Source organism: Tsukamurella paurometabola (assembly GCF_900631615.1).
In the GTDB taxonomy this organism is placed as follows: domain Bacteria; phylum Actinomycetota; class Actinomycetes; order Mycobacteriales; family Mycobacteriaceae; genus Tsukamurella; species Tsukamurella paurometabola_A.
Genome location: NZ_LR131273.1, coordinates 3972456 through 4085444, shown reverse-complemented (window position 1 = coordinate 4085444; position 112989 = coordinate 3972456). Strand labels below are relative to the sequence as shown.

Here is a 112989-nt window from a genome sequence, read left to right as displayed (position 1 = left end):
CACCGTGACCGCAACCCACACCGAGCCCTTCCACGCCTCCAAGGCGATCGCCACGCTGGACTACGTGAGCGGCGGTCGTGCCGGCGTGCTCCCCGCCACCACAGGTGCCACCGCGGATGCCGCCCTGTTCGGAAGGAAGCAGCCGCAGGACGCCGCGTCCCGCGCCGCCGAGGCGCGCGAGTACGTCGAGGTGCTGCGCGACCTCTGGGACAGCTGGGAGGACGATGCGATCGTCAAGGACGTCGCCACCGGCCGGTTCGTCGACCGGGACCGCCTGCACTACATCGACTTCCAGGGCGAGAACTTCTCCGTCAAGGGACCGTCGATCACCCCCCGACCCCCGCAGGGGCGACCGCCCGTGATCGTCCGCGTCACCGATGACGCCACGGAGTCCGTCGCCGCGGACGCGGATCTCGCGATCGTCCCCGCAGCTCCCGAGGCGGAACTCGAGGACACCGCCCGTCGGCTCCGCGCCGCGGGGGTGGCACGGCTCCTCGTCGACGTCACCGTCCACCTCGCCGATTCCGAGCGCACCGCGATCCGGCGCATCGAGAAGCTGGACCGCCGCGAGCCCGCCGACGACGACACGCTCGTCTTCGCCGGGACGGGGGAGTCCCTCGCCCGTGTGGTCGCGGGGTGGCAGGCGCTCGGCTTCGACGGTGCGCGGCTGCGTCCGGGCGTCAACGCCGTGGACCTGCCACGGATTCGCGCGGCCTTCGCGCCGCTGCTGCCGGGCGCGCCGCGCGAGGGCACACTCCGCGAGATCCTGGGCCTGGGAACCGCGGTCAACCGCTTCGCCACCGTGAGGGGGGCCTGATGGTCGCCGGGCTGAACGTCCTCGACCTCGCGCCGATTCCCGACGGGGCCACCCCGTCGGACGCCCTGCGCAACACCCTGGACCTGGCGCGCCGCGCCGAGGACTGGGGCTACGGCCGGTACTGGGTGGCCGAGCACCACTTCGCGCACGTCGCGAGTGCGGCGCCGGCCGTTCTGATCGGTGAGATCCTCGCGCGTACCAGCCGGATCCGCGTCGGCTCGGCGGCCGTCCTCATCGGCTTCACGACGGCACCGGCGGTCGCCGACGCGTTCGGCGTACTGGCGGCGCTGCACCCCGGGCGGGTGGATATCGGCCTGGGACGCACCGGCCAGCGGCTGCGGACGCCGCCGCCCGGTGCGCCCGCGCCGAACCCCGCGATCGTCGCGGGTTACGAGCAGCTCTACCACCCGAAGGCGGAACCGCCGAGCTACACGCGGCAGGTCGAGGACGTCCTGGACCTGGTCGCCGGCACCTTCGTCGCCGACGGGCACGCGCTGCGCTCCCCGGTGGCGGAGGCTGCCCGGGACGCGCCCGTGTGGATCTTCGGCAGCAGCGCGGGGGAGAGCGCGCAGCTCGCGGGCGCCCGCGGATTGCCGTTCGTCGCCAACTACCACGTCAGCCCTACCACCACCGCCGACGCGGCGCGTGCCTACCGCGAGGCGTTCCGTCCGTCCGATCGCCTCGCCGAGCCGCACCTGGTGGTGAGCGCCGATGTGGTCGTGGGCGAGACCGACGCGCAGGCACGGGATCTCGCGGCGGGCTTTCCCGCGTGGGTGCACTCCATCCGGTACGGGTCCGGGGCGATCGCGTACCCGCGCGACAGCGCCGCGCTCAGCGACGAGCAGCGCGCGACGGTCGCGGACCGCACCGACACCCAGTTCGTCGGCGAACCGGGCCGCGTCGCCGATGGACTCCGTGCGCTCGTCGAGCGCACGGGCGCCGACGAACTCGTGATCACCTCGGTCACGCACGATCACACCGCGCGTCTGCGCAGCCACGAACTCCTGGCCAAGGAATGGGGCCTCCTATGACGATGCACCGCGCCGACGTCCCCGTCCGGGAGGGTGCGCACCGCAAGCCGATTCACCTGGCCGCGCACTTCCCGGGCGTCAACCACAACACCGTGTGGTCGGACCCGGCGGCGCGCAGCCAGGTGGAGTTCGACTCCTTCGTGTACCTCGCGCGGGCGGCCGAACGGGCGAAGTTCGACTTCTTCTTCGTCGCCGAGGGGCTGCGGCTGCGCGAACACCTGGGACGCATCCACGACCTCGACGTCGTCGGCCGACCGGACACCTTCACCGTGCTCTCCGCACTCGCCGCCGTCACCGACCGGATCGGCCTCGCAGGCACCATCAACACGACCTTCAACGAGCCCTTCGACGTGGCCCGACAGTTCGCCACCCTCGACCACCTCAGCGCCGGGCGGGCCGCGTGGAACATGGTCACCAGCTCCGACGCCTTCACGGGGGAGAACTTCCGCCGCGGCGGCTACCTCGCGCACGCCGACCGGTACCGCCGCGCCGACGAGTTCGTCACCGTCGCACGGAAGTTCTGGGACGGCTGGGGCCGCGGCGAGGTCGTCCACCACGGTGCGCAGTTCGACGTCCGGGGCGCGGCGCCACTCCCGCTCTCCCCGCAGGGGCACCCGGTGCTCCTGCAGGCCGGAGACTCGGGTGAGGGGCGCGACTTCGCGGCGACGCAGGCCGATGCGATCTTCACCCGCCACGGGTCGCTCGAGAGCGGCCGGGCGTTCTACGCCGACGTCAAACGCCGCGCCGCCGACCGTGGCCGGAACCCGGACCACCTCAAGGTGTTCCCCGGTGCCGCCGCGGTCATCGGCGATACGGCGGACGAGGCCCAGGAGAAGGCCCGCGACATCCGGCGCCGGCAGGTGAGCCCGCAGACCGCGCTCAACTTCCTCGAGCAGGTGTGGGGCCGGGAGCTGCAGTCCTTCGACCCCGACGGTCCGCTGCCCGACGTCGAGCCCGTCTACGACGCCCCCGCCGTCCAGGGGCGCGTGCTGCACGCGGATCCGCGCGAGATCGTCGCGACCTATCGCGCGCGAGCCGAGGCCGGCGGCCTCTCCATTCGCGAACTCGTCATCGAGCTCAACACCCGCCCGCAATTCGTCGGCACGGCCGAGCAGGTGGCCGACGAGATCGACACGTTCATCCAGGCCGACGCCGCCGACGGCTTCATCCTGGTCCCGCACCTCACGCCCACCGGACTCGACGAGTTCATCGACGGCGTGGTGCCCTTGTTGCAGGAGCGCGGCGCCTTCCGGCCGGACTACGCGGGATCGACTCTGCGCGATCATCTCGGGCTGCCCGTCCCGGAGACCACGAGCGGAGCGCAGCGCGCCGGTTAGCGCCTCTTCACTCGTTCGTGGCGCACGGCCGGTGCGAACCGGTTACCGTGCGGCCATGAGCCGTGCGATGCGTCCCGATCTGTCCGGTGTCGACCCCCTCGTGGTCAACCTCACCCACCGCGTGTGCCTGGGCGACCTGCCCACGCGAGGCGCGCGCTCGTTCGGCGATCGCGTCGCCCTCGTCGACGGCGGATCGACCGTGACGTACCGGGAGTTGGAGAGCCGGGCCAACGCGCTCGCGCGCGGCCTGCAGACCCGCGGCTTCCGGCGGGGCGACGCGATCGCGCTGCAACTGCAGAACCGGTGGGAGTTCGTGGTGGCGCTGTTCGCATGCGCGAAGCTCGGCGTGGTGGCCATGCCGGTGAACCTGCTGCTCGCCCCGGGCGATGTGGCCTACCAACTCGGTGACAGCGGCGTTCGCGCCGTGATCAGCGAGGACGTCTTCGTGCCGGCGCTCACTGCGGCCCTCGACGCCGCGGAACATCAGGTGGGGGCCGTCTACCTCGTCGCGAACGGCGGTGGCGCACTTCCCGCGGAGGTCGGCGGCATCCCGTCGACCGCCTTCACCGACGTACCCGACGCGGACGACTCGGTGGTGGAGACGATCGTCGAGGACCGCGACATCCTGCACTGCCTGTACACCTCGGGTACCACCGCCCGGCCGAAGGGTGTCGTCACCAGCCATGTCGCGGTGCACATCTCGGCGCTCTCGTCCGCGGTCGCGCTCGGCGTGCGGCCCGACGTCGAGCCCGCCGTCCAGCCCATCGCGCTGCCGCTGTTCCACGTGACCGCCCTCGACGCGCTCCTCATGCCGATGCTGCTCACGGGTGGCACCGCGGTCCTCCTGCGCGGCTTCGACCCGGCGGCGCTCGCGGGCGCCTTCGTCGAGCACCGGGTGACTCACCTGACGCTGCTCCCCATGATGTGGGCGGCCCTTCTCACCCGGCCCGAGCTCACCGACGAGAACACCGCCTCGCTGCGCACGGGCCTGTACGCGATGGCGCCCATGCCGGCCGAACTGCTCGCCGCCCTGCGGGCACGGTTCCCCGGGGCCGCCATCATCCTCGGCTCCGGCCAGACCGAGACCACCCCGGCGTCGGAGGTGCAGTGGACCGGCCACCAGGGCGTCAAGGACGACTCCTGGGGTCCGGCCACCGTCTCCACCGATGTCGCGATCATGGGCGACGACGGTGCCCTGCTCCCGCCGGGTGAGGTCGGCGAGATCGTCTACCGCGCACCGCAGCTCATGGAGGGGTACTGGAACAACGCCGCCGCGAACACGGAGGCCTTCGCGCACGGCTGGTTCCACGGCGGCGACATCGGCTACCTCGATGACGAGGGCGTCGTCTACTTCACCGACCGCGCCAAGGACATCATCAAGTCGGGTGGCGAGAACGTCTCCTCGGTGGAGGTCGAGCGCGTCCTGCTCGGCCACGACGCGGTCGCCGAGGTCGCCGTCGTCGGAACCCCGCACGAGCACTGGGGCGAGGCCGTGACGGCCTTCGTCGTGACCTCACCGTCGGGCGCGGCCGACGGCGATGCCCTCCTGGAGTACGCGCGACAGAACCTCGCGGGCTTCAAGGCGCCCAAGGAGATCGTCTTCGTCGACGCCCTGCCCAAGACCGCGACCGGCAAGATCCAGAAGAACCTCGTCCGGACCCTGCGCGAGACCCGGACCTAGCCCACCTAGGCCGCCGACGAGAGCGCGGGCAGCAGCCCGCGCGCGTCGGTGAGGATCTGCTCGTAGTCGCGGACGTCGAACTCGTACGGCAGCTCGAGCCGGAACTCGGTGATCGGCCCGGACTCCGGAGTGAACGCGGGATCGGCGGCGAGCCGTTCGGCGATCTCCGCGATCGGCCCCACGAGGTCCTCCGCGAACAGCGTGCGCCTCTCGCCGTGCGACCTCAGCGTGCGGTCGTGGCGCGACCGTGCGTACTCGCGGTACCGCGCGACGGTGGCCCGGTCGGCGCTGTCCGTCGGCACGATCACGCGCCCGACGGCGACCCGCCTGCCGGTCCCGCCCGCGGCGCGGTAGGCGTCGATGAGGGTGGCCTGGACCGTGCCGAAGTCGTCGGACTCGATCCCGGCGGCCGAGACGATGTTGCCGGTCAGCAGGTGCAGGCCGGCCTCGCCGGTCCACCGGGATGAGCCGAGCGACGTTCCGCCGTACCAGGAGCGGTCGGCGAGGCCGGGGGTGTGGGGCTGCAGGCGGGGGCGCTGCACGGTGCCGGGGGACTCGATCCGCGCGTCCTCGTCGCCGAGGTACGCGCCCCGCAGGTGCTCGACCGTGCGCGCCACCCGCGCGTGACCGAGTTCGTACGCGCGCCAGTCGCCCTCGAAGACCACGTCCGCGAGCAGGTCCGCGTGCGGCATGCCGGTGGAGAAGCCGGCCTGGATCCGCCCGCCCGAGAGGGCGTCCGCGAGGGAGAGGTCCTCAGCCAGGCGGAAGGGGTTCTCGTAGCCGATCGGGATGACGGCGGTGCCCAGCTCGATCGTGGAGGTCCGCTGCGACGCCGCCCCGAGGAAGACCGCCGCCGACGAGATGCCGTGCTCCAGGTGGCGCTGGCGCACCCAGGCGCCGCGGTAGCCCAGGCCCTCGCCGAACGCGATGAGCCGCAGCGTGTCCTCGAGCCCTCCCGCCGGATCGTCATCGAGGTAGTTGCCGGGGGTGAGAAAGGCGAGCGATTCGATCGTCACCGGTCAGAACCCCGCGGCCGGGTTGATCTCGGACTTCGGCAGGGCCGACGTCGGGACCTTCCACTTCTCGAACAGCTTCTGGTACTCGCCGCGGGCGATGAGCGTGTTGATCGCCTGCGAGATCGCCGGCGCGATCGGGGACCCCTTGGCCGTCACGAAACCGACCACGGTGGTGGAGTACTCGCCGAGGAACGTCGTCCCGGGCACCTTGTCCACCAGGTACCGCAGGGAGAGCGTCGGGCCGAAGTACGCGTCGACCTTGTTGTTCTGCAGGCTGAGGATGACGGCGCCCTGGTCGTCGAGGTACTGGACGGTGTAGGCGGGCTTGCCCTTCGATGTGCACTGCTGCACGCCCTTCTCCAGGATCTGCTGGAAGGTGGTGCCGGAGCCGGTGACGATCTTCTTGCCGCACAGGTCCTCCAGCGTCTTCACACTCGTGAGGCCGGACTTCGACGAGCCGACGAAGGACTGTCCGTCGTTGAGGTAGGTCGCGAAGTCGACCACTTCGAGGCGCGGCCTGGTGACGCCGAAGTTGCCCTGGCCCACCTGGTACCGGCCGTTCTGGACACCCGGGATGATCGTGGAGAACGTCCCGATCTCCTGCTTCCAGGTGACGCCGAGGGCCTTCGCGACGGCGTTGCGCAGGTCCACGTCCAGGCCGACCGGGTTCCCGTCGGGGACCTCTCCGCCGTGCGGCAGGTTGTTGATGCCGGGCTGCCGGGTGAGTCCCAGCGTCAGTTCCTTCGTACCCGCCGGCAGGAGGGCCTGGGCGGCCGGATCCACGGCGACGGAGGACACCACGTCCTGCGTCGGAATCGGGTAGCCGGAGCTCTCCGCCGCGGGATCGGACGATCCGCCGCACGCCGTGAGGACGGTGGCGGCGGCGAGCAGGGGCAGGGCGAACAGGGCGCGGCTGCGCATGGGGTCTCCTCGGACTCGGTCTAGCGGGGGATCAGCGCACGGCCGCGAGGAATTCGCGGGTGCGGGGGTGTTCGGCGTCGGCGAAGATCGCCGCGGGCCCGCCGGTCTCGACGATGCGGCCGTCGTCCATGAAGATCACGGTGTCGGCGACGTCGCGGGCGAAGCCGATCTCGTGGGTCACGACGACGAGGGTCATGCCCGACTCGGCGAGATCGCGGATCACGGCCAGCACCTCGCCCACCAGCTCCGGGTCCAGGGCCGAGGTGGGCTCGTCGAAGAGCACGACGTCGGGCTGCATGGCCAGGGTGCGGGCGATCGCCACGCGCTGCTGCTGGCCTCCCGAGAGCTGCGACGGGTACGCCTTCTCGCGGCCGGCGAGGCCGACGCGGGCGAGGAGCTCGCGCCCTCGCTCGGCCGCCTCCGCGGGGGAGACGCCGGTGGCGAGCTGCCCCTCGGTGAGGTTCTCGAGGACCGTGAAGTGCGGGAAGAGGTTGAACTGCTGGAACACCATCCCGATGCGGCGGCGTTGCCGAGCCACGTCGCGGGGGTGCAGCTCGCGCAGCACGGCCGCGTCGCCGCGACGTCCGCTCTCGCGGTAGCCGATCAGGTCGCCGTTCACCCGGACGTATCCGTCGTCGGGCCGCTCCATGTGATTGATGCAGCGCAGCAGTGTCGACTTCCCCGACCCCGAGGGGCCGAGGACGATGGCGACCTCGCCCTCGGCCACGTCCAGGTCGACGCCGCGCAACACTTCGGTGCCGCCGAAGGACTTCCGCAGCCCGCGGACCTCGATCGCGCTCATCCGCGGTCTCCCGCCGCGTGGGTGGCGCGGGGGAGGCGGGGGCGCAGTCGTGCGGCGTCGGCGAGGATCTCGCGGAACGGGCGGGCGTCCCGTCGTCCCCGGTTGAAGCGGCGCTCCACGAAGTACTGGCCCACTGCCAGCACGGACGTGATCACGACGTACCAGATGGTCGCGACCAACAGCAGCGGCATCACCTTGAAGTTCTGGTTGTAGACCAGCTGCACCGAGTACAGCAGGTCGGTCACCGCGATGACGCTGACCAGCGACGTCGACTTCAGGAGTCCGATGAGCAGGTTGCCGGAGGCGGGGATGATGGCGGGCATCGCCTGGGGGAGGACGATCCGGCGGAAGATGCGGCGCGGGCTCAGGCCCAGCGATCGCGCGGCCTCCGTCTGGCCCGGGTCCACGGACACCAGCCCGCCGCGGACGATCTCCGCGGCGAACGCGGCGACGTCGATGGTCAGCGCGATGAACGCCGCGACCAGCCCGCTGATGAGGTGCGTGGTGTCGAACGTGACGAACTCGGGGCCGAACGGGATCCCCAGCGACAGCCGCGGGTACAGCGACGCGAGCTGGAACCAGAAGAGCAGCAGCACCAGCGGCGGGACCGACCGCACCAGCCAGACGAACACGAACGACACCGTCCGGAGCACGGACCCGCCCCACAGCCGCATCGCCGCGAGCCCGATCCCGAGCGCGAAACCGGCGGCGAAGGTGACCGCCGTGAGCCACAGCGTGAGCCAGAGGCCCCTGAGGACGGCCTGCTGTGTGAAGTAGTGGGCGACCGTGGGCCACTCGAAGCGCTCATTGGTGAACAGGGTGTGCAGCAGCATCGCGCCGAGAACCGCCACCACGGCGGCGGCCAGCCAGCGCGCGGGGCGGCGGCGCGGCACCAGGTGCACCGGTGCCGTCGGGGTGCCCGCCTGCGGGCCCTGCGCGGGCCGCGACGGGGAGAGGATCGTTGTCGCCATGATGTCCGACCGTAAGTCGTTGGCGCGCAGAGGAGAAGGTTTTCAATCGCCCTGACCGGATGCGGCGATCCCGGAATCGAAGGCGTATCGGACGGCGTGCGCGCGGTCCCGGAGCTGCGCCTTCGCGAACAGGTTGTTGATGTGCGTCTTCACCGTCGACTCGCTCACGAACAGGCGCGCGGCGATGTCGCGATTGGTGAGGCCGTCGGCGATCAGCCGCAGCACCTCCGTCTCCCGGGGCGTCAGGTCGGAGGGCGGGACGGCGGGCGGCGCCGACGGTGCCCGCCGGGACCCGGAGGTCCCGGTCGCCGAGGCGAGCAGGCGCTGCTGCACGTGGGGGTCCAGCACGGACTGCCCCGCGGCGGCCGCCATGATGGCCGCCGCGATCTCGGCACGCCCCGCGTTCTTGGTGAGGTAGCCGCGGGCGCCCGCCTGCAGGCCGCGGAGGATCGACTCCTCGTCGTCGAAGGTGGTGAGCAGTACGACCGCGGTCTCGGGGGCGTCCGTCAGCACGCGCTCGGTGGCACCGGCACCGTCGAGGTTCGGCATCCGCAGGTCGGTGAGCAGGACGTCGGGGTGATGCTCCCGCACCAGGGCGACGGCCTCGACGCCGTCGGCGGCGGCTCCGACCACCGAGATCCCGGGTGCCAGGTCGAGCATCGCGGCGAGCGCGTCGCGCACCGCCGCCTGATCGTCGGCCACGACCACACGCACCTCGTTCACGCGTCCTCCTTCGTCGGGATGGTGAGGCGCACGGTCCAGCCACCGTCGCCGTTCGGACCGGCGTGCACTGTGCCGCCGACCTCGGCCGCGCGCTCGCGCATGCCGATGAGGCCCATTCCGGAACCGGGCACGCCGCTCGCCGTGCCCGGGCCGTTCACCACGGCGAGCTCGGCACCGTCGGGCACGGGGGCGAGGCGGGCCGTCACGGGGGCGCCCGCGGCGTACCGCCGGGCGTTCGTGATCGCCTCCTGCGCGACCCGCAGGATCGCGCGCGCCTGCGCGTCCGACAGTTCGACGGGCAGCGTCCGCACGGTCACGTCGGGCCCGTCCGCGAGCGCGGCGAGGGCGGCGGGCAGGTCGACGGTGTCCTCCCGCAGTGCGTGCACGACCCCACGCGCCTCGATGACCCCGTCCGCAATGGCGCCGCGGGCGCGCTGAACGGCGGCGCGGGCGTCGTCGGGCCGGTTCGCCTCCAGAAGGGCGTCCGCGAGCTCGAGCTGCATCCCCGCGCCGGAGAGGGTGTGGGCGAGGACGTCGTGCAGGTCCCGCGCGATCCGGGCGCGCTCGGCCAGGGCGCTGCTGCGCGCCTCGGACTCCGCGGTCAGCGTGGTCTGTTCCACCAGTTGCTCGAGGGCCCGCGTGCGCTCACGCCGGGTCCGTCGCGCTATCCCCGCCCAGACGGAGATCGCGATCGTCAGGCCGATCCAGAAGTCCCCCGAGCGCTGGAGCCCGAGGCCGAGCGCGACCGTGCCGCCGAGAAGGACACCGAGGGGGATGGAAACCCGCTGCGGGAACCGGACGCCGTAGTAGACCGCGGAGACGTAGAGCAGGATGCCCGTCCCGGGGTTCGGTTGCAGCGCGAAGAGCACGCCGCCCGTCACGGCCCCGACCGCCTCCACGGCGATCCACCCACGTTCGGGAAGGCGGCTCGCCGGGAGCGCCCGTGACGCCACCACGAGGCACTGCACCGCGTACAGGATCGGCGCGAACGGCAGGTGCTCGTCCCAGCGCAGCGTGAACGCCGCGAGGGCCAAGCCGACGACCGAGGCGGCGAACCCGAAGCGCATGCGGTCACCGTCGAACACGTGGCAATGATGGCAGAGTGGCGGCATGCGCGTGACCGTGGTGCTGATCGTGCTCGCCGTCGTCGCGGTGCACTCCGTCCGCGGCCGACGGCGGGCGACGGGCGGGCCACCGGCGGCGCGACCATGGGCGGGTTGAGACGGCACCCGGTGCGAGTGGGAAAATGACCGGCATGTCTACTACGTCATCGATGTCCAGTGCCGCCGCCGACCTGACGGTGCACTCGATCATCGAGGCGCGCGCGCGGCTCGCCGGCGTGGTGTCGGTGAGCCCCCTGCAGCACTGCGAGCGACTCTCGGCGCTGACCGGGGCCAAGGTGTACCTCAAGCGAGAGGACCTGCAGGTCGTCCGGTCGTACAAGATCCGCGGCGCCTACAACCTGATGGCGCAGCTCACCGAGGCGGAGAAGGCGGCCGGGGTGGTCGCGGCGTCGGCCGGCAACCACGCCCAGGGCGTCGCGTTCGCGTGCCGCGCGATGGAGGTGCACGGGCGGATCTACGTGCCGACGACCACGCCGAAGCAGAAGCGGGATCGTATCCGGGCGCACGGAGGACGGTACGTCGAGCTGATCGCCACCGGCGAGACCTACGACGCGGCGGCTGCGGCGGCCAAGGACGACGTGACCTCGACCGGAGCCACCTGGGTGCACGCCTTCGACGACCCGCGCACGACCGCGGGCCAGGGCACCATCGGCGTCGAGCTCGTCGAGCAGCTGGGCGGCGTCGTCCCCGACGTGACCGTCATGCCGGTCGGCGGCGCGGGCTGCTTCGCCGGCGTCACCCGCTACCTGCGGTCGCAGTCCGCCTCGGCCACGATCGTCGGCGCCGAGCCCGCGGGCGCACCGTCGCTGGCGCGCGCGATCGAGGCCGGAGCACCGGTCGACCTGCCGACCATCGACCCGTTCGTCGATGGCGCCGCGGTGAAGAGGATCGGCTCCATCGGTTACGACGTCGCGGTGTCCGAGGGCGCCGCGGTGTGGCCCGCGCACGAGGTGCGCGACGTGGCGGCCGGGGAACTGGGCATCATCGAGGTGGACGAGGGCGCCATCTGTACCGCAATGCTGGACCTGTACCAGAACGAGGGCGTCATCGCGGAGCCCGCGGGCGCCCTGTCCGTGGCGGCGCTGGCGCAGCTGAGGTTCGAGCCCGGTGCGACGGTCGTGTGCCTGCTGTCCGGCGGCAACAACGACGTGTCGCGCTACAACGAGGTGATCGAGCGCTCGCTGGTGCACCAGGGTCTCAAGCACTACTTCCTCGTCGCCTTCCCCCAGGAGCCCGGCGCCCTGCGCCGCTTCCTCGACGAGGTGCTGGGACCCGACGACGACGTCACGCTCTTCGAGTACGTCAAGCGGAACAACCGCGACACCGGCGAGGCGCTCGTCGGCATCGAGCTCGGCACCGCGGGCGATCTCGGCGCTCTGCTGGAGCGGATGGATTCCTCGCGGCTGCACTGCGAGCGCCTGGAGCCCGGCTCTCCGGCGTACCGCTACCTGACGTAGGAACCCCATCGGCCCGCCTGATGCACAATGGCATCGAGGAGGTGCGCTATGGCGAAACTGGAGCACGCGTTTACGGGCGACTTCGATCGGGCGTTGGACGTGATCGACGCCCACATCCTCCGCGGAAGCTCCTCCGCCACCTACGAGGACGGGAGCACCATCACCGCCGGTGGGGTGCGGGTCGCGGTGCGGGTGTACGAACGGTACAGCTACACGGGGTCGAATCGGGTGAGCCTGAACGTGACCCTCGTCGGGCGTGGCGAGGATCTGTACGTCACGGGCATCACGTCCGGCGGGAGCCAGGCGGTGTTCTTCAAGATCAACCGCTTCGGGGAGGACGCCTTCCTGAACAAGCTCAGGCAGGCGCTCGAGGCGGTCTGACGGCCCGGGCGCGCCGTGCACGACGCGGCGGCGCCACGGCTGCCACGTCACGCGACCGGTGCCATCGGTCGGTGTGCCCGGTGCGCGGCGACGCGCTGCCGGAGGAAGTGGTTCTGCGCGAACAGGGTCACGCCGATGAAGAGCATCGTCGTCACGCCGGCGAAGCCGCGGCCGGTGTGGTCGCCCATCGCGATCGGTACCAGGACGTCGACGCCGACGTGCAGGGCGATCGCGACGATCCACAGGCCGATGGTGGCCGGGGTGCCCTGGCGCAGGTAGCCACCATCGGGGCCGGGGAAGACCTTCGTGGTGAGCGCCCGCGGGTAGGCGAGGGCGACGGCGATGGCGAGGCCGAGGATGGCGGCCACGACGTGGCCGGCGCCCACCTCCCCGCCGGTCGAGACGTACTGCACCGTCTGGACCAGGCCGACGGCGGCGAGGACGAGCGCGATGCGGGCGGTCTTGTCCTTGAGTGGGCGGGCCTGCATCTGGCGGTAGAAGATCCAGCCGATGGCGAGGACGGCGATGACGGCGGTGGTTGCTGTGTTCATGCCGATCACTCTCCCGCCGCCGGGCGTGCGGCGGATCGGCCGACGGGTGGAGATCCGGGTGGAGACGTAGCCTCGACCCATGCAGATCAGCGAGACGCTCACGCCCGCCGTCGTCGACTTCCTCTCCGCCGGAACGCGGACCGGCCACCTGGCCTACCTCGGCCGGGACGGGCGGCCGCTCACCACCCCGGTATGGTTCGTCGTCGACGACGGTGCCCTCGTCTTCGCGACCGGCCGGGACACCCCGAAGGGGCGCCTCCTGGCGAAGGACCCGCGGGTCGCGGTGTCCGTGGACCTGCAGGAACCGCCGTACGCCTTCGCCCAGGTCCAGGGCATCGCCGAGTTCGTCGACGACCCGGACTACCTGCTGCGGATCTGCACGGCCTGCGGAGTCCGGTACATGGGGGCCGAGCGCGGCGAGGAGTTCGGCCGGCGCAACGCCGTCCCCGAGGAGATCATCGTCCGCATCCGGCCCACCCGCGTCCTGTTCAACGGCGACGTCACCGCGTAGGTCCTACCCGAGCTGGTCGACTGCACCCTTGATCAGCTCGAGGCTGTGCTTGCGCTCGACCAGACCGGGGATCATGCCGGAGATCATCAGCTCCTGCGGCTGCGTGCGGGTGAGCAGCTCGCGCAGCTCATCGCGGACCGTCGCCTGCGAGCCGACGATCCACGCCGACGTCGTCGGCGCGATGGCGTGCTCCTGCTCGGGCGTGAGCGGCTGCGCGGCGGCCTGCTCGTAGGTCATCATCCGCCCCGGATTGCCGGTGCGCACCCGGTACATCGAGGCCTTCGCCGGCCCGGCGATCCGCTGGGCCTCCTCATCGGTGTCCGCAGCCACGACCGTGACCGTCAGCATCGCGTTGGGGGCGTCCAGGTCCCCGGGGCGGAAGGTCTCCCGGTACTCGGCGAGCGCGGGCAACGTCGCCTGCGGCGCGAAGTGCCGGGCGAAGGCGAAGGGCAGCCCCAGCAGGCCGGCGAGCTTGGCACTGAACGTCGACGAGCCGAGCAACCACATCTGCGGGTTCGAGCCGACGCCCGGCGTCGCGCTGATCGCGACGTACGGGTGGTCGGCGGGGAAGTCGTCGCGCAGGAACGCCCGCAGATGCGCCAGGGCCTGCGGGAAGTCATCGACGGACTCGCTGACCTTCCCGCCCCGCAGCGCGTGCGCGGTCAGCTGATCGGTGCCCGGCGCGCGCCCGATGCCGAGGTCGATGCGGTCGGGGAACAGCGCGTCCAGCGTGCCGAACTGCTCCGCGACGACGAGGGGCTGGTGGTTCGGCAGCATCACGCCGCCCGAGCCCACCCGGATGGTGTCGGTCGCGGCCGCGATCTGGCCGATGAGCACCGCCGGGGCGGAGCTCGCGATACCCGGCATCGAGTGGTGCTCCGCGACCCAGACCCGCTCGTAGCCCAGACGCTCGGCCTCCTGTGCGGTCGCGATGGTGTCGCGCAGGGCGTCGCCGAAGGACGCACCGTCGACGACGGGAGCGAGCTCGAGCAGGGAGAGGCGAGGGCGGGGGAACGGTGCTTCGGTCACAGAAGAGACAACCGGGGGCGGCCCGGAATTCATCCCGGACCGCCCCCGCCGGCGCCGTGCCGGCGACTAGAGGAGCTCGCGCAGCGCCTCGACCTGCTTGACCCGGCCGGCCGCGTCCTCCGCGATCGGCACGACGTTGAGCACCGTGGCCCCGGCCTCCTCGAACGCGGCGACCCGTTCCTTCACGTAGCCCTTCGGGCCGATGAGGGAGACGCTGCGGGCCAACTCGTCCGGCACGGCCTCGACCGCGGCGGCCTTGTCGCCGGCGAGGTAGAGCTCCTGGATCCGGTCGGCCTCGGCGCCGTAGCCGTAGTTGGTCGCCAGCGTGTGGTAGAAGTTCTTCCCCTTGGCGCCCATGCCGCCGATGTAGAGCGCGAGGTGCGGTTTGACGAAGCCCAGCAGGTGGTCGACGTTCTCGCCGATCGCCAGCGCCGGCCCGGCGTAGACATCGAGTTCGCCGAGCGCGGGATCGCGCTTGGCCGTGCCCTCGGCGACCGCGTCGCCCCAGACGTCCTTGGCCTTCTCCGGCAGGAAGAAGATGGGCTGCCAGCCCTCCGCGACCTCCGCGGCCAGTGCCACGTTCTTCTGGCCGAGCGCGGCGAGCAGCACCGGGATGCGTTCGCGCACCGGGTGATTGATCAGCTTGAGCGGCTTACCGAGCCCCGTGCCGCCGTCCTCCCGGGTGAGCGGCATCTGGTAGTACTTGCCGCGATGCTCGAGGCGTTCGCGGCGCCAGACCTGGCGGCAGATCTCGATGATCTCGCGGGTCCGGCCGATCGGGGCGTCGTACTTCACCCCGTGGAAGCCCTCGATCACCTGCGGTCCCGACGCGCCGAGGCCGAGGATGAACCGGCCGTCGGAGACGTTGTCGAGGCCGGCCGCGGTCATCGCCGTCAGCGTGGGCGTGCGGGTGTAGATCTGCAGGATGCCGGACGCCAACTGCACGCGCTCCGTCTTCGCGGCGAGGTAGCCCAGCGCGCTCACCGCGTCGAACGAGTACGCCTCGGGGACGAAGACGATGTCCAGTCCCGCCCGCTCCAGGTCGAGGACCTCGTCGGCCGTGGCCTTGAACCCGTCCGTGTAGTTGATGCCCAATCCGATTCGCATAGGCGTTAGGTTCTCACAAAGCAACCGCTTAGCGACAGACCGCCCGCGGATTGTGGTCAGCTTCGACGACGCAGCACGACGAACGAGTGGCCGGGCACGGTCGTCGCGGTGCCGCCGATCGACGCGGCGTCCCAGAACAGCACGGGGGAGCCGGTGAACGGGGCCGTGACCGGTACCGACCGGAAGTTCACGATCAGCGTGAGGTCACCGCGGTGCACGGCGAACCAGCTCGCGTCCCCCGGATGGTCGCAGGTCACGGCGCGCAGATCGTCGGCGGCGAGGGCCGAGTCACGGCGCAGCGCGATGAGAGCGCGGTACGTCGCCAGCAGCCGGGCGTGCTCCGGTCGCGTCGGCTCCGCCCAGTCCAGGTGCGAGACGGCGAACGTCTCGGGATCCTGCGGGTCGGGCACCTCGCCCGGCGGCCAGCCGTGTTCCGCGAACTCGGCCTTCCGGCCCTCCGCCGTCGCGCGCGCCAACTCCGGCTCGGGATGACTGGTGAAGAACCGGAAGGGCGTGCGCGCGCCCCACTCCTCGCCCATGAACAGCATCGGCGTGAACGCGGAGAACAGGACCAGTGCCGCCTTCACCGCCAGCTGTCCGTCGGTGAGGTACTCCGACGGCCGGTCGCCGCGGGCCCGGTTTCCCACCTGGTCGTGCGTGCACGTGTAGGCCAGGAGCTGCGAGGGTGCCACGCGCGCGGGATCGATCCGCTCCCCGTGGACGCGGCCGCGGAACGAGCTGTACGTGCCGGCGTGGAAGAAGCCGGCGGTGAGAACCGCCGCGAGGCACTCGGGGCTGCCGAAGTCGGCGTAGTAGCCCTGCCGCTCCCCGGACACGATGGTGTGGATCGCGTGGTGCACGTCGTCGTTCCACTGCGCGGTGAGCCCGTATCCGCCGAGGCCTGCGGGGGTGACCAGGCGCGGATCGTTGAGGTCCGACTCCGCCACCAGTGCCAGGGGGCGGCCGAGTTCCACGGAGAGCCGCGCCGCGAGGGCGGCGGCGTCCTCCAGGAGGTGCCGGTCCGAATCGTCGACGAGGGCGTGCACCGCATCGAGCCGCAACCCGTCGACGCCGTATCGGCGCAGCCACCACGCGATGTCGTCGAGGAGGAATCGCCGGACCTCGGCGCTGTCCTCGCCGGACAGGTTGATGGTGCGGCCCCACGTGTTCGCGCCGTCCGTCTCGTACGGCCCGAACCTCCCGAGATAGTTGCCCGAGGGCCCCAGGTGGTTGTGCACCACGTCGAGTAGGACGCCGAGCCCACGGTGGTGTGCGGCCGCGACGAACCGCTCCAGGCCCGACGGTCCGCCGTAGGGTTCGTGCACCGCGTACCAGCCGACACCGTCGTAGCCCCAGCCGTGCTCGCCGTTGAAAGCGTTGACCGGCATCACCTGGACGAAGCCGACGCCCAGGTCCCGCAGGTACGGGAGTCGATCGATGGCCGCGTCGAACGTGCCGTCGGGGGTGAAGGTGCCGATGTGCAGCTCGTAGACCACCTCGCCGCGGAGCTCGCGCCCCGCCCAGTGCGGCCCCTCCGCCTCCGGGATCAGCGCCGACGGTGCGTGCACCCCGTCGGGTTGGCGGGGCGAACGCGGATCCGGGAGGACGGTCTCGTCGTCATCGAGGAGGTAGCCGTACCGCGCACCCGGCGCGGCGGGCGTGGTGACCCGCCACCAGTCGTCGGCGTCGCGGCGCATCGCGTGCACCGCGCCGTCGAGCCAGAGCCGTACCCGTCGTGGGCGGGGTGCCCACACCTCGAAGGCGTGATCGGTGGCGTCGGGCGAGGTGGGCATCGGTTCGCAACGATAGCGTCAGTGCAGGCTCTCCCACTCCGCGGTGCGGGCGCGGTGCAGTTCGACCGCCGCGAGCGCCGATTCGGCCGTCTCGTGCCTGCCGCCCGCGATGCACCCGATCGGCCGGTAGTCGTGCTGATCGAGGGAGCGGAACCGCCACACGTCGTCGAGGGAGTGGGTGCAGACGTGGGTGGTCACGGTGACCACCGCGGGTTCTCCGAGGCACGCACTCGCGTCCTCGGCGAAGACTTCGGCGAAGGTCCGCTCGCCTAGACGGACGTAGAGCGTGTCGCTCATCGGCACCTCGCTGAGTACGGTGCGATCGCCGGCGAGGATCAGCCGGTCGTGGATCTCCGCGGTGAGTGCCCACGCCGAGGCCATGCCGGCGCAACGGATCAGCAGGTGCGCGACCTCCTCGGCGTCCTGCAGCAGGCCGAGGATGGAGTGACGGCCCTCGCGGAACGCTCGGACCTCGATGGCCCCGCCGGGCAGCGCCTGCGCCGTGAGACGGGACGTGCCGGCGACCATGACGAGCCGCCCCGTCGGCAACAGGTCGGCGGGAAGACCGTGGTCGCGCAGCGATTCGGCGACCCGGGCCAGAGTGGAGGCGCGGACGCGGGTGCCGCTGACGCCGGCGCGCGCGATGGCGGACTGGGCGAGTGCCGTGGAGACCGGCCGCGGGGTTTCGCTGTTCATACCCAGAGTGTGCGCGGCCCCACTGACAAGTTTTCTACTCGCGCACCAACAGGGCGACAGGGTGTTCGAGGAAGAGGTCGCCGAGTGCGGCCCGACCTGCGACGACGTGCCCGGTCAGGCGATCCGTCCACCTGCCGTCGCCGAGGTCCACCCGCGTGTCGCGCCAGCCGCCGCCCCGCTCCAGGCGCAGCGACCACCGAGTCGCGAGCGCGGCGACGTCGGGCGCCCCGTCGGAGGGGCCGCGGAGGAAGCCCAGCAGATGATCCGCAGCCGGCCCCTCCGCGAGAACCGGGGCGTACGAGCCCCCGACGAAGCTGCCCGGCCGCTCCCGGCGCAACCGGAGCGCGGTGCGCACCAGACGCTGCTTCGGGTGGTCGTCGTGCGCGGCGGACCAGTCGACCGGCCGCCGGTTGTCGGGGTCGACCAGCGAGTCCTCCCACCGTTCGGTGCCCTGGTAGACGTCCGGCACGCCGGGGCCGGCGAGCTGCAGCAGCTTCTGCGCGAGCGAGTCCGACCGGCCGTGCGGCGCGAGCCGGGCGACGAGGTCCGACAGCGCGGCCCCGTCGAACAGGGCGTCCAGGAAGGCGTGCCCGGCCGCCTCGAAGGCACTGTCGGGCGCGGTCCAGGACGTGCCGATGCGGCCCTCCCGCATCGCCTTCTCCGCGTACGCGTGCAGGCGCGCCCGGAGTTCGTCGGTGATCGCGCCGTCCTCGGGCCAGACGCCGAACGCCGTCTGCAGGAGGAAGAGGCCCGTCACCGGATCCAGCCGGGTGGGCCGCAGGAGCATCCATCGGTCGGCGACGGCCGACCAGTCGCCGGGGCACTGGGACAGCACGCCGATGCGGGCCCGCACGTCCTCGCCGCGTTTGGTGTCGTGCGTCGAGAGCGTCGTCATCGCGGCGGACCACTCCGCGGCGCGGCGCGCGAACGCCGGGTGCGGATCGCTCGGTCCGAAGTCCGACGGTGCGCCGCCCACCTCCTGCAGCGAGATCAGGCGGGCGGTGCGGTAGAACAGCGTGTCCTCGACGGTCTTCGCGGTGAGGGCGCCCGTGAACTGCGGGAACCGTGCCGCGGTCTCGGCGCCGCGGTCGCGCGCCTCGGCGAGCAGGTCGAAGGCGTCCGCGCTGCCGGGCTCGTCGTGCTCGCACTCCTGGGTGCGGGAGCGGACGTCCTCGCGCAGCCGGGCGGCGGCCTGCGCGAGCACGGGGTAGTCGTCGCGGTAGAAGCGGGTGTCCCGCGCCCACCGGACCGCCGCCGCCTCGATCAGCGACTGCGGCGGCGGCCCGGCGAGCGACTTCGGGGTCGACTCGCGCAGCGCGGCCCGCGCGAGCCTGCGCAGCTCCGGGCCGAGATCGCCGCGGGCGAGGTCGTCGGCGAGGACGGTGCGGGCGGCGTGCAGGGCGCCGGAGGCCCCGTCGTCCCCCGTCCAGCGTTCGTGGAGCGCACTCAGTCCCACCTCGCCGTCGGGATCGAGCAGGGCGTGTCCCAGCTCGCGGAGCGCGTCGTATCCGGTGGTCCCGGCGACCGGGAGGGCGGGCTCGAGCGGTTCGCGGGGTTCGAGGATCTTCTCGATCACGATCCACGCGTCGGCGCCGGTGAGCGCACGGAGGCGGCGCAGATACGCCGCCGGATCGGCCAGCCCGTCGGGGTGATCGACTCGGAGGCCGTCGGCGATGCCGTCGGCGAACCAGGAACCGATCTCGGTGTGCGTCGCGGCGAAGACCTCGGGGTCCTCGACGCGGACCGCGGCCAGGTCGTCGACGGTGAAGAAGCGACGGTACGAGCGGACCGGCGAGTCCCACGGCACCAGCCGGTAGGGCTGGGCGTAGTGGATCCGCTCGGCGTCGGTGCCCCCCACTTCGCGGCCGATCGGGAAGACCCGGTCGTGGTAGCGCAGCACCGGCTCGGGGCCGGTACGGTCCACGACGATCGCCGCGGCGTCCTCCTCCGACGCGAGGACGGGGAGGGCGAGCTTCCCGCCGGCGCCGTTGCGCGGGTCCCAGTCGATGTCGAAGTAGCGGGCGAAGGCGGATTTCCGGCCGTGGGTCAGCAGATCCCACCACCAGGGGTTCTGTTCCGGCCGGCCGACCCCGAGGTGGTTCGGGACGATGTCGATCACGAGGCCGAGGCCGTCGACGTGCGCCGCATCGGCGAGCCGCTCGAGCCCCTTCCGCCCGCCGAGTTCGGCGCGCACCGTCGTCGGATCGGTGACGTCGTAGCCGTGCGTCGAGCCGCGGACCGCCTCGAGGACGGGGGAGAGGTAGAGGTGCGTCACGCCCAGATCGGCCAGGTAGGGCACGCGGCGGGCGGCGTCCTCGAAGGTGAAGGACGGCCCCAGTTGCAGGCGGTAGGTCGCGCCGACGGGCCGCGGTACGCCGGAAGCCATGGGCCCGATCATGCCATCCGTGATCGTCGCCTCCGGTCGCCCCACGCCCACCCGGCGGATGGCCACGCCGCGCGGCGCACGGCTAACGTGGCGCGACATGACGCCCGACGAGATCCTCGACCTGGACACCCGGACGCTCTGGCATCCGTACAGCGCCGTCGGCGGTGCGGGCGCCCGGGTCGTCGCCTCCGCTGAGGGGGTCCGCCTCACCCTCGGGGACGGCACGGAGGTCATCGACGGGATGAGTTCGTGGTGGGCCGCGATCCACGGCTACCGCAACCCCGTGCTCGACGCCGCCGCGAAATCCCAGATCGACACGATGTCGCACGTCATGTTCGGCGGCCTCACCCACGAGAGTGCCGCCCGGCTCGGCGAGCTGTTGGTGCGCATCACCCCCGAAGGCCTGGACCGGGTCTTCCTGGCGGACAGCGGGTCCGTCTCCATCGAGGTCGCCGTGAAGACGGCCCTGCAGTACTGGCGCGCTCGCGGCGTCGCGGGCCGGAACCGCCTGCTGACCTGGCGCGGCGGCTACCACGGCGACACCTTCACCCCGATGAGCGTCTGCGACCCCGACGGCGGCATGCACTCGCTGTGGACCGACGTTCTCGCCACGCAGGTCTTCGCGCCCGCTCCGCCCGCCGAGTACGACGAGGCCTACATCGCCGAGCTCGACCGGCTCGTCGGGGCACATGCCCACGAGCTGGCGGCCGTCATCATCGAGCCCGTCGTCCAGGGTGCGGGCGGCATGCGGTTCCACCCGCCCGCGTACGTCGCCGCGCTCCGCGAGATCACCCGGCGGCACGACGTCCTGCTGATCTGCGACGAGATCGCCACCGGCTTCGGCCGCACCGGGACCCTCTTCGCCAGCGCCGCCGCCGGGATCACCCCGGACATCCTCTGCGTCGGCAAGGCCCTGACCGGCGGCTACCTCACCCTCGCCGCGATGCTCTGCACGGACGAGGTCGCGCTCACCATCTCGAACTCCGATCAGGGTGCGCTCATGCACGGCCCCACGTTCATGGGCAATCCGCTGGCGTGTGCGATCGCCGTCGCCAGCACCGAGCTGTTGCTCTCCCAGGACTGGGCCGCCCGCGTCGCGGCCATCGAACGGGGACTGCGCGACGGGCTCGCGCCGCTGCGCGACGTTCCCGGCGTCGTGGACGTCCGCGTACTGGGTGCCATCGGCGTCGTACAGCTGGACCGGCCCGTCGACATGGTCGCGGCGACCGACGCCACCCTCGCCGCGGGCGTGTGGCTGCGGCCCTTCCGCGACCTCGTCTACACGATGCCGCCGTTCATCAGCACGCCCGACGACGTGGCGGCGATCTGCGGAGGCGTGTCGGCCGCGGTGCGTGCGGCGCTACAGTGAGGGCATGAACGGTGTTCAACTCTCGGCTCGTCGGGGTGTCCGGGCGGATGCGCTCGGGTGGCTCGACGGTTACGCCGCCGATCGCGCGGAGGCGGGCCTCCGTCGGTCGCTCCGTGCGCGCCGACCCGACGAGCCCGGTCTCGATCTGGCCTCGAACGACTACCTCGGGCTGAGCCGTCATCCCCGCGTGCTCGACGCGGCCGCGGACGCGCTCCGCGTCTGGGGGGCGGGGTCGACCGGGTCCCGGCTGGTCACCGGTACGACCGAGCTGCACGAACGGTTCGAGCGCGACCTGGCGGCGTTCGTCGGTGCCGAGGCGGCCCTCTGCTTCTCGTCGGGGTACCTCGCCAACCTCGGTGTGGTCACCGCCCTCGCCGGCCGGGGGGCCCTCGTCGTCTCCGACGGCGGCTCCCACGCCTCCCTCGTCGACGCCTGCCGACTGTCGCGCGCGCGCATCGTCGTCACGCCGCGGGGCGATGTGAACGCCGTTCGAGACGCGCTCGCGGCGCGGTCCGAGGAACGCGCGATCGTGCTCACGGACTCGGTCTACAGCGCCGACGGCGTCCTCGCGCCCGTTGCCGAGCTGTACGCCGTGGTGCGCGACAACGGCGCCGCGCTCGTGGTCGACGAGGCGCACGGCCTCGGCGTCCGCGGTGACGGCGGCCGCGGCCTCGTTCACGAACTGGGGCTCGCCGGCGCGCCCGATCTGGTACTCACCGCCACCATGTCCAAGGCGCTCGGTGCGCAGGGCGGTGCCGTCCTCGGCCCCGACCGCGTGCGCGCCCACCTCATCGACGCCGCGCGTCCCTTCATCTTCGACACCGGCCTCGCCCCCGCGGCGGTCGCCGCCGCGGGCGCCGCGCTGGGTGAGCTGCGGGCGGACCCCGCGCTCGCGGGGCGGGTCCTGGACCGCGCCCGCGCCGTGGCCGCGGGCATCGGCGCGCCCGAGCCGACATCGGCCGTCGTCTCGCTCGTCCTCGGCGACCCGGAACGCGCCGTCGCCGCGCGGGACGCCTGCGCGGCGCAGGGCGTGCACGTCGGGTGCTTCCGGCCCCCGTCGGTCCCGGAGGGCACGTCCCGACTGCGGATCACCGTGCGCGCCGACCTCACCGACGCCGAGGTCGCGACGGCCGTCGTCGCGATCCGGGCGGCCGTCGCGTGATCCTCTGCGTCACCGGCACGTCCACCGGCGTCGGCAAGACCGTCGCAACAGCGGCCCTCGCCGCGGCGCTGCTGCCGAGCGGGCCCGTCACCGTCGTCAAGCCCGCCCAGACCGGCTTCGCCGACGGCGCCGAGTACGACGAGGACGGCCAGCTCGCCGACGCCGCCGAGGTGGCTCGCCTCGCGCCCGGCGCCGTCACCGTCGAGCACCGCCGATACCCCGAACCGCTCGCGCCGCTGACCGCCGCCCGTCGGTCGGGCCTGCCGCCGCTCGCGCGCGACGAGGCCGTCGCCGTCGTCGGTCGGGCGGGCGGCGCCGTGCTCGTGGAGGGCGCCGGCGGCGTACTCGTGCGGCTCGGCGTCGACGAGAATCGAACACCGTTCACCATCATCGACCTCGCGGCCGATCTGGCGGCCCCCGTCGTCGTGGTCGCCGACCCGGCTCTCGGCACCCTCAATCACACCGAGCTCACGGTCCGTGCCCTCGAGGCGGGTGGGGTCGCGTGCGCCGGCGTCGTGCTCTCGCGCTGGCCCGACACCCCGGGCCTGGCCGAGCGGTGCAACCTCGTGGACCTGCCGGAGGTCACGGGCGTCCCGATCGTGGGGCGGATCCCCGACGGTGCCGCCGCGCTCCCGCCCGGACGATTCGCAGCGGCGGCGCCGTCGTGGTTCGACGGGGCCTGGCTCAGCGCGCGATCCAGGCGCTGAGCAGGTCGATCCGCTGCCAGCCGCCCGGAACGTCGAGCGGGTAGCCGGCCGGAGCGGCGGTGCGGGCGATCCGCTCGCGCAGCTGATCGTCGGTGAGGCCGGGGTGCGCGGCGCGGAGCAGGCGCACCGCGCCCGCCGGCACCTGGACGGGGGCGTCGCCGCCGATGCGCGGCAGGCCCCAGCTCAGGTCGCGCCGGTACGCCGCGGCCCCGGCTCCCGTCTCGACGTAGTTCTGCTGGCAGGCGACGACCTCGGCGATGCCGCCGCCGGCGCGCGCCGAGAGGACGGCGCGCAGCTCGGAGCGCGCGCCCGCGACGAGATCGGCGAACCGCGGATCGGCGAGCGCGTCCGATACCGCCGCCTGCGCCAGGATCCGGCCGCCGATCACGTCGAGCGGGTAGTGCACGCCCAGGACCACGCGATGGCGACCGTAGTCGGCGCCGCGCGCGAGCAGCTGCGGGCCGAGTTCGGGGAGGAGCGTGGCGAGGACGATCGCCTCCGCGTAGCCCCAGGCGGTGTGGCCCGACGGGTACGAGCCAGAGCCGCGCACCGAGTCGTACAGATCGGCCCGGCCGTCGCCGTACTTCGTGATCCGGTCCGGGGCGACCTCGAACGGGCGCCGGTACTGGAAGTGCTTCTTCGCGGCGGAGGTGTCGACGTAGGAATTGATGAGCGCCTTCTTGCCGAGGAGGAGCGCGGTGGTCTTCGGGAGCTCGCCGGCCCGCTGGCCGGCGCGGAACGCGGGGGTGAGGCGGCTGCCGAGGGCGTTGACGATGGAGTCGTCGAGGATGCCGTAGTTGTCGTTGACGGCGTAGCGCTGCTCCGCAGGGGTCGCGGCCCGGTTGGTCGCGACAGCGGTGTCGAGGTTCGCGGCGAGGACGGACTTCGGCAGGTCCGAGAACGCGCTCAACTGATCGATGTACGAGTTCGGTGAGGTCCTCGTGGCGCTCGTGTCGGCGACGACGGGGCTCGCGCCGGGTACGGGCTTCGGTGTGAGGGCGCAGGCGACGGCCCCGGGTGCGGCGGTGGCCGGGCCGGCCGCCCACCCGAGTGGAGCGGCCAGCGAGGCGGCCGCGACGGTCGCGACCAGGAACTTCTTCGAACGCAGCTTCATGGGACCACTCTCATGGCGATAGATAGAAAAGGGAAGGAAACGATGTCGGACGATTCGATGAACGTTTCGCCGCTCCGGCTGCGGGGGCTTGAACGCCGTTCACGAATTGAACGCTGTACAGTGCTCGGTAGCCGCGATGCCACGGTGTCGCAGACCACAGCCGACCGACCACAGCCGACGAGGGAGATCACATGACCGGGGTCCTGGCCGACATCATCGAGGTGGCGCGCGAGCAGGTGCTCGAGCGCGGTGAAGGACTGAGCCAGGAGCAGGTGCTGGCCGTGCTGCAGTTGCCCGACGACAAGCTCGACGACGTGCTACAGCTCGCGCACGAGGTGCGCATGAAGTGGTGCGGCCCCGAGGTCGAGGTCGAGGGCATCATCAGCCTCAAGACCGGCGGCTGCCCGGAGGATTGCCACTTCTGCAGCCAGTCGGGCCTGTTCGAGTCGCCCGTGCGATCCGCGTGGATCGACATCCCGTCGCTCGTCGAGGCCGCGAAGCAGACCGCGAAGACCGGCGCCACCGAGTTCTGCATCGTCGCCGCCGTCCGCGGCCCGGACAAGCGGCTGATGAGCCAGGTGGCCGCCGGCATCGAGGCGATCCGCAACGAGGTCGACATCCAGATCGCCTGCAGCCTCGGCATGCTCACCCAGGAGCAGGTCGACGAGCTCAAGGCGATGGGCGTGCACCGCTACAACCACAATCTGGAGACCTCGAAGTCGCACTTCCCGAACGTCGTGACCACCCACTCCTGGGAGGAGCGCTGGGAGACGCTGCGCATGGTCCGCGAGGCGGGCATGGAGGTGTGCTGCGGCGGCATCCTCGGCATGGGGGAGACCCTGGAGCAGCGCGCGGAGTTCGCCGCGAATCTCGCCGAGCTCGAGCCCGACGAGGTGCCGCTCAACTTCCTGAACCCGCGCCCGGGCACGCCCTTCGGCGACCTCGACGTCCTCGAGCCGAACGAGGCGCTCAAGGCCGTCGCCGCCTTCCGCCTGGCCCTGCCCCGCACCATCCTCCGATTCGCCGGCGGCCGCGAGATCACGCTGGGCGACCTCGGCGCGGAGAAGGGCATTCTCGGTGGCATCAACGCCGTGATCGTGGGCAACTACCTCACCACGCTGGGCCGCCCGGCGGAGACCGACCTGGACCTGCTCGGCGAGCTGAAGATGCCGATCAAGGCCCTCAACGAGACGCTGTGACCCTCGTGGCCGACCAGGAGCCGGTGTACGACGTGTACACCGGCAAGCCGCTCGCCGAGGGAGCGCCGGTCTTCGCCGCGGCCAGGCTCGGGCTCGAACCCCCGCGCTACTGCACGTACTGCGCGCGCCGCATGATCGTCCAGGTCAGCCCGCACGGGTGGACAGCACGATGCTCGCGGCACGGCGCGTTCGATTCGTCGACCGGCGAACGCTGACGCCGATGTGCGGCGGTAGTCGTTAGGCTGCTGGCGATGCCTGTTCACACGCTGCCCCGTACCGCCACCGACGTCGTGGTCCCCGTCGTGGTGGGGGCGGTGCTCGGCGCGGCGGCGGCGCTGGTCTGGGGCACGACGGCGCCCGGCGTGCGCGGTGTCGTACTCGACTCCGGGCAGGCGGTGCTTCGCACCGACCAGTTCGACAACTTCTTCGCCGCGACGGTCGTCTTCGTCGTCGTCTCCGCCATCGGTGGCCTGCTCACCGCGGTGGGCCTGTTCCGCGGCGCGCGGCGCACCCCGCGGGGAGTCGCGCGGACGCTCGGCGCCGCTGCGCTCGGTGTCCTCGTCGCAGTGGTCCTCGGCCAGGCGGTCGTGAACGCGCGCTTCACGGGGCCGGGTGCTCCGGGGCTCGATTTCACGGCGGCGCCCTCGATCCGGTTGGACGGCGCCAACGTCCTCGCGCCCGCGGACCACTCGGGCGGCGTTCTGGGGGATCTGGCGTCCTGGGTGCTGGTGCTCGTGTGGCCGGGAGTCGCGGCGTTGACCTGTGTCGTGCTCGCCCTCGTCGGACGGTTGCCGGACGACGACGTGACGGCGCCTGTCCGTGGTCGCGACGACGACGCGGTGGTGATGGACACGGAGCAGGGGACCTTGTCGGCATGACCGTCTCGGCGCCGCTGTTCCGCGTGGTTCGGGGCGACATCACACGGCTGCGCGCTGATGTCGTCGTCAACGCGGCGAACCGGGCGATGCGCGGCGGCGGTGGCGTGGACGGAGCGATCCATCGCGCCGGTGGCCCCGAGATCCTGGCGGACTGCGTGCGCCGGTTCCCCGACGGGCTGCCCACCGGCGGCGTCGGCTGGACGACCGCGGGCGACCTACCGGCGCGGTACGTCGTGCACGCGGTCGGCCCGAACCGTGCCGCGGGGGAGTCGGACCCGTCCCTCCTGCGGTCGTGCTACTCCGGCGCCATCCGGACGGCGACCGATCTCGGGGCCCGCTCGATCGCGTTCCCGCTGATCAGCGCCGGTGTCTACCGGTGGCCGCTCGACGACGCGATCCGGATCGCGATCGAGACGATCCTGACGACCCCCGGTGCGGTGGAGCTCGTCACTCTGGCCGTCTTCGACGACGCCGCGCACGAGCGGGCGACGGCGCTCCTGCAGGGCGGCCTCGCCGATCGGTTCGTGCCGTTCCGGATCCTCGACGCCGTCGCGCATCTGCACGCCGCGGGCTACCACCAGGTGCGCTGCAGGCCGTACGTCTACGACCGGGCACTGGCGCGCCGAGGTCGAGGTGGCGGGCCGGCGCGCGGACGATGCAGCGGTCGCGCGCTACTCGTCGGCCGCGGGACAGATGTACCTCGATGTGCGGGTCGAGCCGTGGACCAGCCCGCTCGAACTCGCAGCAGCGATGCTGCGCCACCTCGACCGGGATCTCGTGCCGGATCTCGACCCCCGGCATGACGCGTACGTGCGGTGGTTCGACGGTCTGAGGGCCCTCAGTGCGCGCCGACGCGCGGTACCGGTCGCGTACCGCGAGTACGACGAGCAGCCCGGATGGACGGTCGGCGACGGTCCGCGCTACCCGGACCCGCCCGACGACGACTGAGCACGGTCCCGGGCGACGGCGGTTCAGTCTCCCGTGTGTCCGCGGAGGAGGTCCGCGAAATCGGTGACGGGGCCCAGGTCGAGGGTCTTGCCGGAGCGCTGGGGCGCGCCGAGGTCCGATGGTCCGCCGAAGCCGGCCACGGCACCGTCGGCCTGGACGAGCGCGCCGGCCAGCTCCGCACCGGCCCGCGAGATCCGCGCGGCGAGTTCGGACGAGCCGAAGTCCTCGGTCGCGGCGAACACCCCGGTCGGGAGGATCTGCGCACGCAGGTAGCTGAACAGCGGCCGCAGCGCGTGATCGAGGACCAGCGAGTGGCGCGCCGTCCCGGCGGTGGCCGCGACGAGCACCGGGACGCCGGTCAGGGCGTCGGGGTCGAGGGCGTCGAAGAACATTTTGAACAGTCCGCTGTAGCTCGCGGTGAACACCGGGGAGACGGCGATCAGGCCGTCCGCCGCGGCGATCGCGTCCTTCGCCGCGCTGAGCGCGGGCGTCGGGACGCCGGTGGTCATGACGGTCGCGAGGTCGCGGGCGAGCTCGCGCACCTCGATGACGGTCACGTCGACGGCCTCGCCGCGGGCGGACACCGCGGCCCGCGTGGCGTCGGCCAGTTGGTCCGCCAAGAGGCGGGTCGACGACGGTTCGGAGACGCCGGCCGATACGACGGCGAGTGATCGGGTCATCGTCAGGCCTCCTTCGCGGCGGCGAGGTCCTGGGCGGGCAGCACCAGGTGGTGCGGCGAGTCCGGGCCGGCGGCGACGAGCGAGGCGTGGGTCGGCGGGTCCGACGGGACGTGCGCCGGGCGGCGCAGCTCGAACTCCTTGCGGAGGACGGGGACCACCTGCGTGCCGAGGATCTCGACCTGCTCGAGGACCTGGTCCAGCGGGAGGCCGGCGTGGTCGAGGAGGAACAGCTGGCGCTGGTAGTCGCCCGCGTAGTCCGTGAAGCCGAGGGTCTTCTCGATCACCTGCTCGGGTGTCCCGACGGTGAGCGGGGTCATCTGCTCGAAGTCCTCCAGCGACGGGCCGTGGCCGTAGACGGGGGCCTCGTCGAAGTAGGGGCGGAAGCGGCGCTTCGCCTCGGCCTCGGTCTCGGCCATGAACACCTGGCCGCCCAGCCCCACGATCGCCTGGTCGGCGGATCCGTGGCCGTAGTGCTCGAACCGCTGCCGGTACAGGCGCACCATCTGCTCGGTGTGCTCCTTGTTCCAGAAGATGTTGTTGTGGAAGAAGCCGTCGCCGTAGAAGGCCGCCTGCTCGGCGATCTCGGGGGACCGGATGGAACCGTGCCACACGAAGGGCGGCGTGCCGTCGAGCGGCGCCGGCGTCGAGGTGTAGCTCTGCAGCGGCGTCCGGAACTGGCCCTCCCAGTCGACGACGGGCTCGCGCCACAGCCGCCGCAGCAGGTGGTAGTTCTCGATGGCCAGCGGGATGCCCTGGCGGATGTCCTTGCCGAACCACGGATACACCGGGCCGGTGTTGCCGCGGCCCAGGGTGAGGTCGACACGGCCCTCGGCGAGGTGCTGGAGCATCGCGTAGTCCTCGGCGATCTTCACCGGGTCGTTCGTGGTGATGAGCGTCGTCGCGGTGCTGAGGGTCAGGTGCTGCGTCTTGGCCGCGATCCAGCCGAGCAGCGTGGTGGGTGAGCTGGGGACGAACGGCGGATTGTGGTGCTCGCCGGTGGCGAAGACGTCGAGGCCCACCTCCTCTGCCTTGAGCGCGATCCTCGTCATCGCCTCGATGCGTTCGTGCTCGCTGACGGTGGTGCCGGTGGTCGGATCCGTGGTGACGTCGCCGACGCTGAAGATTCCGAACTGCATGTCCATCCTTCCCGATCGGGCCCCTGTCCGGGCCCTTCGGCAACTGTAACGGACTGCGGTCCGATTATGTTCCCGGGTCGGGTTCGCGTGATGGATGCCGGGTCACAGGGGCTCGCGGCGCAGTACGTCGGACGAGTTGAGGATGATCACCTCGCGGTCACTCTCGGTGAGGGCGGTGACGAAGCCGGACTCGACCTTGAGCACGTGAGCGGTGATGACGCCGGTCCTCGTGTGCAGGCGCTCCGCAGGTGACCACGGCGTGCGTTCGACGGCGGCGAGCAGGAGTACGGCGATGGCCGCGATGGAACCGACCTCGCGCACCGCGAAGTCGACGGTCCGCCCGCTGAGCCCCTCCGCGAACCAGTGCTTCACGGCGAGGATCGCCAGCGCGATCAGCGCGGCGCCGATCGGGACCCACACGTAGCCGTAGGTGATCGCCAGGGCGATGGCGGCGGTCGCCAGTACAGCGACCAGGAGCGCGGACCACACGCTGGTGGGGGACCTGGTCTGCATCCGCCAGACGAGGCGCACCGCCGAGAGCGGGAGCAGGATCATGACCAGCACACTGGTGAATTCGGGGTCGCTCATCAACGTGCCGAGCACGATCGTCAGGGCGCTGTTGACGTCGGTGACCGCCATGATCCGCGAGGCCACTCGCCAGTCCCATTCGGAGACGACCAGCAGGCGGAGCACCACGAACAGGACGGCGACGCTCGCGCCGGTCCCCAGGGTGCGCACGATCCGCGCGTCGGTGGCGTCCGCCAGCTTCTTCGCCATGGCACGGTCCTGCGCCGTGTCGTCCGTCTCGGCTCCACTCACACGCGGATCGTAGTCACGGCGGCGCCCTCCGTGGTTGCGATCGCGATCGACCGGTGCCCGGAGGGTGCAGACGGTACTTGTTTTCGTACCGCAATTTCCACTGCGATCGTCGCGAAAGCTGTCCTACCATCGGATTCGTCCGTACCGACAGAGGCGCTGAACATGTCGACACTCACCGACCTGCAACTGCTGACCGAACTCGAACCCGTGGTGGAGGACAACATCAACCGCCACCTGCGCGTCGCGAAGGACTGGAACCCGCACGACTACGTGCCGTGGGACGAGGGCCGCAACTTCGCCGCGCTCGGCGGCACCGACTGGGAGCTCGCGCAGTCGCCGCTCTCCGAGGTGGCGCGGGTCGCCATGATCACCAACCTGCTCACCGAGGACAATCTGCCGTCGTACCACCGCACCATCGCCGAGAACTTCTCGCTCGACGGCGCGTGGGGAACCTGGGTGGGCCGGTGGACCGCCGAGGAGAACCGGCACAGCATCGCGATGCGCGACTACCTGCTCGTCACGCGGTCGGTCGACCCGGTGAAGCTCGAGCGCGACCGGATGACGCACCTGGAGCTGGGCGTGGAGGCGCCGGACGAGTACGGCGGCGTGCTCGATCAGGTCGTCTACGTGACGATCCAGGAGCTCGCGACCAGGATCAGTCATCGGCAGACCGCGCGGGTGTGCGACGAGCCGGTCGCGGATGCGCTGCTCAAGCGGATCGCCACCGACGAGAACCTGCACATGATCTTCTACCGGAACCTCACCGCCGCGGCCCTGGAGATCGCGCCCGACCAGGTGCTGAAGTCGATCGTCAAGGTGACCACGAACTTCGTCATGCCGGGCGAGGGGAAGCCCGATTTCCGGCGCAACGGTGTGCTCATGGTCAAGCACGGGATCTACGACCTGCGGCAGCACCTCGACGACGTGCTCCGCCCGATCTTCAAGGTCTGGGGCCTGTTCGACCGGACCGACGTCTCCGGCGCGGGTGAGCAGTACCGCGACGAACTCGGCCGGTACCTCGAGAAACTGGAGGCGGACGTGGTCCGGTTCGAGGAGAGCCGGGCGCGCGCCGTCGAGCGCGAGCGGGCGCGGGCGGAACGCCGGTCGGCCTGAGGGCTGAGCTGCGACGGTGCGCGTCAGCCCGGTGCGTCAGCCCGGTGCGTCAGCCCGGTGGGCGTAGGGTCGCGAACTCGTCCGTGATCCGCAGGTAGGAGTCGGTGAACCGGTACAGCGCGGGCGGGCGGCCGCGTGTCGCCTGGCCGGTCTCGCCCGTCGCGGTGATGACCGACCGCCGGGACAGGATGCGGAGCAGGTTCGTCGAATCCACGGGGTAGCCCAGGACCGCGACGTAGATGTCGCGCAGCTGCGACACCGGGAACGCCCGCGGTGCCAGCGCGAAGCCGATGTTCGAGTACGACAGCCGCGCGGCCAGCCGGGCGCGCGCCCGGTGCACCATGGCCGCGTGATCGAACGCCATCGTCGGGAGCGCGTCGACGGAGTGCCAGGTCGTGTCGTCGGGCAGACGCGGGTCCGTGCCCGAGCGGACCAGGCCGAGGAAGACGGATGCCAGCGTGCGGTCGGCGTGCTCCGTCGCGGGCACGCGGTGCGGATCGGAGAACTCCGCGAACTGTTCGAGGTGCGCGACCTCCGTGAGGTCGACCTTCTCCGCGAGGAGCCGGCGGGCGCTGGTCGGCAGGTCCTCGCGCGCGTCGAGGAGCCCGCCGGGGAGTGCCCAAGCGCCCTGGTCGGGCGCCAGGGCGCGCTGCCAGAGCAGCACCTCGACGGTGCCCTCGCTGACGCGGAACACGACGGAAAGCACTTCGTGTGCGACGCGCGGCGGGGGAGCGGTGCTAGCATCGGCCATATATCGATCATAGGTCGATAAATCATCGGATCGAGAAAGGGAGGCGAGATGACCACAGCCACGTCCGCCACCACGGAGTTCACCTCGCCGCTCTACGACCGGATCGTCGAAGGCGGTGGGATGTACACCGGCGTCGACGGCGACCGCGAATGGGCGGCCGAGGTCAAGCGCCTCGCGAAGCTCCGCGACGCCACGATCCTGGCCCACAACTACGAGCTGCCGGCGATCCAGGACGTCGCCGACTTCGTCGGCGACTCGCTGGCGCTCTCCCGCATCGCGGCCGACGTCTCGACGTCCACCATCGTGTTCTGCGGCGTCCACTTCATGGCCGAGACGGCGAAGATCCTCAGCCCGGAGAAGACGGTGCTCATCCCGGACCAGCGCGCGGGATGTTCCCTCGCGGATTCGATCAAAGCCGTCGAGCTGCAGGAGTGGAAGGATGAGCACCCCGGCGCCGTCGTCGTCTCCTACGTGAACACCACCGCCGAGGTGAAGGCGCTCACCGACATCTGCTGCACCTCGTCGAACGCCGTCGAGGTCGTGCAGTCGATCCCCGAGGAGACCGAGATCCTCTTCCTGCCCGACCAGTTCCTCGGCGCGCACGTCAAGCGCGTCACCGGCCGGCAGAACATGCACATCTGGGCCGGCGAGTGCCACGTACACGCCGGCATCAACGGTGACGAGTTGGCCGCGCAGGCCAAGGCCCACCCCGACGCCGACCTGTACGTGCACCCCGAATGCGGCTGCGCCACTTCCGCGCTGTACCTGGCCGGCGAGGGCGCGGTCCCGGACGACCGCGTGAAGATCCTCTCCACCGGCGGCATGCTCGACGCCGCCCGCGAGACCGCAGCCAAGGAGGTCCTCGTCGCCACCGAGGTCGGCATGCTGCACCAGCTGCGCATGGCCGCACCCGGCGTGGACTTCCGCGCCGTCAACGACCGTGCGTCCTGCAAGTACATGAAGATGATCACCCCCGCGGCCCTGCTGCGCTGCCTGGTCGAGGGCAAGGACGAGGTCTTCGTGGACGCCGAGATGGCCGCCGCCGGGCGGAAGGCCGTGACGCGGATGATCGGGATCGGGCAGCCCGGCGGCGGGGAATGACCACCGCCGCCGGGAGCGGATCGAGTGCCCCGCAGGGGTTCCCGCTGGACGGCACCGCTGTCGCCGACCTGCTCGTCGTCGGCGCGGGCGTCGCGGGCCTGACCGCCGCGGTCGCCGCGGCGGACGCGGGCCTGGCGGTGACGGTGCTGTTCAAACCGTCGACCGGGGGCGCTCCGTCGACCTCGACGGCGTACGCGCAGGGCGGGATCGCCGTCGTCGATCCGTCGGACCCGGAGGACTCGATCGACCGGCACGTCGCCGATACCGTGGCGGCCGGCGGCCCGCTGGTCGACGTGGTGGCGACGCGCTCGATCCTCGCCGACGGTCCCGCAGCTGTGGACCGGCTGATCAGCTGGGGCGCCGAGTTCGACAGGCGCCTCGACGGGCGGCTCAAGCGGACCCGCGAGGGCGGGCACACCGTCTCCCGGATCATCCACGCGGGCGGGGACGCCACCGGCGCCGAGGTGCAGCGAGCACTCACCGCCGCTGCGAAGACGCGGCCCACGCTCGTCGCGCGGCCCGCCCAGGCGTACGCGCTGCTGGCCGACGGTGACCGCGTCCTCGGGGTCCGGACGGCGGAGGGGGACGCCTTCGGGCGCACCGTGCTCCTCGCGACCGGCGGTGCGGGGCATCTGTTCTCGAGCACCACCAACCCGCTCGGCGCGACCGGCGACGGCATCGCCCTCGCGGCCGCGGCGGGCGCGGACGTGTGCGAGCTCGAGTTCGTGCAGTTCCACCCGACCATGCTCTACACCCCGGGAGCGCGGGGCAGGCGCCCGCTGATCTCCGAGGCCGTGCGCGGCGAGGGCGCGCACCTGGTGGACGCGAACGGGGAATCCGTCATGGACGGCGTGCACCCGATGGGCGACCTCGCCCCGCGCGACGTGGTGGCGCGGGCCGTCACCGACGCGATGGAGCGCACGGGAGCGCCGTGCGCCTACCTCGACGCGACGATGATCCCCGATGTCGCGGAGCGCTTTCCGACGGTGACCGAGGCGGTGCGGGCGGCGGGTCTCGACCCGCAGACCGACCTCGTCCCGGTGGTCCCCGGCGCGCACTACCTGTGCGGCGGCGTGGTCACCGACCTGCGCGGCGCGACCGGAGTCCCCGGGCTCTACGCCGCGGGTGAGGTGGCCCGCACGGGCCTGCACGGGGCGAACCGGCTCGCGTCCAACAGCCTGCTCGAAGCCCTCGTGATGGGCTTGCGGGTCGCGGCCGCCGCGGTGTCGGCACCCGCCCTCGACGTGATCCCCGGCGCGGTCCGCGAGATCGCGCCTCCGCAGGCCCGGGCGGAACGGGAAGCCCTGCAGGACGCCATGACCCGGTCGTGCGGGGTGCGGCGCACCGTCGCCGGCCTGGCCGACCTGACCGCGCTCCTGGACGATCCGGCCTTCGTGGCGGACCGTCCCGCGGTATCTTCCCGGGACCGGGAGGACGCCGTGCTCACCGCGGTGGCGCGGCGGATGGCGGGGCAGGCCCTGACCAGGCAGGAATCCGTGACCGAGGTAGTGGAGGTACGCCCGTGACCGAGCTGACGCTGGAGCCCGACCGCGCCGAGGTGGTGCGCCTGATCCGCACCGCTCTCGACGAGGACCTCCGCTACGGCCCGGACGTGACCAGCGAGGCCACCGTGCCCGCGGGGGCCACCACACTCGCGAAGGTCGTCAGCCGCGAGCACGGGGTGCTCGCGGGGATCCCCGTCGCGGAGTGGGTCCTCGACGAGGTGGTCGGCCCCGGCAACTACCGGGTCCCCGCGAAGATCGCGGACGGCACCGTGATCGCGCCCGGTGATGTGGCGATGGCCATCGAGGGCCCGACGCGGGCTCTGCTCACCGCGGAGCGGACCCTGCTCAACGTCGTCACCCACCTCTCGGGCATCGCGACCGCCACGGCGGCGTGGGTGGCCGAGGTGGAGGGCACCGGCGCCAGGATCCGCGACAGCCGCAAGACCCTCCCCGGTATGCGTGCGCTGCAGAAGTACGCGGTTCGCGCCGGCGGAGGAGTGAACCATCGAATGGGGCTCGGCGACGAGGCGCTCATCAAGGACAATCACGTGGTGGCCGCGGGCTCCGTGACCGCCGCGATCGAGGCGGTGCGCCGCCGCGCGCCCGGCGTCCCGCTCGAGGTGGAGGTGGACTCGCTCGAACAGCTCGAGGAGGCCTTCGCACTCGGTGTCGACCTGGTGCTGCTCGACAACATGCCGCTGTGGATGACGCAGTCCGCCGTTCAGCGCCGTAAGAAGCTCGCGCCGCGCACCAAGTTGGAGTCGTCGGGTGGGCTCTCCCTCGACGTCGCGGCGGACTACGCCCGGACCGGCGTCGATTATCTCGCCGTGGGCGCTCTGACGCATTCGGTGAAGGCGCTCGACCTGGGCCTCGATCTCTAGGCGCGCCGGCGCCGCTCAGTCGCCACTGGCCAGGCTCACGACGAGGTTGATCGTGGTGGCCAGGATGCCGTTCGCGAAGACGAACGACAGCAAGGTGTGGCGGAGCGTCTCCGCGCGGACGGCGCTGGACGTGATCGCGGTGTCCGAGACGCAGTACGCCGTGCCGAAGGCCAGTGAGATGTAGGCGAAGTCGGTGTAGCGCGGCGGCTGGGACTGGTTGAAATCGATCCCGCCCGGCTGCGGGGTGTCGTAGTAGGTCTGGGCGTACCGCAGTGTGAACAGCAGGTGCATCATGAGCCAGGAGAGGATCGTGGTGCTCACTGCGAGGCCGCCGAGAGCGAGCCTGCCTCCGGGGGTCGCGGAGTGGGCGTCCGCCATGACGATCGCCACGGCGACCAGGCTCGCGAGGGCGCACGTCGTGGTGAGGGCGTTGCCGAGCCGCCGCCGCGGATCCTCCTCGGTCGAGTGCGCCGCGGTGGTCGGCGCGTCCATCGGGGAGATGGTGAGCCAGACCCAGACCACGTAGATCCCCGCTGCGGCCGCCCACCCCGCTGCCGGTGCGTGCCGCCATGAGTCCAGCGCGCCCACCGCGACGGCCACACCGCCGCCGGCGAGTGCCATGACGGTGGCCCGGATCCGCGCCACCGCGGCCCGGCGGCGCGCCACTGCGGGCCGGCTGCCCTCCGAACCGGTTGCAGTCGCATCGTTCGACATGGGGTGATCTAAGCACCCGGCCGCCACGCCCGCGCCGCGCGCGTGGATTCGGGCGGTGCCGGGGCCGCGCAGCGCACCGCACCGGCGGGGCGCACAATGGAACCCATGATCGTGAACGCATATGGAGCCGTGTCCGCAACCGAGCCGCTGGAGCCGATGACGATCGAGCGCCGCGATCCCGGCCCCCACGACGTACAGATCGCCGTCCGGTACGCGGGCATCTGCCACAGTGACATTCACACCGTCCGTAGCGAGTGGGGGCCTGCCCGGTACCCCGTGGTGCCCGGCCACGAGATCGCGGGCGAGGTCACCGCGATCGGCTCGGAGGTCACCAAGTTCGCGGTCGGCGACCGCGTCGGCGTCGGCTGCTTCGTCGACTCGTGTCGTGAGTGCGCCGCGTGCCTGCGCGGCGAGGAGCAGTACTGCGAGCGCGGCATGGTGGGCACCTACAACGCGAAGGGCCGCGACGGGCAGCCGACTCAGGGTGGCTACTCGACGGGCATCGTCGTGGACGAGAACTACGTGCTCCGGGTGCCCGAGAGCATCGACTACGCCGCAGCGGCGCCGCTGCTGTGCGCCGGGATCACGCTGTTCAGCCCGCTGCGTCACTGGAACGTCGGCCCGGGCAGCAGGGTCGCGATCATCGGACTGGGCGGCCTCGGCCACATGGGCGTCAAGCTGGCGGCGGCGATGGGCGCGGAGGTCACAGTGCTCAGCCAGTCGCTGAAGAAGATGGAGGACGGTCTGCGTCTCGGCGCCCAGCACTACTACGCGACCTCCGATCCCGACACCTTCAAGGTGCTGCGCAACCGCTTCGACGTCATCATCAACACGGTCTCGGCGAACCTCGACATGCACCCGTACTTCGGGATGCTGGCCGTCGACGGCACGCTCGTCGAGGTCGGCCTGCCGGAGCACCCGGTGCCGGTCAACGTCTTCGACCTGACCCGCAACCGCCGCAGCTTCGCCGGCTCGATGATCGGCGGTATCGCGCAGACCCAGGAGATGCTGGACTTCTGCGCGGAGCACGGAATCGGCTCGGAGATCGAGCTGATCTCCGCCGATCAGATCAACGAGGCCTACGAGCGGGTGATCGCCTCGGACGTGCGGTACCGGTTCGTGATCGACACCGCGACGCTCGAGGCGCCCTCCGCCGGCTGAGGCGGAGCGGCCCGCTCAGAGCTGGTTGACCCGGATCAGATTGCCGGCCGGGTCGCGGAAGGCGCAATCGCGGACACCGTAGTCCTGGTCCATCGGCTCCTGCACCACGTCCGCGCCCGCGCCGGCGACGCGCTCGAACAGTGCGTCCAGGTCGTCGGTCGAGAGCGTGACCGCGGTGTAGGCGCCCTTCGCGATGAGGTCGAGGACCGTCTGCCGTTCTTCCTCCGTGACTCCGGGATCCATCGCCGGCGGGTGCAGCAGGATCGAGGTCTGCGGTTGGCCGGCCGGACCGATCGTGATCCAGCGCAGGTCCTGGTAGCCGACGTCCTTGCGGACCTCGAAGCCGAGGATGTCGCGGTAGAAGCCGAGGGCCGCCTCGGCGTCGGTGTGGGGCAGGTAGGCGAGCGAGATCGTGAGGTTCATACCGCCCACGTTATGGGGGCGGCGCGTACGGTGCTTCTCGATTCCTGACCGGTCTCATCACCTGCCGGGCGAGGCACGCCGGGATCCCCTCGGCGGCAGCGCCGTGGTCGCGCTTGTAGACGCTGGGCGGCACGCCCACGAGTTCGGTGAACCGCGTACTGAACGTCCCCAGCGAGGAGCAACCGACGGCGAAGCAGGCGTCGGTCACGGAGACGTCGCCGCGGCGCAGCAGCATCATCGCCCGTTCGATCCGCCGGGTCATGAGGTAGGAGTAGGGCGATTCGCCGTAGACGCGTTTGAACTCGCGGCTCAGGTGGCCCGCGGAGATGTGGGCGCCGCGGGCCAGGTCCTCGACGTCGAGCGGCTGTGCGAACTCCCGGTCGATGCGGTCGCGCACGCGACGCAGCACCGCGAGATCCCGCGCCCGCTGCGCGGGATCAGGACTCCGGGCGCCACTTCTTGGCGTACTCATCGACGTACTCCTGCCCGGTGAGCGCCTGGATCTCCTGCATGAGCCGGTCGGTGACCGAGCGCTCGAGCTGGTGCCGCTCGTCGGGATCCGACGGGATGTCGTACTCGATCGGCTCGATGGGCTTGGCGAACTTCACCTGCACCCGTTCCGCGTGCCAACTGAACGGACCGGGAGGGGAGACCTTGTCGGTGCCGATCACCCCGACGGGGATGATCGGCACGTTCGCCTCGAAGGCGATCCGGACCAGGCCGGTGCGGCCGCGGTAGAGCCGGCCGTCGGGGGACCGGGTGCCCTCGGGGTACATGCCGACGAGACGGCCCTCGGAGAGGAGCTTCTTCGCGGTGTTCAGCGCCGCCGCCGCCGCGTCACCGCCGCTGCGGTCGATCGGCACCTGGCCGGTCTGGGTGTAGAAGAACTTCTGCAGCTTCCCCGAGAGGCCGGGTGCCGTGAAGTAGTCGCTCTTGGCGAGGTAGGAGATGCGGCGCGGCACCACCAGCGGCACGAAGAGCCAGTCGGCGATCGACAGGTGGTTGCCGGCCAACAGGGCCGGACCGTCGGCCGGGATGTTCTCCAGGCCCTCGACGGTGGGCCGGTTCACCAACCGGATCGTCGGTCCCACCGACACGTGCTTGATCAGCCAGTACAGGAGGCCCTGGTCGCCGTGGTTGGTCTCAGCCATGGCGGATAACTTACCGGACCGTCAGGTCTCGCCGGGAGGCGAAGTCGTGGGGCAGGATGGAGCTGTGACGGCCTCCACATCCTCGACCGACTACACGGCGCCGCACTGGGATCGGTCCGCGCTCGTCCTCATCGACGTCCAGAACGACTTCGTCCACGGGCCCACGCCGATCCCGGGGACGGCGGGGCTGGTCCCGGCGATGGCTCGCCTCGCCGCGGCCTTCCGCGGGGCCGGTCGGCCCGTCGTGCACGTGGTCCGCCTGTACGTGCCCGGCGGATCCGACGTCGACCCCGTCCGACGGTCCGCCGTGGAGGCGGGGGCGCGGATCGCGGCGCCCGGCAGCAGGGGCGCCGAGGTGCCCGAGGAGTTGCTCGGCGCCCGGCTCGACCCGGAGCTGCTGCTCTCGGGGGCACCGCAGGAGGTGGGCGCCGCGGAGGTGGTGCTGTTCAAGCCGCGGTGGTCGGCGTTCCACCGGACTCCACTGGACGGGCACCTGCGCGGCCTCGGCGTCGACACGGTGGTCGTGGCGGGGTGCAATCTACCCAATTGCCCGCGGGCGACGCTGTTCGACGCCTCCGAGCGGGACTACCGGGCGGCGGTCGTCGCGGATGCGACGTCGCAGGCGACCGAGCAGCGTCTCGACGACCTCCGGCTGATCGGCGTGGAGGTGGTGGAGACCGCGGAGGTGGTCGATGCCCTGGCCGGAAACCCGGTGGCACCGGACCCATAGAATGGAGCCATGTCTGATCTGCAGCTGAGCCGTCTCGACCTGCGCGGTCGTCGCCCGTCGCTCGCCGAGCTGCGTGCGGCGCTCCCGCGCGGCGGAGTCGATGTGGACGCGGTGGTGCCGCAGGTGCGGCCCATCGTCGATGCGGTCGCCGAGCGCGGCGCGGAGGCCGCCCTCGACTTCGGTGCGCAGTTCGACGGCGTCCGCCCGGCAACGGTCCGGGTCCCCGCTGCGGCGCTGGAGCGTTCGCTCGCCGAGCTCGACCCCGCGATCCGCGAGGCGTTGGAGACCGCGATCGGCCGAGTCCGCACCGTCCACGCCGACCAGCGGCGCGTCGACACGGTCACCGAGGTGGTGCCCGGCGGCACCGTCACCGAGCGGTGGATCCCGGTCGACCGGGTCGGCCTGTACGTGCCCGGCGGCAACGCCGTCTACCCGTCGTCCGTCGTGATGAACGTCGTCCCCGCGCAGATCGCCGGCGTCGGCTCCCTCGTGGTGCTCTCGCCCGCACAGAAGGACTTCGACGGGTTGCCCCACCCCACGATCCTCGCCGCGTGTGCGCTCCTCGGCGTCGACGAGGTGTGGGCCACGGGCGGCGCGCAGGGCATCGCCCTCGCCGCGCACGGCGGCACGGACCTGGACGGTGCCGAGCTGGCCCCCGTCGACCTGATCACCGGCCCCGGCAACATCTACGTCACCGCCGCGAAGCGGCTGTGCCGCGGTCTGGTCGGCATCGACGCGGAGGCCGGCCCGACGGAGATCGCGATCCTCGCCGACCACACAGCCGACCCGGTGCACGTGGCCGCCGACCTCATCAGCCAGGCCGAGCACGACGTCATGGCGGCCTCGGTGCTGGTCACGCCGTCGCCCGAGCTCGCGGACCGGGTCGACGAGGCGTTGACGGCCCAGCTCGAGGTCACCCGGCACCGGGAGCGGGTGAACACCGCGCTGCGCGGCCCGCAGTCCGGCACCGTGCTCGTGGACGGCATCGACGAGGGCCTCGCGGTGGTCAACGCCTACGCGGCGGAGCACCTCGAGATCCAGACCGCGGATGCTCGGGAGGTCGCGGCCCGGGTGCGCGCAGCGGGAGCGATCTTCGTCGGCCCGCACTCGCCCGTGAGCCTCGGCGATTACGCCGCCGGTAGCAATCACGTGCTCCCGACCGCCGGTTGCGCGCGACACAGCTCGGGTCTATCGGTGCAGACCTTCCTGCGCGGGGTGCACGTCGTCGAGTACGACGAGGCCGCGCTCAAGGACATCGCCGGCACCGTGATCACCCTGGCCGAATCGGAGGACCTCCCGGCCCACGGTGAGGCCGTGCGGCTGCGGTTCGAGTCGCTGAAGGGTGGCCCCGCGTGAACCCGCTGCCCGGCGAGGCGGTGAGCCTGGATCAGTTGCCGATCCGGGACACGTTGCGCGGTAAGGAGCCCTACGGCGCGCCGCAGCTCCCCGTCGCCGCCGCGATGAACACCAACGAGAACCCGCACCCGCCGAGCCCCGCGCTCGTCGCCGACATCGCGAAGGCCGTCGGCGAGGCCGCGGCCGCGATGAACCGGTACCCGGACCGCGACCTGGCCGCGCTGCGGAACCGGCTGGCGGAGTACGTCACCGAGCGGACCGGCACCGTCGTGGGGCCGCAGAACGTGTGGGCGGCCAACGGCTCCAACGAGATCCTCCAGCAGGTGCTGCAGGTCTTCGGCGGGCCCGGGCGCACCGCGATGGGCTTCGTGCCCAGCTACTCCATGCACCCGATCATCTCGGACGGCACCGATACGCACTGGATCGCGGGCAAGCGGACGGCCGACTTCGGCCTCGACGTGGATTACGCGGTCGGCGCGATCGATGAGCTGCGCCCCGACGTCCTGTTCCTGACGAACCCGAACAACCCGACCGGCCACCTCATCGCCGAGGACGACCTGATCCGGTTGATCGAGGCCGCGCCGGGCATCGTCATCGTCGACGAGGCGTACGGGGAGTTCAGTGCCGGACCGTCGGCGGTGCGGCTGCTGGACCGCTTCGGCGACAAGCTGATCGTCAGCCGCACGATGAGTAAGGCCTTCGCCTTCGCCGGTGGCCGCGTCGGCTACCTCGTGGCGGCGCCCGCCATCGTCGGGGCGATCCAGCTGGTCCGCCTGCCGTACCACCTCTCGGTGTTCACGCAGGCGGCGGCGATCGCGGCGATCGACCATCGCGCGGAGACGCTGGCCTCGGTGGCGCACCTGTCGGCCGAGCGCGACCGGATCTCCGCGCGGCTGCGCGAGCTCGGCTACGACGTGGTCGAATCGCACGCCAACTTCATCCTGTACGGCGGCTTCGCCGACGAGGCGGCCGCGTGGCGGACCTATCTCGACGGCGGGGTCCTGGTGCGCGACATGCACATCCCGGGGCACCTGCGCGTGTCGGTGGGGCTGGACCACGAGAACGACGCCTTCCTCGCGATCAGCGAGAAGCTGGCACCGAAACAGAAGTGAGTGACCGCGATGACTGACCGACCGACCGCCCGGATCGCCCGCATCGAGCGCACCACGAAGGAATCCTCCATCGTGGTCGAGATCAACCTCGACGGCACCGGCACCACTGAGATCGCCACCGGCGTCCCCTTCTTCGATCACATGCTCACGGCGTTCGGCCAGCACGGCAGCTTCGACCTGACGGTGCAGGCCAAGGGCGACGTCGAGATCGACGCCCACCACACCGTCGAGGACACCGCGATCGTGCTCGGTCAGGCGATCGCGGAGGCGTTGGGCGACAAGAAGGGTATCCGCCGGTTCGGCGACTGCTTCATCCCCATGGACGAGACGCTGGCGCACGCCTCCGTGGACGTCTCCGGGCGTCCTTACGCGGTCCACACCGGCGAGCCCGACTACCTGGTGAGCTCGGTGATCGGCGGCTACCCCGGCGTTCCGTACTCGACGGTGATCAACCGGCACGTCTTCGAGTCGCTCGCCATGAACGCCCGGATCGCGCTGCACGTCCGCGTGCTCTACGGCCGTGATCCGCACCACATCACCGAGGCGGAGTTCAAGGCCGTCGCGCGCGCGCTGCGCGCCGCCGTCGAGCCCGACCCCCGCGTCACCGGCGTCCCGTCGACCAAGGGCACGCTCTAGCCGAGGCTCGACTGCGCCCCGGCGGTGCGAGCGCGGAGTCGCGCGATGGCGCGCCTGATCAGAGAACGCGCCATGAGGAGGCCGATGACGAGTGCGACGACTTCGGCGATGAGGCGATGAGGTTCAGGCGGATCGCGCCGCGACGGATGTCGCGCATCTCGTCGTAATTCGACACGGTGACCCGCCCGGTCGTCGCCGCCACCTCGTGCGGGACGATTCCGCTGGGCAGCAACGTTTCCCTGTACTCGTTGCGTCCCCGGGATCCGCCCGGGCCGCCGCTGCTGTGCTCGTGGCGGCACAGGTCCGCCCGCTGCATGGCGACGAAGCCGCACGTGGGCGCACCGAAGTAGGCTCGGGTGCTCGTCGGCAGGCTGATGATCGCACCGCCGGTGAAGACGACCGCGAAGATCGCCACGACGCAGATCGCGAACCGGAGCGGGCCTGCGGACACGGGCGGGGTTCGCCCGGCGGGAGTCGCGGCTCGGGCCGCCCGCGCGCGTGGCTCGTCGTCCGTCCGGACATGTGGATCCATTCCGTTTCTCCGCCCCCCGGCGGTGAAGCAGTACGTCGAGACCGTGTCTTCGTGGGCGGTTGTCGAGAAACCGGTGCCCGGAGTGGATCCCATCGGTTCTCGGGCAGCGAGGACCCGATCTCTTTTGTAGGATCAACGAAATTGTCTGCGGGAGTCGGGAGTGCCGGTGTCCAGGATTCGAGGCCTCAGTGCCGTCAGCGTCGTGATCGTCCTGCTGGTGGGTCTGCTCGCCTGCGGCTCGCCGGACCGCCCGGAAGGGGGCGCGGGGGAACAGCAGCCGATTTCGGTGGCGGTCGACGTGACGAACCTTCCGCAGCGCATCATCGGCGTGAAGCAGTCCATCCCCGCCCGCGCGGGTGAACTGACCCTGCTGTACCCGCAATGGCTGCCGGGGAACCACTCCCCGTCCGGCCCCATCGACAAGATCGCCGGCATCACCTTCACCGGTGGCGGGAAGAAGTTGGAGTGGAAGCGTGATCCGCTCAACGTGTACGCCCTGAAGGTCACGGTGCCCGACGGGGTCGACACCGTCGACGCGGCGTTCTCGTACCTCACGCCCACCGACAGCTCCCAGGGACGCGTCGTGATGACGCCGAACATGCTCAACCTGCAGTGGAACGCCGTGCTCCTGTACCCGAAGGGGAAGCCCGCGAGTGAGATCCCGTTCACCGCCAGCGTCACCTACCCGCCGGGCTTCGAGGCCGGCACCGCACTCGACGTCGCCGGCCGGCGCGGGGACACCGTCGACTACCGCACCGTCCCGCTCGACGTCCTCGTCGATTCGCCCGTCTACGCGGGCCGGTTCCACAAGCAGATCGACCTGGCTCCGGGCGCGGACGTGCCGGTGCGGCTCCAGGTGTTCGCCGACGCGCCCGAGCAGCTCGACGCCAAGCCCGAGCACATCGAGCAGCACAGGGCGCTCGTTCAGCAGGCGGTCAAGCTCTACGGGTCGCAGCACTACGACCACTACGACTTCCTGCTTTCGCTCTCGGACCAGCTGAGCTCCAACGGACTGGAACACCAGCGGTCCAGTGAGAACGGCCAGCCGACCGACTACTTCACCGGGTGGAATCCCGAGGTGGGGAGCGACGATCTGCTCGGCCACGAGTACACCCACTCCTGGAACGGCAAGTTCCGGCGGCCCGCCGATCTGTGGACCCCCGACTTCAACACCCCGATGCAGGACAGCCTCATGTGGGTGTACGAGGGACAGACGCAGTACTGGGGCAATGTGCTCACCGGACGGGCGGGACTGCGGTCGCCGGAGGTCTCCCGTGACGCACTGGCTTCGGTGGTCGCCACCTACACCGACGGCCGCCCGGGGCTCAGCTGGCGTTCCCTGCAGGACACCACGAACGACCCGATCATCGCGCAGCGGCGCACCAAGCCGTACCGGTCGTGGCAGCTCAGCGAGGATTACTACCAGGGTGGTCAGCTCGTGTGGCTCGGCGTGGACGCGCGCATCCGCGAACTGACGGGCAACACCAAGTCGCTCGACGATTTCGCTCGCGGCTTCTTCGATGTCGATGGTGGCACGTGGCAGAAGCAGAACACGTACGACTTCGACGCGGTGGTGGCGGCGCTGAACGGGGTGGTCGCCGACGATTGGGCCACGTACCTGCGGGACCGCCTCGACGGTAGGGAGTCGTTCGCGTCGAGCGTGGAGAAGACCGGGTGGAAGTTGGTGTACGACAACAACCCGGGCGCTTTCCTCGCGGCCCAGATGAAGGCGGCGGAGGGGGCTGCGAACTACACCTACTCCATCGGTCTGAACGTGTCGGCGACGGGCAAGGTGACCGATGTGCGGTGGGACGGCCCCGCGTTCCGGGCGAAGGTGGGCACGGGTATGACGGTGCTATCGGTCAACGACGCCGCGTACTCCCAGGCCACGATGCAGACCGCGATCGAGGCCGCCAAGACGAGTCCAACGCCGATCAGGCTGCAGGTGAAGGACTTCGACCAGACGCGGACCGTGGAGATCGATTATCACGGGGGTCTGCGGTACCCGCACCTGCAGCGCATCGACGGAACCCCGGACTACCTCAGCCAGATCCTGGCGAGCCGCCCGTAGGTCGCGCCCACCCGTCGGCGGATCCCGGTGGTCAGGCCTCGCCGCGGCGCAGGAGGCGGCCGTGCGGCGTCTCGAAGTCGACCTTCTCCCCGCGCAGCCAGGTCCCGGTGACCACGCCTGCGAGTGCACGACCGTCGTAGGGCGAGATCGCGTTCTTGTGGTGCAGGCGGTGCACGTCGACGACCTGCGCGGCCTCGGGTTCGAAGATCGCGAAGTCGGCATCGAAGCCGAGCGCGATGCGGCCCTTGCGCGTCATCCCGGCCAGCTTCGCCGGATTCGCCGACATCCACTCGAGCACCTGCTCGAGGGCGATCCCACGCTTCTTGGCCTCGGTCCAGATCAGCTGGAGACCGAGCTGGAGCGACGCCACGCCGCCCCAGGCGACGCCGAAGTCACCGTTCTCGACGTCCTTGAGGTCGATCGTCGAGGGGGAGTGGTCGGAGACGATGCAGTCGATCGTGCCGTCCAACAGGCCCTGCCACAGGAGTTCCCGGTTCGACGCCTCGCGGATCGGGGGGCAGCACTTGTACGCGGTGCCCCCGGCGGGGATCTCCTCGGCCAGCAGGGTGAGGTAGTGCGGACAGGTCTCGACGGTGAGCTTGACCCCGTCGCGGCGGGCGCTCGCGATCATGGGGAGCGCGTCGGACGACGAGAGGTGCAGCACGTGGGCGCGGGCACCCGTCCACCGGGCGCGCTCGATGACATCGGCGATGGCCTTGTTCTCCGCGCCGCGCGGGCGCGAGGCGAGGAACCCGGCGTAGTCCGCTCCGGTCGGCTCGGGCGCGTGATCGATCGAGCACGCGTCCTCCGCGTGCACGATCATCAACGAATCGAACGTGGCGAGTTCGGCCATGTCCTCCTGCATCTCGTCGACGCTCAGGGCGGGGAACTCGTCGACCCCGGAGTGCAGCAGGAAGCACTTGAAACCGAACACCCCGTCGTCGTGCAGGCCGCGCAGCTGCCCCTTGTTGCCGGGGACGGCACCGCCCCAGAAGCCGACGTCGATGTACGCCTTGGGGCCGGCCACCTCGCGCTTGAGGCGCAGGGCTTCGCGGTCGACGGTGGGCGGGATCGAGTTGAGCGGCATATCGACGAGCGTCGTGACGGCGCCCGCGGCCGCTGCCTTGGTAGCGGACTCGAAGCCCTCCCACTCGGTGCGCCCCGGCTCGTTGACGTGCACGTGGGTGTCGACCAGGCCGGGGATCATCACCTGCTCGTCGGTCAGTTCGACGACTTCACGGCCGGGTAGGCCGTTGCCGAGCGGCTCGATCGCCACGACCCGGCCGTCGCGGATGCCGACTTCGCGTGCGACCGTTCCGGCGGTCGTGACGATGCGGCGGCCGCGGACCACCAGGTCGTACTCGGCGGTGTCGGTGCTCATGCGGGTTCTCCTTCGCTCGAAATTCCGAGTCGCGGAATTTCGTCTCGATCCTGCGGTCACAGTAGGTGTGACCTGCGCCACTAGTCAAGATCACCGTTTCCGGCGTGTGACGATCATATTCCGACATGCGACATGGGCCTTGACAGAGTCGCTGAGATAGGTCTTACTTATCGCTACCAGTGGAACAGCATTTCCGCACAACGGAAAAGATTCGAGCGGTCAGCCAGCGAGAATGAAGGCCCAGCATGACAGAAGAACTCACCCCCCGCGTCGCGGCGGAGGCGAATCCGATCCGGCTCGGTGACGCCGATGTCGCGGACGTCCCGGACGTGGAGGCCCTGAACCGGCTCAGTGCCGGCCTCTACAACCAGGATCTCGCTCCCACCAAGCGGGCCGGCCGGACGTGGGGCGGCTACAACATCTTCACCCTGTGGGCGAACGACGTGCACAGTCTGGGCAACTACGCCTTCGCCATCGGCCTGTTCGCGCTGGGCCTCGGGGGATGGCAGATCCTGCTGGCGCTGGGTCTGGGAGGGGTCTTCCTGTTCCTGCTGCTCAACCTGTCCGGGTTCATGGGGGAGAAGACGGGAGTGCCCTTCCCCGTGATGAGCCGCATCTCGTTCGGCATCCGCGGGGCCCAGATCCCCGCCCTGATCCGCGGCGTCGTCGCGATCGCCTGGTTCGGTATCCAGACCTACCTCGCCTCCGTCGTCCTCCGCATCCTCATCATCGCGGTGCTGCCCGACGCGACGACCCTCGATGAGAATCGATTCCTGGGACTCTCGACGCTGGGCTGGATCTCCTTCCTCCTGCTGTGGGTCGTGCAGCTCGTGATCGTCAGCTACGGGATGGAGATGATCCGCAAGTACGAGGCCTTCGCCGGCCCGGTCATCCTCATCACGATGGCGGCGCTGGCGATCTGGATGCTCGGCAAGGCGGGCTGGTCCATCGCCTGGACGACCCCCGAATCCAAGACGGGCCTGGACATGTGGCTGCAGATCGTGGGCGGCGCCAGCCTGTGGGTGGCCATCTACGGCACGTTCGTCCTCAACTTCTGCGACTTCACCCGCAATGCGACCTCGAAGAAGTCCATCGTGCGCGGCAACTTCTTCGGCATCCCGCTCAACATGCTGCTGTTCGGCGCCATCGTGATCACGCTGGCGGGCGCGCAGTTCAAGATCAACGGGCAGGTCATCGAGTCACCCGCCGACATCGTGAAGACGGTGCCGAACACGCTTCTGCTCGTCCTGGCCTGCCTGGCGCTGCTCGTCCTCACCGTGGCCGTGAACCTGATGGCGAACTTCGTCGCCCCGATCTACGCACTCAACAACCTGTTCCCCAAGCATCTGAACTTCCGTCGAGCCGGACTCATCTCCGGCGTGATCGGCCTGGTCATCCTGCCCTGGAACCTGTACAACTCGCCCGTCGTCATCACCTACTTCCTCGGTGGCCTCGGCGCGCTGCTCGGCCCCCTGTTCGGCATCGTCATGGCCGACTACTGGCTCATCCGCAAGAGCCGGGTGAACGTTCCGGATCTCTACTGCGATCTGCCCGACGCTCCGTACTACTACCGGGGCGGGGTGAACCCGCGGGCCGTGATCGCGCTGGTGCCGACCGCCGGTGCGGCTCTGCTGATGGCCTTCGTGCCCGCGTTCCACGTCGTCTCGAACTATTCGTGGTTCATCGGCGCCGGCCTCGGCGCGCTCGTCTACCTGGTGGTCGCCGATCGTCGGGGCCCGTTCGTCGACGTCTCCGGCGAGCCGATCGCCGTTCCCAGCAAGCACTAGGAGTACTCGCGATGCGCATTCTGGTCGCCAACGTCAACACCACCGAGTCCATGACCGCAGCGATCGCCGAGTCGGCGCGCTCCGCGGCCTCGCCCGGCACCGAGATCGTCGGGATCACACCGCGCTTCGGCGCGGACTCGTGCGAGGGCAACTTCGAGTCCTACCTCGCGGCGATCGCCGTCATGGACGCGATCACGCGGTACGACGGCCCGTACGACGCGGTGATCCAGGCCGGTTACGGCGAGCACGGCCGCGAGGGCCTGCAGGAGCTACTCGAGGTGCCCGTCGTGGACATCACCGAGGCGGCCGCCTCGACCGCGATGTACTTGGGCCACAAGTACTCCGTGGTCACCACGCTCGACCGCACGGTCCCGCTCATCGAGGACCGGCTCAAGCTGGCCGGCCTCGACGCACGGTGCGCCTCGGTCCGCGCCTCGGGGCTCGGCGTCCTCGAGCTCGAGTCCGAGCCGGAGCGGGCCGTCGAGGCCATCGTCGCGCAGGCGCGGGAGGCCGTCGAACGCGACCGTGCCGAGGTGATCTGTCTCGGTTGCGGCGGGATGGCGGAGCTGGAGGAGAAGGTATCCGCCGCAACGGGCGTCCCCATCGTCGACGGTGTCCGCTCCGCCGTGACGATCGCCGAGGGGCTCGTGCGGATGGGCCTCAAGACCTCCAAGGTTCGTACCTACGCCCCGCCGCGACCCAAGGTCGTGACGGGCTGGCCGTTCGAGAACTGAGACGGCCGCATCGATGTTCCGGCGACGAAGGGACGGCACATGACCACGACGGAAGCGCCGAAGAAGAAGCCCTGGTACAGATCCCTGTTCGTACAGGTGCTGATCGGCATCGCCGCGGGCATCGCGACGGGCATCTTCTTCCCTGGTTTCTCGGACCATCTCGCCCCGTTGGGCCAGGGCTTCATCAAGCTCATCAAGATGCTGGTCTCGCCCCTGATCTTCCTCGTGGTGGTGACCGGCATCGCGAAGGTCGGCAGCATGGCGGCGCTCGGCAAGATCGGCGCGAAGGCCCTCCTGTGGTTCACCGTGTGCACCACGTTCGCGCTCGCCCTCGGCCTCGTGGTCGGCAACATCGTCCGGCCCGGGGCCGGGCTGAACATCGACCCGGCGACGCTCGACGCCAGCGCACTCGACGAGAAGACCCACGGAGAGCACCTGCCCGGCGGCGTCGACTTCGTCATGAACATCATCCCGACGTCGGTGGTCGACGCCTTCGCCAAGAACAACCTGCTTCAGGTGCTCCTGTTCGCGGTGCTGTTCGGCGTGGCGCTGGCGGCGATCAGCGAGAAGGTCCAGCCGGTCCTGCTCGAGGTCATCGATCAGGCGATGCACGTGATCTTCCGGATCGTCAGCTACATCATGTACCTGGCGCCCATCGGCGCGTTCGGCGCGATGGCCTTCACGGTGGGCAATTACGGTGCCGACTCGCTCAAGTCCTTCGGCATGCTCGTACTGGCGTGCTACGGCGCCGCGGTCGTGTTCATCCTCATACTGGCCGTCGCGGTGCGCCTCATCACGGGCGTGAGCACGTGGAAGTTCCTCAAGTACTGCCGTGAGGAGTTCATGCTCGCGCTCGGCACCGGATCGTCCGAGGCGGTGATGCCCTCGGTCATCAAGAAGCTCGACGCCGCGGGGTGCGACCGATCGGTGGTGGGCCTGGTGATCCCGACCGGCTACTCGTTCAACCTCGACGGGGCGGCGATCTACCTGTCGCTGTCGATGATGTTCCTCGCGCAGGCCGTCGGCGTGGACCTCAGTGTGGGACAGCAGATCACGATCATGGGGATTCTGATCCTCAGTTCCAAGGGCATGGCGGGCGTTCCCGGCTCCGCGTTCGTCGCGCTGTCCGCCACGGCCGCCGCTGTGGGTGCCTTCCCCGTGGCCGCGGTCGCCCTCCTGCTCGGCGCGGACCGGCTCATGGACTCCATGCGCGTCGCGACCAACCTGCTCGGCAACTGCCTCGCCACCTTCGTCATCGCCCGGTGGGAGGGCCTGCTCGACACCGACAGGATGAAGGCCGTCCTGGAGGGCACGCTCGTCGTGGACGATCCCGACGACGTGCGGACGCACCCCGGCCACGGTGCCGCCGCGTTCCCGCCGCGCGCGACCGATCCGGACCCGGCCCCCGCGTCCGCTGCGGCGACGACCACCGATGCCGAAGGAGCGAAGAATGCCTGAGCCCACTGCGCCCGCCGGCGCCGACGTCACCGTGGCGATCCTCGGCAGCTGGGGCTACTACGGGCTCCTCGACGACGCCCGCTCGTATCCCGTGGACACGCCCTACGGGACCCCGTCGGACGACGTGGTGATCGGCACCGCGCACGGCCGCCGCGTCGCCTACCTCACCCGGTCCGGACGCGAGCGGACCATCCCGCCGCACAGGATCAATCACCGCGCCAACATCTGGGCCCTGCACCACCTCGGTGTGCGGCACATCCTGGCCGCGACCCCCGCCGGAGCCTTCGACCCCGCGGTCGGCGTCGGCACCGTCGTGGTGCCCGACCAGCTCGTCGACCGGACCGGCCGCACCGACGACACCTTCCACGACGACGAGGACGTGCGCGTCACCTTCGCGCACCCGTTCTCCGAGCCGACCCGCGCCGCCGCGATCGCCGCGCTGCGCGAGCAGCGCTGGGTGGTGGCCGACGGCGGCGTCGTCGTCGCCATCCGCGGCCCACGGTTCTCGACCGCGGCCGAGTCCCGGTGGTACGCCGCGCAGGGCTGGGACCTCGTGTCCACGACGCCGTACCCCGAGGCCGTGCTCGCCCGCGAACTCGGCATGGGCTACGCCTGCGTCGCGCTGGTCACCGATCACGACGTCATCGACGAGACACCCTGGCCCGTCAGCCAGGAGCGTGTGCAGGCGGAACTCGACGCGCACACCCAGCGCCTGCGCGCGGCGCTGATCCGCGCCGCCGCGGACCTGTCGTGATGTGATCCCCCAGGAACAGGGAAGTGCCCCTCCCCGATTCGGGAGGGGCACTTCCTACAGCGGCGTTCCTACAGGAGGATCTGGCGGTTGACGTCCTTGTACAGCAGGTAGCGGAAGTTCGACGGTCCGCCGGCGTAGCAGGCCTGCGGGCAGAACGCGCGCAGGGACATGTAATCGCCCTCCTGCACCTCGACCCAGTCGCCGTTGAGGCGGTACACGGCCTTGCCCTCGAGCACGTACAGGCCGTGCTCCATGACGTGGGTCTCGGCGAACGGGATCGACGCTCCCGGCTCGAAGGTCACGATGTTGCAGTGCATGTCGTAGGCGAGGTCCTGCGGATCCAGGATCCGTGTGGTGCGCCACTTGTTGTCCGTGCCCGGCATCGGCGAGGGCTCGATGTCCCGCTCGTTGCCGACGGCCACGCGGGGGGTGTGTCCGGCGAGCGGCTCGTAGCGCTTGCGGATCCACTGGAACACGGCGGCACCGTCGGCCGTGTTGCTGACGGACCAGGGCGTGCCGGCGGGGATGTAGGCGTAGCCGCCCTCGGTCAGGTCGTGCGCCGTACCGTCGATCGTCACCCGCAGGTCGCCCTGCGTGACGAGGAGGAAACTCTGCACCTGTGCCTGCGGCTCCGGGGCGTCCGAGCCGCCGCCGGGGGAGACCTCGACGATGGACTGCGCGAACGTGGTCGAGCCGCCGGCGACCGGGCGGTTGAGGACCCAGGCCCGCGTGTTCGTCCACCCGGGGAACACCGAGGTCACGATGTCGCGCATGACGCCGCGCGGGATCACCGTGTAGGCCTCGGTCACGATGGCGCGGTCCGTGAGCAGGTCCGTCTGCGGCGGGTGGCCGCCCTGCGGCGAATAGTAGGAGGTGCGCGCCGTTCTCGTCGCTGCTGTGCTCATCGGGTCTCCTCGGGCTGGGTGGTGGTGGGGCGGTTCAGGGCGAGGTCGCGGACCGTGTCGACGGTGACCTCGGCGGCGGACGCGACCTCGGCGGCGGTGACCGCCCCGCAGGTCACGCCGCGGTGGATGAACGAGGCGAGCGCGCGGGCCGTGGCCGGCTCGTCCAGGATCGCGGAATCGATGCGGTGCACGTAGTTCCGCAGCCGTAGTGCCGCGGCGGGGAAGCCGTCGCGGTAGAAGGCGTAGGTCGCCAGGAACCGCGTGATCAGTTGCGCCGGGTGCAGGTCCCAGCCCTGGTAGATGCCGCGCTCGAGGTGCCGGCGCACGAGGCGCGCGTGCAGCCGCCAGGCGTCGGCGACGTGGGCGGGGTCGCCGATCGGCAGGATGTTGGTCGAGCCGTCGGACATGTGCACGCCCGTCCCCGCGATGGCGAGCTGCATGACGTTCTTGGCGTGATCGGCCGCGGGGTGCTCCATCGACTGGTGCTGGGCGGCGATGCCGAGCGAAGCGGAGTAGTCGTACGTGCCGTAGTGCAGCGAGGTCACGCGCCGGTCCGCCGCGTGCAGCAGGGTCGCGACAGGGGCGGTGCCGTCCGCTCCGAGGATCACCTGCGGGGTCTCCACCTGCACCTCGAACCGCAGGCTCCGCTCGGCGAGTCCCAGCGCGGCCTCGAGCGCCCGGCTCGCGTCGACCATCGCCTCGACCTGGCCGACCGTGGTGACCTTCGGCAATGTGACGGTGAGCCCGTCGGGAAGGGGACCGGCCGCCGCGAGGCCGCTCACGAACAGGTCGAGGGTCCGCAGACCGCGGGCCCGGACCGGGGCCTCCATGCACTTGAACCGGATCCCCACGAACGGCGGCGCCGAGTCCTCCCGCACCGCGGTCGCGACGGCGTCGACGGCGCCGGCGACGTCGGCGTCCTCGGTCTCGTCTCCGCGGTCGCCGTAGCCGTCCTCGAAGTCCAGGCGGACGTCCTCGATCGGCTCCTCGCAGAGCTTGCGGTGCACCAGGTCGGGGAGTGCGGGGTCTTCGAGACCGACCGTGCGCGCGACCGCCGCGAGGCCGCCGGCGGCGTCCGCCGCCGCGAGGGCCTGATCACCCCACTCCCGCGCGGTGGCGGGCGTGAACCGGTCCGCAGGGAGGTAGACGGTGTGCACGGGCCGGCGGCGGCCGTCGTCCCCCGGGTAGTTCCGAGCCAGGAACTCATCGGTGGCGGCCAGCCGACGCTCGATCGCGGCCAGGGCGTCGTCGGTGAGCGAGCGGCTGGGCATGGGACCTCCGTCGGTGCTAATGGAAAAGTAATTCCGCATAGTGGAGTCTACGCCGGTCCTGGGGTCCGCACAAGGATTTCACGACCTCGGCCGGGCCGCCGAGCGTCAGGCGACCACCGTGTCGCCACCGACCCAGACGCGCGCGATGTCCGCGGGCGTGGCCAGCGAGAAGATCTTCGCCAGGGCGTTGTCGGCCGACTCGGCGTGGCGCAGGCCGACGTCCAGCGGATGGCCGGGCGTGGGGCGGACCAGCACCGCGTCGAACTGGCGTCCGACGGACAGGTCGCCCACGTCGTCGAGCCCCAGCGCGGTCGCGCCTGCGCGGGTGGCGAGGTGCAACAGGTGCGCCGCGGTGAGGGGTACGCCGTCCCTCTGGAGCAGCTGCTGCATGAAGTAGGCCTGCAGGCCCTCCTTGAACAACGAGAAGCCGCTGCCCGCACCGACATCCGTGCCGAGGGCGACGGTCACGCCGTGGTCGAGGTGACGCCGCAGCGGGAAGGAGCCGCTCGCCAGGGCCGAGTTCGAGGTCGGACAGTGGGCGACCGACGCCCCCGCCCCGGCCATGAGCGCCAGCTCGGCATCGGTCGGGTGTGCGTTGTGCGCCAGCACGGAACGCTCGTGGATCAGCCCGTGCCGGTGGTAGGTGTCGAGGTAGTCCGCCGATCCGGGGAACTGGTCGATGACCGCCGCGATCTCGGCGGGGTTCTCGTTGATGTGCGAGGTGAACCAGAGGCCGGGGACGTCCGCGGCGAGTGCGGCGCCGCTGTCCAGCATCTCCGGCGACGTCGAATAGGAGAACCGGGGCGTGACCGCGTACCGCAGTCGGCGATGGCCGTGCCAGCGCTCCGCGAGCTTACGGCCCTCGTCGTAGGAGCGTGCCGGGGTACTGAGGAGGGGCTCCGGCAGGTTGCGGTCGCTGGTCACCAGGCCCGCAGTGACTCGGACGCCGACTCGGTCGGCCTCGTCGAAGAGCGCGTCGACCGCATCGGCGAAGTGCGAACCGAAGACGAGGGCCGTCGTCGTCCCGGCGGCGGTGAGACCCGTGAGGAACTCGCGCGCGACGGTGCGGGCGTACTCGGGGTCCGCGAGCTTGCACTCCTCCGGCAACGCGCACTGGTCCAGCCAGTCGAGCAGCGGCATGCCGAGGCCGCCGATGGCCCGGATCTGCGGATAGTGCACGTGGGTGTCCACCAGGCCGGGGAGGAGCACGCCCTCGCGCAGGTCGACGATGTCCACGCCCGGGTGGCGTTCGACGACGGTGCGGAACTCGCCGCGGTCGACGATCACGCCCGCCTCGACCGCGATGCCGGCATCCTCGTGCGAGCGCAGCTCACCCCCGGCGAAGGGATCGTCGGGGGTATCGAGGACGCGGCAGCGGTAGATGGTCATGAGGGGTCTCCTTGCACGGATGAGGGGAAGCGGGTGAGCAGGTCCGCGGCCACGCTCACGGCGATGGTCGCCGGATGCTTGCCGGTCAGGGTGCTCAGCCCGATGGGGGATCGGATGGTCTGGATGTCCGCGGCGTCGTGGCCCGCGTCGGTGAGCATCGCGCGGAACCGGGTCCACTTCGCGGCGGAACCGATGAGGCCCACGCTGCCGAGCCCGGGCGTCCGCAGCACCTGGTCGCACAGGCTGAAGTCCTCGGCGTGGTCGTGCGTCATGATGAGCACGTGGCAGCCCGGCGGGAGCTCCTCCAGCACCTCCTCGGGCAGCATCGAATGGCGCAGGTGCACGGTCGCATCGCCGGGCTCCAGACCGCGGGCGGCCTCGAGTTGCTCGGGGCGCGAGTCGGTGAGGTAGAGCTCGACGTCGTGGCGCGAGAGGATGCGCGCGAGTTCGAGGCCGACGTGGCCGACCCCGAAGATCGCGACGGCCGGGACCACCGGTAGCGGCTCGAACAAGAGGACCACCTCGCCTCCGCAGCATTGGCGCCCGTGGTGATTGCGGGCCTTGTCGTTCAACCGCAGGGTCAGCGTCTCCGGCGTGGTGACCGCGTCCCGCAGGAGTTCGCGGGCGCGGTCGATCGCCGTCAGTTCCAAGTTGCCGCCGCCGATCGTGCCGAACTCGGCGTCGGCGGTGGCGATCATCTTCGCGCCGGCCTCCCGGGGAGCGTGCCCGCGGACGCCGATCTGGGTGATCAGGACCGCGGGGACACGCTGTCGGCGGAGGCGGGCGGCGTCGCCCAGCCAGGTCATGGCGGGCTCAGCCGAGCGGGGCGGGAGCGGGTGCCGCCGCCGCGGATCCGGTCGCGCGAACCGTGGTCGGACGGTGCCCGTTCCGCTTCGGATCGGACGGGGCCGTCGTCCGCGCGGCCTCGGCCGCCCAGTACACGGCCTCCGGAGTCGCGGGGGACGCGAGTTCGACGGATGCCCCCGGCGGCCCGAACGCGGCCGCGGCCTGGCGCAGCGCCTCGCGCACGGAGAAGGCGAGCATGAGCGGCGGCTCGCCGACGGCCTTCGAGCCGTACACCGCACCGTCCTCGTGCGCTTTGTCCAGCAACGCGACCCGGAAGTCCGGCGGCATCTCCGAGAAGCTCGGCAGCTTGTAGGTACTGGCGGACTGCGTGAGGAGTCTCCCGCGGGTGGGCCGATCGCTCTCGTCCCAGCGGAGGTCCTCCAGCGTCAGCCACCCGGCCCCCTGCACGAAGCCGCCCTCGATCTGGCCGATGTCGATCATCGGGGAGAGCGAATCGCCCACGTCGTGGACGATGTCGACGCGCCGCAGGCGGTACGCGCCGGTGAACCCGTCGACCTCGACCTCGCTCGCGGCCACGCCGTACGCGAAGTACTTGAACGGCTCACCCTGCATCGCCTTCGCGTCCCAGTGCAGGCCCTCGGTCCGGTAGTAGCCGGACGCCGAGAGCTGCACGCGCTGGAAGTACGCGGCGTGCACGACCTCCTCCCAGGTGAGTTTCTGCGCCGAGGCGCCGAGCCCGCTGATCGTGCCGTCGCTGAACCGCACGTCCGACGGATTGGTGCCGATGAGCGACGCGGCGACGGCCGCGAGGCGGTCGCGGATCTGTTCGCACGCGTTCTTCACCGCGCCGCCGTTGAGGTCGGCACCGGAACTCGCGGCGGTGGCGGACGTGTTGGGCACCTTGTCGGTCCGGGTCGGCGCGAGACGCACCCGCGAGAGCGGCACGCCCAGCGTGGTGGCTGCGACCTGCAACATCTTGGTGTGCAAGCCCTGGCCCATCTCGGTGCCGCCGTGGTTGATGAGCACGGACCCGTCCTTGTAGACGAGGACGAGCGCGCCGGCCTGGTTGAAGGCGGTGAGGTTGAAGGAGATGCCGAACTTCACGGGGGTCACGGCGAGGGCGCGTTTGACGTTCGGATGCGTCGCGTTGAAGGCGTCGATCTCCGCCTCGCGCGCCTCGATCTCCCCGGATGCGATGACCTGCTCCCAGGCGGTACGGACCCGGTCGGCGTGCCGCACGGGCTGGCCGTACGGCGTGGTCTGCCCGTCGCCGTAGAAATTGCGCCGACGCAGCTCGCGCGCCGACAGCCCCAACAGCGGAGCGCACCGCCCGAGGATGTCCTCGATCACGAGCATGCCCTGCGGACCGCCGAATCCGCGGAACGCGGTCTGCGAGGTCTTGTGGCACTTCGCGATCCGACCGTGCACCGCGATATTGGGGATCCAATAGGCGTTGTCGATGTGGCACAGGGCGCGGGCGAGGACCGGCTCGGACAGATCGAGGCTCCAGCCACCGTCCGCGGTGAGCGTCGCCTCGAGGGCCGTGAGGAGTCCGTCCGCGTCGAAGCCGACCCGCCACGTGGCGTGGAAGCCGTGCCGCTTGCCCGACATGGTCATGTCCTGCGTGCGGTCCAACCGCAGGCGGACCGGGCGCCCGGTGAGCGTTGCGCCCAACGCGGCGATCGCGGCGAAGCCGTGCGGCTGCATCTCCTTGCCGCCGAAGGCCCCGCCCATGCGGAGGCACTGCACCGTGACGGCGTTGCTCGGCAATCCGAGGACGTGAGCCACGATGTCCTGCGTCTCCGACGGGTGCTGCGTGCTGGATTGGACGAAGACCTGTCCGCTCTCGTCGACCTGGGCCAAGGAGGCGTGCGTCTCCAGATAGAAGTGCTCCTGGCCGGCGAATTCGAACTCGCCCGAGTAGACGTGTGCGGCCTCGGCGAAGCCCGTCTCGAGGTCGCCGCGCCGCACCGTCGGGCGGGCGCCGTGGAAGCTCTCCGCAGCGATGGCGTCGCCGACCGCGATGAGCGAGGGCAGCGGCTCGAGTTCGAGGCGCACCGCGGCGGCGCCGAGCCGGGCCGCTTCGAGTGTCTCGGCGAGGACCCAGCACACGGCGTGCCCGTAGAACATCACCTCGTCGACGGGGAACAGCGGCTCGTCGTGTTTGACGCCGGCGTCGTTGACGCCGGGGACGTCGTGCGCGGTCAGGACGCGGACGACGCCGGGGACGCGCAGCGCGGGCTCGGTGTCGATCGTGACGATCCGCGCGTGTGCGCAATCCGCCTGGACGGGGTGGGCGTGGAGAGCGCCCGGGGTACGTCCGACCAGGTCGTCGGTGTACAGCGCCGCGCCGGTCACGTGCAGGGCCGCACTCTCGTGGGGGATCTCCTGCCCGACGACGGGGTGCGCGGGACGTTCGGACAGGTGGCTCATGACAGCTCCTCTCGGGCCGGGCCGTCGGCGAACAGCTTCTCGAGCGATCGTCCGAGCATCGCGACGCGGTAGGCGCCGGACGCCCGGTGATCGTCCATCGGGGTGCCCTCGGCCCGCAGCACCTCGGCCGCGGCGCGGATGGTCTCCTCCGACCAGGGGCGCCCGACGAGAGCCTGCTCGGTGGTCGTGGCGCGGAGCGGGGTCGCGGCCACGCCGCCGAGGCCGATCGCGGCCCGTGTGATCGTGCCCGCCTCGACGGTGAGCGCGAAGGCGACAGCGACGCTGGAGATGTCGTCGAAGCGCCGTTTGGCGATCTTGTGGAACGCGGTGAGCGGGCTCAGTGGCAGTGGGATCCGGATCGCCTTGATGAGCTCGTCGGGGCGGCGCACCGTCGCGCGGTAGCCCGTGAAGTACTCCGTGAGCGGGACGATGCGCTCGCCGTCGCGTGAGGCGAGGACGAGGCGCGCATCCAGTGCGAGCAGAGCGGGCGGGGTGTCGCCGATCGGCGAGCCCGTCCCGAGGTTGCCGCCCAGGGTCGCCGCGTTGCGGATCAGGCGCGACGCGAACTGCGGGAAGACCTGGGCGAGCAGCGGGACGCGGCCGTCGAGGCGGCGCTCGATCTCGGACAGCGTGAGGGCCGCCCCGATCTCGAGGACATCCTCGTCCCAGCGCAATTCGCGGAGTTCGGGCAGTCGGTCGATGGCGACCACCAGGGGTTCGCGACGGCCCTTGAGGTTCACGTCGACGCCGAAGTCGGTGGACCCCGCCACCAGGGCGGGGGCGTCACCGTCGGCGAGCAGGTCCAGCACCTCGTCCAGGCCCGCCGGCCGGACGAATCGCCCCTGGGAGCCGGTGACCACGGTGGGAGCCGCGGCGGGAGCCGGCGCCGAGCGTCGGACGGCGAGGGGGTCGTCGGGCGCGGGCTCGGTGGGAAGGCCGTAGGCGGCGTCCCGGATCGGCCGGTAACCGGTGCAGCGGCACAGGTTTCCCGATAGCGCGTGCAGGTCGAAGCCGTTGGGGCCGTGTTCGTCGCCGTGGTCTGCGCAGCCGGGTCCTCCGTCGTCGGGCGCGAGCTCGGCGGCTCGGTCCGGTCGATAGAACTCGGCGGCCATGCTGCAGATGAAGCCGGGGGTGCAGTAGCCGCACTGGGAACCGCCGCGCAGTGCCATCGCGCTCTGGACGGGGTGCAGGTCGTCGGGCCCGCCGAGGCCTTCGGAGGTGATCACCTCCTGGTCGGCGAGCGCAGCGGCGGGGGTGAGGCAGGCGTTGATCGCGGTCCACCGGGTGCGATCGTCGGGCGAGTCGGGGTCCCCGGGCCGGGCGACCAGGATCGAACAGGCCCCGCATTCGCCTTCGGCGCACCCCTCCTTCGCTCCGGTGAGGCCCTGATCGCGCAGCCAATCGAGGGCGCTCGTGTGGGCCGGGCCGGTGAACGGCCGGGATCGACCGTTCACGGTCACATGACATCCGGTCAGCGTTTCGGTCACCGCTGCATCCCTACTGAACCGCGGCACGCGGTTCGGACAGGCATGGTTTGCGAGGCTGATCTGGACCGCTGGTTATCCATGCGAACACGATCCAGTGCATTTCAGTGTAGGTGACGGGGGTCACATTCGGAAGGGGTTTTGGAATCTTGTTTCCGCATCACGGACTGCGGTGCGATGGTCGTTCCGGCTCGACACTGCGTCGTTGCAGGTCAGCCGCCGATGAGCGCGGTGATCGGTCCTCGGACGAAGTAGAGGATGAACCCGATCGAGACCGCCCACAGTAACCAGTGGCACCGCTGCCCGCGACCGCTGAGGACGCTGAGCAGCGCCCAGGTGATGAAGCCCACGCCGATGCCGTTGGCGATCGAGTACGTCAGCGGCATCGTCACGATCGTGAGGAATGCGGGCAGCGCCACCGAGAAGTGGGTGAAGTCGATCTCGCGGATCTGGGCCACCATCATCGATCCGACCACCACCAGGGCGGCCGCGCCGACCTCCATCGGGATGACGCCGATCAGGGGCGCGAAGAACATCGAGCCGAGGAACAGGACGCCGGTCACGCACGCCGCGAGCCCCGTGCGCGCGCCCTCCGCGATGCCGGATGCGGAGTCGACGAAGACGGTGTTGGACGAACCCGACGTCGCGCCGCCGGCGACCGCGCCCATGCCTTCGATGACGAAGGCCGAGCGGATGCGAGGGAACGTCCCGTCGGGCTGCCCGACGCCCGCCTGGCGCGCCAGGCCCGTCATCGACCCCATCGCGTCGAAGAAATTGGTGAAGACCAGCGTGAACACCAGCATCGTGGCCGCCAGGGCACCCACCCGCTCGAAGGCTCCGAACAGGTCGAACTGGCCGATCAGGCCGAAGTCGGGGAGCGCGACGATCTGACCGGGCAGCTCGGGGGCGCTGAGGTTCCACCCCTTCGGGTCCGGGTGGCTCGGGTCGCCGACAGTGCCGAGCTTGGCGAAGTGCTGGATGACGATGGCCGCGATCGTCGCGACGATCATGCCGATCAGGATCGCTCCGGGGATGCGTCGCGAGACCAGGACCGCGATGAGCAGGAGGGCGAAGATGAAGACCGCGGTGGGAATCGCGTCGATCGAGCCGTCGTGGCCCAGCTGGACCGGCGGGCCGGCCGGGGTGCGCGTGACGAAGCCCGAGTTCACGAAGCCGATGAAGGCGATGAAGAGGCCGATGCCGACCGTGATCGCGGTCTTCAGCTCGGCCGGGACGGCCCGGAAGATCGCCGTCCGGATGCCGGTGGCGCCCAGGAGCACGATGATCACACCGTTGATGATCACCAGGCCCATCGCCTCCGGCCAGGTGACGTCCTTGACCACCGCGACGGCCAGGAAGGAGTTCATGCCGAGCCCGGCGGCGAGCGCGAAGGGGAGTCGTGCGACCACGCCGAACAGGATGGTGATCACGCCGGCCGTGAGTCCGGTGACGGCTGTGACCTGGACGAACCCCAGCGTTCCCTGGGCGGCGTCCGACGAACTGCTCAGAATCAGGGGATTCAGCACGACGATGTATGCCATGGCGACGAACGTGACGAGGCCGCCCCGGATCTCGCGGGGAATCGTCGATCCGCGACGGGTGATCTCGAAGAAGCGATCCAGGAACGATGCCCCCGCGCGTGGAGGGTCGTCGGTCCGTTCGGCGGTCGCCGGGATCTCGACGCGTTCGTCGGCCCCGCTCTGCTCTTGCTGACTTGTCATGATGGTCCTCTCGGTCCGCAGCGCCGGGCCCGGCGCCCTCGCGGTCAGGCGCTCCGGGGGAGCGACGGCGAAGTGGGGCTGATCGAAGGCGACGCGTGGTGGCGATCGCGTGGGGCTCCGCAGATTTGCGTTCCGCCCATCGGAAATGTGATTCCGATCACGTCGAGTGAAACATGCTCTACGGGGGCTGTCAAGCGGATCTTCGGCGCGGTCCGCAGCGACTTCCGCCGCGCGACAACGCTTACCGAGCAGTCAGTCGTTCCGGCGAGGGGGTCGCGGGGTGGCGCCGTCCCCGCGGATGGCGTTCCGCATCGTGGTGCACAATGTGCCCTCGACCGTCGCGCTGAGGGCGGTTCGTCCATGACGGATTGAAATCAATACCGCCATACGGAACGTACGGCGGAAATTTTGGGCGTACCGTCCGGAATGGAACAGCAAACGACCAGACGTGTGGGGAGGTCATCATGGCGGGGAAATCCACCTCGGGTGTGCAGTCGGTGGAGCGTGCGTTCGAGTTGCTCGAACTGATGGGGCGCGCGGGTGGCGAGTGCTCACTCAGCGAACTGTCGGCCGGCACCCCGTTGCCGCCGCCCACGATCCACCGTCTGCTCCGCACGTTGGTCGGCATCGGCTACGTCCGGCAACTCCCCAACCGCCGCTACGCGCTCGGGCCCCGGTTGATCCGGCTCGGTGAGGTCGCGAACCGTCAGCTCGGTGCCGTCGCGGTGCCGGTGCTGCAGTCGCTCGTCGATGAGCTCGAGGAGACCGCGAGCCTCGCCGTCCTCGACGGCGACATGGTGATCTACACCGGGCAGGTGCCGTCACAGCACAGCATGCGCACGAACAACGAAGCCGGCCGCCGCGTCAATCTGCACAACAGCGGCGTCGGCAAGGCGGTCCTCGCCGAGCTCGACGACGCCCGCATCGTCAAACTGGTCGGGCAGGCCGGCATTCCGGCTCCCACGCCCAACAGTGTGAGCACCTTGTCCGGCGTCTTCGCGGAGGTGGAGAAGGTCCGCGCCCGCGGCTACTCCATCGACGACGAGGAACAGGAGGTCGGCGTGCGCTGCTATGCGATGGCGGTACCCGGCGCTCCCACCCCGATGGCCGTCGGAATCTCCGGCCCCGTGTCCCGCCTCGGCGACGACTTCGTCGACCGTGCGATCCCCGCGCTTCAGCGGGCCACCGGCATCATCTCCGACGCGTTGATCGGTGCTCGCGAGATCTGAAGCTCAGTCGACCCATTCGATGACGGCGCTGTGCCGAGCCGCCGCCGTCACGTAGAAGGCGCGAAGCGCCATGAGGTGACCGGTGACGTATCCGCGTGGGGCTAGCTCGTGCACGGATCGCCGGCACGTGTCGAGGTGCTCGGGCCTGACTCGCGCGAGAAGCTGCGTAGTCGCCATGGCGGTGCACTCCTCCTCACGTCCGACGGGTCCTGCCGCGCTGGCCGACGGTACTGAGCTGTACCTCCTGTGGCAACGCGATTCCAGTCCTGGTGATCCGAACCGGAATGGATCGCGGCGGCGCGCGGTTGTGCAGGTCATGGCGAAAGCAGTAGTGGCACAGGCGTTCGGAGGACCCGAGGTCCTCGAGGTGATCGACCGGGAGCTGCCCGCTCCGGGACCCGGCGAAGTCGTGGTCGAATTCAAGGCGATCGGCGTCAACCCGATCGACTACAAGCTCTACAGCGGCGCGTTCGGTGACGACCCGTCGACGCTGCCGCAGCCGGTCGGGAGCGAGGGCTCCGGGGTGGTGACCGCGATCGGCCCTGACGCCGTGGGGCCGCGAGGCCCGATCGCCGTCGGCGACGAGGTCGTCGTCTACCGGGGCGAGGGCGTCTACGCCTCGGCCGCGATCCAGCAGGCGCGTGCGGTCCTTCCCAAGCCCGCGGGGTTGAGCTGGGAGGATGCGGCGGGCCTCCTGCTCACGGGCGCGACGGCATGGGACGCCGTCGAGCGCATCGCGCTATCAGCGGGCGACACGGTCCTCATCCACGGCGCAGCCGGCGGAGTGGGCCTCCTCGCGGTGCAGCTCGCGAAGCTGCGCGGGGCCACCGTGATCGGCACGGCACGCGAGGCCAACCACGACTACCTGCGCGGCCTGGGTGCGATCCCCGTCGAGTACGGCGACGGGCTGGCCGGGAGGGTCCGCGCCGTCGCGCCGGACGGGGTGACCGCCGCGATCGACACGGTGGGCACCGACGAGGCCGCCGACGTCTCACTCGACCTGGTGGCGGATCGGCAGCGGATCGTGACGATCGCGGGATTCGGTCGCGCCGCGCAGGACGGATTCCTCGCGATCGGTGGACCCGACCCCGACAGCGCCCGCATCCGCGACGAGGCCCGCGGCCCGTTGCTGGATCTCGCGGGTGAGGGGAAGCTGGTGAATGCGGTCGCGAAGACGTTCCCGCTCGCCGACGCCGCGCGCGCTCACACCGAACTGAAGGCCGCCCATCCGATCGGGAAGTTCATTCTGATCCCCTAACGGTGATGTCCAGGGACGGTGTCCTGGTGGAGGTCGGTGAGTTCGGCCGACAGGTGGGCGAGTAGGAGTGCCGCCCATCGCGCCTCGTCGTGGCCACCGGAGTAGACGGTGTACTCGACATCGTGCCCCGCGGCGTGGGCCGTGGCGGCCAGGTCGCGCACGCCCGGCGTGAGTTCCTCCTCGAAAGCCCCGGAGGCAAGGCGGATCGAGAATCCGCCGGGCGGGCACCCGCGGACCACGTCGTGGATCCAGCCATGCCGTTCGGTGACGACGGAGGGGCGCCCGGTGAGGCCGGGCCGCCACCACACGGAGGGGGAGTAGGCGAGAACCTCGTCGACGAGATCCGGGTTCCGCGCCACGAACGAGAGTGCCGCGAGCCCGCCCAGGCTCTGACCGGCGATGGTCACCCGGCCAAGGGTGCCCGTCACCATCCGAACGGCAGCGAGCGCATCCTCGGTGATCGCCGGGAACAGGGCATCGTGGGCACCGAGAAACCGGACGCGCTCACTGGGATCGGCGGGTGAGTCGATACCGAGCACGGCGCACCGTCGGCCCGTGGCCGCGAGGACGTCGGGCAGCCGGAACCGGTCGAACCACACGTCGGCGTCGAAGGCGATGAGTAGATCCATCGCGCCCGCGCCGGACGGTACGGACAGCCGGTACCGGAGGGGCGCAGGGGCCAGATCGATGGTGCGGTCGAGCGCCATCGAGGTCGTGGCCGGCGAGGCGGTCCAGGCGTCGAGCCGGGGTGCGTCCGGCCCGGCGAGCACCGATCCGAACGGCGACCCCGCTGCGGCGGTCGGGTTCCACGGATCGACCTGCGCGCGGCGAAGCAACTCGCGCGGCGGGGGCACCGCCCGTCGCCCTCGGTCACCCGCTGCGAGCGGCAGGAACCGATACGTTGCGAGAACGTCGCGGGGAACGGTGAGCTCGACGAACCACAGTCCGCCGCCGCGCGACCTCATCATCCCGCGGTCGATGTGCCGCTTGTCGGTCAGCCGGTTCACCCAGAGGTACACCGCGGTGGGCGGATCGCCGGAATCCTCCTGCCAGACGAACAGCGCCCGCACGAGCCGCGGGTCGCCGGGGTCATTGGTGAGGAGCGGAGTTCCCTGCGTGCGAAGCGCCGACGTGATCCCCGGGCGCGGCGCGACGTCGTCGGTGAGGATGAGCCCGCGAAGCGCTTCCGGTCTCACGGGACCGATCCGTTCGGGTGGTCCGCACCGCTGACAGGGCCGCGGTCGCGTCGACCGAAACGCCGGATGGCGGCCGCTGCCACGAGGAACAATGCGCCGCAGGATCCGGACATGATCGCTCCGACGACGCTCCCGGACCGCGCGGTCCGCTGGAAATGCGCGGTCCGGACGTAGTCGTACGGATACGCACCGGTGCGCCCGATCGTCTCCGCCCGTGCAGGATCGAGCTCCATGCCTGCGGGCGCGAGAAGCTCGAACGTCGGACTCCCCTCGGTGAGGACCGCCCAACAGGTATCGCCCGGCCGCATCACTGCACCTGCGCAGGGCACCGGCGGTTCGGGTTCGAGCAGCCCGCGAACGACGTCGCGGGTGGGCGCATAGCTAGCCCAGAGGAGGAGCAGACCACCGAGAACCAGGATCACCGGTAGGACCTTGACGGCGATGCGGTCGTTCTCGGCCGCGAGCTCGGCGCGGTAGGCCTGCGCCTCCGCAGTGCCCTCGTCCGCCCTGTCGAACACCCCCACGACCTCAGCGTAATACTGCGATGCAGCACGTCCCCGCGGCCGATTAGGCTGGACGGCATGAAGAAGGTGGCGATCCTCGATTACGGCTCCGGCAACATCCGGTCCGCGCATCGCGCGATGGAACGGGCCGGCGCGGAGGTCACCGTGACTTCGGACGCGAGGACCGCGCTCGCCGCCGATGGCCTCCTCGTGCCCGGCGTCGGCGCGTACGAGGCGTGCATGGCGGGCCTCAAGTCCGTACAGGGGGACCGGATCATCGGCGAGCGGCTCGCGGGCGGCCGCCCCGTGATGGGGATCTGCGTGGGCATGCAGATCCTGTTCGAGAAGGGCATCGAGTTCGGCGTCGAGACGCAGGGCTGCGGGGAGTGGCCCGGCACCGTCGAACGACTGCAGGCCGAGGTCGTCCCGCACATGGGCTGGAACACCGTCGAGGCCGCCGAGGGCTCGCAACTGTTCGCCGGGACCGACGCCGACACCCGCTTCTACTTCGTGCACTCCTACGCCGCACAGCGGTGGGAGCTCGACATCGCCGACCACATCCGCGCGCCCAAGGTCACCTGGGCCGACCACGGCGGCCGATTCGTCGCCGCCGTCGAGAACGGGCCCCTGTGGGCCACGCAGTTCCACCCGGAGAAGAGCGGTGACGCCGGCGCGCTCCTGCTGAAGAACTGGGTGGGCACACTGTGAGCGGCAGAGGCGGCCTCTCACTCGGGCGGCTCGCGCTGTTCTCCGTCGGGGCGGCCGTGGTCGTGCTGGGACTGTGCGTGATCCTGCTCAACGTGCTGCGCCCCAGCCCGGCGGTCGGCCTGCTCATCGTCGCCGTCGGCCTCATCGGTGCCGTCGCCGCCATGGGCGTCGTGTCCCACCGCATCGTCGGGCGCGCCGTCGCGGACTCCGACGACCGGGAGCCCGGAAAGCCGGATGACACGACGCACTAGGCTGGTCCCGTGAGTCTGGTACTTCTTCCCGCAGTCGACGTCGCCGAGGGCCGGGCCGTGCGCCTGGTGCAGGGGGAGGCCGGCAGCGAAACGGCCTACGGGTCGCCCCGTGACGCCGCCCTCGCCTGGCAGAACGACGGGGCGGAGTGGGTCCACCTCGTCGACCTCGACGCGGCCTTCGGCAAGGGATCGAATCGCGAACTCCTGGCCGAGGTGATCGGCGAACTGGACGTGAAGGTCGAGCTGTCCGGCGGCATCCGCGACGACGAGTCCCTGGCCGCGGCGCTCGCGACCGGGTGCACCCGCGTGAACCTCGGCACCGCGGCCATCGAGAACCCGCAGTGGTGCGCCAGCGCGATCGGCCGGTACGGCGACAGGATCGCCGTCGGTCTCGACGTCAAACAGATCGACGGCCAATGGCGCCTGCGCGGACGCGGCTGGGTCACCGACGGCGGCGACCTGTGGGAGGTCCTCGAGCGGCTGAACAACGACGGCTGCAGCCGTTATGTGGTCACCGACGTCTCCAAGGACGGCACCCTGACCGGCCCCAACCTCGAGTTGCTGTCCGCCGTCGCCGCTGCGACGGATGCGCCCGTCGTCGCCTCCGGCGGGATCTCCGCGCTGGAGGACCTCACGGCGATCGCCACCCTCGTCGACCAGGGCGTGGATTCCGCGATCATCGGCAAGGCGCTCTACGCCGGACGGTTCACGCTTCCCGAGGCGCTCGACGCGGTGTCGCGCTAGTGGCCGCGCTACCCGACGGCTTCACGGCCGACCCCGACCGGCTCCTCGCCCTCGCGGGCGATGCGCTCGACGCCGCCGCGCCCCGCTTCATCGAGGGCGTGGGCGCACCCGCGTCGGTGGCGAAGGGCCCCGCCGACTTCGCCACCGACCTCGACCTGGAGCTGGAACGCCGCATCGCGGCGGCGGTCGCCGAGGCGACCGGAGTCCCCGTACACGGCGAGGAGTACGGCGGTCCCGCGGTCGACGAGGGCACCGTCTGGGTCCTCGACCCGATCGACGGCACGTTCAACTACTCCGCCGGGTACCCGGCCACCGGCACGCTGCTCGGCCTGCTCCACGACGGCAGGCCCGTGGCCGGCCTCGCGTGGTTCCCACTCGTGGGCGACACGTTCTCCGGCCACGTCGCGGGGCCCGTGCGCAACCACGGGGAGGCACTGCCGCCGCTCGCCGAATCGGGGCTCGACGACGCCATGATCGCCGTCGGCAGCTTCAGCCGCGGCAGCAACGGGCACTTCCCCGGTGACTACCGGTTCGCCATCCTCGGCGAGGTCTCGCGGCGGGTGGCCCGCGTGCGGCAGTTCGGGTCGACGGGCGTCGACCTGGCCTACACGGCGTCGGGCGCGCTGGGCGGGGCCGTCGTCTTCGGCCATCACCCATGGGACAACGCAGCGGGAGCCGCGCTCGTCATCGCCGCCGGCGGCCGCGTCACCGACCTCGCGGGCGCGGACTGGCACGTCGGTTCGGACTCGGTGCTCGCCGGAGCCCCCGGTGTGTACGACGAGCTCCTGTCCATCGTCCGGTCCGTCGGCGCGCCGTCGGACTACCGCGGCGACCCGGGACACTCCGGAACCCTGAGCTACTAGCGACATTCGAAGGAGGCCGTGACCGATGACGGTGGCCGTGCGCGTGATCCCGTGCCTGGACGTCGACGACGGGCGCGTCGTCAAGGGCGTCAACTTCCAGAACCTGCGCGACGCCGGCGACCCGGTCGAGCTCGCCGCCGCCTACGACGCGCAGGGCGCCGACGAGCTGACCTTCCTCGACGTCACCGCGTCGAGCTCCGGGCGCGGGACGATGCTCGAGGTCGTCCGCCGCACCGCCGAGCAGGTCTTCATCCCGCTCACCGTCGGCGGTGGCGTCCGCTCGGTCGAGGACGTCGACACCCTGCTCCGGGCCGGCGCGGACAAGGTGTCCGTGAACACCGCAGCGATCAACCGGCCGGAGCTGCTCCGTGAGCTGTCCAATCGGTTCGGTAGCCAGTGCATCGTGCTCTCCGTCGACGCGCGCACCGTCCCGGACACCGGCGGACAGGAGGCCGAGGGCCGGCCGGGGGGTGGTGCTGCGGGCCGCACGCCGTCGGGCTGGGAAGTCACCACGCACGGCGGGCGGAAGGGTACCGGCATCGACGCGATCGAATGGGCCCGCCGTGGCGAGGAACTGGGCGTCGGCGAGATCCTGCTCAACTCCATGGACGCCGACGGCACCAAGGCGGGCTTCGACCTGCGGATGATCACGGCCGCCCGCGCGGCGGTGCACATCCCGGTCATCGCCTCCGGCGGGGCCGGTGCCGTCGAGCACTTCACGCCGGCGGTCGAGGCGGGTGCCGACGCCGTGCTCGCCGCCAGTGTCTTCCACTTCGGGGACATGACCATCGGGCAGGTCAAGGACGAGATGGCGGGGCACGGGCTGGTGGTGCGGCGATGAGCGACGCGCCACTGGATTCGGGGCTCGCCCCGGCGATCGCCGCGCGGCTCAAGCGCAACGCCGACGGACTCGTCGCCGCCATCGCCCAGGAGGAGGGCACCGGCGACGTACTCATGATGGCCTGGATGAACGACGAGGCCCTCGCGCGCACACTCGCCACCCGCAGGGGTACGTACTACTCGCGCTCGCGCCGGCAGTTGTGGGTCAAGGGCGAGACCTCCGGGCACACCCAGGAGGTGCTCGACGTGCGTCTCGATTGCGACGGCGACACCGTCCTGCTCACCGTGCGGCAGACGGGGCCCGCGTGCCACACGGGCACGCACACGTGCTTCGACGGGGACCTGCTGCTCGGCCGGGACTGACGGTCAGCCGCTGAGGGTCCGCAGGAACGCCAGCGTCTCCTCGACGTGCGCCACCGCGCGGAGTTCCCCGACCACGATGTGCAGGACGGTCCCGTCGGTGTCGATGAGGAAGGTCTGCCGCCGCACCGGTGCCACCGCGAACTTCCCGCGCTTGACGTCGTACCGGGCCGCGACGGCGCCGTCGGCGTCCGTGAGCAACGGGAAGCCGGGCTCCATGACGTCCGCGAAGGCCTGCGTGCGCACCAGCGGGTCCATGCTGATGCCGATGCGGGCCGTTCCGCGCCGGTCGAACTCCTCGCCGGCGTCGCGGAACCGGCCGACCTCGGCGACGCACACCGGTAGGCCCGCGGTGAGGTAGAAGAAGACCGCTGCGCGGCCGTCGCCGCGGAGCTCGGAGAGGGTGCGGACGGTGCCGGTGCGGTCGGGGAGTGCGAAGTCGGGGGCCTGCTGGCCGATGCGCATGACCACGAACCTACCGGCGCTGGGATACTGACAGGCGATGAGTACCGCACAGCAGACGAACCTGCAGCCCGACGGCTCGACGACCAGCCTGGATGAGTTCCTCGCGCTCGCGGACCGACACCGCGTGGTGCCGGTGACCCGGACGGTGCTCGCCGACGCCGAGACCCCGCTCTCCGCGTACCGCAAGCTCGCGGGCGGACGCCCCGGCACCTTCCTGCTCGAGTCCGCGGCAGCGGGGCAGTCGTGGAGCCGCTGGTCCTTCGTCGGCGCCCCCGCGCCCTCCGCACTCACCGTGGTCGACGGTGCCGCCACGTGGATCGGGAAGGCGCCCGCCGGCGCACCGTCGGGCGGGGACCCGATCGCGGCCCTCGGCGAGGTGCTGCGGTTGCTGAGCTCCGAGCGGATCGAGGGGCTGCCGCCGCTCAACGGCGGCATGGTCGGCTACCTCGCCTACGACGCCGTGCGGCGCCTCGAGCGCTTGCCGGACACCACCGTCGACGACCTGCACCTGCCCGAGATGGTGTGGCTGCTCGCGACCGATCTGGCCGCCATCGACCACCACGAGGGCACCATCACCCTCATCGCCAACGCCGTGAACTGGGACGGCTCCGCCGATCGGGTCGACGAGGCCTACGCCGACGCCGTGCGCCGCCTCGACGCCATGGAGGCCGCGCTGGCCGCCCCGCTCGCCTCGTCGGTCGCATCGTTCACCCGGCCCGAGCCCGAGTACACCGCGCAGCGCACCGTGGAGGAGTACAGCGCCATCGTCGAGAAGCTGGTCGGTGACATCGAGGCCGGGGAGGCCTTCCAGGTGGTCCCGAGCCAGCGCTTCTCGATGCCCAGCGATGCCGACCCGATCGACGTCTACCGCGTGCTCCGCGCATCCAATCCCAGCCCGTACATGTACCTCGTGCAGGTGCCCGCGCCGGACGGGTCGGTGGCCTTCTCGATCGTCGGCTCCAGCCCCGAGGCGCTGGTGACCGTCTCCGACGGCACCGCGACGACGCACCCGATCGCCGGCACGCGGTGGCGCGGTGCCTCGGCCGAGGAGGACCTGCTGCTGGAGAAGGATCTGCAGGCCGACGAGAAGGAGAACAGCGAGCACCTGATGCTCGTCGACCTCGGTCGCAACGACCTCGGCCGGGTGTGCACGCCCGGCACCGTGCGGGTCACCGACTACCGGCGGATCGAGCGGTACAGCCACGTGATGCACCTGGTGTCGACGGTCTCCGGCGACCTGGCACCCGGTAGGCAGGCCCTCGACGCCGTCGCGGCGTGCTTCCCCGCAGGGACCCTCACCGGCGCTCCCAAGGTGCGCGCCATGGAACTCATCGACGAGGCCGAGATCACCCGCCGCGGGCTGTACGGCGGGATCGTCGGTTACCTCGACTTCGCCGGCGACGCCGATACCGCCATCGCGATCCGTACCGCCGTCCTCAAGGACGGGGCCGCCTACGTTCAGGCGGGCGGGGGCGTCGTCGCCGATTCGGTCGGCGAGTACGAGTACAACGAGTCGCGCAACAAGGCACTCGCCGCGCTCAAGGCGGTGGCGGCGGCGAACACGCTGCGCGGCGTGGCGGAGGAGGCGCGATGAACGCCAAGCGGAATCTCGCGATCGCCGCGGTGCTGCTCGCCGGTGCGGCGGGCGCGGTCTGGGGCTCGGGCCGCATGTCGTGGATGGGCGTCACCATCGCCGACGGCCTCTCGCCCGAGCGCTCGGTGAACGTCGCCGGCACCACGTGGGCGCCGGCGCTGGCGGCGCTGTGGCTCGTGTTCCTCGCCGCGATCGCGGCCGCCCTGGCCCTCAAGAACTGGGCGCGGGGCGTGGTCGCGGTGATCGTCGCGGTCGCGGCGATCGGAGCGGCCTACCCCGCGGTGACGATCCTGACGCAGGAGCCGGACATCGGCTACCTCGAGAAGATCCTGCGGGCCGAGCCGGCCGAGGGCGGCGCGGGCACCACCGTCATGGGCAACAAGGACTACATCTCGCAGGTCGACCCGACCGCTGCGGGGCCGTCCGTCGCGCTCCTCGGGGCAGTGCTCGCGGTGCTGGCCGCAGCGCTGCTCATGCGTGGACTCCGGGGCGGCGGCATGGGATCGAAGTACGTTTCACCCGCCGCGCGCCGCGCTGAACTCGAACAGCGCGTGTTCGACGACACGGCCGCGGAGCCCGCCTCCGAGCGGGACCTGTGGGACGCGCTCGACGGCGGCGATGACCCCACGGAGGCGGGTGACACCCGTCCGGCTCCGGGGGAGGGGGCCGGACCCGACCGCCCGCGGGCCGAGGGCTAATGTTGGAGCACGCTCCACGATCCAGGAAGGGCCCGCAGCCGTGACTTCACCCACTGCTCTCGACTCGATCATCGAGGGTGTGCGCGCGGACCTGGCGGCACGTGAGGCCGTCGTGGACCTGGCCTCGGTCAAGGCCGCCGCCAAGGCCGCGCCCCCCGCGATCGACGCCACCGCCGCCCTCCGCGAGCCCGGCATCGCCGTGATCGCCGAGGTCAAGCGCGCGAGCCCGTCCAAGGGCGACCTGGCGGGCATCGCCGATCCCGCCGAACTGGCGTCCGAGTACGAGGCCGGGGGAGCGCGCGCGATCAGCGTGCTGACCGAGCAGCGCCGCTTCAAGGGTTCGCTCGCGGATCTCGACGCTGTGCGCGAACGGGTACGGATTCCCGTGCTGCGCAAGGACTTCATCGTCACGCCCTACCAGATCCACGAGGCCCGCGCGCACGGTGCGGACATCGTGCTGCTCATCGTCGCCGCGCTCGAGCAGCCGGTGCTGGTCTCCCTGCTGGACCGCATCGAGTCCCTGGGCATGACCGCACTCGTCGAGGTGCACACGGAGGACGAGGCGGACCGGGCGCTCGAGGCCGGCGCGACGGTCATCGGCGTGAACGCCCGCAACCTCAAGACCCTCGAGGTGGACCGCGAGTCGTTCGCCCGGATCGCGCCCGGCCTGCCCTCCTCGGTGATCAAGATCGCCGAGTCCGGCGTGCGCGACAGCCACGACCTACTGACCTACGCGGGCCAGGGCGCCGACGGTGTGCTCGTGGGCGAGGGGCTGGTCACGGCCGGTGATCCCCGCACGGCCGTCGCCGACCTCGTGACCGCCGGCTCGCATCCCAGCTGCCCCCGCCCCGCACGCTAGGCGTTCGGGCCCCGGCGCTCCGCCTCGCGGAGCGCGATCTGCACCGCGCCCCGTACCGGATCCACGGTGAGAACCCTCAGGTCGGAGATGCCGCGCATCCCGAGATGATGACGCACGCGCCGTTGCAGCGCGGGCTGGTGCACGGCGAGCCCGCCCGCGAGCACCACGGGTCCCGCTGACCCGATCCGTTCGGCGACCGACACCGCGATGTCCGTCAGGGCGATCGCCGCCTGATCGACGATGTCCGTGCTCACCGGGTCGCCCGACTGGGCGAGCTCGAAGACGACGCGGGCCCGGCCCGCCCAATAGCGGCGCTCCTGCTGGGCGTAGAAGTGATCGAGCAGCTCGTCGGTGCTCTGCAGGCCGCAGTCCGCCGCCAACTGCTGCCCGAGGTGATCGGACGGCTCCTCACGGTCGAGGCGGATCAACGTGCGGCGCACGGCCTCCTTCGCCACCCAGTAGCCGCTGCCCTCGTCGCCGAGGAGATAGCCCCAGCCGCCCGCACGGGCGTGGCGCTCGCCCGACCGGCCCCACGCGACGGCGCCGGTGCCGGAGATGACCGCCACCCCGTCGCGGACGCCGGCGGCGGCGAGGATGAGCTGACTGTCGTGCACCACTCGGATGCGCGCGCCCGGGATGCGCTCGGCGAGCAGCGCCGTCAGGGTGGCGGCGCCGGCCGGGGTCTCCACCCCTGCTGCGCCGGCGCAGACCGCCCCCACGTCCTGGACGCCGAGGCGGCCGAGCGCGATGTCGAGCTGGCGACCGGCCTCGTCCCGGCCGACGGAGGAGATGTTCGCGCTGCCGGCGAGTGCCTCCGCCACGACGACGCCGTTCTCGGCGCGGACCGCCTGCGTCTTGGAGCCCCCGATGTCGAGACCGATGACCGCGGTGCTCACTGCGCGGCCGCCCCGGCCCTGTCGCCGTCCTTCGGCCAGGTGCCGTGGTTCTGCCAGTAGTACTGGATGTCCTCGAGCTTGCGCCCCTTGGTCTCCGGGGCGAACTTCAGCACGAACAGGAAGGCGAGGACGGTGAGGCCGCCGAAGACGGCGAAGGTACCCGTGCCGCCGAGCAGCCGGCTGTTGAGCATCGTCAGCGTGACCTGGGCGACGATGGCGTTCGCGACGAGATCGGAGGTGAGCATCGCCGACGAGCCGTATGCGCGGAGCCGGGCCGGGAAGGCCTCGCCGGCGTACACCCACACCAGCGAACCGAAGCCGAAGGAGAATCCGATCACGACGAGGACGAGGCCGGCGAAGCCGACGACGCCGGCGGTCTCGTGGTTCTTGAAGTCGCCGTCGGCCATCTGGTAGGCGAGGATCATCACGGCGAACGCGAGGACCATCGTGCCGATGCCGCCGAGGAGGATGGGGCGCCGGCCGAACTTGTCCACGGTGAAGATCGAGATCACCACGGCCAGCAGGCCGAAGAGCTGTACGAACGCGGGCAGCATGTACTTACCGAAGTTCCCCTCGTAGCCCATCGACGCGAAGATGTCCGGGCTGTAGTAGATGATCGCGTTGATACCGGTGATCTGGATGAAGAAGCCGAGGACGACGACGAAGAAGGTGGCGCGCAGGTAGGGCTGGCGGAAGAGCTGGCTCAGCCTGCCGCCCGACTCGTCGGACAGCTGGGCCCGCATCTCGTCGAGTTCGGCCTCGATGTCGGCCGCGGTCGAGTCGGGTTCGACGGAGATGAGGGCGGCGCGGGCCTCGTGCTCCCGGCCGCGGGTCATGTACCAGCGGGCGGTGTCGGGAAGGCGGACCAGCAGCAGGGTCACGATGATCGCCGGCACAGCTGCGAGGCCGAGCATCCACTTCCACGAGGTGGTGCCCAGGCCGGCCAGCATGAACCCCAGGATGTAGCCGAGGATGATGCCCACGATGGTCGCGAACTGGTAGGCGACGAGCATCGCCCCGCGACGTTTCGCGGGGGCGGACTCGGCCACGAACACCGGGACGACCACGACCGAGACGCCGACCGTGAGCCCCAGGAGGAAGCGGGCCACGAGCAGCAACGGAACGGTGGGGGCGAGCGCGCCGAAGAGCGCGAACAGCGTGTAGCCCGCGCCCACCGAGATCATCGCCTTCCGCCGGCCCACCTTGTTGGCGAACCAGCCGCCGGCCAGGGCGCCGAGGATCTCGCCCACGACGACGACCGTGGCGAGCGCCTGGGTCATCCCGTCGCCGAGCCCGAAGTCCTCCCGGATGAAGTCCTTCGCCGCGGCGATGTTCGACGTGTCGTATCCGTAGATCACGCCGAGGCTCGCCGCCGCGACTCCGACGAGGACCGCGCTCGATTTCGCAGCCTGCGTACCGCTCATGTCATCTCCTTGAAGTCGACTCCAAGTGGTCTATACCAATTGAAGTATGCTCAGAGTGGCATAGACCACTTTCATCGTCAAGGGGTAATGTGGCGCACATGACGCTTCCTCGTTCGTCGCACGCCGAACCGCCGCGCTACTTCCGCGCGAAACTCGAACTCCAGCGGCGGATCGGCGACCTCGGGCACGGCGACACCCTGCCCGCCGAGCGGCGGCTCGCGGAGGACCTCGGTGTCTCGCGCACCACCCTGCGAAAGGCGCTGGCGGAGCTGTCCGCCGAGGGAGTGCTGCGCCGCGAGCACGGCAGCGGCACGTACGTCGCGCCGCCCAAGGTGGTCCGCGTGCGGCAGCTGACCTCGTTGAGCGAGGACTTCGGCGTCGACGGCCAAGCGGTGCGGTCCGATCTGCTCTCCTGCGACCACATCACCGCCGACGCGGAGACGCAGACGGCGCTCGAACTGCCCCGCGGAGCCCGGGTCTACCGCGTGACGCGGCTGCGCATCGTCGACGACGAACCGCTCGCCATCGAGGAGGCGCACCTGCGCGGGCCGCTGCGCGGTCTCGCCGCGCGCCTGGAGGAACAGTCCTCGCTGTACCGCGTGCTGCGGGAGCAGTACGGCCGGTGCATCTCAGCCGTGGAGGACACCGTGGAGACGGCGCTCGCCTCGCCCTCCGAGGCGGAACTACTCGGGGTGACCGCGGGGCACCCGCTCCTCATGGTCCACCGCCTCGGCCGCGACGCCGACGGTCTCGCGCTCGAGTGGACGCGCAGCATCTACCGGGGCGATCGGTTCAAGTTCGTCGCCCGCGCGACGAGCCCGGCCGCGACAAAGGACGTCGCGGCCGGGCCGCCGGAGCTCTGAGGACGCCAGACCGTCACTTGTCGTTGATCGGGAGCCCCGGGGGATTGATCTCGGAGGTGGGCACCGCCTCGGCCTCGAGTCCCCACCGGGTGAGGACCTTGAGGTAGTCGCCGCTCCGGATCGTCGATTCGAGGGCGGCCTGCACGGCGCGGATGATGCCGCTGTCCTTCCGGGTGGTGGCGCCGATGAGGCCCTGCAGGGTGGAGCCGGCGCCGGACACGCGGCCGACGATCTTCGTGGCGTTGGGGGTGCCCCTGGTCTGCGCGACGTGGAAGGCCGAGACGGGGTTCGGGCCGAAGTAGGCGTCGATCTGACCCGATGCGAGCGCGGCGTACGTGCCGGTGTTGTCCTGGTAGTTCTTGATGGCGATGCCGGGCTTGCCTGCGGCCCGCAGGTCGGCGTCGTAGCGCTGCAGGATCCGCTCCTGGTTGGTGCCCGACCCGACGGCCACGGTCCTCCCGGAGAAGGAATCCCCACCCGTGAACGTGAAGGTCGAGGACTCCTGCACCTCGACCGCGAGGTCGTCCTTGCGGTACGTGGCGAAGTCGTACTTCTGCTTCCGGGCCTCGGTGACGGTGATGTTCGAGACGCCCAGGTCGAACTGGCCGCTGTCGATGCCCAGGAACAGGCCCTCCCACGACGTGTTGGACTCCTCGATCTTCAGCCCGAGGGCGCCCGCGATGAGGTGGGCGATGTCCGACTCGTCGCCGATGAAGACGCGGTCGTCGTCCGTCGAGGGGAAGTAGAACGGTGCGTTGCCGGCCCCCGATCCGTGGGCGACGCGCAGTACGCCTCGGTCGCGGATCGCCGGGGGGAGCAGGGCCGCTGCGGCCTCGTTCTTCGGCGGCACGATGCGGTCCTGCTTGCTCGTCAGGTTGAGCTGCTGCCCGGCCGCGCCGGTGACGCTCGCGGTGGTCGATTCCGTGGTCTGGCCGCCGCAGCCCGCCAGGACGGCGCCGGCGAGGGCGATCGCCGCGGCGAGGACGGGCAGGCGATGGCGAACGGTGGGGCGAGCGGTCGAACGGGCGGTCATGCGGTCTCCTTGGCGGTCCAGTGGGCGAGGAAGGTGCGGGTGCGGTCCGTGGCGGGACGGTCGAGCACGGCGGACGGCGACCCGACGGCGACGACACGGCCGCGATCGAGGAAGACGATCCGGTCGGAGATGCGGCGGGCGAAGGCCAGCTCATGGGTGACCACGACGAGCGTGCGGCCCTCGGCGGCCAGCTCGGCGATCACGGCGTTCACCTCGCCCACGAGTTCGGGGTCGAGCGCGGAGGTCGGCTCGTCGAAGAGGATCAGCTCCGGGTCGAGCGCGAGGGTGCGCGCGATCGCGACGCGTTGCTGCTGACCGCCGGAGAGCCGGCCCGGGTACTGGCCGGCGTGTGCGCCGAGCCCGACGCGGTCCAATAGCTCACGGGCCCGCTCCTCGGCCTCGGGCCGGCTCCGGCCGAGCGTCAGACGCTGCGGACGCGCGACGTTCTCCGCGGCGGTCAGATGCGGGAACAGGTTGAACTGCTGGAAGACGAAGCCGATCCGAGCGCGCTGGCGGCGCAGCTCGCGCTCGGGCAGCGCGACGAGATGGTCTCCGCGCCGCCGCACGCCGATGAGATCGCCGTCCACCCGGACGACGCCGGAGCTCGGCTCCTCCAGGTGGTTGAGCAGCCGGAGCAGCGTCGACTTACCCGAGCCGGACGGGCCGATGATCGAGACCACCTCGCCCGGCGCGACGGTGAGATCCACCCCGCGCAACACCTCGTCGTGGCCGAAGCGCTTGGTCAGGCCCACCGCCTCCAGTCGGGGGCGCGGTGCGATGGCGGTCATGCGGGCGTCTCCTTCGTCGTGGTCCTCGCGGACTTCGTGGCCCCGTACCCGCGGGCGAGCCGCTTCTCGAGGTAGTGCTGGCCGATCGACAGCACGGTGGTGAGCACCGCGTACCAGGCGACCGCGACGAGCAGCAGCGGGATGATCCTGCCGTTGCGGCCGTAGATCACCTGGACCTGGTAGAACAGGTCGGGCAGCGCCAGGATGAAGACCGCCGTCGTGCCCTTCAGAAGGCCGATCACCTCGTTGGCCGCGGGCGGCACGATGGTGCGCAGGGCCTGGGGGAGCGTGATCCGCAGCAGGTGGGCGGCCGGTGGAATTCCGAGTGCGCGGGCCGCATCGTGCTGTCCGGGCGAGACGCCGAGGATGCCCGCCCGCACGATCTCCGAGCCGTAGGCGGCCTGGTGCAGGACGATGCCGATGACCGCCGCCGTGTACGGGGACAGCAGGTCCTTGGTCGGAGCGTCGACGAAGGTCGGCCCGAACGGGATGCCGAGCCCGATCGTCGGGTACAGGGCGCCGAGGTAGCCCCAGAACAGGATCTGCACGATGAGCGGGACGGACCGGAACAGCCAGACGAAGCCGAAACTGAACGCCGCGAGCACGCGGTTGCCGGAGAGGCGGGCCAGGGCCAGCACACCGCCGAGGAGGAACCCCAGGACCGCGCCGATCGCCGTGAGCTGCACCGTGAACCACAGCGCCTCGAGCACCGTCGGGCTGAACAGGTACGCGCCGAAGGTGGGCCAGTCGTAGCGCGGGTTGGTCACCGCCGAGGCCACGAGCTGCGCGAACAGGACGACGGCCACGGCGACGGCCAGCCAGCGGCCCCACTGGACGCGGTGCCGGACCGGCAGGTCCGCGAGGACGGCGAGATCGGGGTCGGACGTGGCCTGCTGCGGCCGGGTGAGGGCGAGGGTCATGAGGCTCCGGTCGGGTCGGTGGTGGGCGGCTGGACGAGAAGCAGCGGGAGGGTGGCGCGCAGGCGGAAGCCGAGGTGCTCGTAGACCGCGCGGGCATCGGTGTTCCCGGCGGAGGTGTGCAGGAACGGAACGTCGCCCCGGGACCGGATGTGGTGTCCCACGGCGCGGACGAGCCGCGTCGCAAGGCCCTGTCCGCGGTGTCCCGGATCAGTGCAGACGGCGCTGATCTCCGTCCATCCGGGCGGTCGCATTCGCTCCCCGGCGAGCGCGATCAACCGCCCGGACGCATCGCGCAGGCCCAGGTACAGGCCCAGTTCGACGGTGCGCCGCTCGAACGGTCCGGGCCGGGTGCGCGCGACGAGATCCAGGATCTCGTCCACGTTCGCCGGGCCCAGGACCTCCGCCTCCGGATCGGGCGCGGTGGCGAGCGCGGCACCGTCGTACTGGACGAGCGGGACCTCGTCGACGACGCGCCACCCGGCGGGGAGCGGTCCCCGCACGTCCCGCAGCGAGATGGGCGTCCCGGGCACCGCGAGGCGGGCCAGTGCCGCGAAGTCCGCGGCGGCCGGGCGCTGCGGGTGCCCCACGAAACGCGCGACGTCCGGGTGGTACCGGACCACGGCGCCGTCGCCGAGGCGGAAGCGGGCGTGGGCGCCGTGCAGCGACGCCCGGACGGGATCGTCGAGGACATGGCCGAGCGTGGTGGTCATGCCCGGAAACACTCGTCGCGGAGGGGCATTCGCGGAATGGTTGGCGTCGCTGTGATTCCTCTTTGACGGCGTAGGGATAATCGTTGCTGTGAGCCTCCCAGAAGCCAGTACCGGACTGTCCGAACGATCGGCCTTCGAGCCGGACGGGACCGGTCATTGGGGTGCGTGGGGCGGCCGGCACGTTCCCGAGGCGCTGATGGCGGTGATCGAGGAGGTCACGGCCGAATTCGAGAAGGTGCGCTCGGACCGGGAGTTCCTCGCCGAGCTGGACCGGCTGCAGCGCCAGTACACCGGGCGGCCGTCGCCGCTGTACCCGTGCGTGCGCCTCAACGAGCACGCCGGCGGGGCGAAGATCTTCCTCAAGCGCGAGGACCTCAACCACACCGGCAGCCACAAGATCAACAACGTGCTCGGACAGGTGCTGCTGGCCAAGCGGATGGGCAAGCCGCGCGTCATCGCCGAGACGGGCGCCGGCCAGCACGGCGTCGCCACGGCGACCGCCTGTGCGCTGCTCGGCATCGAGTGCGTCATCTACATGGGCAAGGTCGACACCGACCGGCAGGCGCTCAACGTCGCCCGGATGCGGCTCCTCGGCGCCGAGGTCATCGCCGTCGCCTCGGGCTCCGCATCGCTCAAGGATGCGATCAACGAGGCGTTGCGCGACTGGGTCAGCAACGCCGACACCACCTACTACTGCTTCGGCACCGCGGCCGGGCCGCACCCGTTCCCGCTCATGGTGCGCGACCTGCAGCGCATCGTCGGCATGGAGGCGCGCGAGCAGATCCTCGAGGCCGAGGGGCGCCTGCCGGACGCGGTCGTCGCCTGCGTCGGCGGCGGCTCCAACGCGATCGGGATCTTCCATCCCTTCATCGCCGACGAGGGCGTCCGCCTGGTCGGGTGCGAGGCCGCGGGCGACGGCGTCGAGACCGGCCGGCACGCTGCGACCTTCACCGGCGGCAGCCCCGGAGCTTTCCAGGGCGCCTACTCCTATCTGCTGCAGGACGAGGACGGCCAGACCGTCGAATCGCACTCGATCTCCGCCGGGCTCGACTACCCGGGCGTCGGGCCCGAGCACGCGCAGCTCAAGGAGTCGGGGCGCGCCGAGTACGTGCCCATCACCGACGCCGAGGCGATGGACGCCTTCGCGCTGCTGTGCCGCACGGAGGGCATCATCCCGGCGATCGAGTCGGCGCACGCCGTCGCAGGCGCCGTGCAGCTCGGCCGCCGGCTCGGCCCGGGCTCGGTGATCGTGGCGAACCTCTCCGGCCGCGGCGACAAGGACGTCGACACCGCCGGGAAGTGGTTCGGGCTGCTCGACGAGAACGGTGACGTGGTGGGCGAGAAGGTGGTCGGCGCCGACCTCAACACCGCCCTGCGCGACGCGCAGGAGAAGGGCACGGCGGCGAACGGAACGGGGGAGAACAAGTGAGCGCACTGGCACCGGTCTTCGAGCAGTGCCGGGCGGACAACCGCGCGGCCCTCGTCACCTATCTTCCCTGCGGGTACCCGTCGAAGCAGGGCGGCATCGACACCGTGGTCGCGATGGCCGAGTCCGGCGCCGACATCGTCGAACTCGGCGTGGCCTACAGCGACCCCGTCATGGACGGCCCCGTCATCCAGCGCGCCGCCGACGACGCGCTCCGCGGCGGGATCCGGGTCCGCGACATCTTCTCCTACGCGGAGGCCGTCGCCGCGGCCGGCGCCGCCCCCGTCGTCATGGCGTACTGGAATCCGGTCCTCAAGTACGGCGTCGAAGCCTTCGCGCGGGATCTCGCCGCCGCCGGTGGCCGGGGCATGATCACGCCGAACCTCATTCCCGACGAGGCCGACGAGTGGATCGCGGCCGCCGACCGCCACGGCCTGGACAAGATCTTCCTCGCCGCACCGTCGTCGACGCCGGAACGGCTCGCGATGACCGCGAAGGCATCGTCGGGCTTCCTCTACGCCGCGTCGACGATGGGCGTCACCGGCGCCCGCGACGCCGTCGACAACGTGGCACCGGAGCTCGTCGCCCGCATCCGCGAGGTGTCGGACATCCCCGTCGGCGTCGGCCTGGGTGTGCGATCGCGCGAGCAGGCCGCGGAGATCGCGGCGTACGCCGATGCCGTGATCGTCGGTTCCGCACTGGTCAGCGCGGCGGGGGAGTCGCTGGACGCGGTGCGTTCACTGACCTCCGAGCTCGCCGCCGGTGTCCGCGGAGCCTGATCCGCCCGTCTCCGCCGGGCCGGTGGCGAAGCGCGCGACGGCCCGCCGACTCGTCCGCCGCGTCCGCCGCGAACTGACGGACGGCCGGGCGTGGCGCACGGCCGGCACGGCCGAGTACGCGTACACCACCGAGGCGATCCGGTTCCTCCGCGGCGAGTGGGCCCTGCGGGTGAGCATCGCGTTCCTCGCGATGATGATGCTGCCGCTGGCCCTCGTGATGCAGTTCAACCCGATGGGTCCGCACGGGGTCCTGCCGCGGACGATTCACCTGGGCGCCGCGGTGATCGGCTTCGTCCTCGGGATCCGGTGGGTGGTCGGCGCGTGGCCCACCGTGCGCGAAGCCGTGTGGTTCCTCCTCGGCGCCGACGCGCTGATCGGGATCGCCGTCTCGGTGCTGTCCGAGCCCACGGCACGCATCTGCGGCGCGATCCACCTCGCGATGTTGGGCATGTTCGCCGCGTTCCTGCTCGGGTGGCGGATCCTGCTGGTGCACTGCGTCTACTCGCTGGTGCTCATCGCGGGGCTGACGGGCTACTCGATCCTCGCGGAGGGGCGTTCCCTTCTGGATCTGTACGTGTACACGACTCCCGCGATCACCACCGTGGTCGGGCTTCCCGTCGTCATCCAGGTCGTCGTGGAAACCGGGCGGTACGGCATCACCCGTGTCTCCCGCGAGTGGTACACCGACGTTCTCACGGGCGTGCACAATCGGCGCGGGATGTCCTTCGCCGTGCGCCGTGCCGCGCTGCGGGTCGGCTCCGACGACATCATGCTCGTAGGGGCCCTCGATCTGGACGACTTCAAGCGGTACAACGACTCCCACGGACACACGGCGGGGGACGAGTTGCTCGTCGACGTCGCGCGGCGCCTCATGGCCGTGCCGCGGTTGGTCGTGGGCCGCAACGGCGGCGACGAGTTCGGCCTGTTCGCGGTCCGTGCCGACCGGGACGACGCCGCGCGCGTGCTGGAGGAGCTCCGCGACCTCGTGCAGCGGCACGGGGACGGGGACAGGAGGATCCGCGGCAGCCTCGGTGTCGTGATCGCGCGAGGTCGTGATCGGGACCGGCTCGGAGAGCTCGCGGTCGAGGCGGACGAGGCCCTGTATCAGGCCAAGCGCTCCCCGACGACGGCGGTCGTGGTGCGGAATCCGCTGATGTTGTAACTGGAATTCGGGCGCCTGCATCGGGGGCACGGGGCGCCCTAGTAGGATCGACTCCCGTGACGACCGGGATCAGCGTTGGCCGCTGACGCGCGGCGGCCGGCCGAGCTGTGGGGACCGGTCGGTCTGCCGCATCTTCTCCGTGCCGGGGCTCGGGCGCTGACCCGCCGATCCGGTTGGCGGTACGCCGGGCGCGCCGAGTACGAACAGGCGACGTCCTGGATCAAGGGGCAGGGCGGCGGTATCGCGCTGCGCTTCGTGGTGGGGTCCCTGGCGCTGCTGATGGTGCCGCTGTGCATCGGCGTCCTGTTCTCCGACGCCCGCCCGCGCAGCACCGCCGCGATGATCGTGTTCGTGGTCGCCGCCAGCGGCAGCGCGGTACTCGGTACCTGGTGGCTCCGGCTGCGGAGGCCGCGCGCTCAGGATGCGATGACCTTCGTGGCGATCGCCGACATCTGTCTCCTCACCGGGTGCCTCGCCCAGTTCGGCATCGCCAAGGTGGCGGGAACCACCTACCTCGGCATGCTGGCGATGCTCACCGCCTTCCTCCTGGGGTGGCGGATCCTGGTCGTGCACTGCCTGTTCTCCCTCGCCGCGATCGCGGCCTGCACGGTCGCGGCCGTCCAGGCCGACGGCGTCGCGATGGGTCAGCTGTACGCGATCCTCGCTCCTGCGGCGACGATCGACTTCGCTCTCCCGATGCTCGTCCAGTTCATCGTCGAGTTCGGTCGACGCGGGATCGGCGTGGTGACGGTCGAGCGCAACCGGGACACCTTGACGGGCCTGTTCAGCCGCGCCGGCCTGCAGGCCACGCTCCGCGGCCTCGTCCACCGGCGTGAGCACGACACCGCGGTGGTCGCGATCCTGGACCTCGACGGCTTCAAGGCCTACAACGACACCTACGGCCATCTCGCCGGCGACAAGTACCTCGCCGAGACGGCGCAGTGGCTCCGCGGCGGTCTCTCGAGCGCGCTCATCGGCCGAATGGGCGGCGACGAGTTCGTGATCGTCGCCCTCCGGCTGGGGCGCACGGAGGCGGACGTGGTCATCGGCGACCTGCGCCGGTTGGTGGACGAGGGCGGCCCGATCGCCGGGAGCATCGGCCTCGTCGTGCGCCCCCGCCTCAGCACCTCGGACCTGCCCAGCGCGGTGGGAGAGGCCGATCGGGCCCTCTACACGGCGAAGGCGGACCGCTCGCGCCGCCTGGTGGTTCGCGATCTGACCGTGCGGGACGCCGACGACTCCGACTAGGATTTGCGATCGTGAGTCCTCGGTCGCGACGGTACGGCAGGAACGTTCGCCGACTCGCGCGCATCCTCACCGATCGATCCGGGTGGCGGGAGGCGGGGCGCGCCGAGTACGCCTTCGCCACGTCGGGCATCATCGGCCAGGGCGGCGGTCTCGCGCTCCGCTTCGTGGTGTCGGCCCTCGCCATCGTCCTGCTGCCGATCGGCGTGGTGAGCCTGTTCCTCCCGATCGGGCCGTCCACCCCGGCGGCGACCGTGGCGTATCTCGGGGGATCGATCGGCGGAGCGGTCCTGGGCGTGTGGTGGCTGCTGCGCCGCAGGCGGTCGTGCCGGGACGCCATCGTCTTCGTCGCGTGCGCGGACGTCCTGCTCCTGATCTCCGCCCTGACCATGTCCGGCTACGGGCTCGTCGGGACGACGATGTACTTCGGCATGCTCGCGATGCTGGTCGCGTTCCTGCTGGGCTGGCGGATCCTGCTGCTGCACTGCCTGTTCAGCACCGCGGCCGTGATCGCGGCGACGGTGGTGACCGTGCACGCCCACGGGATCGCCTTCGGCGAGCTCTATCCCGTCGTGGCGCCCGCCGCGACCATCGCGATCGCGCTCCCGCTCATCGTCCAGTTCGTGGTGGAGGCCGGGCGACGGGGGCTCGGTCAGGTCACCCTCGAGCGGGACCACGACACGCTCACGGGACTCTACGGACGACGGGGCCTCGACGCCGAGATGCGGCGGCGGCTGCGCGGGGACGCCGACGGCGTGTGCGTGGTCGCGGTCCTCGATCTCGACGGTTTCAAGGCCTTCAACGACGCGTACGGCCACCAGGCCGGTGACCGGCGACTGGTGGAGACGGCGCGGTGCCTGCAGGCCGGGATTCCGACGGCGGCGCTCGCCCGGATGGGCGGCGACGAGTTCCTCATCGTGGGGACCGGCGCCCGTCGCGCCGACGTCGAGGCGATCCTCGGCGCGGTCCGCGCCCTCGTCGTCGCGCAGGAGGGTCCGCCGCTGATCGCTGCGAGTGTGGGCGTGGCCATCGTGCCCGTGCGTGACCCGCGCCGTCTGCCCGAGGCGATCGAGATCGCGGACACGGCCCTGTACGAGGCGAAGGCCGATCGGTCGCTGCGGATCGTCGTGCGCGATCCCTGTGGCGCCGTGGCCCCCGCGCAGGCGCCTACCGACCCGGACCCGCGCGTGAGCGGCGTCACGGCGCCGCAAACGGAGGTGAGAAGCGCACCGCCGGACCGGTAAGCTGGACCGTTGTGATCACCGCGACCGACCTCGAAGTGCGCGCCGGCGTCCGCACCCTGCTGACCGCGCCGGGCGACCAGTTGCGGGTGCAGGCGGGCGACCGGATCGGCCTCGTCGGCCGCAACGGCGCCGGCAAGACCACCACCATGCGGATCCTCGCCGGCGAGGGCGAGCCCTACGCGGGCCGCATCATCTCCAGCGGCGACGTGGGCTACCTGCCCCAGGACCCGCGGGAGGGCGACCTCGACGTGCTCGCCAAGGACCGCGTGCTCTCCGCCCGCGGGCTCGATCAGATCCTGGCGCAGATGGCGAAGCAGCAGGTCCGCATGGCCGAGTTGGTCGGCGACGAGCTGGACACCGCGGTGCGCAAGTACGGCAACCTCGAGGAGCGCTTCTCCTCGCTCGGCGGGTACGCGGCCGAGTCCGAGGCGGCCCGGATCTGCAACAGCCTGGCGCTGCCCGAACGGGTGCTGGAGCAGCCGCTGCGCACCCTGTCCGGCGGCCAGCGCCGCCGCGTCGAGCTGGCCCGCATCCTGTTCGCGGCGTCCGACGGCTCCGGCGGCAAGTCGAACACGACGCTGCTGCTCGACGAGCCCACCAACCACCTCGACGCCGACTCGATCGGCTGGCTGCGCACCTTCCTGCAGAACCACGACGGCGGGCTCATCGTGATCAGCCACGACGTGGACCTGCTGGCCGACGTGGTGAACCGCGTGTGGTTCCTCGACGCCGTGCGCGGCGAGGCCGACGTCTACAACATGGGCTGGAAGAAGTACATCGACGCCCGTGCCACGGACGAGCAGCGCCGCCGCCGCGAGCGGGCCAACGCCGAGAAGAAGGCGGGCGCGCTGCGGGCCCAGGCCGCGAAGATGGGCGCCAAGGCGACCAAGGCCGTCGCCGCGCAGAACATGCTGCGCCGCGCGGAGCGCATGATGAACGAGCTCGATGACGTGCGCGTCGAGGACAAGACCGCGCGGATCAAGTTCCCGGCCCCCGCGGCCTGTAGCAAGACGCCGCTCATGGTGAAGAACCTCACCAAGACCTACGGCTCGCTGGAGATCTTCACCGGCGTCGACTTCGCCATCGACAAGGGCTCGCGCGTCGTGGTGCTCGGCCTCAACGGCGCGGGCAAGACCACCCTGCTGAAGCTGCTCGCCGGCGTCGAGACACCGGACACGGGCGGTCTCGAACCCGGCCGCGGACTCAAGATCGGGTACTTCGCGCAGGAGCACGACACCCTCGACGACGAGGCCTCGGTGTGGGACAACATCCGGCACGCCTCACCGGACGCGGGGGAGCAGGACCTGCGCGGCCTGCTCGGCGCGTTCATGTTCACGGGCCCGCAGCTCGAGCAGCCCGCGGGAACGCTGTCCGGCGGTGAGAAGACCCGCCTCGCGCTCGCGGGGCTGGTGTCCTCGGCGGCGAACGTCCTGCTGCTCGACGAGCCCACGAACAACCTCGACCCCGTCAGCCGGGAGCAGGTGCTCGAGGCGCTGCGCTCCTACGAGGGCGCCGTCGTCCTGGTGACGCACGACCCGGGGGCCGCCGAGGCGCTCAACCCGGAACGCGTGATCCTCCTGCCCGACGGCACCGAGGATCATTGGAATGCCGAGTACCAGGAGCTCATCGAGCTCGCCTGACCCCGGAGGCACGGCCCGTCGGGCCGCCGAGGTCAGGGCAGGATCGAGTCCACGTACCCGCCGTCGACACGGACCGCGCCGCCCGTCGTGGCGGAGGCGAGCGGCGAGCTGAGGTACACCACCATGTTCGCGATCTCCTCCGGCTCGATGAGGCGCTGGATCAGCGACTGCGGGCGGTGCAGGCGCATGAATTCGCGCTGCGCCTCCTCCCACGGCAGGTCGCGGCTCACCAGCTGGTAGACGAAGTCCTCGACGCCGCCGGTGTGCGTGGGGCCGGCGATCACCGAATTGACCGTGACGCCGGTGCCCGCCGCGGCCTTCGCGAAGCCGCGGGACACACCGAGCAGAGCGGTCTTGGAGACGCCGTAGTGGATCATCTCGGCCGGAGTGACGATCGCGGAGTCGCTCGCGATGTTGAGCACGCGCCCCCACCCGCGGTCCGTCATACCGGGCAACAGGAGTCGCGTCAGGCGCACCGCGGCGAGCACGTTGACGTCGAAGTAGCGGCGCCATTCGTCGTCGGAGATCTCGAGCGGGTCCGCGGCGCCGAAGACGCCCAGATTGTTCACCAGGACGTCGACCGCGCCGAGCTCGGAGACCGCGTGCTCGGCCTCGATCTCGACGGTGACGTCCGCGACGACGGGGACCAGGTCCGCCCCGGGCACCCGGTCGCGGAGGGCCGTGATCGCGCCGCCGACGCGGCCCTCCGATCGCCCGTTGATCCCCACCCGTGCGCCCGCCTGCGCGAGGCCGGCGGCGATGGCGAGGCCGATGCCCTGGGTGGATCCGGTCACGAGGGCGGTCCGCCCGCTCAGGTCGATACGCATGCTTCCGACCCTAACCGCGCGACCGTCAGGCGCGCTCCGCGTAGACGAGATCGTTGTTCTCGTAACCCATCGGCGGACCCACGAACCGCCCGCCGCAGGTGACGAGGATCAGGGTCTCGGGACCGTCGAGCCGGTTCAGGTCGTCCGTCGGCAGGACGCCCTTGTGCACCGACGCGGTGCGGGTGACGCGGTACCGCACGGACGCCCCGTCCTTGCCCGTGAGGGTGACCTCGTCGCCCCGCGCGAGCCCGGAGAAGCGCTTCGCGTAGCCGGCGCCCTGCCGGGCGTCGTCGACGTGTCCGGTGACGACGACCGACCCGGCCCCGGAACCCGGCAGAGCGGAGTCGACCCACCAGCCGAGCCGGTTCACGTCCGTCGGCGGGTAGAGGGCGCCCTGCGAGTCGGTGGCGACGGCGTCGATCGGGGCCCTCGCCCCGTCGACGGTGACGGAGACCGGCGCGGTCGGTTCCGTCGCCGTCGCGCTGACCGGCGGCCGCAGGTCGCTCTGCGCGCTCGGGTTGGACGACGGTGCCGCCGCCGACCCGTCGACGGTGCTCCCGCACCCCGCGAGGGCGAACACCGCCGCGGCGGCCACGGCCACCGACCTCCCACCGCGCCGCATCACAGGCTCCGCCCGGACGGGATCGAAGCGATCGGGACGCGGACGCCGGGATTGCGGACCACGGGCCCGGCGCCGATCTTGGTGTTGGTGACGCGCACCTCGAACCGCGGCGTCAGTCGCACCTCGAAGGGGACTGCCGCGGCGTCGCGGACGTACCCGGCGGGGGCGGCGGTCTCGGTGGCCCGGTAGCAGCCCGACGGCAGCGCGAACGCGGCGACGCCGTTCTCCCCGGTGGTCACGGCGCGGATCGCCTCGTCGGAGCCGCAACGGGAGATCACGAAGGACGCGCCGGCGAGCGGGGCTCCCGTGACGCGGTCCGTCTTGACCAGGGTGCCCTCGGTCTCGACCTCGCCGGGCGGGACGGTCACACCGCACCGGAAGCGGAAGGCCAGCCGGTTCACGCCGTTGCCCTCGACCCGGGAGTAGGCGTTCGGGCCGAGGAGCACACACGACGACGGCCACGCCGTCGGCACGACGCTGACGCAGTCGCGGGGGAACGCGCCTCCGCCGTCGCCGGCGCCATCGGTGCGCGCGCCGCCCAGCGGCCGCCAGGTGTCGCACTCGGCGACCGCGTACTCGGAGGCGACGCCCCGCCCGTCCTGGTCGCGGGCGGCCAGCGTGAACCGGACGTGCCGGTTCGGCGGCGGTGTGGTCGACGTCGGCGGGACGATGCCGCCGCGCTCCAGGCTGAAGAGGAAGTCGACGCGGCCCGAGGTCGACGTCCTGGTCTGCACCGACGGGGAGACCAGGTGCCAGTTGGTCGGCACCCTCTCCACGGTGGCGCGGACGCACGGGCCGGTCACCGTCGTGGCGCCGCCGTGCGAGAGTGTCGCGGCGGGGCCGCCGGAGCAGCCCTGGACGCGGACGGTCGCGCCGGGGACGCCGATGCCCTGCGTCTTCGCATCGATGATCTGGACCGCGGCGACGGTGAGTCGGCCGGGCGGACCCTGCGGCGGCGGCGTGGTGGTCGGCAGCGGCGTGGTCGGGAGTGTGATCGTCGGTGACGGTGTGGTCGCCGGGGCGGTCGGCGTCGTCGCGGGCGCGGTGGGTGTCGACGTCCGTGGCGGCGTGGGCGCCGGCGGCGTCGTGGTCGTCGTTGGCGCCGGGGTCGTGACCGGGGCCGGCGCCGGTGTGGTCGGCTCGGCTCCTGCGACCGCGGGCACCAGGCCCAGCATCGGGACGAACGCCGCCGGCAGCACCAGCGCGCGTCGGATCCGGTTCCTCCGGTTCGGGTTCCACATCGCGTCCTCCTCGTTCGTGATTCCCCCTGCGGCGATGTCCGCCGACATGAGGGAGATCGGGACGCGGCGCGGATTCCGTTAGCCCTGTTACTCGATCGTTATGGCGCGCTCCACCGCCGCGAGCACCGCCGATGCCCCGTCCTCCGCCGCGATCGCCCTGCTCAGCGCGCCGGCCGCCCTGCGATACGCGTCGTCGTCCGCGGCGGCACGTATCGCGTCGGCGAGAGTGGAAACCGTGACCTTCGTCCGCGGGATCGGGGCGGTCGCGGCGCCGAGCGCGTGGATCCGGTCCGCCCAGAAGAACTGGTCCGCGCCGGGCGACGGGAGCGGCACCGTCGGGACGCCGGCGCGGAGGGCGGAGGCGGTGGTGCCCGCGCCGCACGAGTGGACGACGGCCGCGAGACGCGGGAACAACCACGAGTACGGGGCGGCGCCGATGTTCAGGACGCCATCGCGGTCCGCGACCCTGAGCCCGGCGCCGCCCGCCTGGACGATCCCGCGGACGCCCGCGCGGCGGAGCGACTCGTCGGCGACCGCGGACAGGCGGTCGCGTTCGGCGGTCGGGACCATGAGCGAGCCGAGGCCGATGAGGACGGGCGGCGGACCGTCGGCGAGGAAGGCCACGAGATCGTCCGACGGTGCCCAGCTCTCCGGCTCCGGCGACCACCAGTAGCCGGTGACGTCGATGCCGGGCCGCCAGTCGGCGGGGCGGGGCAGCACTGCGGGGGACCAGCCGCCGAGGATGGGCTGCCCTGCCGCGGCGCGGTCGCGCCGGAGGCGGCGGGACGAACGCCGGGGGAGCCCGAGGTCGCGGCGGAGATCGGCCACGACGCCGTTGTACAGGCTGTCGACCGCGCGTTCGGCGGCGCGGCCGGCCACGAGGTTGAGCGGGCCGCCCACCGACCGTGTCGCGAGGAGACTGGGCGGGTACGCGCGCGTGGCGGAGATCGGCTGCAGGCGCAGCGGGATCCCCGGGACGCCGCGCGCCTCCGCGAGCGTCTGACCCGCGGGCTCGGCGAAGGGCGTCATGAGCACGACGTCGGCGGCCACGTCTTCGACGGCCCCGAGCAGCGTGCGGCTCAGCCGCCGGATCCCGGCGGGCCGCACCAGCGCCATCGCGTCCCTGAGGGAGGGGTCCCCGGACGGATCGCCGAGGTCCACGGCGATCGCGCGGGTGTCGATGCCGAGGGCCGCGGTCTCGGTGGCGAGCTCCGTGTTGGCCGTGATGGTGACCGTATGGCCGGCGCGCTGGAGACGCAGGCCGAGCCCGGCGAGCGGCATCGTGTCGCCCCGGGAGCCGTAGGTGGCGATCAGGACGTGGGCCATGGGTGCCTCGATTCGGTGGTGTCAGGGGGCGCAGGCGCGGAGGAAGGCGTCGACGAGGTCGTCGGCGTAGGCGTCCAGGTCGAAGCCGGGGTGGACGGTCCGGGCGAACACGGCGTTCCCGATCGCGCCGCGGACGGCGGAGGCGAGCGATGCGGGGTTGAGCGGACGGAACTCGCCGCTCTCGACGCCCTGCCCGAGGATGACCTCGAGCTCGACCCGGCTGCGGGCCTCGTCGTGCTCGGGATCGACCGGCAGGTCCCACAGCCGGATGCCGCCCTTGCCCCGGAAACCGTTGCCGATCTCGGTGATCGCGACCTGGTGTCCGGAGTGGGACTGCAGGTAGCCGAGGTGCGCGCGGATGTGGGCCTCGAGCTTGCCGGCGGCCGTCGGGGCCGCGTCGACGGCGGGGACCATCGCCTCGAACAGGGTGCGGTAGCACTCGGAGACGACCGCCGCGATGAGGGCGTCCTTGTCGCCGAAGTGGTAGAGCACGACGCTCATCGCCACCCCGGCGCGATCGGCGATCTTCCGGACGGAGGCCTGGGCGTAGCCGAGTTCGGCGATGGCTTCGATGGCGCAGGTGGTGATCTGGGCGCGGCGGGCCTGTTCGGTGAAGGTCTCCGTAGATCGCATGATCTAACTATAGATCATCTGATCTATTCCTCAGAGCAGTCGGTCCGCCGGCGACGTGGCGCCCGCCGGTTCGAGGTAGTACTCCGTGCCGACCAGTGGTGCCAGTGCCCACGCGGGGAGGCGCAGGACCAGGCGCAGGGCACGAGCGAGGCCGCCCGGCTTCGCGATCTCCGAGCGGTGCGCGGCGAGCGCGCGCTGTTTGGCGGCGACGTGCCGCCGCACATCGACGCGATGCGTGATCTCGGCGGCCGGGGTGAACCAGGTGCGCGCCTGCGCCACGTCCTCCGAGCGGAGCAGCCGGAGCCGGGAGGCGATGGACAGGATGCGCAGGACCGCCTCGCGCGGCGCCGTGGCCTCCGCCAGGCGGACGCCCGTGAGCTCGGCGGCCCGGCGGGCGATGCGGTGCACCGCGAGGTGGTCCCGGTGGCGGTAGCCGCCGGCCTCGTCGGACCCGAGAAGGAGATCGGCCGAGACCTCGCGCAGGATCGCCGCCAGGCGTTCCGCCGGCTCCTCGACCCCGGCGCGCGCGAGCCGCACCCGGCCAGGCGGGTCCGGGTACAGCTCGCCGCCGTGCCCACTGTCGGCGTAGCCGAGCCAGCGCACCTCGTGCACGCCCAGTTCCGCTGCCGCCGCGGACAGCTCGTCGAGCCGGCGCCGCGGGTCGGGTTCGTCGTCGCCGCGCATCATCCCGTCGGTGGCGACGACGATGACCACCCGGTGTCCCTCCGCGGCGAACCGCGCCAGCGTTCCGCCGGCGAGGAGCGTCTCGTCGTCCGGGTGGGCGTTGAGCGCGACGACCGAGGCCATGCGCTCTGTATAGCAGCTCCCCGGCCACGCGGCCCGCCGCCGGTATGGCGGCGGGTGCGGCGCGGTCAGGCGTCGCGGAGTTCGCGGCGCAGGATCTTGCCCGTCACCGTTTTCGGCAACTCCTCGACGATCCGCACCTCACGGGGGTACTTGTACGCGGCCATGCGTTCGCGACAGTGCGCGATGAGCTCCTCCGGGCCCGCGTCCGCCCCCGGCAGCAGACTGACGAACGCGCGGACGGTCTCCCCGCGGACCTCGTCCGGCACGCCCACGACGGCCGCCTCCCGGACCGCCGGATGCTCGGCGAGCACGTCCTCGACCTCGCGCGGCCACACCTTGTACCCGGAGGCGTTGATCATGTCCTTCTTGCGGTCCACGATGAACACCCAGCCGCGTTCGTCCATGAAACCCACGTCGCCGCTGTGCAGCGCCCCGCCGGGGATCCCCGCCGCGGTCTCCTCGGGCTTGTTCCAGTACCCGGCGACCACCTGCGGTCCCTCGGCGACGATCTCGCCGATCTCCCCGAGCGGGAGGTCGGCACCGTCGTCCCCGACGATCCGCACCACGGTCGACGGTGCCGGCAGCCCCACCGACAGCGCACCGGAGTCCGGATCGACGGGGATCTCCACACCGTACGGGGAGACCGTCATGGGACTCGTGGTCTCCGTGAGCCCGTAGGCGTTGTGCAGCGGCCGGCCGGTGGCTTCGGCGAAGCGCCGCGCGGCCGTCGGCGAGATCGGGGCGCCGCCCGAGTACACCGACGTGAGGGAGGAGAACGCATCGCGGTCGTAGCCCGGATGGTTGAGCAGCGCGTTGAACGCCGTGACCGCGCCGATCGTGCACGTGGGGCGGTGCTCGCGCATCGCCTCCAGCATTACCGCGGGATCGAACCGGTACGCCAGGATCATCGGCATCGGGGCGAGCATGCTCAGCGCGATGTGCCCGATGAGGCCCGTGATGTGGAACAGGGGCGCGATCGCCAGCACCGCCGCCTCGGGTGCCGGCGCGAACTTCGCGGCATCGCGGTAGACGGTCGCGGTGAACACGACGTTGCGGTGGGTGTTGATCGCGCCCTTCGGCTTCCCCGTCGTGCCCGAGGTGTAGGTGAGGAAGGCGGTGTCGCCCGGTGCCGGGTGGACCGGCGGTGGTGCCTCGCCCCGGTGCGCCGCGATGAACTCCAGCAGGTCCGCCGCCCCGTCGGGCGTCGCACGACGGGGCGCGGGGAAGAGCCGCGGGTCGGCGCGGGTCTGCAGGTCGAGACCGCTGGTCGTGAACACGGTGCGGACGTCGGTGCCGGGCAGCACGTCGCGAGCGATCTCCTCGTACAGGTCGTCGAGCGCGATGAGTGCGGTAGCGCCCGAGTCGAGGAGCAGGTTCTCGAGCTCCCTGGCGCGGCTCATCGGATTGATCGAGACGGTGCAGCCGCCGGCTTTCCAGGCCGCGATCATCCCGATCACGAACTGGGGCACGTTCTGCAGGTACAGGGCCAACCGGTCGCCCGGCGCGAAGCCCTCGGCGAGCAGACCGGCCGCCAGCGCGTCCGTCAGCTCGTCGAGCTCGCGGCGGGTGATCGCCCCGTCGAAGTACCGGATCGCCACCTGGTCGGGGTGGCTCGCGAGGCCGGCCCGGAACATGTCGAGCGCGTTGTCGAAGGCGATGTCGACCTCGTCCGGCAGGGTCTCGTACCGGCCCAGCCACGGGCGCTGCGCGTACGCCGTCTCCGCGGTCACTTCACGACGACCGGGTTGACGGGCGCACCGCTGCCCTGCGCGATCTTGAGCGGGGCCGCGGTGTACATGAACTCGTAGACGCCGTCGGCGGCGCAGTCCGCGGCGAGCGCTTCGAGGTCGGTGATCTCCGTGAAGACGACGCCCAGGTTGCGCATCAGCGCGCAGTGCAGGGTGAGCGCGACGCCGTTGTTCTGGTCGGTCGTGACCTCGTTGGCGATGGTGTCGGTGACCAGGTTCGGGATCTCCCGGTCGGCGAACCACTGCACCAACTCGGGGCTGTACTGCAGGCCCGGTTCGCAGAAGCCCTCGTAGAAGGCTTCACCCAGTTCGAAGAACAGCTGCAGGTAGTTGGTGCGGAGGAGCAGTACGTCGCGCGGGCGCAGCTCCACGCCCTGTGCGGCGGCGCACGCCTCCAGGTCGGTGTGGTCGAAGGTCTCCGCGGTATCGAGGTGCTCCCTGCCGCGGAAGCGCGCCATGTCGAGCAGTACGCCGCGGCCCACGACGCCGCGCTGCGCGATCGGCTCGACGCTCGCGACGTCCATACCGCCCACGGTGGTGCGGGCGTCGTAGCCGTTCCACAGCTTCCCGTCGTACCAGACGTGCCCCAGGGCGTCGTACTGTGTGGAGCCCTGCAGGAAGGCGTCGATCTTGTCGTCGGCGTAGTGCAGGCCGCCCGGGAACTGCGGTGCCTCGGCGCCGTCCCAGCTGGCCTCGTCCATGATCTGCGTGCGGACCGCGGGGCTCCGGCCGGGCCAGACGGGGTCGCCCTTCGGGTCGCCGATGAGCCGCTGCAAGGTGAAGACCTTGCCGCTGCGGACCAGTGCCGCCGCGGCGATCGCCTGCTCCGGGCCGAGGTAGTTGAGCGAGCCCACCTCGTCGTCCGGACCCCACTTGCCCCAGTTCGACGGTGCCTCCGCGAGCAGTTCGCCGAGCGCGGGCGCGGTCACGGTCTGTTCGGTCATCGGTCCTCCTTGTTCGACGGTGCACCGGGCCGGCCCGGTGGTGACGAGTGTCACAATCGAAGGTAGGAAGCGCGTGCCGGCGGAACGTTCGCCCGCGCGCACGGTTCTTTCGCGCAGGCGCACGCGCCGCGGGGAAGGGAGGAGCAGGGCGTGCCGTACACCATCGACGGCCTGGTCACCGGGGCCGAGCGGAGGCTCACCGGGGCGCGCGCCCACGGCGCGTGGCGGGACTGGTGCAGCGGCGTCCACGGCGAGTTCGACATCTCCTTCCACGGCGACGGCTACCGCGGCGACGTCCTGCGCCAGCGCACCGACGAGTACCAGCTGGTGTCGTGGACCAGCCAGCGCGAGCACGTGCGGCGCGATGCGCGCGGCATCCGCAACGATCCCCGCGGCCACTACGAGCTGTTCATGCCCCTGAAGGGCGCCCTGCACGTCGGCGGCGACGTCACCGAGGACGCTCTGACACCGGGGGAGATGGTCCTCGTCTCCATCGACTCGCCGTTCGTCCTGGCGCACGACGACGACGTCTCCGCGCTCGCTCTGCTCATCCCCGAGCATCGCGTCGCCCGGACGCTCGGCTCGGTCGCCAAGGAGGGCGTGCGGCTGCGCGGCGGCCGCGGGCTGGGCCGGGTCACCCGCGACCTCGCGGCGGCGCTCATCGACGAGCGCGACCGGCTCACCGCGGCGGAGTTCGACGCCGCCTGCGACCGCGCCGTGGACCTGTTCTGCCTGGCCGCGAGCGGGGAGTCCGACGGTGCCGGTACCGCCGACGGCGAGGTCCGGGCCGCGGTGCTCCGGCACGTCCGGGCGCACGCCACCGAGCCGGACCTCAGCCTGGCCGGGGTCGCCGCGGCCGTCGGCTGGTCCGCCCGGCACATCCAGGCGGTGCTCTCGCGCACGGGCGAGACCTTCTCCGACGCGGTGCGCGGGGAGCGACTCGATCTGGCCCGGGACCGGCTCACCGATCCGCGCTGGGCGAGCCGCGGGATCTCCTTCATCGCGGACTCGGTGGGCTACGGCTCGGCGAGCGCGTTCAGCACCGCGTTCCGCCGGCGGTTCGGACGCTCGCCCCGCGCGCACCGCGCGGCGGCCGACTGACGTCCGCGATCCGCGGGCCGGTCAGCGCGACGGGGTCAGCTCGCCGAACGTGGCGTACCGGGCGTCCGAGCGGGCACCGTCGGGCGTGACCTGCTTGTCCACCAGGATCACCTGCCCGATGAAGGGCTCCACGATGCCGACCATGCGGATCGGCGCGGCGATGATGAGCTGGAAGCCGAACTGCTCGAAGGCCCGCAGCGACTGTGCGGAGAACCGCTCGTCGGATTTGCTGAACGCCTCGTCGAGCATGAGCGGCGCGAACGCCGGCTCGTTCGATCCGTCGATCCCGTGGCTGCCGAGGGCGAAGCTCAGTGCCGCCGCCAGGCAGAAGGCGACCAGCTTCTCCTGCTCGCCGCCCGAGTTGGTCGCGGTGTTGCGGTAGGTGACCACCGCGGGGGCGTCCGGCTCTGCGCCGACGGCGTTCTCGCGGCCGTAGAACGAGTATCCGGTGCGGACGTCGAGGACGTTCTCCGTCCAGCGTCGCGATTCGGGGTCGTCGCCGGTGAGCCGCAGCACCAGGCCGCGGATCCGTTTGAACTGCGCGGCCATCGCCGCGGGTTCCGCCCGCTTCGCGGCGGGGGCGTCGCGAACCATCTCGTCGACGAGTTTCGCGAACTCCTGTGCCTCCGGTGTCGGCCGGGCGGCGTAGGCGATCTGCAGGTAGGTGCCCTCGTTGAACTCCACCCGGCGCAGGCCCGCGTTGACGTCGGCGATACCGCGGGTGATCGCGCGGTGCGTGTCGTCGACCTCCTTGAACAGGTTCGACACCGAGTGGCTGACGTCGGTCGTGATGAGCCGCCGGAACTTCTCCGTCGCAGCAGCCAGCCCGTGCGCGACGAGGTTCTCGTGCACGGCGACGAAGTCCGGGGCGGACGCCACATCGGCGGACAGCTCGGTCGAGGCGTCGGGCCACTCACGCAGGAACTGCTCCGCGGTGCGCACTATCCGCGCCTCGGCCGCGTCCCGTTCCGCGGTGGCCGCCGCCTGCTGGCGCTCCAACTCGGCGCGGAGGTCGGCGCGGACCTCGCCGAAGTTCTCCAGCGTCAGGCGGCGCGGCTCATCTCCGGTGAGCAGGTGCCACAGCGCGGTCGCCAGGAAGTCCTCGTCCTCCTCGGTGAGCTTCGGCGCGCTCTCGGCGTCGATCTTCTCGAACTCGGCGAGGAGATCGTCGAACTCGGTCCCGGCGCGGTTCATGGTCTCCGTGAGCGCACCGATCCGGGTCTGCGCCTCGGCCAGTTCGCCGTACGCGTTGTCGGCCTGGAGCTCGAGCTCTCCGAGGTTCGCGTTGCCGGAACGGGCGTCGGAGATCCGATCGGCCAGCTCCTCGGCCTCGGCCTTCGCCGCCCAGTGGTCGAGTTCGGCCCACGACGTGTAACCCAGCACCCCGGCCGCGCTGTCCGCGACCGCCTTGTGCTCGGCGAGGTCGTCGCGCAGCGTCGCGGACGCCTCGGCGGCCTTGGCGTGCACCGCCGCCAGTTCGTCGCGACGGCGCTGCAGGGCTTCGCGCTTGCTGCCGGTGTTGGTGCCGAGCACCCACTGCGAACGGTCGGCGACGGCGCGGCGATCGTCCTTGCGGAACCGGCCGCCCGCGTTCTTGACCAGTCCCTCCGGGGTCACGGCCTGCTCGTGCTTCTCCAGTTCGGCGGGGGAGTCCACGCAGGTGTGCCGGGCGGCGCGGGCGACCGCGCCCGCCAGCCAGCGTCCGGCCGCGGTCGACGTATCGACCGTGAGCTTGGCGGCCAGCGACCCGGGCTCCGGGCGGGTGGGGTCGGCACCGTCGACCACCTGGTAGGTGAGCACGCCGTGGACGCGGTTGGCGTTGACGTAGTCGGCGACCGCGCGCTGGTGCTCGGCGGGCACGAGCAGCGTCGTGGCCAGCGGCCGCAGGACGCGTTCGGCGGCGCCCGCCCACGTCGCCTGCTCCGCGGGCTCGACGTCGATCAGCTCCGCCGCGTACGGCAGCTCCTCGGCGGGAACCCCGGTGGCGCGGGCGATCACGTCGCGCTGGTCGAGCAGAGCGGGCGGCAGCAGCGAGGCCCGGCGATCCAGGACGGAGAGCTCGTCGTCGACGGCCTCGACGGCGCGGCGCGCGTCCGACTCGTCCGTGTACGCGGAGTGCACGCGCGCGGCGAGTGCCTCGGCGGCCTCGGTGGCGCGGTCGCGGATACCGGGGACCTGTTCGCGCAGCGCGGCGAACTCCTCCGCCGACTCCGGCGCCCGCTCGCCGAGCTTCTCGACGGCGGCGGCGAAGCGCTCGTAGGCGCGTTGGCGGGCCTGGGTCTGGAGCTCGCGGGACTGGAGCTCGGCCTCGAGGACGCCGACCTCGCCCTGCTCCTGCCGGAGCCGGTGCAGCAGGTCGTTGTAGCGCATCTTGCGCTCCTCGGCCCGGTCCTCCCAGTGGGCGATCTGCGCGTCCATGCCGGCGCGCTCGCCCTCGATGCGGTCCATCTGCTCCTGCAGCAGGCGCAGCTTGTGCCCGCGCAGGTAGGACCGCACGGGCGCGCCGAGCAGGTCCGCAGCGCGGGTGGTCCCGACGGTGGCGGAGCGGTACGTCTCGTAGGCCTCCGGCATGGGCCGCAGGACCTTCTCCTGCGCTTCCGCGCGTGCCGCGGCCCGGTACGCCTCGTCGAGCTGGGTGAAGTTCTCCACGAGGCGCTCGGCGCGGGCGTAGGTCTGCGGCCGGTCCAGCATGTACGTGCGGATGAAGGCGTCGAGGTCGCCGACGTTCTTCATCGCCTTGGCCTTGCCGAGCAGCGCGAGCGCTGCTGAGGACGTACCGATACCGACGCGGCGGCGGAGCGCGTCCTGGTACGCGGCCTGCGTGTCGAAGGACTCGACGCCGCTGTGCCGCGATCGCCAGCCCCGGGTGTCGAAGCCGGCGGTCGCCCACTCCTGCAGATCCAGGAGATCGAAGGCGCCGGAGTGGATCTGGTACCAGGATTTGAGCGAGGCGCCGTCCGTGCCGCTGCCCGGGAACCACTTCACGGCGACGGCCGTCGTGACGTTGCCCGCGCCGTTGTCGTAGGTCGCGGCGACCGCCGACCACGTGGCCGAATCCCCGCGCAGGTACTGCACCTTGGACTGCTGGTGCTCGTCGTCGTTGACCGACCACGCGCCGCGGACGTAGTCCGCCAGGGAGCGGGCGGCGCGCTTGGCGCCCTTCGCCGTCATGTCGGCGGACGCGTTGAAGGACTGGTCGTAGGTGGGCAGCAGCACCACCGAGTGCGCGTCCATGAGCGAACTCTTGCCCGAGCCCGACGGTCCCGTGAGGATCACGCCCCGCTCATCGATCGGGAAGTCCTTGTAACCGTCGAACGTGCCCCAGTTGACCACCTGCAGGCGGGTGAGGCGGTACTGGCCGAGATGCTTGCGGGTCACTGGGGCTCCTGCGTCTCGTTCTCGGGTTCGACGGTGGCGTCCTCGCCGTCCTGGTCATCCGCCCCGTCGACGGGCGCCGCCGCCTCTCCGAGGTCCTGGTCGGTACTGGCGAGGTCGCGGTAGGCGGCGGTGTACAGGTCCACCTGCTCGGGGGTGAGCAGGGAGGCGATCACCGCGTGCACGGCGTACCGGTCGCTGGTGCCCACCCGGCGGATCAGCCGGCGGGTCTCCAGCTGGTTGATCGCGGCGTCGGCCTTCTTGATGAAGCCGGCCTCGTCGGTGTCGCGGGCGGGGCGGAAGGTGAGGAGATGGTCGATCATCTCCTGGCGCTCGACGACCGCCGTCTCGTCCGGGCTGGACAGGTGCTTGAGGCGCAGGAACAGTGCGAGCACGGAGGCGGCGAGCGAGAGACTCTGGGCGCGGAGCAGGTTCCGCTGGCGGGGGTCGTTCTCGCTGACCTGGCGGGTGAAGGCGTGCTTGGTCTCGCGGTTGATCTCCAGCAGCAGGTTCAGTTCGGAGAGCCGGCTGCGCAGCAGCGTCTCCTCGGCCTCGATGACGGCCCAGTTCTTGGACTTGGCCGAGACGTGCGGCGCCGCGATCAGCTCCTGCAGGGCGTAGCAGACCGAGTTCGGCAGCGCGGAGGTGTCGCCGTCGAAGCGGGGCGCGGTGTCGGCGCCGCGCAGCGACTTCACGGCGTCGTCATCGGCGATGCTGAAGTCCGCGAGGTCGATCTCGGGCAGGGCCTCGCCGGCGGCGATGTCCAGGGAGTCGTCCACGGTCTCGTCGGTCACACTCACTCCTCGAACAGGGTGGTCGGCTCGGGCGCGGCCGAGGCGGGGGTCAGGGGCGGGAGCGCGGCGGCGAACTCCACGTGCGGCACCGTCAGTTCGCGGGGCCCGCGGGCCGTGTGCGCGACGACGGTGACCGGGCGGTCGGCGTCGACGGTGCCGTACCGCGCGCCGAGCGACCAGACCCCGACGACGTCGCCGGCGCGCGGCGCGCCGATGGCCTCGAGGACCTCGGAGAGGGTCGCAGCGTCGAACGCACTGACCTGATGGTTGATCGCGGAGGCGAGGGCGTCCCAGTCGATCGCCTCCCGGCCGACGAGGCGGGCCGGGTCGATGGTGAACTCGCCCGAGGTCTCGCGCACCTCGGGCGGCAGAGTCACGACGCCGTCGTGGAACCGCAGGGCGCCGACGGAGCTGGTGTCGACGGCCGACATGGGGACGGCGAGGCCCGTGTCGCGCCCGGCAGGCACGGCGTCGAAGGCGTCGACCGCCGCGCGCTGCGCCTCGGTGATCCGGGCACGCAGCGACTGGTACTGCAGGAAGTCGCCGTCCTTGACGAACGTGTTGATGCGCCGATAGACCTGCCCGCGGATCTCGTCGACGCGCTGGACCTGCATCCACATGCGGTCGAGGAAGCCGGTGAGGGAGTCGCGCAGGTCGTCGGGCAGGGCGACCTCGGTGACCACCGCAGCGACGGAGGTCTCGAGCTGGCGGCGCAGGCGGTGGTCGGAGAGCAGCGTGTAGAAGGCGTCGAAGGCCTTGCCCTCGGGGGTGTTCGCGAGCTCGTCGTGGCCGTCGAAGAGACGCTGCAGGGTCTTCGCGTAGGCCTCGGCCTCTGTGGAGTCGGAGGCGTCCAGGCCGTGCGTGAGGAGGGCGCGCGTGTGCTCGCGGAGCTTCTCGCCGTAGCCGAGGATGTCGGCCGGCATCCGCTCGGCGAGCGAGCTGACGATCTTGAGGTCGTCGACCACCTTGTCGCGGTCGTACTCGGGGACCAAGCCGGCGCGCAGGGCCTCGCGGCGGCGGGTGAGCTCGGCGATCTGCTCGTCGAGGGCACGCAGGTGGTCGTCGGGGTCGGAGCTGACGGTGACGGCGACCGCGGACAGTCGTGCTGTGACCAGTTCCAGCGCGGTCTCGGTGGCGACGTTGCGGTCCAGCGACACGGCCTGCACCTGGCCGAGGGCCGTCGTCGCGCCGCGGGTGAGCTGGATGGTTTCCCGATCGTCCTCGTCGAGGGTGCGTGAGACGTACCCCGCCTTGACCCAGCTGTCGAGGACGTCCGGTCCGGCGGGGACCGGCCGCGCGCGCTCGGTGAAGTGGTGTGCAAGGGACTGCAGGTCGGCGGTGAGCGCGTCGGCCAATTCCTCCGCGTCGACGGGGCCGGTACCCAGCCGGGCGGCCATCAGCGCCAGGTAGGCGACCGCGTTGGGGGAGCGGAGGAGACGGAGCGCGACGTCGTTGTCGGCGTTGTCCGTGAACGCGGCGTACAGCTGCGCGGCCGACTGCGCCATCGTGTACCTCCCGTTCGTCAGCGACGGTCCAGTGTATCGATGGCGCGGTGGCGGGCGGGGGACCGGGACGACCTCAGGCTCGAGATGATCGGTGTCGTCGCTCGTAACGCGGCGGACAGGTGTGATTCACCGGCGCGGCCTAGCGTACGGGCCATGATTCCGCGCCGCGTCGCCGTCGTCTCGCTGTGCCTCGCGCTGCTGGTGGGCGCCCTGCCGGCGGCGCCGACCGGAGCTGCGCCACGGACCGTCGACCTGCAGGCGCACCGGGGAGGGCTCGGCCTGCAGACGGAGTCGACGCTGGAGGGCTTCTCCGCCGCGATGCGGCTCGGCGTGACCACGCTGGAGCTGGACACGCAGGTGACGAGGGACCGGAAGGTCGTGATAACGCACGACCGGAAGGTCGACCCGAAGAAGTGTGCCGACACCGCGCCCGCGACGGCCGGCGACCCGCAGTACCCGTACGTCGGCAAGTACGTCCGCGACCTCACCTACGCGCAGATCCGCACCATGAACTGCGGCTACGAGAAGGTCAACGCCACGCAGAGGGCGGTCGACGGCGCACGGATGCCGCAGCTGCACGAGCTCTTCGACCTCGTTCGCGTGCGCCGTTCGCCGGTGCGGATGAACATCGAGACCAAGGTGGAGGCGGGGGCACCGTCGGAGACGGCACCGCGCGGCGAGTTCGTGCGCGCCGTGGCGGGGGAGATCACCCGCTCGGGTCTCGCCGGACAGGTGACGATCCAGAGCTTCGACTGGACGGCCCTACGGGAGATCGGACCGCTGCTGCCGGGCGTGGAGCTGATCGCGCTCACCAACGGCGAGCAGTTCCTGCAGACCGGGAAGTCGGGAGCCTCGCCGTGGCTCGGCCTCGACGTCGACGCCTTCGGCGGTGACTGGGTGCGGGCCGCCCAGGCGACGATCCCCGGCCTGACCGCGATCTCGCCGGTGCAGGGCGATCCGCAGGACGGCGGGATCGGCGACCCGGGTTTCGCGCGGTTCACGACCGCCGCGCTGATCCGGCGTGCGCACGACCTCGGCCTGAAGGTCATCCCGTGGACGGTGAACGATCCCGCGACGATGCGGGCGTTGATCGACGACGGTGTCGACGGGCTCATCACCGACTATCCGGATCGTGCGCGCGTCGTGCTCCGAGAACTCGGGATCGCGCTCCCCGCGGCGTCCTGACCGCGGCTACGGAGTCGGCGAGTTCGAACCGTTTGCCGAATCCGCTACAGTGCAGATTCATGAAGATGAGGAATGTCGGAATCGCGGTGGTCGTCGCTCTGCTCCCGGTGACGGCAAGGTGACCCTGGACTGCGGGTCTCAAAGCTCTTGAGCCCGGCAAGGAGTTCCCTTGCAAGGCGACCGGTTCCAACGGTGCCACCGGCACGCTCACCGTGAAGGTGGGGCCGATGGACGGCCAGGACAGCTGGGAGATCAAGCCCGACTGACCGGTGGCGGTGCGCCCGGGCGATGTCCCGGTGCGCGGTGTCGTCAATCGCCCATTCCGCGTTTGCTGAGCTCGGTACGGTCGGCCCAGCCCACGATGTCGCCACGGCTCAGCGCCACGGCGAGGAGGTCGGGGAAGGCGTCCGGGGTGCAGGCGAACGCGGGGATCCCCATGCCCGCCAACGCCGCCGCGATGTCGCGGTCGAACGACGGTGCGCCCTCGTCCGACAGCGCGAGGAGCACCACCACCTGCACGCCCGCCGCCTGCAACTGGGCGACGCGGGTCAGCATCTCGTCCCGCACGCCGCCCTCGTACAGGTCGGAGATCAGCACGAAGATGCTGTCCTGCGGGCGAGTGATCAGGCTTTGGCAGTACGCGATCGCGCGGTTGATGTCGGTGCCGCCGCCGAGTTGCGTACCGAACAGGACATCCACCGGGTCGTCGAGCTGATCCGTCAGGTCCACCACTTCGGTGTCGAAGACCACCAGCGACGTCCGCACGGACCTCATCGTGGCGAGCACGGCCCCGAACACCGCGGAGTACACGACGGAAGCGGCCATCGACCCGGACTGGTCGATCGCCAGCACGATGTCCTTCGACACGGACTGCGATCGGCGGCCGTACCCGATGAGGCGTTCCGGGACGACGGTCCGGTGCTCGGGCAGGTAGTTCTTCAGGTTCGCCGCGATGGTGCGATTCCAGTCGACGTCGCGCAGCCGCGGCCGGTGGGTCCGGGACGCCCGGTTGAGGGCTCCGGTGACCGTCGCCCGCGTCCGGTCGGCGATCCGCCGCTCGACCTCGTCGACCACCCGCCGCACCACCGATCGTGCCGTGGCCTTGGAGGTCTCGGGGATCGCCCGTCCGAGTGAGATGAGCGTGGTGACGAGTTCGATGTTCGGCTCCACCGCCTCCATCAGTTCGGGCTCCAGGAGCAGCTGGTGCAGCCCCAGGCGCTCGACCGCATCGTGCTGCATCACCTGGACCACGGACGAGGGGAAGTACCCCCGGATGTCACCGAGCCACCGCACCACCGACGGCGCCGACGTGCCGAGGCCCGCACCGCGTTTGCCCGCGCCGTCGTACAGCGAGGCCAGTGCCTTGTCGATCCCCGCATCGGCGCTCGTCAGCGCCGGCAGACCGTCCGCCGCGCCGCCGAGCAGCAGACGCCACCGGCGATCCCGTTCCGTCATGTCGCCCCCTCCGCGATGCCGAGCAACCGCGCGGCGGTCGCGAGGGCGGCGCCCGTGAGCTCGGCGTCGAAACTCCTGGTCTCCGCGTCGGTGCGCCCGCCTTCGATCCTGCCGATGCGGTCGCCGATGTTGCGCCGCACGCCGGGATCGAACTCGGCGAAGGTTCGCCGCAGAAGGGGGAGCACGTCGATGAACTCCTGCTCGCCCAGCCCCACCAGCCACTCGTCGAGCACCCCCAGCACGGCGGGGTCGTGCACCAGCACGATGCCGCTGCGTCCGAGGAATCCCGCGATCCAGGCGGCCTTCGCGTCCGGGGGAACCCCGGAGGAGAGGGCACGGTGCAGGCGGACCGCGGCGTCGGCACCGTCGAGAAGCCCCGCGTCGAGGAGGAGACGGGTCACCCGGCCCACGAGGGAGCCGTGCACGTCCGGCCGGTCCGCGACGACGCGCAGCGCGCCGTACCACCGCTCGCGGTCACCCTCGGTGAGCAGCCCGACGGTGTCCTCGACCGCGTCCACCCGCTGTACGAGCCGGACCGCGGCATCCTCACCCAGGCCGGTGACCGCCGCCGGCAGGCCGATGCACACGCGTAGCAGCAGTCCCGCCGCGACGTCGGCGAGCGCCCCGGTGTCGGTGCCGCGGGTGTCGCCGTAGCGCTGAGTACGGCCCAACGCCGGCAGCGCCGCCATCAGCGCGTCGACGTCGTGGGCGACGGCGGCACGGTTCTCGATGGCGTGGAGCAGCACCGATACGGCGTCCGGAAGATCCGCCAGCAGCGCCGCCTCGAGCGCGGACGTCACCTCGGCGAGAGAGGTCGCCTCCTCGGCGGTGGCCGCGAGTCTGCGCGTCGCGGCCACCGGCACGGTGGTCCCCCACACGGAGGCGACCACGACGTCGACCGAAAGCTCGGGCCGCCACTGGACCGCCCAGCCCTCCTTGAACGTGCCCTTGCCGCTGGTCTCCGCGGGCTCGCCCCATTCCACGCCGAGCAGCCGTAGGCGGTGCAAGAGCCGCGAGCGTTCGACGTCGCCGGGTTTGCGCAGGTCCAGGACGATCTGTTTGACGGCCGGGGACGGCTTGAACCGGAGCGAGCGCGCCGTGCGGTCGATGTCCGCCTGGAGCGGGACGACCGGGAGATCCTCGGGGACGGTGCCGAGCCGCTCGCCGACCACGGCCCGTCTCCGGACCAGATCCGCGCGCTCCGTGGAACCGTCGCAGAGCACGGCCAACGTGGCCTCCTCCACCTCCGAGAGGCCCGCCAACGGCCGCCTGCGCAGCGCGGCGAGCGTCTCCGCGAGTCTGGTCGCCTCGATGATGTGCGCCGACGAGACGGCGACGTCCTCGGAGCGCAGGAGCTCGGCGACGCCCGTCAGCCACCGCACCACCACCTCGTCCGGCTCGGTGGTGAACAGGTGGTGGTACCACCCCGGCGAGGTGACGCCGGCCCCGTAGCCGGAGGCCGAGGACAGCCGCGAATGGGTCCACGGCACCCACGCGGCACGGGATTTCACCTTCGGCGCACCGGCGAGGACCTTGGCATCGGCGGCCGCACTCGGCAGCGTCCCGGTGAGCGCCGGTACGTGCCACGCTCCGCAGATCACGACCACCGTCTCGACACCGTCGCGTTTCATGGCGGCGCGCAGGCACTTACGCATGTGGGCTTCGCGCCGCTCCTCCCGCGACGGTGATGAAGAGTTGCCCGGCGGGGCCGGAGCCACTGCCTCGCGCACCGCCCGCATGGCGCCGCCGAGGGAACCGAAGACGTCGGACTCGCCCCGGGATTCGATGACGTCGTCCCACCACCGTTCGGCGTCGTCGTACCCGGCGGCGGCCGCCAGGGCCGCGATCGGGTCGGCGCGCACGGGGTCGTCGGAGTCCTGGTCGTCGTTCTCGCCGCGGTCCGCGAGCGTCTGCGCGACCGGCAGGTCGATGAACTCCGCGGGAACCCCGCGCGCGACGGCCCAGCTCGCCGCCTGCCATTCGGGGGAGAAGACGGCGAAGGGCCAGAACGCGGAGGTGGAGGGATCGTCGGCCGCGTATCCGAGCAGCGCGACAGGCGGTTGCAGGCCGGGGTCCGCGATGTGCTGCAGGAGGTCCGTGGCGTCCGCCGGCCCCTCGATCAGCACGACCTCGGGGCGCAGCCGCTCGAGCTCCGCCACCACCGCACGGGCGGACCCCGGGCCGTGGTGGCGGACCCCCAGAACGTGGACAGCGGTCACCGCGAGCGCCTATCCGGCGTCCCGTGCGGCGCGGTAGAAGTCCGACCAGCCGGGCCGCTCCCGGACCACGGACTCGAGGTACTCGGTCCATGCCACCGCGTCCGAGACGGGGTCCTTGACGACCGCCCCGCGGATCGACGCGGCCACGTCGCTCGGGCGCAGCACGCCGTCGCCGAAATGGGATGCCATCGCTGTGCCGTGGGTGAGGACCGAGATCGCCTCCGCCGTCGACAGGGTGCCGCTGGGCTGCTTGACCTTGGTGCGACCGTCCTCGGTGACCCCCGAGCGGAGCTCGCGGAACACGGTGACCACCCGGCGGATCTCCTCGGCGGCGGCCGGCAGTTCCGGGAGGTCGAGCGCCCTGCCGAGGGAGGCCACCCGGTCGGAGACGATGCGGACCTCGTCGTCGGCGGTGGCGGGGAGCGGCAGCACCACGGTGTTGAACCGCCGCCGCAGCGCGGACGACAGCTCGTTGACGCCCCGGTCCCGGTCGTTCGCCGTCGCGATGAGGGTGAAGCCCTTCGCGGCCTGCACCTCGATGCCGAGCTCCGGGACGGGGAGCGTCTTCTCGGACAGGACGGTGATGAGCGCGTCCTGGACGTCCGACGGAATGCGCGTGAGCTCTTCGAGGCGGGCGACGCGCCCCTCGGCCATCGCGGTCATGATCGGCGACGCGACCAGCGCCTCCCGGCTGGGTCCCTCGGCGATGAGGCGGGCGTAGTTCCATCCGTACCGGATGGCCTCCTCCGGGGTGCCCGCCGTCCCCTGCACCAGCAGCGTGGAATCGCCGCTGATGGCGGCGGCGAGATGCTCGGACACCCAGGTCTTGGCGGTGCCCGGAACTCCCAGTAGCAGGAGGGCGCGATCCGTCGCGAGGGTCGCGACCGCCACCTCCATGAGGCGGCGCGGGCCGATGTACTTGGGCGCGATCACCGTCCCGTCCGGCAGCGTGGTGCCGCACAGGTAGTCGACGACCGCGGCTGGTGATAGCCGCCACCGCGTCGGTCGCATGCCCCGATCCTGTGCGGCGAGCGCGGCGAGCTCGGCGGCGTGGACCTGCTCGGCGTGCGGGCGCAGCAGGTCGGTGGTGTCGGTCATGGCAGCTCCTCTTCGATGACGGTGCGGAGGCGGAGGATCTCGGCGAGCGGTGCGAGGTACCGGGTGCGCGACGTGGTGCCTCGGGCGGCGAGGTCCGCGACGCGCTGCGGCCAGGGCGCCCCGGTGGCGGCGGGAAGGTGCTCGGCGGCGGCGGCGATGAGGGCGCTGTCGCCCGGCGGAAGCGGGCGCCGATCGTCGGACGCCGCGATCGTGGCGAAGACGCGGATCACCCTCTCGCTCAGGGTGTCCGGCCACGGTCCGGGGAGCAGGGCGAGGTCCGCGGGTTCGCCGCTCTGCGCGAGTGCCGCCGCCCAGCGCGGTTCGCGCTCGCGGGCGGTGCGTTCGCGCCACCCGGACCTGAACTCCGCGGTGTAGTCGCCCGAGGCGCCGACGAGCCGATCCGGAGTGGCGTCGAGCAGTTCCTCCCAGGCGCTGAGCGGTAGCGCGGTCGCCAGCTGCGCCACCCACTGCGCCGTCGGCGACACGCCCTGCGGGGGAGGCCACGCCACCCCGTCTCGCACCGCTGCGGGATCGGGCGGATCGGCGGGGGCGACCTCGATCCGTTCGCCGCGCAGCGTGCGGCGCCGGCGCACCACGGCCGATGCGCGCGAGCGCATGCGGCGCTCGTAGGCGGTGCCGGCCGACCCGCTCAGGGCGCGGACGGCTGCGGCGCGGACCGTGGCGGTGCGATCGTCGAGTCCGCGCTCGCACAGCGACTCCGCGTCGCTCCCAGGCGTGACGGGGCCCAGGTCCTGCAGCACCTGTGCTCGCTCCGGTGCGCGTAGCGCGTCCCAGTCCGCCTGTGCGGGCACGATCCCGTCGTCCATCGGGCCCGCCCCCGTCCCGGTGCCGAGCCGGGCCTTGATGTCCGGAGCGATCCGGGCCAGCCAGGCACCCCGCGGCCCGGTCAGGGCCGCGACGGCGGGACCGGCTTCGGGGCGATCGGCGGTGTAGAGCAACAGGTCGGGCAGCAGCCGCGCCGGGCTGCGCAGCCCGGATGCCGCGACGGGTGCCAGGCACCACCGTTCGGCGCCCGGCAGGGACAGGGCGGCGTGGACGACGGCCGCCAGGCGCGGCGAGAGCGGCGGTCTGGGGTCGTGTGCCGCGGTGGGAACCGGTTCGGGGCCCGGCGCGGGTAGCGGGCCCTGGGCGTTCGTCGCGACAGCGGTGAGCGCGGCGGTGTGGAGCACCAGTTCCGCGGGTGGGGTGTCGGCCGGTAGGGCACCGAGGTGAGGCGCCAGCGCGGGGTCGGCCCCGGCGGTGCTGACGGGCCTGGTCGCGGTACCGAGCAGTGCCGCGGAGACGACCTGCGGCCAGAGCGGGGCGGCGTTCGTCACAGGGCCAGCACCTCGTCTCCGGCGATCATCGACATCGGCTCGAGCGCTTCCGGCCCCAGGAGGCCGGCGACGGTGACCGACGCGCCGCCGGAACCCGCGAGGAGCATCCACCAGGCGGGGGCGCTGATCGTCAGGGGCAGGGCGGTTCCCTGCGCATCGATCAGGCACGGCTCCGGTGCGGTGGCCGGCCGCCCGGCGACGAGAACGGGATGCTTGCCGTGCCACGGGTCGTCCGCGCAGCGCGCCGCCCGCTCCGCGAGGGCCGTCGCCCAGTCCGACGGTGCCGTCGACGGTGCCGGGGCGGTAGGAGTGAGATCCCCGCGGGGGATGGCGCGGAGGCCGTCCGGGTAGAACGCCAACTCGGCGCGGACCGTCGTGCCGATCGGTGGGCGCAGCGGAAGCGGCGGACCGCCGGGTGCCTTGAAGTCGAGGACCGAGGCCCATCGACCCGAGGACGCGGCACGCAGCCAGGTGGTCCGCGTGGTGATCCGATCGGCCTCGCTCTCGGACGTGCCCAGTACCGTCCAGTCGTCGGTTACCGAGGGGCCCGCCAGCACGTCGGCGGTGGCGACGGGGTACCCGACGTGGCGGCGGACGGCGGCGGCGACGGGGCCGTCGAGCTGGTCGAGACGGTCGTGGCCGCGCGTGAGTAGCCACAGGAGGCCGAGCTCCTGGACGATGCGCTCGGGCCAGCGGGGGCCCACCACCGCCGCCGACAGCGCGCGCACGCGGCCCGCGAGGCCCGGGGCCTTCGCGTCGACGAGGCGCCGGGCGAGCGGGTCGACGCGTTCGTAGACGGAGGCGTCGATGCCCGCGAGGCCCGAATGGACCTGGTCGAGCAGCCACAACCGTAACTCGGCGACTCCACCCGCGACCGATTCGGAGCGCTGGGCGGCGGTGCGGGCCGCACGATCGGGATCACGGGGAATCGCTGCGCGGTCGGCGGAGTCCTCCCGTCGCCTGTCCCGCGCGGCGAGCCATTCCGCAGCGAAGTCCGCGGGCTCGCTCGCGTCGGGCACGGTCGCGTCCGCCCAGAGCAACAGGAGCCCGAGTGCGTGCTTGCACGGGAACTTTCGTGACGGACAGGAGCACTTGTAGGCGGGGCCGGCCAGTTCGACCACGGTCTGGTACGGCCGCTTCCCGCTGCCCTGGCAGTTTCCCCAGACGGCGGAATCCGTCGCGCCGGTGAGCGTCCACGGGCCTGGGACACCGAGTTTCGTGCCCGCCTTCTCCGACGCCGCGTCCGGAGCGAGCGAGAGCACCTGCTCCCGCGACCACCGTTCCACCCCCACGGATCCACTAAAGCACATCGGCTGTGAAGTGGGGGAGTGTGCGCGATCGAGCATTCACGTGTGCAACACACGCCTCAGTGGTGTAGTTTTCCACCGATAGACTCATTTGTCACGGAGGGCAACATGCGTGTCTCTGGTTTCTTTAGCTCGATCGTTTCGCTGACGACCGCGCTCGCGGTCGCCGCCACCCTGGCGACGGGGACGGCGGGTGCGGCACCGTCGACCACGACGTCGACGTCGTCCCTGACCGACCAGGCGATCGAGCGCCAGGCCGCGGGGGACACCGCGGGCGCGCAGGCCGCCATCAATCAGATGCCGATCGACCACGCGCAGAAGGTCGTGGCCCTGATGACGAACGTCAACAAGGCGCTCACCTTCCCGCTCACCGACCAGGTGCCCAGCGGCGTCGCCCCGGGAACGGCGATCGTGATCCTCGGGTTCGGCCTGGAGGACAACGGCGCCATGCGGCCGATCCTCGTCGAACGCCTCACCAAGGGGCTGGCGGTCGCACAGGCCTATCCGGCATTCCCGATCGTCGTGACGGGTGGCGCACCCAAGGCCGGGAAGACCGAGGCGGCGGCGATGAAGGAATGGCTGCTCGCGCAGGGCGTGTCCGGTACCCGCATCTACACCGAGGAGAAGGCGGGCTCCACCCAGGGGAACGCCATCAACACCGCGGTCCTCATGCAGCAGAACGGCTTCGGTAACGGCGCGGTGCTCGTCACCTCCGCCGACCACACCCGCCGGTCGGTCGCCGACTTCCTCGTCGCCGGGATCACCCTGCAGGCCGTCGTCGCCTCCGACGCCAAGATCCAGTCCGGTCCGATGTCGGCCAGCGGCGTCGCCGGTGTCTACCGGGACGCGCGGGGCGTCGCGCGGATCTGATCCGGCGGCGCGTTGTGGGCGGGTTCGTCACCCGCCCACGGGGATCGGTCCACCCCGCGCTGCGGACGGTCGCCGCCCGAAGTGGGGCGAATGCTGGAAACTTGTCGGCCGGATGTGCCACCGTATCTCCCATGACCGCGTACCACGCCCCGCTGGGCGCACCCGTGTGGATCGACCTCATGTCCTCCGACGTCGATGCGGCCGTTGACTTCTACGGCGCCGTGTTCGGCTGGGAGGCGGAACCGGCGAGCGAGGAGTTCGGCGGCTACCGGAACTTCCGGGTCAACGGGAACCGGGTGGCCGGCGTGATGGCGCCCCCGGACGGCGGCGGTGGCCCCGGCGACGTCTGGTCGACCTACCTGCGGGTCGAGGACGCGAAGGCGTCGCTGCGCGCGGCGACCGACGCCGGCGCGTCGGTGGTGGTGCCGGTGGCGCCGGTGGGCGACCTCGGGCGCTTCGCCTACGTCATCGATCCGGTCGGCGCCGCGATCGGGCTCTGGGAGCCGGGGAGGCACGAGGGCTTCGCCGAGCGCGGGGTTCCGGGCACCCCGTACTGGTTCGACTGCATGAGCCGCAGCTACGACGCGACCCGGGCCTTCTACCGCGACGTCTTCGGATGGCGGCTCGAGGAGATCGGCAGTGGCGGCAAGGAGGGCTCGTTCGGCCCGGACCGCTACAGCCAGGTGTTCGCCGGTCCGGAAGGGCAGCAGGAGGCCGTCGCCGGGATCATGGACGCCGCCCCGCTCTTCGACTCGGGGGTGTTCGGCGAGGGCATGCCCTCGTTCTGGCAGGTGTACCTGACCGTCGAGGACACGACGGCCGCGGAACAGCGCATCGTCGCCGCGGGCGGCGAGATCCTGCGTGCCGCCGAGGTCACACCGTGGGCCACGATGGGCTCGGCGAAGGACCCCGGAGGCGCGGTGTTCCTCTACGCGACGCCGCCCGAGGGGATGTAAGCCGCCCGCCGGGATGTGAGCGGGCCGCGCCAGGGGTCAGCGGCGGCGCACGCTCTCCTCGACGAGGTCGAGGACCGCCTCCAGGCCCGCCGTCGGGCGACCCGACGCGAGATGGGTGACCAGGCCGTCGAGGACGAGGTCGAGATAGCCCAGGATGACGTCGGTCGGCAGGTCGTCGCGCAGCCGGCCGCGCTGCTTCTGCCGCTCGAGTCGCCGCAGCGTGGCCTCGGTGAG

107 protein-coding genes (2 of these 107 running past the window's edge) are annotated in these 112989 nt (G+C 71.5%); 51 read left to right on the top strand and 56 right to left on the bottom strand.

Features of this window, described 5'->3' with window-relative positions; genetic code table 11:
- The 4 genes in view from ELY19_RS20375 to ELY19_RS20360 are tightly spaced (at most 55 nt apart) and all read left to right on the top strand, a layout consistent with a single transcriptional unit that may run on beyond the window.
- Positions 1–817: the 3' portion of an LLM class flavin-dependent oxidoreductase gene (locus ELY19_RS20375; RefSeq protein ID WP_126198048.1), read on the top strand. It extends 278 nt beyond the left edge of the window; 817 of the gene's 1095 nt are visible here — the last part of the coding sequence; its start codon lies off the left edge, out of view; its stop codon occupies positions 815–817.
- A complete protein-coding gene (locus ELY19_RS20370; RefSeq protein ID WP_126198046.1) occupies positions 817–1848 on the top strand; it encodes an MsnO8 family LLM class oxidoreductase in 1032 nt (343 codons plus the stop codon). The genes ELY19_RS20375 and ELY19_RS20370 overlap by 1 nt, the downstream gene beginning before the upstream one ends.
- On the top strand, positions 1845–3185 hold the full coding sequence (locus ELY19_RS20365; RefSeq protein ID WP_126198044.1) for an LLM class flavin-dependent oxidoreductase: 1341 nt from the start codon (positions 1845–1847) through the stop codon (positions 3183–3185). Before ELY19_RS20370 ends, ELY19_RS20365 begins: the two co-directional genes overlap by 4 nt.
- 55 nt (positions 3186–3240) lie before the next feature.
- Positions 3241–4866, top strand: coding sequence for a class I adenylate-forming enzyme family protein (locus tag ELY19_RS20360; protein WP_126198042.1), 1626 nt, complete (start codon positions 3241–3243; stop codon positions 4864–4866).
- A 5-nt stretch (positions 4867–4871) separates the two neighbouring features.
- Here ELY19_RS20360 and ELY19_RS20355 read toward each other — a convergent pair whose 3' ends face one another.
- Genes ELY19_RS20355 through ELY19_RS20330 form a run of 6 tightly spaced genes read right to left on the bottom strand, consistent with a single transcriptional unit; the run spans position 4872 to position 10384 of the window.
- Entirely contained in the window at positions 4872–5882 is a 1011-nt protein-coding gene (locus ELY19_RS20355; RefSeq protein WP_126198040.1) for an LLM class flavin-dependent oxidoreductase, read from the bottom strand.
- Positions 5883–5885: 3 nt separating this feature from the next.
- A complete protein-coding gene (locus ELY19_RS20350; RefSeq protein ID WP_126198038.1) occupies positions 5886–6803 on the bottom strand; it encodes an ABC transporter substrate-binding protein in 918 nt (305 codons plus the stop codon).
- A gap of 31 nt (positions 6804–6834) precedes the next feature.
- The gene (locus ELY19_RS20345) at positions 6835–7605 is read right to left on the bottom strand and encodes an amino acid ABC transporter ATP-binding protein (protein ID WP_126198036.1); all 771 of its coding nucleotides are present in this window, start codon (positions 7603–7605) and stop codon (positions 6835–6837) included.
- Positions 7602–8576 carry an amino acid ABC transporter permease gene (locus ELY19_RS20340; protein ID WP_126198034.1) on the bottom strand — a complete coding sequence of 325 codons (975 nt, stop codon included), beginning with the start codon at positions 8574–8576 and terminating at the stop codon, positions 7602–7604. Before ELY19_RS20340 ends, ELY19_RS20345 begins: the two co-directional genes overlap by 4 nt.
- Positions 8577–8618: 42 nt before the next feature.
- Complete coding sequence (locus ELY19_RS20335; protein WP_227966993.1) at positions 8619–9299, bottom strand: response regulator transcription factor; 681 nt, start codon at positions 9297–9299, stop codon at positions 8619–8621.
- Complete coding sequence (locus ELY19_RS20330) at positions 9296–10384, bottom strand: sensor histidine kinase (RefSeq protein WP_164711664.1); 1089 nt, start codon at positions 10382–10384, stop codon at positions 9296–9298. Before ELY19_RS20330 ends, ELY19_RS20335 begins: the two co-directional genes overlap by 4 nt.
- Positions 10385–10554: 170 nt before the next feature.
- Between ELY19_RS20330 and ilvA the strand changes: the two genes are divergently transcribed.
- Together ilvA and ELY19_RS20320 are read left to right on the top strand one after the other, a co-directional pair.
- On the top strand, positions 10555–11880 hold the full coding sequence (gene ilvA / locus ELY19_RS20325; RefSeq protein WP_416222716.1) for a threonine ammonia-lyase IlvA: 1326 nt from the start codon (positions 10555–10557) through the stop codon (positions 11878–11880).
- A gap of 48 nt (positions 11881–11928) precedes the next feature.
- The gene (locus ELY19_RS20320; RefSeq protein WP_126198025.1) at positions 11929–12261 is read left to right on the top strand and encodes a DUF6054 family protein; all 333 of its coding nucleotides are present in this window, start codon (positions 11929–11931) and stop codon (positions 12259–12261) included.
- A 47-nt stretch (positions 12262–12308) separates the two neighbouring features.
- On the opposite strand, the gene ELY19_RS20315 is transcribed toward ELY19_RS20320, so the two are convergent.
- Positions 12309–12812, bottom strand: a complete 504-nt coding sequence (locus tag ELY19_RS20315; RefSeq protein ID WP_126198023.1) for a hypothetical protein — start codon at positions 12810–12812, stop codon at positions 12309–12311.
- A 79-nt stretch (positions 12813–12891) separates the two neighbouring features.
- On the opposite strand from ELY19_RS20315, the gene ELY19_RS20310 reads away from it, so the two are divergent.
- Positions 12892–13323, top strand: a complete 432-nt coding sequence (locus tag ELY19_RS20310) for a PPOX class F420-dependent oxidoreductase (protein WP_126198021.1) — start codon at positions 12892–12894, stop codon at positions 13321–13323.
- 3 nt (positions 13324–13326) lie between these two features.
- Here the strand turns inward: ELY19_RS20310 and ELY19_RS20305 are convergent, their stop codons facing one another.
- The 5 genes from ELY19_RS20305 to treY all read right to left on the bottom strand — a co-directional run bounded on the left by ELY19_RS20305 (position 13327) and on the right by treY (position 20334).
- The gene (locus tag ELY19_RS20305) at positions 13327–14352 is read right to left on the bottom strand and encodes an LLM class flavin-dependent oxidoreductase (RefSeq protein WP_227966991.1); all 1026 of its coding nucleotides are present in this window, start codon (positions 14350–14352) and stop codon (positions 13327–13329) included.
- Positions 14353–14418: 66 nt separating this feature from the next.
- Positions 14419–15459 carry an LLM class F420-dependent oxidoreductase gene (locus ELY19_RS20300; protein ID WP_126198016.1) on the bottom strand — a complete coding sequence of 347 codons (1041 nt, stop codon included), beginning with the start codon at positions 15457–15459 and terminating at the stop codon, positions 14419–14421.
- Between the two features lie 56 nt (positions 15460–15515).
- Positions 15516–17252, bottom strand: a complete 1737-nt coding sequence (gene treZ / locus ELY19_RS20295; RefSeq protein WP_126198014.1) for a malto-oligosyltrehalose trehalohydrolase — start codon at positions 17250–17252, stop codon at positions 15516–15518.
- A gap of 18 nt (positions 17253–17270) precedes the next feature.
- On the bottom strand, positions 17271–17948 hold the full coding sequence (locus ELY19_RS20290; protein WP_126198012.1) for a hypothetical protein: 678 nt from the start codon (positions 17946–17948) through the stop codon (positions 17271–17273).
- Positions 17949–17982: 34 nt separating this feature from the next.
- Entirely contained in the window at positions 17983–20334 is a 2352-nt protein-coding gene (treY, locus tag ELY19_RS20285; RefSeq protein ID WP_126198010.1) for a malto-oligosyltrehalose synthase, read from the bottom strand.
- A gap of 97 nt (positions 20335–20431) precedes the next feature.
- On the opposite strand from treY, the gene ELY19_RS20280 reads away from it, so the two are divergent.
- The 3 genes from ELY19_RS20280 to bioD are packed head-to-tail and all read left to right on the top strand — an operon-like array spanning position 20432 to position 23572.
- The gene (locus ELY19_RS20280) at positions 20432–21703 is read left to right on the top strand and encodes an adenosylmethionine--8-amino-7-oxononanoate transaminase (RefSeq protein WP_126198957.1); all 1272 of its coding nucleotides are present in this window, start codon (positions 20432–20434) and stop codon (positions 21701–21703) included.
- A 4-nt stretch (positions 21704–21707) separates the two neighbouring features.
- Positions 21708–22865: an 8-amino-7-oxononanoate synthase gene (locus ELY19_RS20275; RefSeq protein WP_126198008.1), complete on the top strand. Its 1158-nt coding sequence runs from the start codon at positions 21708–21710 to the stop codon at positions 22863–22865.
- Entirely contained in the window at positions 22862–23572 is a 711-nt protein-coding gene (bioD, locus tag ELY19_RS20270) for a dethiobiotin synthase (protein ID WP_126198006.1), read from the top strand. Before ELY19_RS20275 ends, bioD begins: the two co-directional genes overlap by 4 nt.
- Here bioD and ELY19_RS20265 read toward each other — a convergent pair.
- Positions 23550–24686, bottom strand: coding sequence for an acid phosphatase (locus tag ELY19_RS20265; protein ID WP_126198003.1), 1137 nt, complete (start codon positions 24684–24686; stop codon positions 23550–23552). The genes bioD and ELY19_RS20265 overlap by 23 nt on opposite strands.
- A gap of 191 nt (positions 24687–24877) precedes the next feature.
- Between ELY19_RS20265 and bioB the strand changes: the two genes are divergently transcribed.
- The 5 genes from bioB to ELY19_RS23560 are packed head-to-tail and all read left to right on the top strand — an operon-like array spanning position 24878 to position 27711.
- On the top strand, positions 24878–25885 hold the full coding sequence (gene bioB / locus ELY19_RS20260) for a biotin synthase BioB (RefSeq protein WP_126198001.1): 1008 nt from the start codon (positions 24878–24880) through the stop codon (positions 25883–25885).
- Entirely contained in the window at positions 25882–26100 is a 219-nt protein-coding gene (gene bsaP, locus ELY19_RS20255; RefSeq protein ID WP_416222715.1) for a biotin synthase auxiliary protein BsaP, read from the top strand. Before bioB ends, bsaP begins: the two co-directional genes overlap by 4 nt.
- Before the next feature lie 36 nt (positions 26101–26136).
- A complete protein-coding gene (locus tag ELY19_RS20250) occupies positions 26137–26763 on the top strand; it encodes a DUF2567 domain-containing protein (RefSeq protein WP_126197999.1) in 627 nt (208 codons plus the stop codon).
- The gene (locus ELY19_RS24060; RefSeq protein WP_126197997.1) at positions 26760–27566 is read left to right on the top strand and encodes a macro domain-containing protein; all 807 of its coding nucleotides are present in this window, start codon (positions 26760–26762) and stop codon (positions 27564–27566) included. Before ELY19_RS20250 ends, ELY19_RS24060 begins: the two co-directional genes overlap by 4 nt.
- A 7-nt stretch (positions 27567–27573) precedes the next feature.
- Positions 27574–27711 carry a hypothetical protein gene (locus ELY19_RS23560; protein WP_164711663.1) on the top strand — a complete coding sequence of 46 codons (138 nt, stop codon included), beginning with the start codon at positions 27574–27576 and terminating at the stop codon, positions 27709–27711.
- Positions 27712–27734: 23 nt separating this feature from the next.
- Here the strand turns inward: ELY19_RS23560 and ELY19_RS20240 are convergent, their stop codons facing one another.
- The 3 genes from ELY19_RS20240 to ELY19_RS20230 form a co-directional block, all read right to left on the bottom strand.
- Positions 27735–28391, bottom strand: coding sequence for an FMN reductase (locus ELY19_RS20240; RefSeq protein ID WP_126197995.1), 657 nt, complete (start codon positions 28389–28391; stop codon positions 27735–27737).
- A gap of 2 nt (positions 28392–28393) precedes the next feature.
- Positions 28394–29527 carry an LLM class flavin-dependent oxidoreductase gene (locus ELY19_RS20235; protein WP_126197993.1) on the bottom strand — a complete coding sequence of 378 codons (1134 nt, stop codon included), beginning with the start codon at positions 29525–29527 and terminating at the stop codon, positions 28394–28396.
- A 102-nt stretch (positions 29528–29629) separates the two neighbouring features.
- Entirely contained in the window at positions 29630–30346 is a 717-nt protein-coding gene (locus ELY19_RS20230) for a hypothetical protein (RefSeq protein ID WP_126197990.1), read from the bottom strand.
- 162 nt (positions 30347–30508) lie between these two features.
- On the opposite strand from ELY19_RS20230, the gene ELY19_RS20225 reads away from it, so the two are divergent.
- Positions 30509–31459, top strand: coding sequence for an acyl-ACP desaturase (locus tag ELY19_RS20225; RefSeq protein ID WP_126197987.1), 951 nt, complete (start codon positions 30509–30511; stop codon positions 31457–31459).
- A 49-nt stretch (positions 31460–31508) separates the two neighbouring features.
- Here ELY19_RS20225 and ELY19_RS20220 read toward each other — a convergent pair whose 3' ends face one another.
- Complete coding sequence (locus ELY19_RS20220) at positions 31509–32210, bottom strand: NUDIX hydrolase (RefSeq protein ID WP_126197985.1); 702 nt, start codon at positions 32208–32210, stop codon at positions 31509–31511.
- Positions 32211–32258: 48 nt separating this feature from the next.
- Here ELY19_RS20220 and nadA point away from each other — a divergent pair, with 48 nt between their 5' ends.
- Genes nadA through nadC form a run of 3 tightly spaced genes read left to right on the top strand, consistent with a single transcriptional unit; the run spans position 32259 to position 35697 of the window.
- Positions 32259–33311 carry a quinolinate synthase NadA gene (gene nadA, locus ELY19_RS20215; RefSeq protein WP_126197982.1) on the top strand — a complete coding sequence of 351 codons (1053 nt, stop codon included), beginning with the start codon at positions 32259–32261 and terminating at the stop codon, positions 33309–33311.
- Positions 33308–34837, top strand: a complete 1530-nt coding sequence (gene nadB / locus ELY19_RS20210) for an L-aspartate oxidase (RefSeq protein WP_126197980.1) — start codon at positions 33308–33310, stop codon at positions 34835–34837. Before nadA ends, nadB begins: the two co-directional genes overlap by 4 nt.
- Positions 34834–35697, top strand: coding sequence for a carboxylating nicotinate-nucleotide diphosphorylase (gene nadC / locus ELY19_RS20205; protein ID WP_126197978.1), 864 nt, complete (start codon positions 34834–34836; stop codon positions 35695–35697). The genes nadB and nadC overlap by 4 nt, the downstream gene beginning before the upstream one ends.
- A gap of 15 nt (positions 35698–35712) precedes the next feature.
- On the opposite strand, the gene ELY19_RS20200 is transcribed toward nadC, so the two are convergent.
- Positions 35713–36411, bottom strand: coding sequence for a DUF1345 domain-containing protein (locus tag ELY19_RS20200; RefSeq protein WP_197715939.1), 699 nt, complete (start codon positions 36409–36411; stop codon positions 35713–35715).
- 96 nt (positions 36412–36507) lie between these two features.
- Here ELY19_RS20200 and ELY19_RS20195 point away from each other — a divergent pair, with 96 nt between their 5' ends.
- A complete protein-coding gene (locus ELY19_RS20195; RefSeq protein WP_126197976.1) occupies positions 36508–37572 on the top strand; it encodes an NAD(P)-dependent alcohol dehydrogenase in 1065 nt (354 codons plus the stop codon).
- A gap of 15 nt (positions 37573–37587) precedes the next feature.
- Here ELY19_RS20195 and ELY19_RS20190 read toward each other — a convergent pair whose 3' ends face one another.
- The 3 genes from ELY19_RS20190 to ELY19_RS20180 are packed head-to-tail and all read right to left on the bottom strand — an operon-like array spanning position 37588 to position 39146.
- The gene (locus ELY19_RS20190) at positions 37588–37995 is read right to left on the bottom strand and encodes a VOC family protein (RefSeq protein ID WP_126197974.1); all 408 of its coding nucleotides are present in this window, start codon (positions 37993–37995) and stop codon (positions 37588–37590) included.
- A 10-nt stretch (positions 37996–38005) separates the two neighbouring features.
- Positions 38006–38467 carry a helix-turn-helix transcriptional regulator gene (locus tag ELY19_RS20185; RefSeq protein WP_126197972.1) on the bottom strand — a complete coding sequence of 154 codons (462 nt, stop codon included), beginning with the start codon at positions 38465–38467 and terminating at the stop codon, positions 38006–38008.
- Complete coding sequence (locus tag ELY19_RS20180; protein ID WP_126197970.1) at positions 38433–39146, bottom strand: lysophospholipid acyltransferase family protein; 714 nt, start codon at positions 39144–39146, stop codon at positions 38433–38435. Before ELY19_RS20180 ends, ELY19_RS20185 begins: the two co-directional genes overlap by 35 nt.
- A gap of 64 nt (positions 39147–39210) precedes the next feature.
- Here ELY19_RS20180 and ELY19_RS20175 point away from each other — a divergent pair, with 64 nt between their 5' ends.
- The 4 genes from ELY19_RS20175 to hisB are packed head-to-tail and all read left to right on the top strand — an operon-like array spanning position 39211 to position 42980.
- Positions 39211–39876, top strand: coding sequence for a cysteine hydrolase family protein (locus ELY19_RS20175; RefSeq protein ID WP_227966987.1), 666 nt, complete (start codon positions 39211–39213; stop codon positions 39874–39876).
- A 9-nt stretch (positions 39877–39885) separates the two neighbouring features.
- The gene (gene hisD, locus ELY19_RS20170) at positions 39886–41232 is read left to right on the top strand and encodes a histidinol dehydrogenase (RefSeq protein WP_126197965.1); all 1347 of its coding nucleotides are present in this window, start codon (positions 39886–39888) and stop codon (positions 41230–41232) included.
- Positions 41229–42344: a histidinol-phosphate transaminase gene (locus ELY19_RS20165; RefSeq protein WP_126197963.1), complete on the top strand. Its 1116-nt coding sequence runs from the start codon at positions 41229–41231 to the stop codon at positions 42342–42344. Before hisD ends, ELY19_RS20165 begins: the two co-directional genes overlap by 4 nt.
- 9 nt (positions 42345–42353) lie before the next feature.
- Positions 42354–42980 carry an imidazoleglycerol-phosphate dehydratase HisB gene (hisB, locus tag ELY19_RS20160; protein ID WP_126197961.1) on the top strand — a complete coding sequence of 209 codons (627 nt, stop codon included), beginning with the start codon at positions 42354–42356 and terminating at the stop codon, positions 42978–42980.
- Positions 42981–43038: 58 nt separating this feature from the next.
- Here hisB and ELY19_RS20155 read toward each other — a convergent pair whose 3' ends face one another.
- Positions 43039–43431: a hypothetical protein gene (locus ELY19_RS20155; protein ID WP_126197959.1), complete on the bottom strand. Its 393-nt coding sequence runs from the start codon at positions 43429–43431 to the stop codon at positions 43039–43041.
- 247 nt (positions 43432–43678) lie between these two features.
- Between ELY19_RS20155 and ELY19_RS20150 the strand changes: the two genes are divergently transcribed.
- Positions 43679–45583: a M61 family metallopeptidase gene (locus tag ELY19_RS20150; RefSeq protein ID WP_126197956.1), complete on the top strand. Its 1905-nt coding sequence runs from the start codon at positions 43679–43681 to the stop codon at positions 45581–45583.
- Between the two features lie 31 nt (positions 45584–45614).
- Here the strand turns inward: ELY19_RS20150 and allB are convergent, their stop codons facing one another.
- The gene (allB, locus tag ELY19_RS20145; RefSeq protein WP_126197954.1) at positions 45615–46964 is read right to left on the bottom strand and encodes an allantoinase AllB; all 1350 of its coding nucleotides are present in this window, start codon (positions 46962–46964) and stop codon (positions 45615–45617) included.
- 245 nt (positions 46965–47209) lie between these two features.
- On the opposite strand from allB, the gene ELY19_RS20140 reads away from it, so the two are divergent.
- Genes ELY19_RS20140 through ELY19_RS20125 form a run of 4 tightly spaced genes read left to right on the top strand, consistent with a single transcriptional unit; the run spans position 47210 to position 51697 of the window.
- The gene (locus tag ELY19_RS20140; protein ID WP_126197952.1) at positions 47210–48751 is read left to right on the top strand and encodes an NCS1 family nucleobase:cation symporter-1; all 1542 of its coding nucleotides are present in this window, start codon (positions 47210–47212) and stop codon (positions 48749–48751) included.
- A gap of 11 nt (positions 48752–48762) precedes the next feature.
- Complete coding sequence (locus ELY19_RS20135) at positions 48763–49485, top strand: aspartate/glutamate racemase family protein (RefSeq protein ID WP_126197950.1); 723 nt, start codon at positions 48763–48765, stop codon at positions 49483–49485.
- Between the two features lie 39 nt (positions 49486–49524).
- Positions 49525–50943 carry a C4-dicarboxylate transporter DctA gene (gene dctA, locus ELY19_RS20130; RefSeq protein ID WP_126197948.1) on the top strand — a complete coding sequence of 473 codons (1419 nt, stop codon included), beginning with the start codon at positions 49525–49527 and terminating at the stop codon, positions 50941–50943.
- Positions 50936–51697 carry an MTAP family purine nucleoside phosphorylase gene (locus ELY19_RS20125; protein WP_126197946.1) on the top strand — a complete coding sequence of 254 codons (762 nt, stop codon included), beginning with the start codon at positions 50936–50938 and terminating at the stop codon, positions 51695–51697. Before dctA ends, ELY19_RS20125 begins: the two co-directional genes overlap by 8 nt.
- A gap of 68 nt (positions 51698–51765) precedes the next feature.
- Here the strand turns inward: ELY19_RS20125 and ELY19_RS20120 are convergent, their stop codons facing one another.
- The 7 genes from ELY19_RS20120 to ELY19_RS20090 all read right to left on the bottom strand — a co-directional run bounded on the left by ELY19_RS20120 (position 51766) and on the right by ELY19_RS20090 (position 61707).
- Positions 51766–52602 carry a bifunctional allantoicase/(S)-ureidoglycine aminohydrolase gene (locus tag ELY19_RS20120; protein WP_126197944.1) on the bottom strand — a complete coding sequence of 279 codons (837 nt, stop codon included), beginning with the start codon at positions 52600–52602 and terminating at the stop codon, positions 51766–51768.
- Complete coding sequence (locus tag ELY19_RS20115; RefSeq protein ID WP_126197941.1) at positions 52599–53873, bottom strand: DUF6986 family protein; 1275 nt, start codon at positions 53871–53873, stop codon at positions 52599–52601. The genes ELY19_RS20120 and ELY19_RS20115 overlap by 4 nt, the downstream gene beginning before the upstream one ends.
- Before the next feature lie 105 nt (positions 53874–53978).
- Positions 53979–55262, bottom strand: a complete 1284-nt coding sequence (gene guaD / locus ELY19_RS20110) for a guanine deaminase (protein WP_126197938.1) — start codon at positions 55260–55262, stop codon at positions 53979–53981.
- A complete protein-coding gene (gene xdhC, locus ELY19_RS20105) occupies positions 55259–56068 on the bottom strand; it encodes a xanthine dehydrogenase accessory protein XdhC (RefSeq protein WP_126197936.1) in 810 nt (269 codons plus the stop codon). The genes guaD and xdhC overlap by 4 nt, the downstream gene beginning before the upstream one ends.
- A gap of 7 nt (positions 56069–56075) precedes the next feature.
- On the bottom strand, positions 56076–58502 hold the full coding sequence (gene xdhB / locus ELY19_RS20100; protein ID WP_126197934.1) for a xanthine dehydrogenase molybdopterin binding subunit: 2427 nt from the start codon (positions 58500–58502) through the stop codon (positions 56076–56078).
- Positions 58499–59956, bottom strand: coding sequence for a xanthine dehydrogenase small subunit (locus ELY19_RS20095; RefSeq protein WP_227966985.1), 1458 nt, complete (start codon positions 59954–59956; stop codon positions 58499–58501). The genes xdhB and ELY19_RS20095 overlap by 4 nt, the downstream gene beginning before the upstream one ends.
- Before the next feature lie 242 nt (positions 59957–60198).
- Positions 60199–61707 (bottom strand): NCS2 family permease, encoded by a 1509-nt coding sequence (locus tag ELY19_RS20090; protein WP_126197932.1) that lies wholly within the window; start codon positions 61705–61707, stop codon positions 60199–60201.
- A 464-nt stretch (positions 61708–62171) separates the two neighbouring features.
- On the opposite strand from ELY19_RS20090, the gene ELY19_RS20085 reads away from it, so the two are divergent.
- A complete protein-coding gene (locus ELY19_RS20085; protein ID WP_126197929.1) occupies positions 62172–62936 on the top strand; it encodes an IclR family transcriptional regulator in 765 nt (254 codons plus the stop codon).
- A gap of 316 nt (positions 62937–63252) precedes the next feature.
- Positions 63253–64194 (top strand): NADP-dependent oxidoreductase, encoded by a 942-nt coding sequence (locus tag ELY19_RS20080; RefSeq protein ID WP_126197927.1) that lies wholly within the window; start codon positions 63253–63255, stop codon positions 64192–64194.
- Here the strand turns inward: ELY19_RS20080 and ELY19_RS20075 are convergent.
- Together ELY19_RS20075 and ELY19_RS20070 are read right to left on the bottom strand one after the other, a co-directional pair.
- The gene (locus ELY19_RS20075; protein ID WP_126197925.1) at positions 64191–65390 is read right to left on the bottom strand and encodes an enterochelin esterase domain-containing protein; all 1200 of its coding nucleotides are present in this window, start codon (positions 65388–65390) and stop codon (positions 64191–64193) included. The two genes, ELY19_RS20080 and ELY19_RS20075, sit on opposite strands and share 4 nt — an antisense overlap.
- Entirely contained in the window at positions 65387–65914 is a 528-nt protein-coding gene (locus ELY19_RS20070; protein ID WP_126197923.1) for a hypothetical protein, read from the bottom strand. Before ELY19_RS20070 ends, ELY19_RS20075 begins: the two co-directional genes overlap by 4 nt.
- Positions 65915–65971: 57 nt before the next feature.
- On the opposite strand from ELY19_RS20070, the gene hisH reads away from it, so the two are divergent.
- The 6 genes from hisH to hisI are packed head-to-tail and all read left to right on the top strand — an operon-like array spanning position 65972 to position 69662.
- Positions 65972–66601, top strand: coding sequence for an imidazole glycerol phosphate synthase subunit HisH (gene hisH / locus ELY19_RS20065; protein WP_126197921.1), 630 nt, complete (start codon positions 65972–65974; stop codon positions 66599–66601).
- Complete coding sequence (locus tag ELY19_RS20060; RefSeq protein WP_126197919.1) at positions 66598–66852, top strand: hypothetical protein; 255 nt, start codon at positions 66598–66600, stop codon at positions 66850–66852. The genes hisH and ELY19_RS20060 overlap by 4 nt, the downstream gene beginning before the upstream one ends.
- A 9-nt stretch (positions 66853–66861) precedes the next feature.
- The gene (gene priA / locus ELY19_RS20055; RefSeq protein ID WP_126197917.1) at positions 66862–67596 is read left to right on the top strand and encodes a bifunctional 1-(5-phosphoribosyl)-5-((5-phosphoribosylamino)methylideneamino)imidazole-4-carboxamide isomerase/phosphoribosylanthranilate isomerase PriA; all 735 of its coding nucleotides are present in this window, start codon (positions 66862–66864) and stop codon (positions 67594–67596) included.
- Positions 67596–68459 (top strand): inositol monophosphatase family protein, encoded by an 864-nt coding sequence (locus ELY19_RS20050; RefSeq protein ID WP_126197915.1) that lies wholly within the window; start codon positions 67596–67598, stop codon positions 68457–68459. Before priA ends, ELY19_RS20050 begins: the two co-directional genes overlap by 1 nt.
- Before the next feature lie 25 nt (positions 68460–68484).
- The gene (hisF, locus tag ELY19_RS20045) at positions 68485–69300 is read left to right on the top strand and encodes an imidazole glycerol phosphate synthase subunit HisF (RefSeq protein WP_126197912.1); all 816 of its coding nucleotides are present in this window, start codon (positions 68485–68487) and stop codon (positions 69298–69300) included.
- Positions 69297–69662: a phosphoribosyl-AMP cyclohydrolase gene (gene hisI, locus ELY19_RS20040; protein ID WP_126197910.1), complete on the top strand. Its 366-nt coding sequence runs from the start codon at positions 69297–69299 to the stop codon at positions 69660–69662. Before hisF ends, hisI begins: the two co-directional genes overlap by 4 nt.
- Before the next feature lie 3 nt (positions 69663–69665).
- On the opposite strand, the gene ELY19_RS20035 is transcribed toward hisI, so the two are convergent.
- Positions 69666–70124 (bottom strand): peroxiredoxin, encoded by a 459-nt coding sequence (locus tag ELY19_RS20035; RefSeq protein ID WP_126197908.1) that lies wholly within the window; start codon positions 70122–70124, stop codon positions 69666–69668.
- 37 nt (positions 70125–70161) lie between these two features.
- Here ELY19_RS20035 and ELY19_RS20030 point away from each other — a divergent pair, with 37 nt between their 5' ends.
- Genes ELY19_RS20030 through trpC form a run of 3 tightly spaced genes read left to right on the top strand, consistent with a single transcriptional unit; the run spans position 70162 to position 73275 of the window.
- Positions 70162–71718: an anthranilate synthase component I gene (locus ELY19_RS20030; RefSeq protein ID WP_126197906.1), complete on the top strand. Its 1557-nt coding sequence runs from the start codon at positions 70162–70164 to the stop codon at positions 71716–71718.
- Positions 71715–72416, top strand: coding sequence for a TIGR02234 family membrane protein (locus ELY19_RS20025; RefSeq protein ID WP_126197904.1), 702 nt, complete (start codon positions 71715–71717; stop codon positions 72414–72416). The genes ELY19_RS20030 and ELY19_RS20025 overlap by 4 nt, the downstream gene beginning before the upstream one ends.
- A 40-nt stretch (positions 72417–72456) precedes the next feature.
- A complete protein-coding gene (trpC, locus tag ELY19_RS20020) occupies positions 72457–73275 on the top strand; it encodes an indole-3-glycerol phosphate synthase TrpC (protein ID WP_126197902.1) in 819 nt (272 codons plus the stop codon).
- Here the strand turns inward: trpC and ELY19_RS20015 are convergent.
- Positions 73272–74171 (bottom strand): N-acetylglucosamine kinase, encoded by a 900-nt coding sequence (locus tag ELY19_RS20015; protein ID WP_126197900.1) that lies wholly within the window; start codon positions 74169–74171, stop codon positions 73272–73274. The two genes, trpC and ELY19_RS20015, sit on opposite strands and share 4 nt — an antisense overlap.
- Positions 74168–75595, bottom strand: coding sequence for a sugar porter family MFS transporter (locus ELY19_RS20010; protein WP_126197896.1), 1428 nt, complete (start codon positions 75593–75595; stop codon positions 74168–74170). Before ELY19_RS20010 ends, ELY19_RS20015 begins: the two co-directional genes overlap by 4 nt.
- Positions 75596–75693: 98 nt before the next feature.
- Here ELY19_RS20010 and ELY19_RS20005 point away from each other — a divergent pair, with 98 nt between their 5' ends.
- Positions 75694–76458, top strand: a complete 765-nt coding sequence (locus tag ELY19_RS20005) for a GntR family transcriptional regulator (protein WP_126197894.1) — start codon at positions 75694–75696, stop codon at positions 76456–76458.
- 13 nt (positions 76459–76471) lie between these two features.
- Here ELY19_RS20005 and ELY19_RS20000 read toward each other — a convergent pair whose 3' ends face one another.
- Genes ELY19_RS20000 through ELY19_RS19985 form a run of 4 tightly spaced genes read right to left on the bottom strand, consistent with a single transcriptional unit; the run spans position 76472 to position 79909 of the window.
- Positions 76472–77491, bottom strand: a complete 1020-nt coding sequence (locus ELY19_RS20000; protein ID WP_126197891.1) for a transporter substrate-binding domain-containing protein — start codon at positions 77489–77491, stop codon at positions 76472–76474.
- A complete protein-coding gene (locus tag ELY19_RS19995; RefSeq protein WP_126197888.1) occupies positions 77488–78279 on the bottom strand; it encodes an amino acid ABC transporter ATP-binding protein in 792 nt (263 codons plus the stop codon). The genes ELY19_RS20000 and ELY19_RS19995 overlap by 4 nt, the downstream gene beginning before the upstream one ends.
- Positions 78276–79199 (bottom strand): amino acid ABC transporter permease, encoded by a 924-nt coding sequence (locus tag ELY19_RS19990; RefSeq protein ID WP_126197886.1) that lies wholly within the window; start codon positions 79197–79199, stop codon positions 78276–78278. Before ELY19_RS19990 ends, ELY19_RS19995 begins: the two co-directional genes overlap by 4 nt.
- Positions 79196–79909 carry a GNAT family N-acetyltransferase gene (locus ELY19_RS19985; RefSeq protein ID WP_126197884.1) on the bottom strand — a complete coding sequence of 238 codons (714 nt, stop codon included), beginning with the start codon at positions 79907–79909 and terminating at the stop codon, positions 79196–79198. Before ELY19_RS19985 ends, ELY19_RS19990 begins: the two co-directional genes overlap by 4 nt.
- 79 nt (positions 79910–79988) lie before the next feature.
- Between ELY19_RS19985 and trpB the strand changes: the two genes are divergently transcribed.
- The 6 genes from trpB (at position 79989) to ELY19_RS19955 (ending at position 87405) form a co-directional block, all read left to right on the top strand.
- Entirely contained in the window at positions 79989–81338 is a 1350-nt protein-coding gene (gene trpB, locus ELY19_RS19980; protein ID WP_227967239.1) for a tryptophan synthase subunit beta, read from the top strand.
- Complete coding sequence (trpA, locus tag ELY19_RS19975) at positions 81335–82114, top strand: tryptophan synthase subunit alpha (protein ID WP_126197879.1); 780 nt, start codon at positions 81335–81337, stop codon at positions 82112–82114. The genes trpB and trpA overlap by 4 nt, the downstream gene beginning before the upstream one ends.
- A complete protein-coding gene (locus tag ELY19_RS24020; RefSeq protein WP_126197876.1) occupies positions 82098–83276 on the top strand; it encodes a GGDEF domain-containing protein in 1179 nt (392 codons plus the stop codon). The genes trpA and ELY19_RS24020 overlap by 17 nt, the downstream gene beginning before the upstream one ends.
- A 75-nt stretch (positions 83277–83351) precedes the next feature.
- Entirely contained in the window at positions 83352–84524 is a 1173-nt protein-coding gene (locus ELY19_RS19965; protein WP_126197874.1) for a GGDEF domain-containing protein, read from the top strand.
- 11 nt (positions 84525–84535) lie between these two features.
- Positions 84536–85765, top strand: coding sequence for a GGDEF domain-containing protein (locus ELY19_RS19960; RefSeq protein WP_126197871.1), 1230 nt, complete (start codon positions 84536–84538; stop codon positions 85763–85765).
- An 11-nt stretch (positions 85766–85776) separates the two neighbouring features.
- On the top strand, positions 85777–87405 hold the full coding sequence (locus tag ELY19_RS19955; protein WP_126197868.1) for an ABC-F family ATP-binding cassette domain-containing protein: 1629 nt from the start codon (positions 85777–85779) through the stop codon (positions 87403–87405).
- 32 nt (positions 87406–87437) lie between these two features.
- Here the strand turns inward: ELY19_RS19955 and ELY19_RS19950 are convergent, their stop codons facing one another.
- The 8 genes from ELY19_RS19950 to ELY19_RS19915 form a co-directional block, all read right to left on the bottom strand.
- A complete protein-coding gene (locus tag ELY19_RS19950) occupies positions 87438–88232 on the bottom strand; it encodes an SDR family NAD(P)-dependent oxidoreductase (RefSeq protein WP_126197866.1) in 795 nt (264 codons plus the stop codon).
- A gap of 25 nt (positions 88233–88257) precedes the next feature.
- Entirely contained in the window at positions 88258–88854 is a 597-nt protein-coding gene (locus ELY19_RS19945; protein WP_126197863.1) for a class F sortase, read from the bottom strand.
- Positions 88854–90143 carry a prealbumin-like fold domain-containing protein gene (locus ELY19_RS19940; protein WP_126197861.1) on the bottom strand — a complete coding sequence of 430 codons (1290 nt, stop codon included), beginning with the start codon at positions 90141–90143 and terminating at the stop codon, positions 88854–88856. Before ELY19_RS19940 ends, ELY19_RS19945 begins: the two co-directional genes overlap by 1 nt.
- Before the next feature lie 39 nt (positions 90144–90182).
- Positions 90183–91421: a glycosyltransferase gene (locus ELY19_RS19935; RefSeq protein WP_126197859.1), complete on the bottom strand. Its 1239-nt coding sequence runs from the start codon at positions 91419–91421 to the stop codon at positions 90183–90185.
- Positions 91422–91442: 21 nt separating this feature from the next.
- Positions 91443–92054, bottom strand: coding sequence for a TetR/AcrR family transcriptional regulator (locus tag ELY19_RS19930; RefSeq protein ID WP_126197857.1), 612 nt, complete (start codon positions 92052–92054; stop codon positions 91443–91445).
- 30 nt (positions 92055–92084) lie between these two features.
- A complete protein-coding gene (locus ELY19_RS19925) occupies positions 92085–92861 on the bottom strand; it encodes a PIG-L deacetylase family protein (protein ID WP_126197855.1) in 777 nt (258 codons plus the stop codon).
- 65 nt (positions 92862–92926) lie between these two features.
- Positions 92927–94591 carry an AMP-binding protein gene (locus tag ELY19_RS19920; RefSeq protein WP_227966983.1) on the bottom strand — a complete coding sequence of 555 codons (1665 nt, stop codon included), beginning with the start codon at positions 94589–94591 and terminating at the stop codon, positions 92927–92929.
- A complete protein-coding gene (locus ELY19_RS19915; protein WP_126197853.1) occupies positions 94588–95553 on the bottom strand; it encodes a cyclase family protein in 966 nt (321 codons plus the stop codon). The genes ELY19_RS19920 and ELY19_RS19915 overlap by 4 nt, the downstream gene beginning before the upstream one ends.
- Positions 95554–95703: 150 nt before the next feature.
- On the opposite strand from ELY19_RS19915, the gene ELY19_RS19910 reads away from it, so the two are divergent.
- A complete protein-coding gene (locus tag ELY19_RS19910) occupies positions 95704–96654 on the top strand; it encodes a helix-turn-helix transcriptional regulator (RefSeq protein WP_126197851.1) in 951 nt (316 codons plus the stop codon).
- 21 nt (positions 96655–96675) lie between these two features.
- On the opposite strand, the gene ELY19_RS19905 is transcribed toward ELY19_RS19910, so the two are convergent.
- Genes ELY19_RS19905 through ELY19_RS19895 form a run of 3 tightly spaced genes read right to left on the bottom strand, consistent with a single transcriptional unit; the run spans position 96676 to position 102328 of the window.
- Positions 96676–100032, bottom strand: a complete 3357-nt coding sequence (locus tag ELY19_RS19905) for an ATP-binding protein (RefSeq protein ID WP_126197849.1) — start codon at positions 100030–100032, stop codon at positions 96676–96678.
- Positions 100029–100823 carry a DUF4194 domain-containing protein gene (locus ELY19_RS19900; protein WP_227966982.1) on the bottom strand — a complete coding sequence of 265 codons (795 nt, stop codon included), beginning with the start codon at positions 100821–100823 and terminating at the stop codon, positions 100029–100031. Before ELY19_RS19900 ends, ELY19_RS19905 begins: the two co-directional genes overlap by 4 nt.
- Before the next feature lie 2 nt (positions 100824–100825).
- Positions 100826–102328 carry a DUF3375 domain-containing protein gene (locus tag ELY19_RS19895; protein ID WP_126197847.1) on the bottom strand — a complete coding sequence of 501 codons (1503 nt, stop codon included), beginning with the start codon at positions 102326–102328 and terminating at the stop codon, positions 100826–100828.
- Positions 102329–102481: 153 nt separating this feature from the next.
- On the opposite strand from ELY19_RS19895, the gene ELY19_RS19890 reads away from it, so the two are divergent.
- Entirely contained in the window at positions 102482–103513 is a 1032-nt protein-coding gene (locus tag ELY19_RS19890; protein WP_126197845.1) for a glycerophosphodiester phosphodiesterase family protein, read from the top strand.
- A gap of 309 nt (positions 103514–103822) precedes the next feature.
- Here the strand turns inward: ELY19_RS19890 and ELY19_RS19885 are convergent, their stop codons facing one another.
- From ELY19_RS19885 to ELY19_RS19865, 5 genes are read right to left on the bottom strand one after another with little or no spacing between them, the layout of a single operon-like run.
- Positions 103823–104968 carry a VWA domain-containing protein gene (locus ELY19_RS19885; protein ID WP_126197843.1) on the bottom strand — a complete coding sequence of 382 codons (1146 nt, stop codon included), beginning with the start codon at positions 104966–104968 and terminating at the stop codon, positions 103823–103825.
- Positions 104965–107187, bottom strand: a complete 2223-nt coding sequence (locus ELY19_RS19880; protein WP_126197841.1) for a DUF5682 family protein — start codon at positions 107185–107187, stop codon at positions 104965–104967. The genes ELY19_RS19885 and ELY19_RS19880 overlap by 4 nt, the downstream gene beginning before the upstream one ends.
- 9 nt (positions 107188–107196) lie before the next feature.
- Entirely contained in the window at positions 107197–108285 is a 1089-nt protein-coding gene (locus ELY19_RS19875; protein ID WP_126197838.1) for an ATP-binding protein, read from the bottom strand.
- Complete coding sequence (locus ELY19_RS19870) at positions 108282–109622, bottom strand: DUF5691 domain-containing protein (protein WP_126197836.1); 1341 nt, start codon at positions 109620–109622, stop codon at positions 108282–108284. The genes ELY19_RS19875 and ELY19_RS19870 overlap by 4 nt, the downstream gene beginning before the upstream one ends.
- Entirely contained in the window at positions 109619–110914 is a 1296-nt protein-coding gene (locus ELY19_RS19865; RefSeq protein WP_126197834.1) for an SWIM zinc finger family protein, read from the bottom strand. Before ELY19_RS19865 ends, ELY19_RS19870 begins: the two co-directional genes overlap by 4 nt.
- Before the next feature lie 123 nt (positions 110915–111037).
- Between ELY19_RS19865 and ELY19_RS19860 the strand changes: the two genes are divergently transcribed.
- Both ELY19_RS19860 and ELY19_RS19855 read left to right on the top strand, forming a co-directional pair.
- Positions 111038–111799 carry a YdcF family protein gene (locus ELY19_RS19860; RefSeq protein ID WP_126197831.1) on the top strand — a complete coding sequence of 254 codons (762 nt, stop codon included), beginning with the start codon at positions 111038–111040 and terminating at the stop codon, positions 111797–111799.
- A 131-nt stretch (positions 111800–111930) separates the two neighbouring features.
- Positions 111931–112755: a VOC family protein gene (locus ELY19_RS19855; protein WP_126197829.1), complete on the top strand. Its 825-nt coding sequence runs from the start codon at positions 111931–111933 to the stop codon at positions 112753–112755.
- 36 nt (positions 112756–112791) lie between these two features.
- On the opposite strand, the gene ELY19_RS19850 is transcribed toward ELY19_RS19855, so the two are convergent.
- Positions 112792–112989 carry the end of a TetR/AcrR family transcriptional regulator gene (locus ELY19_RS19850; protein WP_126197827.1) on the bottom strand. The gene runs 366 nt beyond the window's last position, so 198 of the gene's 564 nt are visible here — the last part of the coding sequence; its start codon lies beyond the right edge, outside the window; its stop codon occupies positions 112792–112794.

Excerpts from the sequence above, each read along its gene's own strand:
- ELY19_RS20370 (WP_126198046.1), top strand. The coding sequence starts at position 817 with ATGGTCGCCGGGCTGAACGTCCTCGACCTCGCGCCGATTCCCGACGGG.
- ELY19_RS20365 (WP_126198044.1), top strand. The coding sequence starts at position 1,845 with ATGACGATGCACCGCGCCGACGTCCCCGTCCGGGAGGGTGCGCACCGC.
- ELY19_RS20360 (WP_126198042.1), top strand. The coding sequence starts at position 3,241 with ATGAGCCGTGCGATGCGTCCCGATCTGTCCGGTGTCGACCCCCTCGTG.
- ELY19_RS20350 (WP_126198038.1), bottom strand. The coding sequence starts at position 6,803 with ATGCGCAGCCGCGCCCTGTTCGCCCTGCCCCTGCTCGCCGCCGCCACC.
- ELY19_RS20345 (WP_126198036.1), bottom strand. The coding sequence starts at position 7,605 with ATGAGCGCGATCGAGGTCCGCGGGCTGCGGAAGTCCTTCGGCGGCACC.
- ELY19_RS20340 (WP_126198034.1), bottom strand. The coding sequence starts at position 8,576 with ATGGCGACAACGATCCTCTCCCCGTCGCGGCCCGCGCAGGGCCCGCAG.
- ilvA (WP_416222716.1), top strand. The coding sequence starts at position 10,555 with ATGTCTACTACGTCATCGATGTCCAGTGCCGCCGCCGACCTGACGGTG.
- ELY19_RS20320 (WP_126198025.1), top strand. The coding sequence starts at position 11,929 with ATGGCGAAACTGGAGCACGCGTTTACGGGCGACTTCGATCGGGCGTTG.
- ELY19_RS20315 (WP_126198023.1), bottom strand. The coding sequence starts at position 12,812 with ATGAACACAGCAACCACCGCCGTCATCGCCGTCCTCGCCATCGGCTGG.
- ELY19_RS20310 (WP_126198021.1), top strand. The coding sequence starts at position 12,892 with ATGCAGATCAGCGAGACGCTCACGCCCGCCGTCGTCGACTTCCTCTCC.
- ELY19_RS20300 (WP_126198016.1), bottom strand. The coding sequence starts at position 15,459 with ATGCGAATCGGATTGGGCATCAACTACACGGACGGGTTCAAGGCCACG.
- treZ (WP_126198014.1), bottom strand. The coding sequence starts at position 17,252 with ATGCCCACCTCGCCCGACGCCACCGATCACGCCTTCGAGGTGTGGGCA.
- ELY19_RS20290 (WP_126198012.1), bottom strand. The coding sequence starts at position 17,948 with ATGAACAGCGAAACCCCGCGGCCGGTCTCCACGGCACTCGCCCAGTCC.
- treY (WP_126198010.1), bottom strand. The coding sequence starts at position 20,334 with ATGGCTTCCGGCGTACCGCGGCCCGTCGGCGCGACCTACCGCCTGCAA.
- ELY19_RS20280 (WP_126198957.1), top strand. The coding sequence starts at position 20,432 with ATGACGCCCGACGAGATCCTCGACCTGGACACCCGGACGCTCTGGCAT.
- ELY19_RS20275 (WP_126198008.1), top strand. The coding sequence starts at position 21,708 with ATGAACGGTGTTCAACTCTCGGCTCGTCGGGGTGTCCGGGCGGATGCG.
- ELY19_RS20265 (WP_126198003.1), bottom strand. The coding sequence starts at position 24,686 with ATGAAGCTGCGTTCGAAGAAGTTCCTGGTCGCGACCGTCGCGGCCGCC.
- bioB (WP_126198001.1), top strand. The coding sequence starts at position 24,878 with ATGACCGGGGTCCTGGCCGACATCATCGAGGTGGCGCGCGAGCAGGTG.
- ELY19_RS20250 (WP_126197999.1), top strand. The coding sequence starts at position 26,137 with ATGCCTGTTCACACGCTGCCCCGTACCGCCACCGACGTCGTGGTCCCC.
- ELY19_RS24060 (WP_126197997.1), top strand. The coding sequence starts at position 26,760 with ATGACCGTCTCGGCGCCGCTGTTCCGCGTGGTTCGGGGCGACATCACA.
- ELY19_RS20240 (WP_126197995.1), bottom strand. The coding sequence starts at position 28,391 with ATGACCCGATCACTCGCCGTCGTATCGGCCGGCGTCTCCGAACCGTCG.
- ELY19_RS20235 (WP_126197993.1), bottom strand. The coding sequence starts at position 29,527 with ATGCAGTTCGGAATCTTCAGCGTCGGCGACGTCACCACGGATCCGACC.
- ELY19_RS20225 (WP_126197987.1), top strand. The coding sequence starts at position 30,509 with ATGTCGACACTCACCGACCTGCAACTGCTGACCGAACTCGAACCCGTG.
- ELY19_RS20220 (WP_126197985.1), bottom strand. The coding sequence starts at position 32,210 with ATGGCCGATGCTAGCACCGCTCCCCCGCCGCGCGTCGCACACGAAGTG.
- nadA (WP_126197982.1), top strand. The coding sequence starts at position 32,259 with ATGACCACAGCCACGTCCGCCACCACGGAGTTCACCTCGCCGCTCTAC.
- nadB (WP_126197980.1), top strand. The coding sequence starts at position 33,308 with ATGACCACCGCCGCCGGGAGCGGATCGAGTGCCCCGCAGGGGTTCCCG.
- ELY19_RS20200 (WP_197715939.1), bottom strand. The coding sequence starts at position 36,411 with ATGTCGAACGATGCGACTGCAACCGGTTCGGAGGGCAGCCGGCCCGCA.
- ELY19_RS20195 (WP_126197976.1), top strand. The coding sequence starts at position 36,508 with ATGGAACCCATGATCGTGAACGCATATGGAGCCGTGTCCGCAACCGAG.
- ELY19_RS20190 (WP_126197974.1), bottom strand. The coding sequence starts at position 37,995 with ATGAACCTCACGATCTCGCTCGCCTACCTGCCCCACACCGACGCCGAG.
- ELY19_RS20185 (WP_126197972.1), bottom strand. The coding sequence starts at position 38,467 with ATGAGTACGCCAAGAAGTGGCGCCCGGAGTCCTGATCCCGCGCAGCGG.
- ELY19_RS20180 (WP_126197970.1), bottom strand. The coding sequence starts at position 39,146 with ATGGCTGAGACCAACCACGGCGACCAGGGCCTCCTGTACTGGCTGATC.
- hisD (WP_126197965.1), top strand. The coding sequence starts at position 39,886 with ATGTCTGATCTGCAGCTGAGCCGTCTCGACCTGCGCGGTCGTCGCCCG.
- hisB (WP_126197961.1), top strand. The coding sequence starts at position 42,354 with ATGACTGACCGACCGACCGCCCGGATCGCCCGCATCGAGCGCACCACG.
- allB (WP_126197954.1), bottom strand. The coding sequence starts at position 46,964 with ATGAGCACCGACACCGCCGAGTACGACCTGGTGGTCCGCGGCCGCCGC.
- ELY19_RS20140 (WP_126197952.1), top strand. The coding sequence starts at position 47,210 with ATGACAGAAGAACTCACCCCCCGCGTCGCGGCGGAGGCGAATCCGATC.
- ELY19_RS20135 (WP_126197950.1), top strand. The coding sequence starts at position 48,763 with ATGCGCATTCTGGTCGCCAACGTCAACACCACCGAGTCCATGACCGCA.
- dctA (WP_126197948.1), top strand. The coding sequence starts at position 49,525 with ATGACCACGACGGAAGCGCCGAAGAAGAAGCCCTGGTACAGATCCCTG.
- ELY19_RS20125 (WP_126197946.1), top strand. The coding sequence starts at position 50,936 with ATGCCTGAGCCCACTGCGCCCGCCGGCGCCGACGTCACCGTGGCGATC.
- ELY19_RS20120 (WP_126197944.1), bottom strand. The coding sequence starts at position 52,602 with ATGAGCACAGCAGCGACGAGAACGGCGCGCACCTCCTACTATTCGCCG.
- ELY19_RS20115 (WP_126197941.1), bottom strand. The coding sequence starts at position 53,873 with ATGCCCAGCCGCTCGCTCACCGACGACGCCCTGGCCGCGATCGAGCGT.
- guaD (WP_126197938.1), bottom strand. The coding sequence starts at position 55,262 with ATGACCATCTACCGCTGCCGCGTCCTCGATACCCCCGACGATCCCTTC.
- xdhC (WP_126197936.1), bottom strand. The coding sequence starts at position 56,068 with ATGACCTGGCTGGGCGACGCCGCCCGCCTCCGCCGACAGCGTGTCCCC.
- xdhB (WP_126197934.1), bottom strand. The coding sequence starts at position 58,502 with ATGAGCCACCTGTCCGAACGTCCCGCGCACCCCGTCGTCGGGCAGGAG.
- ELY19_RS20090 (WP_126197932.1), bottom strand. The coding sequence starts at position 61,707 with ATGACAAGTCAGCAAGAGCAGAGCGGGGCCGACGAACGCGTCGAGATC.
- ELY19_RS20085 (WP_126197929.1), top strand. The coding sequence starts at position 62,172 with ATGGCGGGGAAATCCACCTCGGGTGTGCAGTCGGTGGAGCGTGCGTTC.
- ELY19_RS20080 (WP_126197927.1), top strand. The coding sequence starts at position 63,253 with ATGGCGAAAGCAGTAGTGGCACAGGCGTTCGGAGGACCCGAGGTCCTC.
- hisH (WP_126197921.1), top strand. The coding sequence starts at position 65,972 with ATGAAGAAGGTGGCGATCCTCGATTACGGCTCCGGCAACATCCGGTCC.
- hisF (WP_126197912.1), top strand. The coding sequence starts at position 68,485 with ATGACGGTGGCCGTGCGCGTGATCCCGTGCCTGGACGTCGACGACGGG.
- hisI (WP_126197910.1), top strand. The coding sequence starts at position 69,297 with ATGAGCGACGCGCCACTGGATTCGGGGCTCGCCCCGGCGATCGCCGCG.
- ELY19_RS20035 (WP_126197908.1), bottom strand. The coding sequence starts at position 70,124 with ATGCGCATCGGCCAGCAGGCCCCCGACTTCGCACTCCCCGACCGCACC.
- ELY19_RS20030 (WP_126197906.1), top strand. The coding sequence starts at position 70,162 with ATGAGTACCGCACAGCAGACGAACCTGCAGCCCGACGGCTCGACGACC.
- ELY19_RS20025 (WP_126197904.1), top strand. The coding sequence starts at position 71,715 with ATGAACGCCAAGCGGAATCTCGCGATCGCCGCGGTGCTGCTCGCCGGT.
- ELY19_RS20010 (WP_126197896.1), bottom strand. The coding sequence starts at position 75,595 with ATGAGCGGTACGCAGGCTGCGAAATCGAGCGCGGTCCTCGTCGGAGTC.
- ELY19_RS20005 (WP_126197894.1), top strand. The coding sequence starts at position 75,694 with ATGACGCTTCCTCGTTCGTCGCACGCCGAACCGCCGCGCTACTTCCGC.
- ELY19_RS20000 (WP_126197891.1), bottom strand. The coding sequence starts at position 77,491 with ATGACCGCCCGTTCGACCGCTCGCCCCACCGTTCGCCATCGCCTGCCC.
- ELY19_RS19995 (WP_126197888.1), bottom strand. The coding sequence starts at position 78,279 with ATGACCGCCATCGCACCGCGCCCCCGACTGGAGGCGGTGGGCCTGACC.
- ELY19_RS19990 (WP_126197886.1), bottom strand. The coding sequence starts at position 79,199 with ATGACCCTCGCCCTCACCCGGCCGCAGCAGGCCACGTCCGACCCCGAT.
- ELY19_RS19985 (WP_126197884.1), bottom strand. The coding sequence starts at position 79,909 with ATGACCACCACGCTCGGCCATGTCCTCGACGATCCCGTCCGGGCGTCG.
- ELY19_RS19950 (WP_126197866.1), bottom strand. The coding sequence starts at position 88,232 with ATGCGTATCGACCTGAGCGGGCGGACCGCCCTCGTGACCGGATCCACC.
- ELY19_RS19945 (WP_126197863.1), bottom strand. The coding sequence starts at position 88,854 with ATGCGGCGCGGTGGGAGGTCGGTGGCCGTGGCCGCCGCGGCGGTGTTC.
- ELY19_RS19940 (WP_126197861.1), bottom strand. The coding sequence starts at position 90,143 with ATGTCGGCGGACATCGCCGCAGGGGGAATCACGAACGAGGAGGACGCG.
- ELY19_RS19935 (WP_126197859.1), bottom strand. The coding sequence starts at position 91,421 with ATGGCCCACGTCCTGATCGCCACCTACGGCTCCCGGGGCGACACGATG.
- ELY19_RS19930 (WP_126197857.1), bottom strand. The coding sequence starts at position 92,054 with ATGCGATCTACGGAGACCTTCACCGAACAGGCCCGCCGCGCCCAGATC.
- ELY19_RS19925 (WP_126197855.1), bottom strand. The coding sequence starts at position 92,861 with ATGGCCTCGGTCGTCGCGCTCAACGCCCACCCGGACGACGAGACGCTC.
- ELY19_RS19915 (WP_126197853.1), bottom strand. The coding sequence starts at position 95,553 with ATGACCGAACAGACCGTGACCGCGCCCGCGCTCGGCGAACTGCTCGCG.
- ELY19_RS19895 (WP_126197847.1), bottom strand. The coding sequence starts at position 102,328 with ATGGCGCAGTCGGCCGCGCAGCTGTACGCCGCGTTCACGGACAACGCC.
- ELY19_RS19890 (WP_126197845.1), top strand. The coding sequence starts at position 102,482 with ATGATTCCGCGCCGCGTCGCCGTCGTCTCGCTGTGCCTCGCGCTGCTG.
- ELY19_RS19885 (WP_126197843.1), bottom strand. The coding sequence starts at position 104,968 with ATGACGGAACGGGATCGCCGGTGGCGTCTGCTGCTCGGCGGCGCGGCG.
- ELY19_RS19875 (WP_126197838.1), bottom strand. The coding sequence starts at position 108,285 with ATGACCGACACCACCGACCTGCTGCGCCCGCACGCCGAGCAGGTCCAC.
- ELY19_RS19860 (WP_126197831.1), top strand. The coding sequence starts at position 111,038 with ATGCGTGTCTCTGGTTTCTTTAGCTCGATCGTTTCGCTGACGACCGCG.
- ELY19_RS19855 (WP_126197829.1), top strand. The coding sequence starts at position 111,931 with ATGACCGCGTACCACGCCCCGCTGGGCGCACCCGTGTGGATCGACCTC.